We start from the raw sequence: 115100 nt of genomic DNA on the forward strand, positions 1-115100 counted from the left end.
AGTTTCTCCGCGGTACTCCAGCGTCGACGCCGCTCAGGGCCGGAAAGAATTTCCATCTTAATGCTATTACCAGTCATAATGTGAACAGTAGTCCTATCACTTATTTAAGTGGCAGAAACTGTCCGGGCAATTAAGGGGCTATTCCAGGGGTTGAGAACGTAGTTGCTGCTACCGGAAACTCCGTCCCACAAGAAGGTCAGCTGTTCTCATTATTAAATGATATCTACAACCGAGCTGACGAAGAATGTTCAATAGGCATCGCGTTCCGCCGTGGGAATGATGGTGCACAGGCAAACGTGTGTCGGTCCATTTTAATAAACTACTTAACTAACCCCGATATAGAGAATGGCAGAATCCTAGCTGATAAGCTTTCCGGCGTTACGACGAAGCGTTCGGGTCTTGGGTTAATGTTTCTATTGTATGGTATTGAGGGTGCACACCATAAGGTTGTTATATCTCGATTCAGAGCCAATAATGGTGTCCTCGTTGACGATGCTGCGGACGCATTAACTGTAGAATTCATCGACCGCGTTTTCATGAAGAATGCTCATTCCTATAAGGCGGTCTGGTATCAGCATGAGTCGCTAGCTGCAGGATTTTGGAGCGGTCATGCGGTTGATAAGCAGATCAACAGTCGTGACGCTGAGACGTCCAATTACTGGGTTCGAGACTTCCTTGAGTCAGAATTTTCAACCACGCCGGCGATGGGGACACGTAGGCTTGCATTAGCGCTGAAAGATGCGGCTAACCGGGCTACTGATTTGCAAGTGAAGCAACAGATAACCGCTGCTGCTACTTTGGCACCCGGTATCGAAGGGCATCACATGAATGCGAATGAGTTTTGTGACCGCTTCGGTTTTTCGGCACAGACGAGAGAACAAGTTTTACGAGCTTTTCCCAGACCGGATCTGGCTGAGGACAATTTCGTGTTTAATGCGGAGGAATTCTTCAAACAGCTGCCTTATAAAACCGTAGAGTTAGATTCTGGGGCTGTCTTAACCGCACAGTCTTCGCAGTTTGATGAAGTATTTGATAGGGAAGAGATTGATAATGATGAGTTTATTTTCTCAACAAAAGGGAAGATAGTAACAGAAAAACTTGAGAAAACAAAATGAGTCATATCGCGGATGAATACACTGTTCGACACGAGAAGGCGTTGATTCCTATATCTAGGAACCTTGAGAGTTTCATTGCTAACTTGTTGAAGGGAATGGATCGTATCGATAGAATTTCTGCTCGCGCTAAAAGCATTGATCGTTTTGTAGGTAAGGCCGAAAAGGTTGTGGGAGGTAAGCTAAAGTACGAAGCACCATTTCATCAAATTCAGGATCAAATTGGAGCCAGAATAATTACGTATTATCGTTGTGATGTTGATCGTATTGAAGGTGAAATATTGCGATACTTTCATCCCATCGAATCAAAAGATGTTGTTCCTCAAAGCGAGTGGGAGTTCGGCTACTTTGGAAGGCATCAAATTTTACTTTTGCCGCCAGACGTTGTCACTAATGATATTGATCCCGCGCTTGTTCCAATATGTTTCGAGCTTCAGATAAAAACATTATTTCAACATGCTTGGTCAGAAGCAAATCATGATTTGGGATACAAGCCGGGGCAAAAGGAACTTGATCGAGATGATTTGAGACAGTTGGCGTTCACTTCCGCGCAGGCGTGGGGTGCTGATCGCATTTTTAACGAGTTGTTTGAAAAGAGAAATGTCGACGGGGGCTGAATTCTTAAGATAGCCCCGAATCTTATGACGCAACGACTACACATTCTGCCGATTCTGCAGGTTGGTAACCGTGCCGTAACCGCGACCGCTTCAATCGATTACGCATATGGGGGGAGGTATGGCTCAGAAAATCAAAAATCCCAGACGAGGCCGGGATTTTGAGAAATGCCTTGCTGAAAACTGGAGCGGGCGAAGGGATTCGAACCCTCGACCCCAACCTTGGCAAGGTTGTGCTCTACCCCTGAGCTACACCCGCTCGCGCCAGTCGTTTCGGAAACCATTCGTTTCCGTCAGGCAAGCGCTATATGAACTAACACCCCGGAGATTGCAACAGGGAAATTGCAGGAAAATGCCGTTTCAAAGAAATTAGCTGCCGGATTCATTATAACTAACTGTAAAAATTATATTTTTCAGAGTGCGAGTCATATTCTCGGCTGTGATTTTTCGCCAAAACAAGGAAAATTGGCCTGCATGGATAACGGAATCGATGGTCAAACGGGGGGTAAGCGTTGGCGCATTTGTGTGAACATTCCAATTCGTTTTGCATGGTTTCTAAGCCTGTATCCATGGTCTATAAGCGCTGATGCAAATCATCGAAACGTGAGGAGCGTGATGAAATGCGCATCATACTCAATACCGAACAGAATGGGGTGGAATCATGCCTGTGTCGCCGAGCGAACTTCACGACTATCTTCAGAAACTCGGTATCGAGGTGAAGACTATCGAACACCCTCCCTTGTTCACAGTAGCCGACTCCCAAAGCCTGCGCGGTGAAATTCCAGGTGGCCATACCAAAAATCTCTTCTTGAAGGACAAGAAAGACAATTTCTTTCTCGTGACAGTCGAAGAGGATGCAGTGGTTGATCTGAAGTCGATTCACCAATTGATCGGCGCTGCGAGCCGTGTTTCATTCGGTAAGCCTGAAAAATTGATGGAGTATCTGGGAGTGTTTCCGGGCGCAGTTACGGTATTCGGTGCGGTCAACGATAGCGCACATAATGTGCAGGTTATTCTAGATGCCGATCTCATGAAGTATGATGTCATCAACGGGCATCCGCTGACCAACGAAGCCACGACTTCAATCAAGCGTGAAGACCTTGTCGCTTTTCTCAGAGCCACCGGACATGAACCGCAGATTCTGGCGGTTTCCGAAAGTGCGAAAGCGGACATTTCAGTATAAACTGATTTTCGCAATGGGCGATCTTCTTGCAAGCAGCAATTGTTCATTGAAGTACGAGGCGGGAGCGCTAAATTACAGCGCAGCTTGCTGAAATGACCGTCTTGAAATTGGCTTTCGAAGATACGAACTGAAAGAACGACACCGGCTTGCATGTGTACTGTCGCATCGGTCGGAAAATACGAAGGAATTTCCTATGAGCAGCCAGAATAATCCTTATGCCGGTGCAGGTGGCCAGATGACGGCGAATGTTTCTTTCGGTTCTTCACCAGCTTCTGCGGGAGGTGCGGATCTCGTCAAGGACACGACGACGGCAGGTTTTCAGGCGGATGTAATTACCGAATCCCGCAAGCAGCCGGTGTTGGTGGATTTCTGGGCGCCGTGGTGCGGACCTTGCAAGCAGCTCACACCAATCATTGAGAAGGCCGTGCGGGACGCGGGTGGCGTGGTCAAACTGGTCAAGATGAATATCGATGATCATCCGGCTATCGCGGGCCAGCTTGGGATTCAATCCATTCCGGCCGTAATCGCTTTCGTCAATGGTCAGCCGGTCGATGGTTTCATGGGCGCTGTGCCGGAATCGAAAGTGAAGGAATTCATCGCCAAGGTTGGCGGGCCGAGCGATGCCGAAGCGGCGCTTGCCGAAGCCATTACTGCCGCAAATGAGCTGGTCGAAGCTGGTGATTTCGTTCAGGCATCGGATATTTTCGCGTCCATTCTTCAAGCCGTACCGGACAATGTCGATGCAATTGTCGGCCTTGCCACCTGTGTTCTGGAATCCGGCGATGCGGAAAAGGCGCGGGAAATTCTGGTCCAGCTTCCTGCGGACAAACAGGATGCCCCTGCCGTTTGCGCACTGGAAGCACGTCTTGCACTGGCTGATCAGGTCAAGCTCATTGGCGATCCGGTTGAACTTGAGAAGCGTATTCAAGCTGACCCGAAGGATTATCAGGCTCGCTTCGACCTCGCACAGGTGCGTAATGCACAGGGGCGGCGTGAAGAAGCGGCCAATGAGCTGCTTTTCATCATGAAGTCGGACCGCGATTGGAATGAAGACGGCGCACGCAAACAGTTGCTTCAGTTTTTCGAAGCGTGGGGCAATGCCGATCCAGCGACGCTCGGTGCGCGGCGCAAGCTGTCGTCGCTTTTATTTTCCTGATCACGAGTGGCCGGGAGCATGGTGGATGAATTGTGCTTCGCACGCCATGCGGATTCCATTCCAACTGTTAGGACATACGTTTCTAGAGTCCTAAAGGGAGGTTGAAATGCAGGTGGGCAATGCCCGTTACAGAACGGGCGCCGATATACCCGAGACTGTGCCGGTTTTCCCGTTGAAAGGGGCGCTGCTTCTGCCCGGCGGTCAGCTTCCGCTTAATATCTTCGAGCCGCGCTATCTGGCGATGGTCGAAAATGCTTTGGCAGGTAAGCGTATAATCGGCATGATTCAGCCGAAAATTGACGGCGACGATGACGAAACGATCAATGAGCTGGATGAAAGCCTCCGTCCGCAATTGAGCAATGTCGGCTGTCTTGGCCGCATCACTACCTTTGCCGAGACAGGAGACGGTCGCCTGCTTATTACCTTGCAGGGAATCTGCCGCTTTCGTGTACGGGAAGAGGTCAATTGCCGTCAGCCTTATCGACAATGCCGTATCATACCGTTCCTTGCTGATCTGGAAGAGGCGCAGGATTCGTCGGAGATTGACCGGGACGCTTTGCTGGGTGCTTTCCGCGATTATCTCGAAGCACATAATCTGGAGGCGGACTGGGAGAGTATTTCTCGCGCGAACAACGAAACGCTCGTCAATGCACTTTCCATCATGTCGCCTTTTGGCCCGGCGGAAAAACAGGCACTTCTGGAGGCTCCCGATTTGCAGACGCGTGCGGCAACTTTGATTGCCATCACCGAAATGGTATTGGCCAGGGTAAAGGACGACGATTTTGGATCGCGGCTCCAGTGAATTCAGGAATTAGACAATGGACGATAAGGCGGAAACCGGCAACATTGATGTGCGCCTGCTTGAACTTCTCGTATGCCCGCTTACAAAAGGGCCGCTGGAATATGATGCGGAACGTGCTGAACTGATCTCGCGGAAGGCGAAACTTGCCTATCCGGTTCGGGGTGGAATACCTATCATGCTGCCATCCGAAGCGCGCAGTTTGACAGAGTGAGCACAGCTCTATTTGTCGATGATTGGAAGCCTGAAACGCTGAACGGCATCGGCTCTACTCGCTGTTATATAATTTCTGCTCAGCCCCCAATCTTTTTCATAAGTTTCAGCCGCGCGCATTATTGCTTGTCGGACAACAGGGCTCTATAACCCTCGCGGAACTTGATGAAGATGGTATCGGGCGGCTTAGGACGCTTCGATGTTGTTATGAATTCGAACGCGATATTCTGGCGAAACGTGTCATTGGTTTTCGGGAATATGCGAAACAAAACAGAGGCTTGGCATTATGGCATCCAGAAAACTCCTTCTCCTGCCCGGCGATGGCATCGGTCCAGAGGCGATGGCGGAAGTCCGCAAGATCATCGCTTTTCTCAACTCGGGCCTCAATCTCGGCTTTGAAACCGAAGAAGGTCTGGTTGGCGGCTCGGCATATGACGCGCATGGCCAGGCGATTTCCAATGCGGATATGGAGAAGGCACTGGCTGCCGACGCCGTACTTTTCGGTGCTGTCGGTGGCCCAAAGTGGGACGATGTGCCTTATGAAGTACGCCCGGAAGCCGGTCTTCTGCGCCTGCGCAAGGACATGCAACTCTACGCAAACCTGCGCCCTGCCATCTGCTATCCGGCTTTGGCTCATTCCTCGTCGCTGAAGCCGGAAGTGATCGAGGGGCTCGACATTCTCATCCTGCGTGAGCTTACCGGCGGTGTCTACTTTGGCGAGCCAAAGGAAATCATTGACCTCGGCAATGGTCAGAAGCGCGGCATCGACACGCAGGTCTATGACACTTACGAAATCGAACGCATCGCCGATGTTGCCTTCGAGCTGGCGCGTACACGTCGCAATAAAGTCACGTCGATGGAAAAGCGCAACGTGATGAAGTCGGGCGTCTTGTGGAATCAGGTCGTCACCGCGCGTCACAAGGAAAAGCATGCCGACGTGGAACTGGAGCATATGCTGGCCGACGCTGGCGGTATGCAGCTCGTGCGCTGGCCGAAGCAGTTCGACGTCATCGTGACGGACAATCTGTTCGGCGACATGCTGTCGGACGTTGCTGCGATGCTGACCGGCTCGCTCGGCATGCTGCCGTCCGCCTCGCTTGGTGCGGTCGATTCGAAAACCGGCAAGCGCAAGGCGCTATATGAGCCGGTCCACGGTTCCGCACCGGATATCGCTGGCAAAGGCGTTGCTAATCCGATTGCAATGATTGCTTCACTTGCCATGTGCCTGCGCTATTCCTTCAACCTGGTGGATGAGGCGGATCGTCTGGAAGCTGCAATTGCGCAAGTGCTTGATGATGGCCTGCGCACAGCCGACATTTGGTCGGAAGGCAAGACCAAGGTTGGCACCGTCGAAATGGGCGATGCCATCCTCGACAAATTTTCAACGCTTTCCGCAGAATAAGCGCGAGAGACGCATCGGACTGAGTGTCCGCCATGCATTTTGCGTGGCGGACTTCTCTTTTTCTGAATAAGTGCCCGATTTGAGGCTGTAAACTCCTGCTCCGCTGCATAAGAATAGCCGCATGTTGTTCACGCTCCCAGATCAAAACGAACTCTATGATGCACTTCTCGCCCGCGATGCCGCTTATGAGGGCAGGGCCTATGTCGGTGTGATCTCGACCGGAATTTTCTGCCGCCTGACTTGTCCGGCGCGGAAACCGAAACAGGAAAATTGCCGCTTCTTTGCATCGGTTGTCGAATGCATGGCCGACGGCTTTCGGCCCTGCAAAAGATGCCATCCACTACAGCCCGCTGCCGACGCGGAGCCCTCCGTCAAAAAGCTTCTCGATGCGCTGGAGGATGATCCAGAGCGCCGCTGGAGCGAGGAGGATGTTGTTCTCATGGGGCTCGATCCCTCAACCATCCGTCGCAGTTTTCGCCGCCATTTCGGGATGACATTCCTGGAAATGGCCCGACAGGAGCGCTTACGGCATGGATTCCAGACGCTTGTCGATGGCGGGCGCGTAATCGATGCACAGATTGATGCAGGTTTTGAATCTGCGGAAGCTTTTCGTCGTGCTTTTGCCCGCATACTAGGGCTTCCGCCCGGTAAACTGCGAGGTGATGGTTTGCTACGCGCTGACTGGATCAAGTCACCGCTTGGCACAATGATCGCTATCTGTGATGCGCGACGCTTACACCTGCTTGAGTTCGTTGATCGTAAGGCGCTGTCTGCGGAACTGAAGAAGCTTTATGTCGCCTGTCGTGGAGATCTGGGAGTGGGACGTTTCGGCACCCATGATCTTGTCGAGCAGCAGTTGAATGCGTTCTTTAACGGTCATTCTCCGACATTCGATGTGCCGCTGGTGCTGCATGGCAGCGCTTTTACGCAAGGTGTTTGGCGTGAGCTTCAGAATATTCGGGCAGGGGAGACTCGCAGTTACAGTGAACTGGCACAGGCGATTGAGAAGCCGCTTGCCGTGCGTGCAGTTGCCCGGGCCAATGGGGCAAACCAGATTGCTATCATCATTCCATGTCATCGAGTGATTGGTGCGGATGGGTCGCTCACAGGTTATGGCGGCGGTCTCTGGCGAAAGCAGAAGCTGATAGAAATTGAAGCGCACTATCGCCGATAGAAACTCAGAGAAATAAGAAAACGCCGCCCAATGGGCGGCGTTTTGATTTGAGAAACTGTGACGCTTAGTCGAGCTTGTGTAAATCTACGCCCTTGGTTTCCTTGACGAAGATCATACCAATCACGAAAGTGATGGAGGCGATAATGATCGGATACCAGAGGCCGTAATAGATGTCGCCCTTGGCTGCGCTCAGTGCGAACACGCCAGCCGGAAGCAGGCCGCCAAACCAGCCGTTGCCGATGTGATATGGCAGCGACATGCCGGTATAGCGAATGCGGGTCGGGAACATCTCGACGAGGATCGCGGCAATCGGGCCATACACCATCGTCACGTAGATGACGAGGATTGTAAGAATGGCGATTGTCAGGAACCAGTTCACCTGTGCAGGGTCAGCGACCATTTTGAATGCGCCAGCGTTCGGGATGGTATAGACAGCCTGATCAGTGCTGACACCAAGACCGTCGGCTTCGGTCTGGGTCAGAAGCTTCTGTTTCACCAGATCGGCAGCCGGAACCATCGCTTTGTCTCCGCCGCGGATGGCTTCGGCATTGAGCTGAAGTTCCGGATTGGCGGCGACAAATGCGTCGAGCTTGCTGTCCGGTACTTTCGCAGGATCGCGAACGAGCGGGAAACCGGCCTTCTGCAAGGCAAGGTTCACGTCGTGAGACAAGGCTGATTGCTTTGCCTTGGCATCGGCTCCTGCCTGAACAGCGTCGTAGGACGTGATCGTGCTGTCACCGATTGTTACAGTTGCGGGGGTGCCGGCTGCTGCTGTCTGCACGATTTCGTATGGTACTGAGCTCTTGGCGAGGAAGCTTGTCGCAACATCGCAAGAGGTGGTGAACTTCGACGTGCCGGTAGCGTTGAACTGGAAGTTACAATCGCCGGGAGCCGCCGTCACAGTGGCCTTGACGGTCTGTTCAGCCTGAGCCAGAGCCGGATTTGCAGCTCCGGTCAGTGCTTTGAACAACGGAAAGTAGGTTACAGCAGCAAGCAGAAGGCCTGCCATGATGATTGGCTTGCGACCGATCTTGTCCGACAGCCAGCCGAAGAAGACGAAGCCGCCTGTACCGATAACGAGCGCGATGGCGACCATGATGTTTGCCGACTGGTTTTCGACCTTCAGGACATTCTGGAGGAAGAACAAGGCGTAGAACTGGCCACAATACCACACCACGGCTTGACCGGCGGTAAGGCCGAAAAGAGCGATAAGTGCAATCTTGGCATTCTTCCATTGGCCGAATGCTTCAGAAAGCGGGGCCTTGGATGTCTTGCCTTCTTCCTTCATGCGCTTGAATGCAGGCGACTCGCTCATCTGCATGCGAATCCAGACGGAAATACCGAGCAGGACGATGGAGACGAGGAACGGAATACGCCAGCCCCAAGCCGCGAAAGCTTCTTTGCTCATCATGCTCTGGATGCCAAGGATGATGAGTAGCGACAGGAACAGGCCGAGCGTTGCTGTTGTCTGGATCCATGACGTGAAGAAACCACGCCGATTGTTCGGAGCGTGCTCCGCAACATAGGTTGCCGCGCCGCCATATTCACCGCCCAGTGCCAGCCCCTGCAACATACGCAGGGCGATCAGGATGATCGGCGCGAAAATACCGAGCGTGGCCGAGCCAGGCAGGATGCCCACGAGAAACGTGGATGCGCCCATGATGACGATAGTGACAAGGAACGTGTATTTACGCCCAACGAGATCACCGATGCGTCCGAAGACGAGAGCGCCGAACGGCCGGACAAGAAAGCCTGCCGCAAAAGCGAGCAGAACGAAGATGTTTCGGGTCGCTTCCGGGTATTCGTTGAAGAATGCTGCGCCGATGAAGGCGGCAAGCGTTCCATAGAGATAGAAGTCGTACCATTCGAAAACGGTGCCAAGCGAAGACGCAAAGATGACCTTGCGTTCTTCGCTCGTCATTTTCTGCGTGCCGACATCAGCACTTGACGAGACTGCCATTAATCTGTCCTCCCAAACAGAGCCCCTGACGGGCAAATGTCAGACGAACCTTCTTCACCAGGTAGATGAAATTCGCCTGTTGCACCGGGAAAGTTCCTCTCAACTGTCCGGTGCTCTCCTCACATTTGTATGATGAACCGAAAAAGAGGATTCGTGCAGTAGTCTTTAGTATGAGACAGAACTGACGGCTTGAATTACTAGGGAAAATTGATAAAGCGCCAAAAAATGCGCTCCTTGAAGGGGTGGAGAATTGACTCCATCTATAAACCGCGTAAAAGCAATGGCGAACGAAGGAGAACCCGCGTGGATCGCGTTAACATAGCGTCAGTTTCGCTTGGAGCTGCCGGCATATTTGCCGGGGCCGCGCCTATGCCTTCGATTTTCAAAACACTCACGGCCATTACTAAAACGACCACGAAAACGGTCTGATTCCCTTGGCCTGCTCGCCCTCTCCCCGGGTCTGGCCCGGGGGCGGAAGTCCCGCGTGGCCTGCGGGGTTCCGAATCTGGAAGCGGAGAGGGACAGGAGACAAAGAATGGGTTTCAAGGTTGCAGTTGTCGGCGCTACCGGAAATGTCGGGCGCGAAATGCTCAATATCCTCGAAGAACGTGGCTTTCCGGCTGACGAAGTTGTCGCGCTTGCATCGCGCCGCAGCCAGGGCACGGAAGTGTCCTATGGCGATCGGACGCTGAAGGTCAAGGCGCTCGACACGTATGATTTTTCCGATACGGACATCTGCCTGATGTCTGCCGGCGGCGATATTTCCAAGGAGTGGTCGCCGAAAATTGGCAAGCAGGGCTGTGTGGTTATCGATAACTCGTCAGCTTGGCGTTATGACTCGGAAGTGCCGCTGATCGTGCCGGAAGTGAATCCAGACGCGGTCGAAGGCTTCCGCAAGAAGAACATCATTGCCAATCCGAACTGCTCGACCGCGCAGCTTGTCGTGGCTCTGAAGCCACTGCACGATGTAGCCAAGATCAAGCGCGTCGTCGTTTCGACCTACCAGTCTGTTTCGGGCGCAGGTAAGGAAGGCATGGATGAGCTGTTCGAACAGTCACGCGCTGTTTTCGTCGCCGATCCTGTCACAGCGAAGAAGTTTACCAAGCGCATTGCGTTCAACGTGATCCCGCATATCGATGTCTTCATGGAAGACGGCTACACCAAGGAAGAATGGAAAATGGTGGCCGAAACCAAGAAGATGCTTGACCCAAAGATCAAGCTGACGGCAACGGCCGTTCGCGTTCCGGTCTTTATCGGTCACTCCGAAGCGGTCAATATCGAGTTTGAAAGCCCGATTACGCCGGAAGAAGCACGCGAAATCCTGCGCGAAGCGCCTGGGTGCCAGGTTATCGACAAGCACGAGAACGGCGGCTACATCACGCCGTATGAATCCGCTGGCGAAGACGCGACCTATATCAGCCGTATTCGCGAGGACATCACTGTTGAGAACGGTCTGGCGATGTGGGTTGTTTCCGACAACCTGCGGAAGGGTGCTGCTCTCAACACGATCCAGATCGCCGAACTGCTGGTCGCGCGCGGCCTTATTAAGCCGAAGGCGCTTGCCGCCTGATTATTCGCACTCAATTTCGATGTTAAGAAGCGCCGGGAAACCGGCGCTTTTTTGTTAGCGGGAAATGCTGTCTGTGAGATTGCCGCGTATATTGAGCAATCGCCTGCGTAAATCCTGTAGCTCATCGATGGGCTGACCGAGCGCACAGAAAACCTGTTCAGGGATGCTCTCTGCTTCGTTGCGCAGTGCCTTGCCATCATCCGTCAGCGTGATACGGACCTGTCGCTCATCTTGCGGGTCACGCCGACGTGTTATCCGTCCGGCTGCTTCGAGGCGTTTCAACAGCGGGGTCAGAGTGCCGGAATCAAGGTTGAGTTTTGCACCAATCTCCGAAACGGTTTGGCCATCTTGTTCCCAGAGAACGATCATCACCAGAAACTGCGGATAGGTCAGATCAAGCTTGCTCAAAATTGGCTGATAGGCACGCGTCAGCGCATTCGCTGTCGAATAGATCGCAAAGCAGACCATGTTGGACAGGCCGAGATTGGATTTCTGAGCGTCAGGCTTCATCGATAACTCCTTTGCCAATATATACATCAGACACAATTGGATTGTGCATCACATAATCGTGACATTAAATTTTACATTATTATATTGCGCACAATGTAATTGCGTATAATATGACTGGTGAAAACAAGCTGAAGGAGACCACAAATGCCAATTCTATACACGACACAGTCGACAGCAACCGGCGGCCGCACTGGCAGCGCCAAGACCGCCGACGGACGGCTCAGCGTCGTTCTCGATACGCCGAAGGAGCTCGGCGGTTCGGGTGGCGAAGGGACCAATCCCGAGCAGCTTTTCGCTTCCGGCTATGCTGCTTGCTTTCTGGGCGCGTTGAAATTTGTGGCTGCCAAAGAGAAAGTCGCCATTGCCGCAGATAGCACCGTGAGTGCGACGGTTGGTATAGGCCCGCGTGAAGACGGCACGGGCTTCGGGCTTGATGTGGCGCTCCAAGTTGCACTGCCGGGCGTGGACAAGGTGAAGGCGGAAGAGCTGGTTCAGGCCGCTCATATCGTCTGCCCGTACTCGCACGCAACACGCGGCAATATTGATGTCCGCCTGAGTGTAGCCTAAGATTACAACTGCATTCTTTGTGATACCGGGCTGCAAAGAGCGATTTATCTGTGTTCCGGCGCTCACGTACCTTCAAGTACGCTCCGCTCCGGTACTCGAAAATGATTTCTTTCGCCACGCCGGACAAAGTGGCAACCGTAATGCTAATACAAATGCAATGAAGGCGCCCTGTGGGCGCCTTTTTCAATTGCGGGGATGCGCTATTCCGCCTGTGCTTCGATATTCTCCATATCGTCGTCGGACAGCCCGAAATGATGGCCAATCTCATGAATGAGCACATGGGTGATGATATCACCCAACGTTTCTTCATGTTCGGACCAATAGTCAAGGATCGCACGGCGATAGAGCGTGATGCGGTTGGGGCCTTCACCGGTCTGTAGGCTGAAACGCTCGCCGATGCCGCGCCCCTCGAAAAGGCCAAGCAGGTCGAAAGGCGTATCCAGCCCCATATCCTCGATGATCTGATCGTCAGGAAAATCAGCGATCTGGATGATGATGTCGCCGCACAATGCGCGAAACTCCTGCGGCAGGTGCGCAAGAGCTTCAATCGCGATGGATTCGATTTCGTCCAGCGAGGGCGAGAGACGTCCCGCCCAGTCGCCGCTTTGATCTTCTCGGGCCATTCCAGCCAATCGTGTCCTATTCACTTGTGCAGGCCACCAGACCTGCGATCAGGCATTCCGGCCGAGTATATATAGCGCATGCCGACATTATGCCCAGGGACGCTGTTCGGCGCGCTTGACCTCGAATGCGTCGATGCTGCCGGCTTTTTCCATGGTCAGTCCGATGTCGTCTAGACCATTGAGCAGGCAATGGCGCTTGAAATCATCGAGGTCGAAGGAAATCGTGCCACCGTCAGGGCCATGAATTTCCTTGGCTTCGAGATCAATGGTGAGGGTGGCGTTGGCGCCGCGCGAAGCGTCGTCCATCAGCTTGTCCAGATCTTGTTGGCTGACCTTGATGGGCAAAATGCCGTTCTTGAAGCAGTTATTGTAAAAGATGTCGGCAAATGAAGTCGAGATCACGCAGCGAATGCCGAAGTCGAGCAAAGCCCATGGTGCATGTTCACGCGAGGAACCGCAGCCGAAATTGTCGCCCGCAACGAGAATCTGCGCGTTGCGGTAGCCCGGCTTGTTCAGGATGAAATCCGGGTTTTCAGTCCCGTCTTCGTTGAAGCGCATTTCGGCGAAAAGCCCCTTGCTCAGACCTGTGCGCTTGATCGTCTTAAGGTAATCCTTCGGAATGATCATATCCGTATCGATATTGACGATCGGCAGGGGGGCGGCAACGCCCGTGAGCTTGGTGAACTTATCCATGTCCTGAACCTGTCGGTTGGGAATTTGCATTTTCCAAACTGGTTTACATCAGCTTGACCGAGAGTCAACGTTTGAGGCCGAAACTGCCCAATAGGTCGCAACTCCCGACCTGTTTTGCGATCTATCCGGCGCGCGCGGAGGCACGCCGGATAGATCGATTGTCAGGTTAAGCGCATATTCCTGTCCGCAAACCGCGTCAAGATTTCCATATCATGCGCAATTGACGCAGTTTGCGCAATTATCAGACGTTAAGGGCGACGCCACCGGTCTCGCTGCCAGTTAGGCGGCGGGATTTGCCATCAGTGCCCACGACAATCGTATAACGCCTGCGCCGCATGGAAAGGTTCGGCGAAACCGACACATCGATTGCCGGATCAAACTGAAGCGTGATGCGCCACAGTTCAGGTTTGATCGTTTCCTCTACGGCGATAATGCGGGCATCAAACGGCGTCGTGTGAAACATGCCGGTGATGCGCTGCCCTACGCGGTAAGGCGCGGTATCGCCCTCGACGGATGCGGGCGCCACCTTGCCGTCATTGGCGGCAAGCGTATTCCAGTCACGTGTGCCGGACTGGCGCGCCACAAGGTCGAGTGCCTTGCCGTGGCTGATGGTGATGCCTTCCTCACTCAAAGCCTGCCGCAAACGGCGGGCCTGATGCTTGAAGTCAGCGTTATTGGTCCCAGCGATAATAGCTGTGGTCATTGTTCTCGCTCCTTGTTGTGAGCGGCGTTTTCATGAACGGGTGCCCGCGTTGCCGTTTCTGCCGTCACCGGAACAAAAACGTTAAACAGGAATGCTTTACCATGGCCAAAGGCTGCGGACGGCAGGTGCATTCCAACCGAAGGCTGCAAAATAGGCACCCATGAGAAGGATTTCAAGCCCCCCGGCTGGGCCGTTGGGAGCTTGCACCTTTTGATGGTTCCGTGCACATATCGAAATATGAAAACCGTTGTTCGTCCCCGCCGTTCTGTCCTTTTTGTGCCTGCCGCCAATGCTCGCGCTCTGGAGAAGTCGCTGACCCTTTCGGTGGATTGTGTGATCTATGATCTGGAAGATTCCGTTGCGCCTGAAGCAAAGATCATGGCGCGCGAGGCGCTGGCAACGCATTTCGCAAGCCATCCGAAGGTTGATTTCGAACGAATCGTACGGGTCAATACGGCGGAAACGCCTTGGGGTAGGGATGATGTCGCGGCTGCTGCGAAAATGGGGGCGGATGCGATCCTTCTGCCCAAGACGGAACGACCGCAGGATATAATAGACGCGGCCAACCGGCTTGATCGTCAGGATGCCGACCCAGGGGTTGGAGTGTGGGCGATGATCGAAACCGCGCGCGGTATTCTCAATGCCGACGAAATAGCGGTTCTCGGACATCGTTCGGCGGTGCGGCTTGCCTGTTTCGTCGTCGGGCCGAACGATATTGCGCGGGAAACTGGGGTGCGTCCGCAACCGGGCCGACCTTATCTCGTGCCATGGCTGATGCAGATCATTCTCGCGGCACGGGCTGGCGGGATCACCGTTCTGGACGGTGTTTACAATGATTTTCGCGACAGCGTTGGCTTCGAAGCGGAATGCGCGCAAGGTGCCGCCATGGGTTTCGACGGCAAGACGCTGATCCATCCGGGCCAGATCGAAGCGGCGAACCGGGTCTTCTCACCGACCGAGGTCGAAGTGGCTCATGCCCGCGCTATTGTTGAAATCTTTGCCCGGCCTGAAAATGCCGGGAAGGGTGTGGTTTCGCTGGATGGGCAGATGGTCGAGCGTTTGCATCTCGAGATGGCCGAGCGTGTGCTCGCGAAGGCGGGCGTAAAGTTATAACAGAGGAAGTTACAGTATGAAGTTATATCGTTTCATTACGGGCCCGGATGATTCCGCATTCTGCCATCGCGTTACCGCGGCGCTCAACAAGGGCTGGCAGCTTTACGGTTCCCCCACCTATGCATTTAATGCTGCGACCGGCGTGATGCATTGCGGCCAGCCGGTTGTGAAGGAAGTCGACGGCGTCGATTACACACCGGACATCAAGCTGGGCGAATACTGATGGCCGTCCGTCGCATCGTCGCCAATATTGCTGCAGGTGATCCTGCTGCGGCAAAGCGCTTCTACGGCGACTTGCTTGGCCTCGACGTGGCGATGGATTTCGGTTGGATCGTGACCTATGCCGCTGACACGCAGGCGCGGGTGCAGCTAAGCGTCATGAGCGAGGGTGGATCAGGCACGCCGGTGCCTGATCTTTCCATCGAGGTGGACGATGTTGATTTGATGCTGGAGCGCGCGATCACGCTGGGGTTTCGCATCGAATACGGACCGGCCGATGAGGATTGGGGAGTGCGTCGTTTCTACACGCGCGATCCCTACGGACGGCTCGTGAATATTCTGACCCACAGGAGTTGAAGAAGGCCGGTTTCCCGGCCTTCTGCTTTTTGGTGTTAATTCAAGCCGCGCTTTTCAATCATTGCGTCCGGTGTCGGCATCTTGCCACGGAATGCTTTGTAAAGCTCTTCCGGGTCACGACTGCCGCCTGCGGCATAGATATGCTGCTTCAGCTTCGCAGCCAGTTCTGGATTGAAAGCATCGCCGGTTTCCTCGAATGCCGAGAAGGCATCCGCATCCAGCACTTCCGACCACATGTAGGAATAGTAACCCGCTGAATAGCCGTCGCCGGAGAATACGTGCGTGAAATGGGGGGTGCGATGGCGCATGATGATCGCATCTGGCATGGAAAGCTTTTCCAGTGTCTTTACCTCAAAAGCGAGCGGATCGGCGATCTTTTCCTTGCCGGTATGGAACGCCATGTCCACCAGCGCCGATGAGGTGAACTCGACCGTGTTGAAGCCTGCATTGAAGGTGCGGGCCGCGAGAACCTTGTCGAGGAGCACCTTCGGCATGGCTTCGCCGGTGCGGTAGTGCACGGCGTATTTTTCGAGAACAACTGGGACGGTCAACCAGTGTTCGTAAAGCTGCGACGGTAATTCCACAAAATCGCGCGACACGGCGGTGCCGGAAACAGCAGGCCAGGTCACGTCCGACAAAAGCCCGTGCAGTGCATGACCGAATTCGTGGAAGAGCGTGCGTGCATCATCCAGCGAGAGCAGGGCTGGCTCACCAGCCTTGGGTTTTGCAAAATTCATCACATTATAGATGATCGGCTTCTGTCCGCCATCAAGTTTGTGACTGGATTGCAGGGAACTCATCCATGCGCCAGAACGCTTTGAGGTACGGGCGAAATAGTCCCCGAGGAAGAGACCGCGTTCGCTGCCATCTGCATTGAGCACCTGAAACACCCGTACGTCGGGATGCCATGCGGCTATGCCGTTCTTTTCCTCAAAGCGGATGCCGAACAGGCGGCCAGCTACGTCGAAAGCCGCTTCGATAATCTTTTCAAGCTGAAGATAGGGCTTCAGTTCCGCTTCATCGAAGGCGAAGCGTTCTGCACGCAGCTTCTCAGCGTAGAAGCGCCAATCCCACGGGGCGACCTTGTGGTTGCCGCCATCGGCTGCGATCAGGCGCTCGAGCTCGACTTCTTCTTCTTGGGCCTTGGCGCGAGCCTTGTCCCAGACAGGTTCAAGCAGGTCCATAACGGCCTTCGGCGTCTTGGCCATGGTGTCATCGAGCTTGTAAGCTGCGAAGTTGGCGTAACCGAGCAGATGGGCCTTGCGCTCGCGCAGTTCCACCATCTCGCGCACGATGTCGCGATTGTCGTTTTCGCCGCCATTCTCACCACGCTTGGCCCAGGCATTGAATGCTTGTTCGCGCAGTTCACGGTTTTCGGAGAAAGAAAGAAATGGCTCGACAATCGAGCGTGATAGCGTAACCGCCCATGCGTCCGGTTTACCCCGCTCGGCGGCGGCATTCTGCATGGCATTTTTCAGGAAGTCGGGAAGACCGGCAAGGTCGGCTTCATCGGTAATGTACAGGGCCCAGCCCGATTCATCCTTCAGCACGTTTTGGCCGAAGCGAGCGCCAAGTCCGGCAAGCTTTTCATTGATGTCCGCCAGTTCGGCTTTGCCAGCCTCATCGAGCTTAGCACCCGAACGGACAAACCCTTTCCACGTTTTTTCAAGAACGCGTTTGGTCTCGGTGTCGAGATCCAGCATATCGCGGTTTTCATAAAGCGCATCGATACGCGCAAAAAGCGTCGGATCCATCATGATGCGGGAATAATGACGCGACATTTTCGGCGCTATTTCGCGTTCCAGAGCCTGGATCGTGTTGTTGGTATGTGCACCAGCACGCATCCAGAAAATCGCGGATACGCGGTCGAGCGCTTTGCCGGTCAGTTGCAGAGCTTTGAGTGTATTCTCGATGGTCGCTTCATCAGTGGCCTTGGCGATAGCTTCCACTTCTGCAAGGTCGGCAGCCAACGCAGCATCAAATGCAGATGCGAAATCATCATCCTTGAAAGCGGTGAAATCCGGCAGGCCCCACGGTCCGTTCCATTCAGTCAGCGCGCGATTGTAGGCGGTGTTGTCGGGCATGATGAAACTCCAGATCAAATAAATTCGGTACGGATCAGACTTAGGAGTTACGCAGCAGAGGGGCAAGGGCTGGGATGCGGCTTTCACGGTTTCATCATCGGGGCTCGCGACTAATGAAGGAGCCTGGAAAAAGCGTTCGACTTCGTCTCGAAGGGCTTGACTTTGTTGGCGGTCAAGCGCACATCACGCCCGCAGCCGAATTTCTGCGGCAGCATTTTCAACCGGAGTTTTATTCTCTTATGCCAAGCGACAGTCACAGTCGATTGTTTCAGCCGTCAAGGCAGTTCGTGATCTGATCGCTTGCGGTCGGCTTGCACGGTCTGCCTTCGACGGCGGATCGACAGAAAGGCAAGCCCAATGACCGGCCTGAAGCCCAACAATAACTTCTTCCCGGAAGTACTCAATGTTGCCGATCTCCCTGCTGCTGCAATCGCAAGCCGCATTGCAGACATGCATACCGGCGACGCAGTGGAACTCATTAACGAACTGGATGCCGATGATGCAGTCGCCGTCATCGCACAGCTTTCGCACGAAGATGCCATCCGTCTGCTCGATCAGCCGGAGCTGCACCGTGCTACTGAAATCATAGCTACCCTCCCGCCCGGCCTTGCAAGCCTCTTGCTTGATGGTATGTCGGCGGACCGTGCAACCGACGTTTTTCAGGAACTGGAAGACGACGACCGCGCACGCCTGTTTCCCATTCTCGCGCCAGAAACCAAGACCGCGCTGAAGAAACTGATGGGCTATCCGCCGAATACGGCAGGCTCGCTCATGACCATCGAATTTATAACCGTGCCTTCCAATTGGAATGTTGGCCAGACACTGGACCATATCCGCAGGGTCGAACGTACGCGTGAGACGGTTTACGCCATCTATGTGGTCGATCCGGCCAGCCGCGTTCTGTTGGGCGTGGTCAGCTTGCGCCGTCTCATCATCCGTCAGCCCGACGAACCGATCCTGTCCGTTGCCCGTGATGACGATCCGATCACCATTTCGCCGATGGCAAGCCGTGAGGATGTCGCTCGTCTGTTCCGTAAGCACGACCTTCTGGCCGTGCCTGTGGTGGACGAAAGCCGCCATATCATCGGCATTGTTACGGTCGATGACGTACTCGACGCCATGACCGAAGAAGCTAGCGAAGATGCCTACCGCTTTGGCGGTATGGAGGCGCTTGACAAACCTTATATGCGCATCGGCTTTGGCGAGATGCTGAAGAAGCGTGCAGGCTGGCTCGGCATCCTTTTCCTTGGCGAGATGCTGACTGCAAGTGCGATGCAGCATTTTGAGCTGGAGCTTGAAAAGGCTCTGGTGCTCACACTGTTCATCCCGCTCATCATGTCTTCAGGCGGTAATTCTGGTTCACAGGCAACGTCGTTGATTATCCGCGCACTGGCCTTGCAGGAAATCAAGCTCAGGGACTGGTGGCGTGTCGCCCTGCGTGAATTACCAACGGGACTGGCGCTAGGCAGCTTCCTTGGTGTCATTGGCATCATACGCATCGCCATCTGGCAGACGCTCGGTATATACGACTACGGCGAACACTGGATTCTGGTGGCAGCGACCGTCGGCATGGCGCTGGTCTGCATTGTGACTTTCGGTTCGCTGACAGGTTCCATGCTGCCATTCATACTGCAAAGGCTCGGATTTGATCCGGCCAGCGCATCGGCGCCTTTCGTTGCCACACTGGTCGATGTGACGGGTCTTGTGATCTATTTCAGCGTCGCACTGGTCATTCTGTCTGGCACGCTTTTATAAATATCGGGCATGTCGCGAGGAAGTGGAAACCCGTTTTTCGATAACGACATGCTCGAAAACCATTCAAAAAACTGTCAGAATGACAGTGTAAAAACGCAATGAAATTCGGGTTTTTCGGGTTAATTGAGGGGCAGTTTCGTGCTGCCCCTTTCTAAAATGCAAAAAAACCTGTAAGAGCGCCGCATTGTTTTCCCGCGCGGGTCTGTTGGCGCGGCTCCCAACTCATATAGAAGTGATCTCCATATGGAATTGCGTAATATCGCTATTATCGCACACGTCGATCATGGCAAAACCACTCTGGTCGATGAACTCTTGAAGCAATCCGGCTCGTTCCGCGAGAACCAGCGCGTTGCAGAACGCATGATGGATTCCAACGACATCGAAAAGGAACGCGGGATCACCATTCTCGCCAAGGCCACTTCGGTTGTCTGGAAAAACACGCGTATCAACATCGTCGACACACCGGGCCACGCCGACTTCGGCGGCGAGGTTGAGCGTATCCTTTCGATGGTGGATGGTGCTATCGTTCTCGTTGACGCTGCCGAAGGCCCGATGCCACAGACGAAGTTCGTTGTTGGCAAGGCGCTAAAGGTTGGCCTGCGTCCGATCGTTGCGATCAACAAGATCGATCGTCCTGATGGCCGTCATGAAGAAGTCATCAACGAAGTGTTCGACCTCTTCGCCAATCTCGACGCGACCGACGAACAGCTCGACTTCCCGATCCTTTACGGTTCAGGCCGTAACGGCTGGATGGCGCTGAACCCGGAAGGTCCGCAGGATGAAGGTCTGGCTCCACTGTTTGACCTCGTGCTGAAGCACGTGCCTGCGCCAAAGGTTGCTGAAGGTCCGTTCCGCATGATCGGTACGATCCTCGAAGCCGATCCGTTCCTGGGGCGCATCATCACCGGTCGTATCCATTCCGGCTCGATCAAGCCGAACCAGGCCGTCAAGGTTCTCAGTCAGGATGGTTCGCTGCTCGAAAATGGCCGTATCTCGAAGATTCTCGCTTTCCGCGGTATCGAACGCCAGGCCATTGATGAAGCGCATGCAGGGGATATCGTCGCTATTGCCGGTCTTTCCAAGGGCACGGTTGCCGATACCTTCTGTGATCCTTCGGTAAGCGAGCCGCTCGCCGCACAGCCCATCGATCCACCGACCGTGACCATGTCCTTCATCGTCAATGACAGCCCTTATGCGGGCACCGAAGGCGACAAGGTGACGAGCCGCGTTATCCGTGACCGCCTGCTCAAGGAAGCCGAAGGCAACGTTGCGCTCAAGATTGAAGAATCGAACGAAAAGGATTCGTTCTTCGTTTCCGGTCGTGGCGAATTGCAGCTTGCAGTTCTGATCGAAAACATGCGTCGTGAGGGCTTCGAGCTTGGCGTTTCGCGTCCGCGCGTCGTCATGAAAGAAGGCGAGAACGGTGAAAAGCTTGAGCCGGTCGAAGAAGTCGTCATCGACGTGGATGAAGAATATTCCGGCACGGTTGTGCAGAAGATGTCCGAACGCAAGGCCGAAATGGTCGAATTGCGTCCTTCGGGCGGAAACCGCGTTCGTATGGTGTTCTACGCTCCGACCCGTGGCCTTATCGGTTATCAGTCGGAACTCCTGACAGACACCCGCGGCACCGCGATCATGAACCGCCTGTTTCATGATTATCAGCCATACAAGGGCGAAATCGCTGGCCGCAACAACGGTGTTCTGATCTCTAACGATCAGGGCGAAGCTGTTGCTTACGCACTGTTCAACCTTGAGGATCGCGGCCCGATGATCATCGACGCTGGCGTCAAGGTTTATCAGGGCATGCTGATCGGCATTCACAGCCGTGACAACGACCTTGAAGTGAACGTGTTGAAGGGCAAGAAACTCACCAACATCCGCGCTGCAGGCAAGGATGAAGCTGTGAAGCTGACGCCGCCGATCCGCATGACGCTGGAACGCGCGCTGTCGTGGATTCAGGACGACGAATTGGTTGAAGTCACGCCAAAGTCGATCCGTCTTCGCAAACTTTATCTCGATCCAAATGAGCGCAAGCGCTTTGAAAAGAGCGGCAAGTCAAGCGCTGCCTGAACTTCCCGATGATATAAAAAAACGGCGCCCGAAGGCGCCGTTTTTGTTTGGTGTGACAGGATTTACTCTTTATCGCTCGCCGCGGCGATAGGGCTGCATGAGCGCTTGAGGTACGCGCGCACGCCGCGCCATGACGATGAGTGCCACAATCGACATGATGTAAGGGATCATCAGGAAAAGCTGATAGGGCACGACCTTGCCGTAAACGGTCTGCAAGCGGAGCTGAAATGCGTCGAAGAGCGCGAAGAGCAGAGCGCCCAGAAGTGCACGCGCTGGCTTCCACGAAGCGAAGACGACGAGAGCGATACAAACCCAGCCGCGCCCTTGCATCATGGTCGGGAAGAACGAGTTGAATGCGGAGAGCGTGAGAAACGAGCCGCCAATAGCCATCAATGCACTGCCGAACATGATTGTGAAAATACGCACGCGGATTGGATTGATGCCCTGCGCTTCCGCGGCATGCGGATTTTCGCCGGTCATGCGGATTGCAAGGCCGATCGGCGTGCGAAAGAGTATGTAACCAAGCAGGAGTGCCAGCGGCACGGCAATCCATGTCAGTGCCGTCTGTGTGCCAAGAACCTGTCCGATGAACGGGATGTCTGTCAGCCAGGACGGATTGATTGGTTGGAATGGCGTAATCGTTGGTGGTGTTGAAGACAGTGGTACCAGAAGACGAAACAGGAAATAGCTGAGGCTCGATGCAAAAAGCGTGATGCCAAGCCCGACCACATGCTGCGACAGCCCAAGCGGCACGGTGAGGGCTGCATGAAGCAGACCGAACAGCGCCCCGCAAGCTGCGGCGGCAAGCACGCCCACCCAAAGATCCGCACCATTATAAACTGTCAGCCAGCCGATCATTGCACCAAAGGTCATAATGCCTTCGATGCCAAGATTGAGAACGCCTGCGCGTTCGCAATAAAGTGCACCAAGTGTGCCGAAAATCAGCGGCGTGGCAATGCGCAGGACCGAAACCCAGAGGCCGGAGGAAAGCAGGATATCCATCAACTCGTTCATCGGGCGATCCTGTATTGGGTGAAGAACAGCGCGACCAGCATGGTCAGCAGCGAAAGGGCGACGGTGACGTCTGCAATGAAGCTGGGAATGCCGATAGCGCGGCTCATACCGTCTGCGCCAACAAACATGGCGGCAGCAAAAAGTGCTGAGAAAATCGCACCAATCGGGTTGAGATTGGCCAGCATGGCGACGATGATGCCGGAATAGCCAAAGCCCGGCGAAAGGTCGGTTGTGACATAGCCTTTGACACCCATAACCTGAATTGCGCCAGCAAGCCCTGCCAGACCGCCTGAAATACAGGCAACTTTAACAAGGGTTTTTCCGAGCGGAACCCCTGCAAAGCGTGCCGCTTGCGGGTTGAGCCCAGCGGCTTTGGTTTCAAGGCCAAACACAGTGCGCTTTTGCACATAGGCGATGATGAGCGCGAGCGCGATCGCCATCAGAATGCCGATATGCAGGCGCATGCCCACCATTATTTTTGGCAGCACGGCCGCATCCGGCACAGGTTCTGACTGTGGCCAGCCAAAAGCCAGCGGATCTTTCATAGGGCCTTCAATCATCATCGAAACGAACAGCACGGCAACGAAGTTCAGCAGCAGTGTCGTGACGACTTCATCAACGCCAAAACGCAGGCGAAGGCCGAGGGGGATCAGCAGAAAGATCATACCCGCAATCGCACCCACGATGAGCAGAAGCGGAATAAGCAGCGGGGCAGGAAGCGCTATTTGCGTGCCGAATGCAACCACTGCAAGGGCACCCATATAGAATTGGCCTTCTGCACCGATATTCCAGAGCTTGGAACGAAAGGCCACCGCCGCAGCAAGGCCTGTCAGCATCAAAGGTGTAGCGCGCGTCAGCGTTTCGGTGATCGAAAGTTTGTTGCCGAAAGCACCGATGGTGATCTGACGAAAGGATTCAAGCACTGGCGCACCAGCGCTCGCTATCAGGAGGCCGGCAAGCACAAAGGCGGTAAGAACTGCGATAACCGGAGCAGTTGCCACCAGAGTCATGGGCCGTGTCTCGCGTCGTTCAATACGCATCAGTTCAGCCCCTTCGCGGTATTTGTCTGCCATTCACCGGCCATCATCAGGCCCAGTCGTTGCGCGATGGCTTGCCCGGCATCAATCGGCGGCGATAACCTGCCCTTGACGATAGCCTGCACCCGGTCGGCCAGGCCGATGATTTCGTCGAGATCTTCCGAGATGAGCAATACGGCAGCCCCCTTGGCGCGCGCTTCCAGAATGCGGGCATGAATGGCTGCAACGGCACCTTCATCAAGGCCGCGTGTTGGTTGGGCTGCAATCAGAATGCGCGGAGCCGTTTCGAGATTGCGGCCCAGAATAAGTTTTTGCATGTTGCCGCCTGAAAGCAGGCGAATACGGCTGTCAGGCGTGCCGCCGCGCACATCGAAATCCTTGATGATGCGGTCGGTAAATTCACGTGCTGCCGCGCGGTTGACCAGAAGGCCATTGGAAAACTGCGGATCACGTATGCGTTCCAACACAGCATTTTCCCAAAGCGTCAGATCGCCGATTGCACCTTCTGCATTGCGATCTTCCGGGACGCGGCCAACACCCGCCCCCACAAACTGGCGCGGATCGAACTTCTTAACCGTTTGCCCAAACATCACAAGAGAGCCACTGGCAGGCTGACTAAGCCCCGAAACCAGACGCCCGAGCGCTGCCTGTCCATTGCCGGAAACGCCGATGATACCCAGCGTCTCGCCTGCACGAAGGTGAAAGTCGAGATCTGTCAGGCGTGCCGTGCCGTCTTCAACCACGGTTACGTTCTTTGCTTCAAGCAACGTTTCGCCGGGGGTAGCGGCTGCGCGCGAAGGACGCGAAACGCGGCGACCGACCATGAGTTCGGCCAGCTCTTCCTTTGTGGTTTCAGATGCCTGACGCTCAGCGACAAGCTTGCCGCCGCGCAGCACCACAACCCGATCCGCAGCCGACATGACTTCATACAGCTTGTGCGAAATGAAAATTAGTGACAGTCCCTGACGCGCCATTTCCTTGAGCGTGATAAACAGGCCTTCTGCTTCCTGTGTGGTCAGAACGGCGGTCGGCTCGTCGAGGATAAGGATGTCGGCATCATTATAAAGTGCTTTAAGGATTTCCACGCGTTGCTGTTCGCCGACGGACAGATCGCCAAGCCTTGCGTCTGGATCGACCTGCAAGCCAAAACGTTTGGCAATCTGGGCAATTTTGGCATGAGCAGCACCCTGCGCCGATTTCAGCTTCCAGAGGCTTTCGGTGCCGGTGATGATGTTCTCAAGGACGGTGAGGTTGGGTGCCAGTGTGAAATGCTGGTGCACCATGCCAACGCCCGCATCAATGGCAGCACGCGGCTTGCCTTGCGGGATTTCAGCACCTTTGACAAAAACGCGACCTTCATCGGGTACATAATGACCGAAGAGGATATTCATCAGCGTGGTTTTGCCGGCACCATTTTCGCCTAAGAAAGCGAGGATTTCGCCGCGCTCCAATTTTAACGAAATATCGTCATTGGCAGTTAATGTGCCAAAGCGCTTGGTTATATTTTGCAGTTCCAGAACTGTTGTGGTCATGTGTCTAACCCCGCAACGGGAAATTTGTGCTGCCAGCGTTGGTCCTCCTCCAGGCGCTGGCCAAGGCTTAGAAGCAGCCTGTCGGCACCCATCGGCGCCACAAGCTGCAAGGCAACCGGCATATTGTCGGCGTCGCTTCCGAAGGGTAGCGACAGCGCAGGGAAACCGGAAATATTGGCAAGCGCCGCGTAAGGCGCGAAGGCGTTCATCTTCTGCCAATGCACATCGACATCAACATGGTTCATTGAAAAAGAACCATGCGGCATCGGCCCGCGCGCGAGCATGGGCGTAATCAGTACATCGATGTCGCGGAAAATTTGCCAGAGCATATGTGCGGTACTGACGGCTCCGTTCATCGCGCGGTAAAGTGCGGTTGCTTCCATGCGCCGCCCACGCTCTGCAACCGCATGGGTGAGTGGCTCAAGCTTGTCTTGATCAAGGGCCAGAAAGTCGATTGCGGCGGCGAGATTGACGGAAATGATGCGGTCGAAAGCGCGCGCGCTGGAAGCGATCAGTGGGCTGAATTCCGAAGCCGGGATTTCATGAATTGTATGCCCCTGAGCTTCAAGAAAATGCGCTGCGTTTGCCACAACCTGCAGGCGCTCGGCTGTGATTGGATAGTTTGCGAGATCGCCAGTCACGATACCCACGCGAAGGCGGCCCGGCAAATCGCCTGCCTGCATCGCTGGGTCAGGCAGAAAGCCTTCCGTTTTGCCGCCGACAAGTGGCAGAAGCGCTTTCGCATCGCGGACCGAACGGCAAAGCGCAAATTCGCTCGCAATACCTGCAAGATAATTGCCGAAATGCGGTCCTGCCGGTAGCAAGCCGCGGCTTGGTTTCAGGCCGATAAGACCGCAGGCCGCGGCAGGCACGCGAATGGAGCCACCCGCATCGGTGGCATGGGCAATTGCAACAATGCCAGCTGCGACGGCTGCCGCCGCTCCACCGGATGACCCGCCGGGTGAAAGCGTTTCATCGAAGGGATGGCGTGCTGGCGGGGCTCCTGCCGGCTCGCTCGCAAGTGCCAGCCCGAACTCGGGTACGGTGGTGGTGCCGAAGAAGTTGAGTCCGGCTGCGCGCATCCGGCGACCGAGCTCCGAATCCATTTGCGGCGAGGCATTGAGGAATGCCTGCGAACCGAGCCGGATCGGCAGACCGGCACACGGACCGCCCAGGTCCTTGAAGAGGGCGGGAACGCCCGCGAAAGCCGCTCTTGATGGCGCTGAATCGAATGCAATCGCACCCTCGCGGCCTAAATCACGATCGAGATATGCAATGGCGCCCAATGGGCGCCATTTTTCTGCTGCGTCGAGAGCAGCATCCATGGCTTGCTCGGCACTGAGGATTCCACCTGCAATCGCCTGCGCGAGCGCGGTCGCATCCTGCTGATTCATGTCGATTGCCACGATATGCTTGCCCGTTTGAGTGATTACTTCGGCTCGGCGGGGTTCGGCTTGTATTCGAACTTGCCTTCTTTCAGTTCCACACGACGGGCTTCCATCTTGGCTTCTGCTTCGGCAGGCGCAATGCCCTTGACGTAAATGATGTCGTTGCCGCCTTCCTTCATCAGGCTGAAAGGCGTGTAATCCTTGCCGGTTGCCTGGGTAGCCTTCACATCGGCGATAGCTGCATTGAGGATTGGGCGGAAATTCCAGATCGCGTTGGCAAATACTGTGTCGGGGTAACGCGGTGTGTAGTCGATCAGCGATCCGATTGCTTTGATTCCGCGTTCTTTGGCGGCATCTGCGGTGCCGATACGCTCGCCGAACAGAATGTCTGCCCCCGCATCGATCTGCGCGAGACCTGCTTCGCGCGCTTTGGGTGGATCAAAGAAGGTGCCGATATAGGAAGCGTTGAATTTTGCGTCAGGCCGGGTTTCCTTCACCCCATCCTGAAAGGCATTGATAAGCATGTTGACTTCCGGGATCGGCACTGCGCCAACCGAGCCAAACGTACCGGACTTGCTCATCGCGCCTGCCAACATGCCTGCGAGATAGGCAGCCTCGAAGTTCCAGGTGCCGAAAACACCGAAATTATCGCCCTGCGGCTTACCGGATGAGCCCATAACGAAAGCAGTCTGCGGGTAATCGCCAGCGACCTGACGCGCTTCGCGTTCGACCGCATAGGATTCGCCGACGATCAGCTTGATGCCCTGTTCGGCATATTCGCGCATGGCGCGGGGATAGTCGCTTGCCGAAACGCCTTCGGAGAAGACATATTCGATGACGCCTTCGTCATTGGCTTGCTTCAGCGCGTCGTGAAGGCGTGAATTCCATGCGTTTTCGACGGGCGAGGCATGGATGCCGGCAACTTTCAGTTTCTCATCGGCAGCAAAGACCCGGCTTGTAACGGCGGTTGCGCCGAGTGCAGCGGACATTGCCAGAATATCGCGACGGGTGAAGTTCGATGTTGTGATGATTGTGGTCATTTTGGTTAGGGACCCCTCAAGTGTGTTTTCGGTGTGCCGGGAATGCACTGCCGGTTGCTTCGTTTTGTGTGAGCAGAATGGATGAGCAACGAACTATATCTTTGCTTAATCTGCCTGGAATTCAAGCGAATTAGATCGCGGCCTGAAAAATAGGCATAGGTTCTCTGGCCGCGACTGTTCGGTTCTTTTATCCGGTAGCTTACCGAATAGGTTGAAACTGTTGATATCGTTAGCCGATGGGGGCGTAATCAGCTCCGTCGACCGAAGAGGGACGGCCTTGGAGGTTGATGCGGCTTACACGCTGTGGCGTTTCGGCGATGACTTTTCCACGCTTCACGACTTTGAGGCGATTTGCCTTGAGCCGCAACGCTTCGAGCGGGTCGCGAGCCTGCAACACGACAAAATCGGCATTGCAGCCCTTTTCAATTCCGTAGCCTTCAAGGCCAAGCGCTTTTGCCGAATTGACAGTGAGCGCATCGAAAACTCGGCGTTTGCCTTCGATGGAGGTCATCTGTGCAACATGGATAGCCATATGGCCGACTTCAAGCATGTCGCCAGAACCCATTGAATACCATGGGTCCATCACACAGTCGTGGCCAAAGGCAACGTTGATACCGGCAGCCATCAGCTCCGGTACACGCGTCATGCCACGACGCTTTGGATAGGTGTCGGCACGGCCCTGAAGCGTGATGTTGATCAATGGGTTCGGAATGGCGTTCATTTGCGCTTCCGCAATCAGCGGAATAAGCTTGGATACGTAATAATTGTCCATGGAATGCATGGAAGTGAGATGCGAGCCGGAGACGCGGCCCTGCAAACCGAAGCGCATAGTCTGCGCTGCCAGCGTTTCAACGTGACGTGACATTGGATCATCGGTCTCATCACAGTGAATATCGACCGGCAGGCCACGGTCGGCGGCAATACGGCAGAGCTCTTCAAGCGATGCTGCGCCATCGGCCATGGTGCGCTCGAAATGCGGAATGCCGCCAACGACATCAAGGCCCATGTCGAGCGAACGATTGACGAGATCGACAGCACCCGGAGAGCGGTAGTAACCGTCCTGCGGAAAGGCCACGAGTTGCAGATCAATGTAAGGCTTTACCTTCTCGCGGACTTCGATCATGGCCTCAGCCGTGAGGAGACGCGGGTCGCTGACATCGACATGGCTGCGAATGGCCAACAGTCCCTGCGAAACGGCCAGATCGCAATAGCGAAGCGCACGCTCGACCATGGCTTCTACCGTCAACATGGGTTTGAGTTCACCCCAAAGCGCTATGCCTTCCAAGAGCGTTCCCGAACGATTAAGACGCGGTAGACCAAGCGACAGGGTCGCATCCATATGGAAATGCGGGTCGACGAAAGGTGGGGTGACCAGCCGGTTTGAAGCGTCAATTTCGGTCGCTGCCTGATGTTCGCCATTCGATGGCAAGACGTCGGCAATCTTGCCGTCTTTGACCAGAATGTCCTGCTTCTCGCGACCGTCGGGGAGATTAGCGTTTCTCACGATCAAATCGAACATCGGCAGGACCTCTCATATGGGTATGCAAGAACCGAGCACAAAATATGGGCTCATTTTTCAATTGCCTTATACCCTATATCCGGCGGGCGCAATGCCAGGGGAAGCTGGAAGGGGTCGTCATCCTTAATGGAAAATGCTAGGCCCCGAAATTATCTTTGTAGGATTGCCATGTTCACGATCAGCCGCGTCGAAACCTATAGTCAGGAGATCAAGAAAAGTCGGTTTCTGGCCATTGCCGCGCCTGTCGCGAGCGAGCAGGCGGCGAAGGACTTTTTGAGCGAGCATTCTGATCTGTCGGCGAGCCATAATTGCTGGGCCTGGCGCATGGGGCAGAACTACCGTTTCAGCGACGATGGCGAACCAAGCGGCACGGCAGGAAAGCCGATCCTGCAGGCAATCGACGGCCAGCAGCTGGACAATATTGCAGTCGTGGTCACACGCTGGTTTGGCGGCATTCTTCTGGGAAGCGGCGGCCTGATGCGCGCCTATGGCGGTACGGCTGCAACCTGTCTACGGCAGGCGGAGAAAACCGAAGTCATTCCGTTGGTCGGATTTAACTTCGCCTGCGATTTTTCGGACCATGCGCTGCTGAAAGCGCGTCTGACAGCGGTTGAGAACCTCGTCATCGTGCAAGAGAATTTCACCGGATCCGGCGTGGAGATTGAAGGCGCCATGCCGATTGCCGCACGGGATGAATTATCCCGTCTCGTTACCGATCTGACGCGCGGCAAGACGATCATAAAGTTCGAAGATTAGAGCGCATCCCGAAAAGTGTGAAACGACTTTTGGAAAAGATGTGCGTTAAAACAAATAGTTAGAGCGCCGACCTGATCCAATCAGATTGAAACGTGCTCTAGACTGTGCCCGTCGTATATTGCTGGCGCTTGTTCTCATACATCAGCAAGTCCGCGCGCTTGGCAACCGTTTCCAGCTTCTCACCCGGCATGCTGGTCGCAGAGCCGATAGAAAGATTAAGCTTGAGCTGGGAATAATACTGGTTGTTGATCTCGACCAACCGCTGAATGTCCTCAACCATCGCCTCGGCACCGCGCTCATCCACGTAAGGCAACACAACCGCGAACTCGTCGCCGCCAATGCGCGCCGCATGGCCCGGTTGCTTCACGGCTTCATTGAGCACCTCGCCGATGCGCCGCAGCAATCCATCGCCTGTTGCATGTCCCCATTGGTCATTCGCCGCCTTGAGGCCGTTGAGATCGATGATGATGACCGAAACCGGCATATGGCCCTTGCGTTCCAGCCGGTTGAGTTCATCGACATAATAGGCGCGATTGTGAAGCTTGGTAAGCACATCATGCTTGCCGAGATATTCAAGATAGGCTTCGGCTTTCTTGCGGGCAGTGATGTCAGTGAGTGCAACCTGCACCAGCGACCAGTCGTGCTCATGTCCAGGCAGGACCGAGAACTGCAGCAACACGTGCCGTTCGGTACCGTCGAGTGCATAATTGACCACTTCGCGGCGCTGGAACAGAACGCCGTTCCACAGATCGATCAACTGTTCGCGGAATGATGACTCCATCTCGTCCTTGAAGATATGCGGCAGGTTTTGCAGCAGTGTCTTCTTGTCGGGCGCGAGGAAAAGGGCTGTGGTCTCGGTGTTGATTTCGAGAACCCGGATTTCACTCATGCATTGGCGTACGAATTCCGGGTGCACGTCAGTAAACACCCGAAAATCAACAATGCCGCGCTGGCGCACATCGTCCATCAATTGCTTGATGCGACTGAAATCCTCAACCCAGAGCGATACTGGCGAATGTTCAAAAAGGCCTTGGGCGTGCTGCTTGTGGCGGTCCTGTTCGCGGCGGGCATCCTCGCGTGCAGTCACATCCTCAATGGAAAGCAGAACCCGCTCCCACGTGTGCTCGTAGCCGGGAAGCACGACCCCCTTGAGCTGAATATCCAGCCGCTTACCGCCAAGCGAATAGTTGATAGTGTCGCTTGAGAAAGCATTGCCGCCGTTCCATAGCTGGACCATCTCTTCAATATGCGGGTCCAGCATGTCGTCCCGAAACACGCGTTCGAGATTGGCGACCAGATGACTGACGCTATCCGCCTCGAAAAGCGAAAGCGTCTTGCGATTGACCTTCAGAACCCGGATATGGCTGGTACAGATGCGCAACCGGCTTGTATCTTCATGCAGGAAAGCCCTGAGATCGGTAACACCAAGCGCGCGCCATTCTTCGAACTGCTTGAGCAGACCACTATAATCCTCAAGCCACAGGGAGATTGGCGCAAGGTCAAAAATATTGGCGCTGTCGCTCAAGGCAGACTCGATATTCATTGATTTCCCGCTCTACCACTGGCTTTCGCATTTCCGAAACTCAGACGTTCAGGATGTATGCCAAACCGGATTCTCTTTCCCATCGGGAACAGCCACGATGGTTTATTGGCAGCGCGTTATATTACGAGAGTCTTGGATACACTAGAGGTTTCAATGTAAAAAATATTCGCTTTTTACGAAAAAGGGCGGCGTCCCTTCGATGCCGCCCTGTTGGTGACGATCAGTTTTCGACTGGCAGCCGGTGACGCACGAGCGTGGTCCAGTAGGAGCAACCCCACACAATGACATCGTCGTTGAAGTCGTATTTGGGGTGATGGAGATTGGCACTTGGCCCGTTGCCGATATTGATCATCGCGCCCGGTACTTCGTTCAACATGAAGGCAAAGTCTTCACCGCCCAGCGTCGCTGGCATGTCGCGGGTCACACGGTTGGCGCCCGCAACGGCTTCAGCAGCGACTGCTGCGAGTTCGGTCTCGCGCTCATGATTGACGGTGACCGGATAGCTACGCTGATAGTCGAGCGTGGCCTTGGCCCCGAAAGCATCGGCTATGCCCTGCACGGCGCGGGTCAGTTTTTCCTCGATATGGTCACGGACTTCCTCGCGAAGCGTACGAACCGTGCCGGTCAGCCGAATCTTTTGCGGAATGACGTTGAACGCATCGCCACCCTGAATAGTGGTGATCGAGATCACAGCAGAATCCAGCGGGTCTATGGTGCGCGCGGTCAGCGTTTGAATTGCCTGAATGAGCGCTGCCGTAACGGGAATGGGATCGATAGTCTGGTGCGGCGAAGCTGCATGTCCGCCAACGCCCTCGATGGTGATTTCGAGAACATCGACCGATCCCATGATCGGACCGGAGTTGATAGTGAAATGCCCGACTGCGAGATTGGGACGGTTGTGCATACCGTAGACTTCGTTGACCGGCCAGCGCTTGAACAGGCCGTCGTCGATCATCGCCTTGGCGCCTGCGCCACCTTCTTCGGCGGGTTGGAAAATCACGATGACGGTGCCATCGAAGGCGCGGCTTTGCGCCAGTTCGCGGGCTGCCCCCAGAAGCATGGTCGTGTGTCCGTCATGACCGCAGGCATGCATCTTGCCCGGTACTTTGGACGACCATTCCGCACCGGTTTCCTCGAAGATCGGCAGCGCATCCATGTCAGCGCGCAGGCCGATGGCGCGACCCGAACGGTTCGATTGACCGTGAATGACGCCAACGACGCCAGTACGTCCGATGCCTGTCACGACCTCATCGACACCTGCGGTGCGCAACGCTTCGGCAACCTTTTCCGCAGTCCGGTTTACATCGTAAAGTAGCTCGGGGTTTTCGTGCAGGTCACGACGGAACGCGACGAGTTCGTCAAGCTGGTTCGATGTCCAGTTTTCAACCGGCATGTCAGGCTCCTTTAGTGTTGTCTTCGGTCTTGTCGAGGCGGTAGCGGAAATCGCAGTGGCTCGCGCCCTTCATGATGGTCTGCGAGCGTTCCAGCTTCATTTCGGGATTGTATCCGATGCAGAAATCGCCATCGCGATTGCAGGAAAGCAGGTGACCGATATGGCCAAGACCCATCTCGCGGTACATCTCCGAATAACGGCAGCGCGTAACGTTGAAATCAAAATGATCTTCGCCCTGTGAAATCACGTCGATCTCCAGCGCGTTTTCCTTCGTCCATAGCGGCTGGATGTCGGCAAAGTCCTGTATTGTCGGCGTGCGACCCAGCTCATCGGCAAAGCTCTTGCCCTGTTCGATGGCCGAGCGGCTAACGGCTTCGCCGATTGCCGCCTGCGCTTCTTCTTCACCCGAGCGTTCGCGAATTACTTCGTAAACGTTCTTGAGAACCAGCGCTTCAATGCGGCGACGTTCCAGAATTGACATTTGATTCATGGATCTGACCTTTCACATGAACGTTGAATGGGATGAGTTAGAGATTTGGTTCGGTAAGATCCTTGCGCCGAAGCCATGCGAGATAGAACGGCGCAATCTTCCGCGCGATCTTGTGAAAAGGCAGCGGTGCCGGTTCCGAGACGGGAAGGGCAAGCTCCTGGGCAGGCTCGCCATCGAGCGCCCGTGCGAATTCACGCCCGAGCGATGTGCCAAGCGCAACGCCGCGACCGTTGCAGCCGATCCATGCCCAACCATTGGGGCCGAGTTGATGAACGCGCGGAAAGCGATCCCAGGTCATGCCGATATAGCCACTCCACACATGCGTGATTTCCGGTTCACCGAGGGCTGGAAAGGCTTCTGCCATGTTGCGCGCCGTCTTGCGCTTGACCCGCTCAGTCACGTTGAAATCGCCCATCACCACGCCGCCGGTGATCAGCCGGTTGCGGGCATCGTAGCGGAAGAAGCGCAGATCGCCGCGTGTATCGGAAACGGCTTGCCGTCCGGGCAAGATCGTTGCGCGCAGATTGTCGCTGACAGGTTCAGTCGCCATCTGCCACGAGAGCACTGGCACGATTGTGCGGGCAAGGCGTGGGGCAAGCCCTTCGCGCAATTCGCCGGTATAGGCGTTGGTTGCGAGCAGGAAGCCCTTGGCACGCACCGTGGCGTTGGCGGTTTTTACTTCCCAATGATCGCCTACCTGGGCATAGGCAATGACCGGGCTTTGCTCATGAATGATTGCGCCGTGACGTTCAGCAGCCGCTGCAAGTCCACGCGCGAAAGCCAGCGGATTGATATGGCCGCCGGTCGGATTGAACATACCACCATACCAGAAATCGCTGCCCAACAGCCTCGCTGTCGCAGCGCGGTCGACAAACTCTGCCGGGAAGCCGAAGCGTTTCCAGGCTTCTACGCGGGTTTGCGAAAGCTTTACCCGCCCTGGTGAATGCGCTGGCTGGAACCAGCCGGTCTGCTCGGCCTCGGCCTCGATATTTTCATCGCGCACGATGGAGAAAAGAATGTCGGCGCTATTGCCGATCAATCTGGCAAACCGTTCGCCTGAGGCACCATATCGTTTGGCGATTGCATCGGGTTCTGCCGAGGTCATGGTCGGGATGACCTGTCCGTTGTTGCGCCCTGATGCACCCCAGCCCACAGCATTGCCTTCCAACAGGATGACGCGCTTGCCGCGTTTTGCCAGATGGAGTGCCGCCGAAAGACCTGTGAAACCGCCACCGACGATCACGACATCGGCTTCGACATCTTTCGTAAGCGCGGGGGCCGGTTTGCGTTCGGATGCCGTGGCAGCCCAGATGGAAGGTGGAAAGACGATGTTCTGCATGACTTCACGCGGTTTCTAGAGCGTATCCCGAAAAGTGTGAAACGGTTTTCGGAAAAGATGCGCGTTAAAACAAAAATTTTTAGAGCGCCGATCTGATTCAATCAGATCGGGACACGCTCTAAGCGAGGCGGTGTCCAGCCCTTGCCGGGAATGGAGGCAAGCAGGCGCTGTGTATATTCATGCTGCGGGTTGGCGAAGACTTGCGCCGTCAGGCCGGCTTCGGCGATCTCACCCTTCGACATGACGATTATGCGGTCGCAAAGCTGCGCGGCGACACGTAGATCGTGCGTTACGAAAAGGAGCGAGAGATTGAGCCGCTCGCGCAAGTCGGCGAGCAGGCGAAGAACTTGCGCCTGAACCGAGACGTCGAGCGCGGAAACAGGTTCATCCGCGACGATGATGCGGGGCTCCAGAGCCAGCGCACGTGCGATGCCGATACGCTGGCGCTGTCCACCCGAGAACTCATGCGGAAATCGATCAGCGGCGGCTGATGAAAGCTCGACCAGTTCCAGCAATTCGCGTGCTTTTGCATGGGCCTGTTCCTTTGGAACGCCGTGGACTATTGGCCCCTGCGCTATCAGGTCTACGACCCGGCGTCGTGGATTGAGCGAGGCCATTGGGTCCTGAAAGACCATCTGGATGTCCTTGCGCATGGCGCGCACTTCACGTGGGCTGGCGCTCAGGAAATCCCTGCCATTCACATCGACCTCGCCGCTATCTGCTTCCAGCAGACGGGTAACAATGCGCGAAACGGTCGTCTTGCCGGAGCCGCTTTCGCCAACGACACCGAGCGTTTCGCCCTGACGCAACTCGAATGAAAGGTCTTTCACGGCAGGCACGGCGCTGCGTTTTCCGGTTAGCAAGCCGCCGCGCGCTTTGAATGTCTTGCGTAAAGCGCTCGCCTTGAGAATGACCGGCTGTGTGTCCACTGATGCCTTCGGCTCGGGCGGCGTGAGGGCCGGAACCGATGCAATCAGCGCCTTTGTATAGGGGTGTTGCGGATGATTCAGCACGTCGTTTGCCGGACCTTCCTCGACCAGTTCGCCAAGCCGCAGCACGGCTACGCGGTCGGCAATTTCCGCCACCACGCCAAAGTCGTGAGTGATAAACAGAATGCCGGTATCATGCTCGCGTTGCAGGTCGCGGATCAGTTTCAGGATTTGCGCCTGCGTGGTCACGTCGAGCGCTGTGGTCGGCTCGTCGGCGATGATGAGGCGCGGTTTCAGGATCAGCGCCATGGCAATCATGACACGTTGCCGCTGACCACCCGAAATCTGGTGTGGGTAGGCATTGTAGGCGGATTCCGGGTCTGGAATTTTCACCTCTGCCAGCATGTTCAGCACGGCTGCACGGCGCTCCTTGCGACCGAGCTTCGTGTGCAGGCGCAACACTTCATCGATCTGCCAGCCGACTGTCTTCTGCGGGTTGAGCGCGGTCATCGGCTCCTGAAAGATCATGCCGATGCGGTCGCCGCGCAGCTTCTTCATATCGGCTTCGCTCAGCGAATAGAGATCGGTGCCTTCGAGCCTGATCGTGCCGTTGGTCACGCGGACGTGCGGTTCCGGCAAAAGGCGCATGATCGCGCCCGCCGAAAGCGACTTGCCGGAGCCGCTTTCGCCGACAAGGCAGACGATCTCACCGGGATTGATGGTTAGTGTCAGGCCCTGCAAGGCATAGGGGCGGTCAGCGCCTTCAGGCAGCGCAATTTGAAGACCCTGGATTTCGAGAATTGCGGCGGCGGTCATTATTTCTTCTGCCTTGGGTTAAGCGCGTCGTTCAGGCCTTCACCGAGCAGACTGAAAGAAAGAACGGTGAGCAGAATGGCGATACCAGGAATGACCGAACAGAACCAGTCGGTACGCAGTACGGCACGGCCCTGACCGATCATGTTGCCCCAGCTTGCATAGTTCGGGTCGCCAAGGCCGAGGAAGGCAAGCGCACTTTCCATCAGGATTGACGTGGCCATCACTACGGATGCGAAAACAATCACCGGCGGCAGAGCGTTCGGCAGGATTTCGCGGAAGATGATCGAGACATTACCGACCCCCAGATTGCGCGCGGCATCAATGAATTCGCGCTTGCGCAACGCCAGAAATTCGGCGCGCACCATGCGGGCCGGTGCAGTCCACGAAACAATGCCGATGCAGATGATGATGTTTTCGATGGACGAACCGAAAATGGCCACCAGCGTCAGCAGCAGAACAAAGCTTGGAACAGTCTGGAAGGCCTCGGTGATGCGCATCAGGACGTCATCCACCCAGCCACCATAATAGCCGGCAAGTGCGCCGATAATGATGCCGATAGCAATGGAAATCAGGGTAGCCACCACGCCGATCAGAAGCGAGATGCGTGCGCCATGGAAGATGCCTGCCATGATATCGCGTCCGAGCTGGTCGGTGCCAAGCGGCGTCGCTGCATTGAGGAACGGCCAGACGAGCGGATCGCCTGCGCGGCGCAACGGGTCGCCGGGCGCAATGACATCTGCCAGCAGTGCGATCAGAACCACGGCGATGAAGAGGACAAGGCCAAGCACGGCGGCACGGTTGCGGCTGAAGCGCTGCCACAGAATTTTCGTGCGGGAGACCTGCGGGCGAGTGAGGGAGAGGTCCTGGGAAGTCATGACAGTTCGATCCTGGAATCAAGCCGCGCATAGATGAGATCGGTGATGAAATTCACGATTACCACCAGCACAGAGCACAGGAAGATGATGCCCATCAGCGTGTTGAGGTCGCGCTTGATCACGGAGGTGTAGGCAAGCTGGCCGAGGCCGGGCAGCGAGAAGATTGTCTCGATCACGACCGAGCCGCCAAGCACGGTGGAGAACTGAAGGCCGAGCAGTGTGACGACAGGCAGGAAGGCGTTGCGCATGATGTGATGGAACATCAACCTTGCGCCGCTGGCTCCCTTGGCGCGTGCGGTGCGAACATAGTCGAGGTCTGCCACTTCCAGCACACTTGTTCGCATCAGGCGCATATAGAAGGCGAGATAGATGAGTGAAAGCGCTGTCGTCGGCATGACGAGGTGCACGGCAATATCCCAGACATTCTTCCAGCCTGTATAAAAACCGCCAAGCGTTTTGTAGCCGCCGACCGGCAGCCAGCCGAGCTTGACGGAAAAGATGAACATCAGGATGAGGCTGAGAAAGAAGCTCGGCATGGCATAGAAAACAAGGCCGAGCGTGGAAATCGCATTGTCGGTCAGCGAATAAGCCTTGCGTGCTGCGAGAGCGCCAAGCGCTATGCCAAAAATAAAAGCCACCGAAAGCGAGGAAACCATGAGCAGGAGCGTCGGTACAAGGCGAGCCATCAGCACGTCCAGCACCGGCTGCTCGTACACGTAGGACCAGCCGAAATCGAACTGCGCCAGCTTGGTCATGTAAATCCAGAGCTGCGTCCAGACCGGCTGGTCGAGACCATATTCAGCGCGCAGATTGGCGACGAATTGCGGGTCTGCGCCGCCCATGTCGCCGACAAGCGCATCCACCGTATCGCCGGGGGCAAGCTTGATCAGCAGGAATGATCCGATCATGATGAGAAGAATGACGGGGATCGCCTGCGAGATGCGCCGCAGCGCAAAAGTCAGGATCGGGGGCAGGGGCATTGCGGATTATCCTGCAAGATATGCATGAGCAGTTTCAGGCTTCAGGCGGAATAACCGCTGCCGGAAACCGGCAGCGGCTTGGTCTCTTTTATTGGTCGATCCAGAGGTCATACCAGCTCGAAGAATCCCAGCGCGGAGTGTTGTGGTGGTTCTTCAAGACCTTGTTGGTCACGCCGACAAACGGATGTTCGATGGCGAAGATGACCGGTAGATCCTTCATCTCAAGCTGCTGGATCTGATGATAGAGATCGGCGCGCTTGGTCGGATCGAGCTCGCTTGCCGCCTTGTCGATCAGGCTGTCCATCTCGTCGGACTTGTAGCCGAACTGGTTCGACCATGCCGTGCCGACCGGAGCGCCGGAGCGCAGCCACACCGTCGTGGAGACTGCCGGATCGGAGCGGAACTGGTGCCAGCCATTGGCCGTGTCGAAATCGTGATCACGATAGACGCCGTTCAGGAAACCTGGTGCGTCATTTGTGAGAATTTCGACGTCGATGCCGACTTCCTTCATCGCCTGCGCGTAATATTCAGACCAGAGCTGCGTATACTCACCCCATGGCGCGGGGCGATGGCGCAGCTTGAATCGAATGCCGTTCTCCTTGACCGGATAGCCGGCTTCGTCGAGAAGTTTCTTCGCCTTTTCAACATCATACGGGTAAGTCTGAACCTGATCCGTATAGTTGGCTCCGCCGGTGCTGGGGATCGGGCCACGGCCCGGCTTGGCATAGCCGCGCATGATTGTCTTGATCGCGAAATCAATGTCGAGCGCGTGATAGATCGCCTGACGAACCTTCAGATTGGCAAGGATCGGATTGCGCAGGTTGAACTCGATGGTCGAATGCGCAACGTTGTTCTCAAAGCCTTTGGTGCCGGTATCGAAGCGGCCATCCTTCTGGAGGCGTTCGGTATCCGACATGGAGATGCCGTTGAAGGCAGTTTCCATCATTTCACCGGCTTCCAGCGCTGCGGCTGCGGCGGCCTTGTCCGGCATGAAACGCCAGATGACGCGGTCGAGGTAGGGATATTCCTTGCCACGCCAGTAATCGTCATTGCGCTCGGCAATGATGTGCTGGCCACGCTCATACTCGACGAACTTGAACGGTCCCGTGCCAACCGGCGCGGCATTGTACTTGTTCTTCAGAATATCTGTGCCTTCATAAAGATGCTTCGGCACCGGATGCCCGAGATCTGGCATGGCGGCGACGAGCAGCTCCAGCGGCATCGGCTTGGAATAACGGAACACTGCCGTGTGCGGATCGGTGCAGTCGACGGCTTCGAGATTGGCCTGAAGCGTGGTCGAATAGTTGAGCAGTTTCTTCCAGAGGTTCATCGCGCTGTAAGAAACGTCATCGCAAGTGAAGGGCTGGCCGTCATGCCAGCGCACATTCTCACGCAGCTTGAAGGTGATGGCCTTGCCGTCTTCCGATGAAGACCAGCTTGTGGCCAGAACCGGTACGTAACCCTCATAGGTGCGGTCAATCAGCGGCTCCATGATGCGGCCGGTGATCTGATAGACGCCGGTGGAGGCGCGCAGAGCAGGATTAAGCACACCCTGCTCGGTGTTCATATGGACGATGACAGTGCCGCCGCGCTTTACTTCTTCGGCATGCGAGGACGCTGTCGCAAGCGAAAACGCCGCAACAAACAGGCCAAGGCCAGCTTTTCTGATATGCATTCTCTGTTCCCCTGAAGGACGTTGAGGGAGGGCTTTGTAGCCTCTTTTCCCGCACGTCCCAATATTGTTCAAGCCCCTGAAATTGCAATGAAATGCCGTCTCAGAGGGTCTTTATAGTATGCAAGCATTGATATGCTAGAATCCGTGGCGATAATGTCAAGATAAACTAATATGTCGGGCAAAATTGGTAAAATTTCCCGACCGCCCTGCGTTAATAAATGTCGATTTTCTACAACGGAGTTTGTCGATGAGCCGAAATTCCCCCGAGCAGAGCGCAAGTTTGTGCAAAAGCGAGCGTGGTGCAGTCTGGATTACCGGTGCTGGGTCTGGCATCGGCGCTGCCATGGCGCGACGTTTCGCGCGCGAGGGCTGGCGGGTGGCGCTGACAGGCCGCAAGGCGGATGCGCTTGCAGCGATTGCCGAGGAAATCGTCTCCAATGATGGCGAAGCGCAGATATTTCCGGCAGATGTACTCGACAGGGAAGCAGTTGCTGCCACCGTCGGTGCGATCATAGAATGGGCAGGTCGTCTCGACATCCTCTGCAATAATGCGGGTCTTAATATCCCGCGCCGTAGCTGGGCGGATATTGATTTCGAATCATGGGATGATGTGATCGATATCAACATCAAGGGAGCGATCAATGTGATCGCCGCAGCCTTGACACCCATGCGCGCGCAGGGCGGTGGGTTGATGATCCATACATCGTCATGGGCTGGGCGGTTTTCGTCGCCCGGCGGCGGTGTGCCCTACGGCGCGTCCAAACATGCGCTCAACGATCTGAGCGCCAGCTTGAACGCACAGGAAGGGCCGAACGGCATCCGCTCAACGGTGCTTTGCCCCGGCGAGGTGGCGACACCGCTCCTCGCGCGTCGTCCGGGCTTCGATCTCTCTCGTATGGATGATGTCATCCAGCCCGAGGATATGGCTGAAACCGCGCTCTATGTTGCCAATATGAATCCCAAGGTTACGATCCACGAGATCGTTCTGGCTCCGACCAAAAAATAAAAGGAAGTTTTGCATGTCTCATCCGGTTAAAGGCGTCGATCATATTTTCCTGCTGGTCGGCGATCTTGAGAAAAGTGCCGAGCAATATCGCCGTTTCGGATTTACGCTGAGCCCGCGCGGCCTCCACAGCAAGGAGAAGGGCACCGGCAACTACACCATCATGTTTCCGGAGGATTATTTCGAGCTGCTTGGCATCGTGGCCGAGACGCCGGGTAATCTGCATCAGCGTGAGAAACTGGCAGCGCAGGGTGAAGGCCTCCATGCTATTGCCTGCCGCATCGACAATGCACGCGATGCCAAGGCGGAACTGGGCGCACTTGGCATCAAGACAGGCGAGGTTGGCGCGTTTCAGCGCCCCGTGAAGCTGCCGGGCGGCGGCGAGGGGGTTGCGGCTTTTGAAACCGTGTCTTTCTCGGAAAGTGAAGTGCCGCAGGGTATGGTGTTCATGTGCCAGCACAAGACCCGCGAAACGGTCTGGCTGCCGGAACTGATCGAACACGCGAATAGCGCAAATGGCCTTTCTGCCATTGTTGCCATTTCATCTGATCCCGAAACTGCGGCCAAAGGTTTTGCGCGCCTGTTCGCTGATGGCAAAGCCGAAATGCAGGATGGCGGCTGGAAGGTTTCGACCGGCACGCGCTCGGCTGACATATGGGTTGTTAGCGAGGAAAAGGCTTCCGCACTCTATCCTGGAGTGAATTTTGCAAAGACGCCGGGCAAGGCTTTCGCCGTTCTGCGCATCCGGGTCGCTTCGCTGGACAAGGCGCGCAGCGTTCTCGATGCCAACGGGATTTCCCACGTGAATACATCTGCGGGCATTGCCGTGCTGCCGGAAAATGCCAGCGGCACGGTTCTGGAGTTCTCGGAACAGTGAGGGTTTGAGCAAGCGGGGCTGTGAGGCCCCGCTCTGCTAATCAGCGTGGAAAGCGCTGGTTTTCTTCCAGCACGTTCAGGTCCATGTGGTTGCGCATGTAGCGCTCTGACGCCTTTTGCAGCGGCTGGTAGTCCCACGGATAATAGGCGCCGTTGCGCAATGCCGGATAAACGACGTGGCGACGAGCCTGACTGGCCCGGACGTCGGCATCGTACCGGTCCAGGTTCCAGCGTTCTTCCGCCTTGGCTACGAGGTCGTCCAGAACGGCTTTGAATTCCGGCAGTTCCGCCAGATTGCGCAGCTCGTCCGGGTCGTCGGAAAGGTTGAACAGTTGCGGCGGGTCAGCGCGGCAAAGGTTGAGTTTCCAGTCACCGTCACGCAAGGAGACCATCGGCGCGATGGTGCCTTCGGCTGCATACTCCACTGGAACGGCACCGCGCTCTGCCGTCTCGGAGGCAACACCTGTCAGTGAAACACCGTCGGTCCACGGCATAATTCCTCCGAGGTCGATTCCGGCGAGGTCGGCCAGCGTTGGCAGGACGTCGAGCGTCGAGACCGGTGTATCCGTACGGCCCGTTTTGAGTTGTGGCGCGGCGATCATCAACGGCACGCGCGCCGAACCATCGAAGAAACTCATCTTGAACCACAGGCCGCGTTCGCCAAGCATATCCCCGTGATCGGAAGTGAAGACGACAATCGTGTCATCCGCCATGCCGCAGCGTTCAACGACGTCCAGCAGGGCGCCGATCTTTTCATCCACATAGGAGATATTGGCGAAGTAGGCCCGACGTGCCGCGCGAACCTGTTCGCGGGTCAGGTCGTAGTCTTCGGCCTTGCAGGCCCGCAGCAGGCGTTCAGTATGTGGGTCAATCTCGTTGTCGGGCAGCGGTCCGATTTTCGGATCGAGTTCAGGAATATCCGCATAGAGATCGAAGAAGCGCTTGCGCGCCACATAGGGGTCGTGCGGGTGGGTGAAGCTGACTGTGAGACACCATGGCCGCTCATCGTGGCCGCGCGCCAGATCATAGAGCTTTGCTTCAGCCTGATAGGCGACCTCATCGTCATATTCGAGCTGGTTGGTGATTTCGGCTGAACCCGCTCCAGTGATGGAACCAAGATTATGATACCACCAGTCGATACGTTCACCGGGCTTGCGATAATCCGGCGTCCAGCCGAAATCTGCCGGGTAGATGTCTGTTGTCAGCCTTTGTTCAAAGCCATGAAGCTGGTCCGGTCCCACAAAGTGCATTTTGCCCGAAAGTGCCGTCTGGTAGCCGGCGTTGCGAAGGTGATGGGCATAGGTTGGAATTTCGGAAGAAAACTCCGCAGCATTGTCATACACGCCGGTTCTAAACGGCAACTGGCCCGACATGAAAGACGCGCGGGCTGGGGCACAGAGCGGGCTCGCCGTGTAGCAATTGGCAAAGCGGGTGGAACGATCAGCAAGTTTTCTCAGATTGGGAACGTGAAGGAATTGGGCCGGGCCATCTGGGAAGAGCGTGCCGTTGAGCTGGTCGACCATGAGTATAAGGATATTCGGCTTTTTCATTGTGCGGGACCGGTGGCAAGTGGGGAGGTGAAGCGGCGGGCGTTTGAACGCCCGCCTTCTGGCTTTCCGTTGCTGGTCGTCAGAGCCCCAGACTTGCCTTGACCGCTTCCGCGCCCGGTTCGCCCTTGAAGGTGGTGACGCCCGCGAGCCACTTGTCGATCTGCTCTGGGTGGGCCTTCAGCCATTCCTTGGCGGCTGCGGGGCCTTCCGCGCCTTCATCCAGAATTTTACCCATCAGCGCATTCTCGATATCGACGGTGAAAGTGAGGTTCTTGAAAAAGTTCGCTGCATTCGGACATTGCGCGGCCCAACCGGTGCGACCAAGCGTGTAGACTTCCGCGCCGCCAAAATTCGGGCCGAAATAGTCATCGCCACCTGCCAAATATTCGATATTGAGCTTGTTGTTCATCGGGTGCGGTGCCCAGGCCAGGAACACGACCCACGCCTTGTCCTTGTTCTTGCGGTCCACCTGCGCGAGCATAGCCTGCTCGCTCGATTCCACCAGCTTCCAGCCATCGAGCTTGAATTTCTGGTCTTCGATGATCTTCTGGATATTCTGGTTGGCAGGGGCACCCGGCTCGATGCCATAGATTTCCTTGCCGAACTTGTCAGCATGGGCGGCGAGATCGGCAAAGTCCTTCACGCCTTCGCTTGCCACATAATCCGGCACCGCCAGCGTGAACTTCGCTCCTTCGAGATTCTTGACGATGACTTCTGCGGCTTTCGCCTTGTCGAGATCGTCGCGGAACTTCTGCTGTGCTGGCATCCAGTTGCCAAGGAAGACGTCAAGATTACCGGTCTTGAGCGCCTCATAGCCGATTGGTACGGACATGGTCTTGACGTCGGGCTTATAGCCGAGACCTTCCAGCAGCACGCTTGCGACCGAGTTGGTGGAGGTGATGTCTGTCCAGCCCGGATCGGACAGTCGGATCGTTTCGCAAGCTGCCGGATCAGCAGCAGAAGCCGCTCCTGAAAGCCCTGCCAGTGCCGTGAACGCCAGCGCCGCAATCTTCAAATAGCGCATGTGATGACCCCTCTGCCTAGTGTGTTGGATTCCGCATCTCTTTGATTAAGACGGGTTATGTCTTGTATTCCTGCTTTAAGAAAAACATCATTTAGGCTAAGGAAAAACCCATTCATTTTTTATCGAAGCTATAGAAAGTTTTTATGGTTTCTTCATCCTGGGACCTTGGCAGCCTTGGCGTTCTTGAAGCGGTGGGACGATTGGAAAATCTGACCCTTGCGGCGCGTGAGCTTGGTATGACGCAACCGGCGGTCAGCTATCAGATAAAACGCATCGAGGAACGTTTGGGTGTCGCGCTGTTCGCACGGCGCGCGCGCGGCGTCGCGATATTGCCCGAAGGGCGCATTCTTTATGAAGCGGTGCGCTCCGGTCTCGATGGAATTGATGAGGCGGTACAGCAGATCAAACGCCGCCAGCGCGCGCCGGGACTTCGCATAGCGACCGATTATGGCTTCGCGACATTCTGGTTGATGCCCCATGTTGCACAGTTTCGTCCTAAACATCCGGAAGTGGACGTGCGCATCACGGCATCATCCATGCTCCAGCCGGTTGACCGGCGTGATGCGGATATTTCGATCCTGTTCGGCGGTCGCGAGGATTTCCCGGAGGACGCTATCGCTTTCATCAGCGAAAAGGTGGTGCCCGTCTGTTCCCCAACCTATCTCGCCAAGCATGGTCCGTTTCCGAACGGAAGACGGCTCGGTGCAGCCTCGCTGCTGCATCTTGATACGTTGCAGGGCGATCGCTGGTTCACATGGCAGTCATGGCTCGATGCTATCGGTGAAGAGATAGTGGACGGCAATCACGGCTTGGTCTTCAACACCTACAATCTGGTGATCGAGGCAGCGATCGCCGATCAAGGCGTCGCGCTCGGCTGGACGGGATTGATCGACGGTGCTGTGCAGCGCGGGCAGCTTGTCCATGCCTGCGGGGTATCGCTGGCAAGTGACAAAGGATACTGGCTGATTTTCAACCCGGATATTTCTGCTGGCGCGCGCCAGCTCGCATTGGAGCTGCTTCAGGCAGCGGATAAAAGTTGATATTGTAAGAAAGCGGTCGCGATCCTACTTTTGCACATCATTCAATGTCTTTGGCGCTTGCCAAAAGCGCGCGGTTTTTTATGAGGTGTCGGCATGATTACCTGGAAACGGATCGATGAAGCGAATTGAACTCCTGATCGAAAATATCATTCTGGCATCACGCTGGCTGCTGGTGGTCTTCTATCTTGGGCTCGCCGTTGCGCTGGCAATCTACGCTGTATCCTTCGCGGGCAAGCTGTTCGATTTTGCGACCAAAGTTACCACACTGAATGATACCGACACGATCCTGAAAGTCCTCGGGCTCATTGATGCGGCGCTGATTGCGAGCCTCGTGGTGATGGTCATCATTTCGGGCTATGAGAATTTCGTCAGCCGCTTTGATCAGGCCGGCGACGAGGTGCACTGGCTGGGTACCATCGATGCAGGCTCGCTCAAGATCAAGGTCGCCTCGACCATTGTTGCGATTTCATCGATCCATCTGCTGCAGATATTTCTGAACGCCACCACCTACACGTCGAACCAGTTGATGTGGTTCACCATTATTCATCTGGCATTCGTGTTTTCGGCGCTGTTCCTCGCCTATATCGACAAGCTCACGGCCAAGGGCAAAAGCCAAGCCAAGACAAAGGGCAAGGCCGAGCCAAATATCTGACGCCCTCAGATATAGTCCATTGAAAGGGCCTGGCTTTTGCCGGGCCTTTTGTTTTTTGTACTGCTAATTCAGTAAAGTTGATCGCAATCAATGAAATTCGGGCCTGACGGGAGTTGATTGGGGGTGACGGGGCAAGCGCGAGTTCCATATTGCTCATTGGATACGCTGCATTGCCATTCACCAACCCCTCAGGAAAGGATGAATCATGTCGGTAAACGGTAAAGTTGCTTTGGTCACGGGCGCCGCTCAGGGCATTGGACGCGGTATTGCGTTGCGGTTGGCGAAGGACGGCTTCGATATAGCGCTGGTTGACCTGAAAGCCGACAAGCTGGATGCGGTCAAGAAAGAAGTTGAGGCGCTTGGTCGCAAGGCATCCACTTTCTCTGCCGATGTCAGCAAGCGCGACGATGTCTATGCTGCGATTGACTATGCGGAAAAGACGCTTGGCGGTTTTGATGTCATCGTCAACAATGCCGGTATTGCGCAAGTTCAACCCATAGCTGACGTGAAGCCCGAAGAAGTCGAGCGGATTTTCCGTATCAATGTCGATGGCGTTCTGTGGGGCATTCAGGCAGCGGCCGCCAAGTTCAAGGCGCGCAAGCAGAAGGGCAAGATCATTAATGCGTCTTCCATCGCCGGCCATGACGGGTTTGCGATGCTGGGCGTTTACTCGGCGACGAAATTTGCGGTGCGTGCGCTGACCCAGGCCGCGGCCAAGGAATATGCGAGCGTCGGTATCACGGTGAACGCCTATTGCCCCGGCATTGTCGGTACCGATATGTGGGTCGAGATTGATGAACGCTTCTCGGAGATCACTGGCGCGCCGAAAGGTGAAACCTACAAGAAATATGTGGAAGGCATCGCCCTTGGCCGCGCCCAGACGCCAGACGATGTGGCAGCTCTGGTGTCTTTCCTGTCCAGCCCGGATTCTGATTATATCACCGGTCAGGCCATCCTGACGGACGGCGGTATCGTCTACCGCTGATTGCCTTTGTCCCGCAGCTTTCGGGGTGCGGGACAGAAGGCGTTTGCCGTGCCTTCCCCCTGCGCTAAACTACCTTTCTTTGAGAGAAAGGGTGGTCCGCTCAGGCCTTGGCTTTCAATGCCTTGAAGATATTGACGGCGGTTACGATCACAATACCGATCAGGATCGCAAGAATGGCTTGCAGGAACGATGTGGCAATCCATTCCAAGGCGGCTGAAAACCGTAGTCCTTCGGTCGGTAGAAGCGAAACGATGGAATGGATAAAGGCTTCCACGCTGTGGATGCCGATGGAAGCCAGCCCATGGACAATGATGCTGCCACCGACCCACAGCATGGCGATGGTGCCGACGGTGCTCAGAACCTTCAATATGATAGGCATACCGGCAACCAACGCCTTGCCGAGCTGTCGGCCAAAAGCCGTATGGCTGTTGCGTACAAGCGAGACACCCATATCGTCAAGCTTCACGATGATGCCAACGACGCCATAGACGGCGAAGGTTATCAATATGCCGACCGCGGCGAGAATGGCCGCCTGCGTATAAATGCTTGACGGGGCCAGCCCCGCCAAAGTCAGTGCCATAATTTCCGCTGACAGGATGAAGTCCGTGCGGATTGCGCCGTTGACGGTCGTTTCCTCGATTTCCCTGGCGGTACCGCCTTTGGTTTCCTCATGCTCTTCTTCCTTATGTGGAAGAACGAACTCCACCAGCTTCTCCGTCCCCTCGAAGGCCAGATAGATACCGCCGAACATCAAAAGAGGCATGATGATGGACGGTGCGAAATAGCCGAGGATGAGCGCGAGCGGCAGCAGAAAGACAAGCTTGTTGCGCAGCGACCCCTTGGTGATTTTCCAGATGACCGGTAACTCCCGTTCCGGCGTCAGCCCTACGACGTATTTGGGCGTGACCGCCGTGTCATCAATGACGATGCCTGCCGCCTTGGCGCTGGCCTTGGCTGTCTGTCCAGCGACGTCATCAACCGAAGCTGCCGCCATTTTTGCTATGGCTGCGACATCATCGAGAAGCGCGAACAAGCCGGACGCCATGGAAAACCTTTCTACTTTGCTGCTTCAAGTAGCTAAACTTTGAATGGGTACTACGTCCAGATGGAAATCAATATTGCCTGAGACTGTATCTGATTTCGATACAATGCGTGCACGATTGTCAATGTTTAAATACCCGAACTGATGGCTATATTGGCGGCAACACAACAGGAGAGACAGCCATGCTTAATCAGATCAAGGGCCTCCACCACGTTACCTCGCTTGCCGCTGATGCGCGTTCCAACAACCAGTTCTTCACCGATGTTCTGGGGCTGCGCCGCGTCAAGAAGACAGTCAATTTTGACGATCCGAGTGTCTATCACCTCTATTATGGTGATGAACTGGGCACGCCTGGCACTGTCATGACTTATTTCCCATTCCCCGGCATACCACGCGGCCGCGAGGGTACGGGTGAAGTCGGGGCGACGGTATTTGCCGTTCCGCAAGGTTCGATCGGTTTCTGGAAGGACCGTTTCGAGCAATCCGCTGTCAAGGTTGAATCCGAAGACGAGGCGTTTGGCGAAAAGCGTATCCATTTCCGCGGCCCCGATGGCGACAGTTTTGCCCTGGTCGAGGTGAAGGACGATCCGCGTGTGCCATGGTCTCATGATGGAATCGATGCCGATCATGCCATTCGTGGCTTTCATTCGGTTTCCATGCGGCTTCGGGACGAAGGCGCGACCACGGAACTGCTCCAATATATGGGATACCAGAAGCTCGATGCGAAAGACGGCATCACCCGTCTCGTCATGCCGGAAGGCAACGGTGCGGGTGTCATCGATCTGGAAACCCTGCCGACAGTTGCTCGCAACCAGCAGGGCGCTGGTTCCGTGCACCACGTGGCATTCGCTGTCGAAAACCGCGAGACGCAGTTGGAGGTTCGCAAGGCGCTGATGGATACGGGTTATCATGTCACGCCAGTCATAGATCGCGATTACTTCTGGGCGATCTATTTCCGTACGCCGGGCGGCGTGCTGTTCGAGGTTGCAACCAACGAACCCGGATTTGACCGCGACGAGGATACGGCCCATCTCGGTGAAGCGCTGAAACTGCCGGAGCAACACCGGCATCTGCGCAGCTATCTCGAAGAACATCTCGACAAGATCTGAAAACGTCGGGACAGGAGATTCAACATGACCATCCAAACCTATGCGCACCGGCTGAAGGCCGGTGCGAACGGAGCGCCGCTCTTCATTGTGTTTCACGGTACGGGCGGCGATGAAAACCAGTTTTTCGGTCTGGCGGAACAGCTTTTGCCGGAAGCGACCATCGTGTCGCCTCGCGGCGACGTGTCGGAATATGGCGCTGCACGCTTTTTCCGCCGCACAGGCGAGGGCGTCTATGATATGGAAGACCTTGCTCGCGCAACCGATAAGATGGCCGATTTCATTGCTGGCCTTGTGGCTGAATACAAGCCTTCCGAGGTGATCGGGCTCGGCTATTCCAATGGCGCCAACATTATGGCGAATCTGTTGATCGAGAAAGGCAAGGTTTTCGACAAAGCGGCGCTTCTGCATCCGCTGGTACCGTTCAGACCGAAGGACAATCCGGCGCTCGAAGGTGCGAAAATTCTGATGACCGCCGGGCGGATGGACCCGATATGTCCGCCGAATCTGACCGAAGCGATCGCACGGTATTTCGAGCTCCAGAAAGCCAATGTCGAGCTGGTCTGGCATCCGGGGGGACACGAATTGCGCCAGACGGAACTGGATGCCGTTCAGTTATTGCTCAAAAATTAGACTTGAAGCCGCCGTTCAATTTCGAACGGCGGCTTTTTTTGTGTAGGTCTCTTGTAGAAAATCAATATATATTATATATAATTGTATATTGAAAACGAGGTGCCATTATGGATTCAATTCCAGGCGGCGCACCCGCCCACGAAAACAAGATGACGCGCGCGGAAATGGAGAGCCGGGCAACCGAGGTTGCTGAACTTCTCAAGACGCTGTCGCACCCGGCGCGGCTTATACTCGCCTGCACCCTTGCAGAACGGGAATATTCGGTCGGAGAGCTCGAAAACGTGCTTGGCATTCGCCAGCCGACGCTGTCGCAGCAATTGGGCGTGTTGCGTGACGCGGGCATCGTAGAAACCCGTCGCGAAGCAAAGCAGATTTTCTACCGTCTGACTGAAGCGAAGGCGGCACAGCTAATCGAAGCACTCTACGGCATTTTCTGCATACCGGAGTCTCAGTCATGATCGCAACCTATCTCCAATCGTTGGCCGGCGGCATGCTGCTCGGCTTTTCCGCAATCCTGCTTCTCGTCTTCAATGGGCGCATCGCTGGGATCAGCGGGATCATAGGGCGGCTTCTGGGCGGTAAACAGGTTCCCGCGAATGCGGTTTTCGTGGTCGGTCTCGTTTTCGGGCCGATTATATATGCCGCAATCTACGGTTCATTCCCCCCGGTCACGATAGCTATGTCCTGGCCCCTCATTGTCGTAGCGGGACTTTTGGTTGGCGTCGGAACCCGGATGGGATCAGGCTGCACATCGGGTCATGGCATTCTCGGCATGGCGCGGTTTTCCAAACGTTCAATAGCCGCGACGCTTACCTTTCTTATAACCGGCATTGTAGTTGCCAGCATTTCGGGAGCATTGCTATGAAACAGTCGGCATCTGCACGTCTGGCCATGACGCTGCTTGCGGGCGCGATCTTCGGTTTCGGTCTGTCTCTGTCAGGCATGATTGACCCATCTCGCGTGACGGGCTTCCTGAATGTTGCCAGCGGCCATTGGGACCCGAGCCTCGCTTTTGTGCTGGGCGGCGCTCTTCTGGTGGCTATTCCCGGTGTTATGTTGCAGCGGCGCATGGCGCGGCCCGTGCTGGACCAGTCTTTTCATCTGCCGGAAAAAACCGAAATCGACCGACGTCTGATTGTCGGTTCTGCCATCTTCGGTGCAGGCTGGGGACTGGCAGGCTTCTGTCCGGGCCCTGTGGTGTCCGCACTCTCCATGGGGCTGCCGCAGGTTTGGCTGTTCGTAGCGATGATGGTTTTGGGTATGGTTTTCCACGACCGTCTTATGACGAGGTCTTCATAAAAATCGTCCCGGACGAAACCGGCGGAAGCTTCCAAATCTTGCACTCTTTGGTCTGATTGCCCTTTTAATAGGGAGATGAAAGAGTTAGGCGCCCTTGAACGATCTTGAGGGAGCCGCGCTATGGCTGGATTGCTGAAACTGAAAGGGAGGCATTACGCCTCCCTTTCGTCTTTCTTTATAACAATACTTAATAAAGCACGTTCTTGGCTTCTGGCTGGTCGATATTGTCCTTGGTGACCACAACTGCACCCGTATCGACGACCTTCTCGACCTTTTCCTTGTTCAGCACCTTAAACAGGGTCTCAATGCCCTTTTCGCCCATCTGGTAGGAACCCTGAACGACGATAGCATTGAGCGTGCCATCCTTGACGAATTCTTGCAGGTCCTGATTGCCATCGAAGCCGATGGCGGTCAGCTTGCCGGATTTGCCTGCCTGCTTGATCGCACGGCCCATGCCGATGGCGGTCGGTTCGTTGGCACCGAAGATGCCGACGAGGTCGCCATTGGCTGCCAGAACGTCGGTGGTCTGGTTAAGCGCCGTCGCCATCTGCGATTGCGAGTAATAAGGACCGACGACTTCCAGCTTGGAATTGGCCTTGATGTAATCCACGAAGCCACCGACGCGACCGATTTCCGAGCCGGCGCCCGCAACATAGGACATGACGGCGATTTTGCCGGTCGTGCCTGCCTTCTCGATCAGGGCCTTGGCTGCGGCCTCACCGGCCTTACGGTTATCGGTTGCAAGGAACGATTGGTAGTATTTGTCGGCGCCATCGGCGAGTTGCGAGTCGATGATCACGACCGGAATGCGGGCTTCCCACGCCTTCTTCACGGCAGGCGTCAGCGCGTCCGGGTCGGACGGGGCAAGCAGGATTGCATCCACTTTGCGGTTCACGGCATTTTCCACCATGTTGACCTGATCGGCGATGGCCGATTCAGCGGCCGGTCCCTGGAAAGTCATGGTGTGATCCTTGGAATCCTTGATCGCAGCTTCGGCACCCTTCTGCACGTTCTGCCAGAACGTTGAATTCACGGTCTTCACGATCACGGCGATCTCGCCCGCCGAAGCGCTTGCCGCTCCGGCAAGGACAAAGGCCGAAGCCATCAATGCAGAAACCAGTTTACGCATGTTTTCCTCCTGTTATCGAGCTCTTGGCTCTACCCTTTTCCGAAATGCCTGACGCATTCCGTCTCCCCTCTCATCGACGGTTGCGCATCTGGTCGATCCATACGGTGACCAGAATGACGAGGCCGATGATGATCTGCTGTGTGAAAGCGGAAATGCCGTTCATGTTGAGGCCGTTCCGCAGGATTCCGATCACGAACGAGCCGATGAACGTGCCCGAAATCGTACCCACGCCGCCGATGAGCGATGTGCCGCCGATGACTGCGCTCGCAATGGCGTCGAGCTCATAGGCGACGCCTTCGTTGGGCTGGGCAGTGACGAGGCGGGACATGAGAACGCAGCCCGTCAGGCCAGCCAGTGTTCCCGATACGACATAAGTGAAGGCCGTTACGCGGGCGACGTTGACGCCCGAAAGCCGCGCGGCCTCGGCATTCGATCCGATGGCATAGATGTGGCGGCCAAGCACGGTGCGGTTCAACACCAGAGCTGCCACAATCGCGATGACGACCATCAGTACGACCGGGTAGGGGATGCCTGGGAACGTGACGACCGGGAAGCCTTGCTCGTCAATGCTCTCAATACGAAACAACGAGCCGTTGCCCAGCACGCCGAAGGATTCGCCGAGGCCCGAGACAGCGCGCGCCCCGGTGATCTGAAGAGCTATACCGCGCGCAATCAGCATCATGCCGAGCGTGGCGATGAAAGGTGGTAGCTTGAGTTTGGTTACCACGACGCCATTGATGAGGCCACAGAGCGATCCTGTCAAAATGCCGACCAGCATGGCGAGCGGGATGGGAAGCGAAAGCTCCTTGACCGCAAGTGCGGCCACCACGCCCGCAAGCGCCAGAACCGAGCCAACCGAAAGATCAATACCGCCCGTAATGATGACATAGGTTGCGCCGATGCCGAGAAGTGCGATTGACGTCACCTGCAAGGCGATGGTCATTGCGTTGTTGACCGTCATGAAGGCGCTGCTGGTGATGGAAAAGATCGCCGCCAGAATGATCAGGCTGCCGACAGCCGCGAATTTCTGGATGATGTCCTTCTGACGGTCGCTGAGCCCTTTGGATTTTGCCGTCTGCTGGGGCTTGTCCGTAGTGATTTCGGCCATTACTGCGTCCTCATTTGTCCTACCGGTTCCGACCGGAGGCATAAGTCATGATTTCTTCCTGCGATGTCGCCGCCGTGTTTAGAACGGCGGTGATGCGGCCCTCGTGAAAGACTGCAACGCGGTCCGAAAGCCCTAGAATTTCCGGCAACTCCGAACTGATCAGTACAATGCCGATGCCTCTTGCGGCCAGCTCGTCCATGATCTGGTAGATCGCGAATTTCGCGCCCACGTCGATGCCTCGCGTCGGCTCGTCGAAGAACATGATGCGCGGCTCGCGGAACAGCCATTTGCCGATGATGATCTTCTGCTGGTTGCCGCCCGAAAGCAGACGAACGGGCTGGGCCAGCCCCGGTGTCTTGATGTTGAGAAGATCGACATAGCGCTGGCTTGCCTGCCGTTGTCGCTCGAAATCGATCACGCCATAGGCACTGCTGACCGCTTCCATATTGGCGAGCGTGAGATTGGCATCGACGGGCATCTTGACCGCCAGTCCCTGCGCCTTGCGGTCTTCCGACAGATAGGCAATGCCTGCCTCGATGGCGTCGCGCGGGCTGGAGATGGAAAGCGTTTCGCCTTCGAGCACGATGGTTCCGGCATCGTGCGGGTCGGCGCCAAAAATAGCGCGCGCCACTTCCGTGCGTCCCGCGCCCATCAGTCCGGCAAAACCGAGGATTTCTCCGCGTTTCAGTTCAAAGCCGATATTCTCGAAGACGTCGTTTCGCGTCAGTCCGGCGACGGAGAAAATGACTTCCTCCGTTGGTTTTCTTGTCGGTTCCGGAAACTTTTCATCAAGCGAGCGCCCGACCATCCCGGCCACGATTTCATCGACGGTCAGAGCGTCAAAGTCCTTGGTCCAGACGTAGCGTCCGTCGCGCAAGATGGTGACGCGGTCGACGATCTCCGCCATTTCATCGAGACGGTGCGAAATATAGACGATGCCGGTGCCTTGTGCCTTCAATTCGCGGATGACCTTGAACAGAAGCTGCGCCTCCTGCTCGGTCAGCGAGGAGGTCGGCTCGTCCATGATGAGGACAGAGGCATTGAGCGACAGGGCCTTGGCAATTTCGACCATCTGGCATTGGGCCACCGACAGGTTCAGCACTTGCGCAGACGGGTCGATTTTGACGCCGAGCCTGTCTAGGCAGCGCTGCGCGTCCTTCTTCAGCTTGCGGCGATCAACGAAGAAGCCGCGTTTCGGCTCGCGTGCAAGATAGATGTTTTCGGCAACGCTCAGGTGCGGAACGAGGTTCAACTCCTGATGGATGATGGCAATGCCCGCCGCTTCCGATTCAAGCGTCGAGGCAAAGCGGACAGGCTGAGCGCGATAACGGATCGTCCCGCCGTCGGGCTGATAGACGCCGCTGACGATCTTCATCAGGGTCGATTTGCCCGCACCGTTCTCGCCGCAGACGGCATGGACCTCGCCCGCCCGCAATTCGAAGCTGACATTCGACAGGGCTTTGACGCCCGGAAATTCTTTGGAAACGGAATCCAGCTTTAGCAACACAGGCGCGGTATCGGCGCGCGCTGTCGCTGACGGCAATCCTCCCATCGCGCTTCCTCCCTCACGCAAAGCTTCGTCACCTATGGATGGAAGAAGTAGAAGGCTGCCGGTTTCTGGTCAAGCCAATTTTGCATAACTACCCAGAAACCCGTGCGGCTGTCGGTTCGTTTTGCTGAATATCGTTTGCCAGAACCAATTGGCCTGACCAAATGAAGGATCTTCAGCTTTACCTTTATCGCGACCCATTGATTGGCAAGAAGAAAAAAGGCCGCTGCAACTGGCCAGAAATGAGCGCGCAAACACTGCAATTCAGGCAGGATACCGGCATTTTGTGTGGGTGCCTCTGGAAAGAGCGCCGGTTCCTTTCTATCATTATATTCCGATTATCTGATCCCGAGGGGCAGTTTTGTATTTTGAAATAATTACGGTCGTGCTGTTGACGATCCTCAATGGTGTTCTTGCCATGTCGGAACTTGCAGTGGTTTCCTCCCGCCCTGCACGATTGAGAGTAATGGCCGACAAGGGCAGCCGCGGCGCCCGCATGGCTTTAGAGCTCGCCGATAATCCCGGTCGTTTCCTGTCCACTGTCCAGATCGGGATTACGCTGGTCGGAATTCTTTCGGGTGCATTTTCTGGTGCTACACTCGGAGCGCGCCTGACCGGCTGGCTTCTCAGCCAGGGCTTTTCACCAGGTCTTGCAGATGCGCTCGGCGTCGGTTCTGTTGTCGTGGTCATCACCTATCTGTCGCTGATCGTCGGTGAACTCGTCCCGAAGCAGATCGCGCTGCGTGCGCCGGAAGCGGTTGCAAGCCGTGTTGCCCCCGCGATGACGCTATTGTCCAAACTGGCTGCGCCTTTGGTTTGGCTTCTGGATACTTCGGGTAGTCTTGTGCTGAAGCTGCTCGGTCAGTCGGGGAAGGTAAACGATGGTGTGACCGATGAAGAGATCAAATCTGTGCTCGCCGAAGCGCATAGTGCAGGTGTGATCGAGACCGGGGAGTCCCGCATGATTGCAGGCGTGATGCGCCTGGCCGACCGGACTGCACGTGGGCTGATGACGCCACGCATGGATGTTGAAATGGTCGATATAGACGACAGTTTCGACGAAATCCGCGAACAGTTACAAAATACAAGCCGCTCGCGGCTTCCCGTACGCGGCGAGGATTCCGACGAGGTGATCGGGGTCGTGCAAGTGCGCGACTTCTTCAATCAGCTCTCTTCCAAGGGCAGCGTCAATCTGCGCGAGATCGTGAGGGATGTTCCGGTCGTGTCGGATTTTTCCGATGCGCTTGACGTGGTGGAAGCCATTCGCGGCACACCGACGCATATGGTGCTTGTCTATGACGAGTACGGCCATTTTGAAGGTGTGATTACTGCAGGCGATGTGATCGAAGCTATTATCGGCGCGATGCAGGAGGAAGACCACGTCGAGGAAAAGGCAATTGTGCGCCGTGCAGATGGTTCCTATCTCGTTTCGGGCTGGATGCCGATTGACGAGTTCTCCGAGTTTCTGCGGTTCCCGATAGACGACGATGCGGAATACAATACTGTTGCCGGGCTGGCGCTTGAGGAAATGAAGCATTTGCCCGATGTGGGCGAAACATTCGTCAAGCACGGATGGGTGTTTGAAATTGTCGACCTTGACGGGCGTCGGATCGACAAGCTGCTGCTGACAGCGGAAGAGCAGCCGACAGAGTAGTTTGCGGGTGGAGCGCCTTAACTATTGTTGAGGGCGTGCCGCAATCGGCATGTCGATGGTATGCCTTCTTCACCAAAGTAATCGTCTTGATTGAACTGCCGTACCATTGGCATTTTAGATTGCATGCATGTTATACTTGCCAATTGGGGACAGGTTTGCTGTCATTCCTTTTTGATCAGGACAGGAGGGGCGTCCTGATCAAAAAGCTGAACGTGCTCTGGTCAGTGGTGGCGTTTAAATGGGGTCGAGAATTGAATATTGGCTTCAACTGATCAGGTCGGCATATGGCAGGCAAGACAGTCCAATAGCCGACAAGATACTCGCAGACCAGCTTAGGGAGATTTGCGACGGCGCGCGCTTTTCGATGCCAGTCAGCACGATTCTGTCCATGCTCATTTTGCTGGTTCAGATTGCTGCCGGGCATTTTTGGATACCCATTATCTGGTTCGCACTGGTCAACATCATCAACGCGCTGCGTTTTATCGATGCCATAGCCTATTATAGAAGTCCGGCCACACCGGTTGAGAATGTCGCTGTTCTACAACGTCACCTCGCCCGGTTTCAAATGCTTAGCGCGATGGCCGGTTTCGTATGGTCCGGTCTCGCCATTCTTTCCCAAGGTTTCTCTGATCCGCAATCGTCAGTCTATATGGTCATTCTGGCTGGCATCTGCGCGGGCGCTGTAACCTATGGCTCGTCCTATGCGGCAGTCGCAATCAATTTCATAACACCGCCGCTCGTCGTGACGGTGGTGTGTCTGGTTCTGCAAGCGGACCTACAACATGGCGTTATCGCTGTTGCCGTCGTTCTGTTCTGGTTCGGACTTATGCGTGGCGCACTGTTGGGACAGAACCGGTTCATTGAGACAAGCAGGCTGAAGCATGAGGCCAAGCAGTTGGCTGACGAAATGGCGCTCAAGTCGCAAGAAGATCCGCTGACGGGACTCTTCAACCGACGCGGCCTTGAAAACTCCGTTCAACTCTATCCTTTGAACGACGGCCCGTTCATCGTCATGCTGATCGATCTCGATGGCTTCAAGTCTGTCAACGATACCTATGGCCATAAGGCGGGCGACGACCTTCTTGTCGCCATCGCACGGCGTATCCGCCAGGTCTCGCCGGAGCGCTCGGTTCTGGCACGCATTGGTGGCGATGAATTCGTGCTCGTTTATCCCGAGCCTTCGGCCAAGATTGAGGCAGGACTGATGGCGGCACGGATTATCGGCAGTCTGACTGCCCATTACGAGGGTATTTTGTCGGTGGAGATCGGCGCCTGTGTCGGCATCTGCCGGTTGGAACGCCTTGATCCGGTCGAGATGTTGCTGCGTGCCGATTTCGCGCTTTATGCGGCCAAGAAGCATGGTCGCAACGAGTATTACTTTTTCGAGAAGCGTCTTCAGCAGGATTGGGAACGCAGGCAAAGCATCGAGCGGGACCTGCGCATCGCAATCGAGACCGGGCAGCTACAAACCTATTTCCAGCCGGTCGTGCAGTTGTCAAGTGGACGCACGGTTGGATTTGAAGCCTTGCTGCGCTGGGATCATCCGCAGCTCGGCACTATTTCTCCACCGGAAATCATCGATGTCGCCTGCGAAGTGGGGGTGGTGCGCCAGCTTACGAGCAATGTGCTCTTCAACTGTTGTGAGATGATTGACAAGCTTACCGAAAGTGGGCGCAGCGATTTGACGATCGCCATGAACCTGTCGCCGCGGGAGCTGGCTGGCGGGCGTATTCTGCATGAGATATTGTCCCAGATGGAAAGGCGCGATCTGACGATGTCCATGCTCGAGATCGAGATTACGGAGGAGACTCCCCTCGATCAGCGCGGGATGAACCACAGTTTGGATGCACTGTCGAATGCAGGCGTTTCTATTGCGCTGGACGATTTCGGCACCGGTTTCGCAACCTTTGCTTACTTGAAGAAAGGCCTCATCTCCAAGATCAAGATCGACAAGTTTTTTGTGCATGGTATTGCCGAATCCGAGAGCGACCAACACATCGTGAGGGCTATGGTCGAGCTTGGCGAGGCTCTTGGCATCAAGGTGACTGCTGAGGGAGTCGAAACGGAGGAAGACCGCGATACCCTGTGTAAACTTGGCTGCAACAGCGGGCAGGGCTTCCTCTTTGCGCCCGCTCTGCCGATGAGTTTGGCTCTGGATGCTCTTGCGCGCTCAAGTGCCAGCTCACGGCTCGATCAGGCTGTCCGGTAGGCCGGTTATCCAAAGCTTGGTTGCAAACCGGATGCAGTGTTATGGTCGCCTTTATGAACGCTTGGCGGAGGGTGATCAGCGGAGGAATTGCAATGTCCGATAAGAAACCTGATGGTCCGGTACTGTTGTCGGGCGGCAATCCCCAGATCGCAAAAGGCGAGGGGGACGCGCCGGTTCAAGCCTATATCGCCGCGATGCCGGGATGGAAAAGTGAGGCTGGTCGCCGCCTCGACGCTCTTGTCGTCCGCACCGTTCCCGATGTGCAAAAGGCAGTCAAATGGAACTCGCCTTTATACGGTTTGAAAGGAGAGGGGTGGTTTCTCAGCTATCATTGTTTCGATAAATATATAAAGGTTGCGTTCTTTCGCGGCGCAAAATTGAAGCCGATGCCGCCAGTCGAATCCAAGAGCCAGGATACACGCTACTTCCACATTTATGAGCGAGACGATGTGGATGAAGCGCAACTGGTGGACTGGATCAGGCAGGCTAGTCTGCTGCCGGGCGAAAAAATGTAGGTTAGGGGAGTGACTTGATGGCAGATGACAACGAAGCTTCAAAGCTTATTGATGGGCGGATTGTCGAGCTCGGTGACTGGAGGGGCGAGACACTTGCTAGAATGCGAGCGCTTATAAAAAAGGCCGATCCCGAGGTGATCGAGGAATGGAAATGGCGCGGCGTTCCGGTTTGGTCACACGACGGTATTATCTGCACTGGAGAGACTTATAAGAAGGTCGTCAAGCTGACTTTTGCCAATGGTGCTGCGCTGGACGATCCGTCCTGCATCTTCAATTCCAGCCTTGAAGGCAATACGCGTCGCGCGCTCGATATAAGCGAGGGGGAAGAGATCAATGAGGATGCCTTCATCGCACTCGTTCATGCTGCCATAGCGCATAATGCGGCCAAGCGGGCGCAGCGAAAAGCCAAACGCAACTGATGATCCATCACGAAATCCGCCGAAACCGGCGGATTTGAGCGTGCTTCGTGTTTACCGGTTACGCGATCTGCCGCTTTAATAATTGCGGACGCAAGAAACCGGTATGCGAGAAAGTATATTGTTTATTGGTTTAGTGTGTTCATTTGATGCAGTATTATTTTAGAAAAAACTAAATAACGTAATAATTATTTCTGTTTATTAATTCATAATACTGCTTCATTATCGTTCCCATCGGAAAACTAGCCATCGTTAAGACGATGATCTTTTTGCTGCGGCGGTAAAGAAGGGTATTTGGATGTGTATAGCCTGTAATCCCGGCATGGTAGCCTATCTTCGGTCTACGGCCTCACGGCGTGATTTTCTCAAATATCTCGGCGCTGCTGCCGCGACGTCGGCTTTTGCCTGTTCTGCGCCGGGAGTGTCATTTGCGCAGCAGGCTGCGGCACCCGCAAATGACATCATCTTCAAGGGCGGGACGATCCTGACCATGAACGATAAGGCGCCGCGTGCCGAAGCGATAGCGATCCGCGGCAACAGGATATTGGCCGTCGGCAAGCTGGATGAAGTGCAGTCGGCCACTGGTTCCGGTGCACAGGTGGTTGACCTTCAGGGGCGCACCCTCATGCCTGGCCTGATCGATCCTCATATGCATTTCGTGTTCACGGCTTTCGAGGACTGGATCGATGTCAGCCCGATCACGACGCCGGACTATGCCACAGTCTGGTCGAAGCTGCGCAAAGGCGTCGCAGATGCCAAGCCGGGCGAATGGGTGCGGGCGCAACAGTTTGATGCCAGCATCACCCGCGATGCGAAAATTCCGACGATTGCTGAACTGGATGCGCTTGCGCCCAACAATCCGTTCTTCATGCAGGAAAGCAATGGTCATAACGCCTATGCCAACAGTGCGGCCTTCAAGGCCGCCGGCATCACCCGCGAGACACCTGACCCGTCCGGCGCGCGCTTTGTGCGGGATGCCGACGGGAATCTGACTGGACGTCTGGAAGAGATGGCGGCCCAACAGGAGTTCCTTGGCATCATGCCATCTCCGTCGGCGGCGGATATGATCGGGCGCGTCCAGCGCTTTCTGGATCACGCGAGTTCTGTGGGCTGCACCATGCTGCATGATTGCGGCATTGGCATCATGGCCGGCGCACAGGATCTCAAAATCCTTGACGCGGTTCTGGGCGAGGGTAAGGCCCCGGTGCGCTATCGTGGTATGCTCGTGTCTACGATCATGGACGAATGGGAAAAGGAAGGGATCAAGCCCGGCCGCGGTAATGATCTTTTCCGCGTCGATGGCATCAAGGCCTGGGCCGATGGGTCCAATCAGGCGCAGACCGGCTATATGCGCGAAAACTATCTGGGCACCGATGAGCGCGGCGCTCTGAATTACAGCCTCGAGCAGGTCACCGACGTCATCCGCCGGGCGCATGATGGAGGCTGGCAGGTTGGCGTTCACGCCAATGGCGATGCGGCTATCGACATGGTTCTGGATGCCTACGAGGCCGTTCTTGGAAAATCCTCGAACAGCGAGCTTCGCCATCGCGTCGAGCATTGCAGCGTTTTCCATCCGGAACAGATGGTGCGCATGAAGGAAGTGGGTGTTTCGCCGTCTTTCCTGATTGGTCATGTGCGCTGGTGGGGCAAGGCATTCCGTGACCGCCTTCTCGGGCCTGAGCGTGCCCGCTTCTACGATCCGTGTGCGTCGGCCCTTGCGGCAGGTCTCAAGATTTCGCTCCATTCCGACTGGAACGTAACGCCGATCGAGCCGCTGCGTTATGTCGAGGATGCGGTCACTCGCGTGATGAACGAAGGCGGTGATGTGTTTTTCCCCGAAGAGCGCATTCCGGTGGATGCAGCGCTGCGTGCGGTCACCATCGATGCGGCCTGGCAGTGCCATATGGAAGACCAGATCGGTTCGCTGGAAGCCGGAAAATTTGCAGACTTTGCTATTTTGGAAGAAGACCCGACTGCGCCAGATGTGAAGATCGGCAAGATCAAGGTCAGCGAAACCTGGATGGATGGCGCCAAGCGGTATGCGGCCTGAGGAATGCGGCGCGGCGGCAGGCTTTGCCCTGCCGCCGTGTCATCAATTTAGACTGATCGGGTCAGGCCGCCATCCACGCGCAGGTTCTGGCCAGTGATGTAGGCGGCGCCTTCCGATGCGAGGAAGGAGATTGTCGCGGCGATTTCCTCGCTCTTGCCATAGCGCTGCAATGGAACGCTCGCCCGGCGCTCTTCCGTTTTAGGCAGACTGTCGATCCAGCCCGGGAGAACATTGTTCATGCGAATGTTGTCGGCTGCATAGGTGTCGGCGAAGATCTTGGTGAAAGAAGCAAGCCCCGCACGGAACACGGCCGAAGTTGGGAACATGGCGCTCGGCTCGAATGCCCATGCGGTCGAGATATTGATGATGACGCCAGATTTCTGCTTCTGCATCGTCGGCACGACCATGCGGGCAGGGCGAACCGCATTGAGGAAATAGGTATCCATCCCCTTGTGCCAGTCTTCGTCGGTGATTTCGAGAATCGGCGCACGTGGACCATGGCCGGCGCTGTTCACCAACACGTCGATACGGCCCCATTTTTCCAGAACAAGGTCAACGACACGCTTCAGATCGTCATTTGACTGGTTCGACCCGGTGACGCCGAGGCCGCCGAGTTCGTGCGCCAGCGCTTCGCCCTTGCCGGAGGAGGAGAGGATTGCAACCTTTAAACCGTCCTGCGCGAGCCTGCGTGCGGCGGCTGCGCCCATGCCGCTTCCGCCAGCTGTTATAATCGCTACTTTTTCTACTGTCATAATGTAATTCTTTTCCGCTATGTTGTGCGACATCGCAACAATGACTGAACATTCTCTGGCGTTATAGCGGAGAAGTGCCATCGTGACGAACGAAAATGCCTAGCTGTAACCAATAGAAAATCTATCGGATTTTGATTCATGAGAAGACTTCCCTCGCTTAATGGTCTGCGTGTGTTCGAAGTCGTCACGCGGCATCTGAATTTCCGGCTGGCAGCGGAAGAGCTCGGTGTGACACAAGCTGCGGTAGCCCAGCAGATACGCGGCCTTGAAGCAGAGCTTGGACTGAAACTGTTCGAGCGCCAACCCCGTACACTGGTCATGACCGAACCGGCGCGTGCATATATTGCCAATGTGCGACGGGCTTTTGAGCTGCTTTCGGAAGCAACCGAAATGCTGCGGCCTGAACCGCAACACCTGACGATCAGCGTGACGCCGACCTTTGCATCGAAATGGCTGATCCCGCGATTGGCGGAGTTCACGTGCGCGCAGCCCGATATAGAATTGCGCATAGTAGCCAGCGACAAAGTCGCCAATTTTCAGACCGACGCCGTCGATCTGGCGGTTCGCTATGGCGAGCCGCCTTTCGGTCCGGGGCTGAATGCCGAGCTGCTTTTCGAGCATGTGATTGTCGCAATCACAAGCCCTGTGCTGGTCGAAAAGCTCGGCGATCCGGGGTTGCCAGACAATCTGGAGCGCTATCCGCTGCTGCACGATGCACATAATTTCTGGCCGCAATATCTGGAAAAAACTTTTCCGTGCGGTGTGTCTACCTCGCCGAAAAACATCCGCTTCAACCAGACGTCACTTGCCATCGACGCGGCGATTGCCGGGCAGGGACTGGCGTTGGCAAGCCGCATCTTCGTGGAAAAGGAAGTTGCGGCGGGCAGCCTCGTCCAGCCGCTTGCCACTGAATTGCGGGTGGGAGCGGACTTCTACGCGGTTTCACTTCGCAAGCCGCGTCATTCAGAATCTGTTTCGGCGGTAAAGGACTGGCTAAAAAGCGCATCCCGAAAAGTGTGAAGCGGTTTTCGGGCAAGATGCGCGTAGATACAAACAAAGCGCATCCCGAAAAGTGTGAAGCGGTTTTCGGACAAGATGCGCGTAGATACAGACAAAGCGCATCCCGAAAAGTGTGAAGCGCCTACACAGGGAAATCAGTCCACTGGACTGATTTCTGATCCTGCTTCGATCAGACAAGATGCGCGTAAATAGGAGCGCATCAGGTTGATGGCTCGGGCACTTCCAGCGGAGTTCTCTTGTTGCGGGTCGGTATGGTGATACTGACGAGACAGATGACAACCAGTAGAACACCAAACCAGCCGAGGGCGGCGAGGCGTTCACCGACAATCACCACTGCGAAAAACGCGGCTACAACCGGCTCGAAGAGCGTGATCGTCGTCGCTACGCTGGTTTCAACGCGGCTCAACCCGTAGCCGAAGCAAACATAGCCGATAAACATAGGCACGAAGGCCATGTATAAGCCGACAGCCGCATTGTTCCATGAGGCGAGAAACGGTTCGCCGGTCGCAATCAAAACTGGCATCAGCATAAGCCCGCCTAGGCCGAAGGTCGCGCCCATGGCGGTTGTCGACGATATGCTGCGTTGCATCAACTGGCGCGCGCATGACGAATAAAGCGCATATGTAAAGCCTGCAATCAGCCCAACCAGAGAGCCTGCGACAGTAGAACTCCCGGTGGATGCAGTATGAATGCCGCCATGTCCCGACATGCTGAGCAGGACCATCCCGACAATTCCGACCGTGGCACCTGTCAACCAGCGCAGCGAAGCGCGAAAGCCGCTTTGCCGATACTCGATTGCTGCCGAAAGAAGCGGGGCGGAACCGAGTGAAATGACTGTTCCGATGGTCACGCCGGCCATCCGCATGGAGGCATAGAAGGCGAGGGGATAAATCGCCACGCAGACTGCGCCCAGAATGAGAACCCGCCACTGATCGGCGAGCGCCGTTCGTGAGGCGATCAGCCCGCGCCAGGCGATTGCAGCCTGTGCCAGTCCACCAAGGCCCATTGCCGCGGCGCCGATCGCTGCCGCGCTGACCTCTGGCGCGAAAGTTGCTACGGTGCCGGTCGTGCCCCAGATGGTGGAGGCCACAATGATGGCAGCGACACCCAGAAGATAGTTCTTCGATGATTGCATTTTATGACGACTTCAGAATTGTCGCGACCATCGCCTTGGCTTCGCCAAGACGCGCACTATTGCCTTCAAGGCCCGCCCGCATGATTGCTCCTTCGAGAATGAAGGAGAGCTGCACGGCGAGCAGGCGGACCCGTGGCGGATCATCGGGTATCAAGCCGGTGAGATGTGTCACAAGCAGGGCCTCGACTTCCTCCTTGTGTTTTCTTACTGCCTCGCGACCCGGATCGCCAGCGGGCAGTTCGGCTGCCGCATTCAGCAGGCCACAGCCGCGAAACCCGTGTTCGTAGGCAAATTCGGCATGATCGCGATAGGCATCGAATACGGCAAATATCCCGTCCATCGGGTTTGCGGCTTTTTCCATTCGCTTGTCATAGAGGCCCAACCATTCGGCATGACGATGCTCCAGATAGGTTGCCACCAGCTCTGCTTTGGATGCGAAATTATTGTAGAGGCTCTGCTTCGCCACGCCTGCGCGATGGATGATTGCGTCAATTCCGGTCGCCGAAATGCCTGCATCGTAAAACAGTTCCGCCGCCGCTTGCAGAAGCCGCTCGCGTGCCGGTTTGGAACTGAGTGTCGCGGAATCGTTCATTATATCTGGTCCAGCTATTAGGTAGACCAGTCTACCTAATAGCTGGACCGTGTCAATCGGGAGAGAAAGCGGTCTGGAAGCCTTAGTGGATGAGAAGTTCTGAGCCGGTTTTGGTTTTAACCCCTTGTCCCTTGGGAGAGATTCACGTATCCGCTTTAATAGGCAGATGGAACGGGAGGTCGTCCGGTGCCGCAGAGAATTTCCCCCCTTGCGCCTTTCCAATACAAAACATTTCGGGCGCTCTGGTCAGCTACATTGGTTTCCAACCTCGGCGGTCTGGTGCAGACGGTCGGTGCGGGCTGGATGATGGCGACCATCGCCCGTTCGGACGACATGGTTGCTCTGGTGCAGGCTTCGACAACCCTACCGGTGATGATCTTTTCAGTTGCCGCAGGTGCCTTGGCCGACAATTTCGACCGCCGCCGCATCATGCTCACCGCGCAGGTATTGCTGCTGATTATTTCGGTCGCGCTGGCGGCTTTTGCCTATCTCGGCATTCTCACACCGTGGATGCTGCTCAGCTTCACATTCCTGATCGGCTGTGGCGGTGCCTTGCACAATCCCTCATGGCAGGCCTCGATGGGTGACATCGTACCCCGCACCGATCTGCCTGCAGCGGTGGCGCTCAACAGCATGAGCTTCAATCTCATGCGCAGCATCGGTCCGGCCATCGGCGGTATCATCGTTGCGACGGCGGGTGCTGCTTTTGCCTTCATTTTCAATGCGTTCAGCTATTGCGCGCTCATTCTCGCGCTGTGGCAGTGGAAGCCGGAAATCGTCAAATCCACGCTGCCGCGCGAAACGCTGGGACCGGCCATGATGGCAGGGCTGCGTTATGTTGCCATGTCGCCGAACCTGCTTAAGGTAATGTTCCGTGGCTTTCTGTTCGGTCTGTCCGCCATTGTCATTCTGGCGCTTTTGCCGCTCGTCGCGCGCGATCTCGTCCAGGGCACGGCGCTTACCTACGGCATCATGCTGGGCTTTTTCGGGCTTGGCGCTATTGGCGGGGCCCTGCTCAGCGCCCGGCTTCGTGAACTTCTTGGCAATGAGTGGCTGGTGCGCGGCGCTTTCATGGCCTTTGCGATCAGTTGCGCCTTGCTGTCGATTAGCCGGAATATGTGGTTGAGCTGCATTTTCCTGCTGCCTGCCGGTGTTTCGTGGGTTTTGGCGCTGTCGCTTTTCAACGTCACTGTGCAGCTTTCCACGCCGCGTTGGGTGGTGGGGCGTGCTCTGGCGCTCTATCAGACGGCGACCTTTGGCGGCATGGCGGCGGGCAGTTGGCTCTGGGGGGCGGTCGCTGATGAATACGGCGTGCCGGGCGCGCTTCTGGTGGCGGCTGTGGTACTCATGTTCGGGGCGCTGATCGGTCTCCTTCTCCCGCAGCCTGAATTTGAATCCCTCAACCTTGATCCGCTCAATCGCTTCAGCGAACCGCAGCTTCGGCTGGATCTTCGTTCGCGCAGCGGTCCGATCATGATTATGGTCGACTACAAAATTGCGCAGGAAGACGTTCCGGCCTTCCTTTCCGCCATGGCATTGCGTCGCCGTATGCGCATCCGCGACGGTGCGCGGCAATGGGTGCTGCTGCGTGATCTGGAAAACCCTGAGACCTGGACCGAAAGCTATCATGTTCCGACCTGGGTTGAATACGTTCGGCATAATCAGCGTCGTACCCAGGCTGATGCGGAAGTGTCCGAAAGGCTGCTTGCCTTGCACAAGGGCGACAAGCCGCCGCTCGTCCATCGCATGATCGAAAGACAGACTGTTCCGGTGCATGACGACATGCCGCTCAAGGCACATCTGGACCTGTCGTGATTGCCAATTTCAAATCAAGGCAAAATTGGAATTTGGGCCTTTCTGATACGCAAACGACGTTTTCCGTGTGAAAGCCTGCGTATTTCGTAGCGGAACTTGTGGTAAGCGACAGGCAAAAACAAGGCGAAATAAAGGCTAGAAGCCCAAACGCTCCCGCAAGGGCTTTCGATAGGAACGTGAGACCGGCCATGACTGATCGATGCCACGCATCCTGACCAGCCATTTGTCGATCGTGCTTCTGTCTATGTCAGCGACCCGCAGAACGTTTATGAATGTGGTGCGGTGAATGCGGAAAAAGACGCTGGCCGGAAGAATGCCTGCCCATATGCCAAGCGGTCGGGAATCGAGAACCTTGGAGCCGTCGCTAAGCCAGACTTCGCTATAATTGCCTGCCGAGCGGACTCCGATGATTTCGTCCGGGCAAATCCCGCGCATCACCCCGCGTTTGCTGACATAGATTATTGATGTCGCGTCGGTCTCTCGGTCCGAAACTGCCCCATCATCGGGCATCGCATATTTTGCCTGTGCAATCAGGTGCGCGCACTGGAACATGGCTTTGATTTCCGCGCGTGACCAGCGTCTGGTTTCCAGGGTCGTATCAAAACCTATAATACCGCGTAACTTGTCCTGATGAAAAACCGGTATGCTGAGAATGCTCTGATTTCCCTGCCGTAGAAATTCCGTCTGAATGGGACGTGCGGTGCGGGGCAGACCTCTGACATCGTGGACGGCAACAGCCTGCCCCTCGGTCAGATAACGGTGCAACCATGCAATCAGCGTTGTGGGAGCTTCCTGAAGCTCGGATACATACGCCGCTGTGTCGCCGCTGCACCATTCGTGAGTGTTGCGAAACCGCAGAAGATCGGGCGCATATTCGATCATCCAAGCGCGGTCGGCTCGCGATGCATTGCCGACGAAGGCAAGAAATTCTGAAATGGCATTTTCGATGGGTTTCCGCAGCAGGTGTAGCGCGCAAACATAGGGCCAGTCGAGTGCCGGTGCTTCCGCACACTCCTTCTCGGAATAAGTCCGGTAGGCTCCAACAGCGCTGTCCAAGCCGCCTCCAAAATGTTGCGTGATCGAAATCGGCCTTCCTGTAATAGCAGAACAGAATATTGAATATAATTGCCCGCTACTTGCAATAGAAATCGCGTCGTTCGCGCAATTACCGCCGCGAGTGTTTTTCTTGTTCATTCAGGGAAATGATGGGAATAGAGGCGGAAAATGCGGGAAGTTTAGCCAAAAGCCCCAGAAAGCCTCGGTATGTGTGGTGATAGCATAATCATACCGAGGCTGCGCATTTGCCTGATTCCGCCGAAGCGGTGCGCCTGATCAGATTAGTGATCATTACGACAGAAAGAAGTCTTACTTTGCAAGGCTATTAAATGATTGTGGATCAATCAATCTGGACCCAAACTATTTTCAAACTGTACGAATTTTATTTTGAATACTTCGCACGGCCATGCCTTCGTCTACTTTCTCCGTTCAACCGATATCTTCGACCTGATCGAGATATTGCCCGTAGCCCTCTGCTTCCATGCGGTCCTTTGGAATGAAACGAAGCGATGCGGAATTGATGCAATATCGAAGACCGCCGCGATCAACCGGGCCATCCGGAAATACATGTCCAAGATGGCTATCGCCGTGGGCCGAGCGGACTTCAGTCCGCACCATGCCATGCGAGACATCGGTCAGCTCCGCAACATTGGCGGGTTCTATCGGTTTGGTGAAACTCGGCCATCCGCAATGGGACTCATATTTGTCAGCAGAGGCGAACAGTGGTTCACCTGAGACAATATCAACGTAAATTCCCGGCTCCTTGTTATAGAGATATTCGCCGGTTCCGGGGCGCTCGGTGCCGTTCTCCTGCGTAACGCGATATTGCTCCGGCGTGAGTTTTGCAATCGCTTCGGGGTTCTTGCTGTAGCTCATGATGTGCGGTCCCTTGATATGTATCTTGAATCTAGGACGAAAAGGGCAACTATTCCAGCCCGTCGCGAAAGACGAACCGTTGAAGAATTCTCGAACGGGAAAATAAGTCTATCGGCTTATGCGGACGCGCGGGAAAATTTCCATGGTCAGGTAGTGCTCGTCGAAACTCGAGATATGGACGAGGGCGGAGCGGTTCAGGAACTCGACCTCATTGTTGCGAAAAACCAGAAGGTCGTCTTCGCGAAGTTCACGCAACATGCGATTGATATGGATCGGCGTAAGCCCCAGCGCATCACCAAGTTCGCTCTGCGTCAAAGGACAGGAAAAGCTGCTCTCGTCACCTGTCCCGTTGATCCTTGCCCTGTGCCCGAGTTCAAGAAGAAGATGCGCGATGCGTACGAGCGCACTGCGTCGCCCAATACTGATGAGATGCTCGATCAAGATGGCACGTTGTCGGGCCATCAGTTCCATGAATGTCATGGCGAGGCGGGGAGACTTGAGCAGGCTTTCGGTGAGGTGATCCAGAGAGATTTCGAGCACGGAAAGCTCCGTCACAGAAATCAGCGTATAATAATTGAAACCGAGCCCTGTTCTGAAACCAAGGAAATCACCTTTCATGGGGAAGTCGAGGATCTGGCGGTCACCGTCGGGTAGATCGCGATAAATGCAGCCCCAACCGCTCTTGATGATATGGACCGTGTTGGCCCAATCTCCCTGGCTGCTGACGACCGTACGCGCGGCGTAGTTCCTTGACGATGTGGCCAGGGCGTCGAGTACGCTGAGATCGCTTTCATCGAAAACAGCGCCTATGGGTGCGCTTTCCAGAAAATGGCGTAGCGATTTTGCTTCGTCGGTATTTGCTACCATGGAGCCTACCTGCCGTTTCGCCCAGCAAAGGAAGTATGAGTTTTAAGTCTGGTATCCCCGCTATTCGTTTCCGCGGCCTCTGCTCAAGAAGCCCATCCTCGAATGAGTTTCAGCGAGGCTGTTTGGTTTGGCAAGGTAGTAATTTCTACCACTAATTGGGTATATATCGGCGCTTCTTCTAAACCATATTTTGCCGAAACCCTTAATTTAGGTTAATGACACTCAAAGAATTTTCGGGCAGTCTTTTTCTCAAATTAAGAACAAGAACAATAACTGTTTTCAGGAATCTATCCAGATCTCAAGAAGAAAAGAAAAACAGGCAATCAATGCGCTTCCGTGATTGTGATGTGCAAAATACGGAGTTGTGCGCATGAGTTGAATTAGAGGGCGAACAAATGAATATATCTCCACAATTCAGTAGAAGGACGAGTGAATTAAAGAATAATGACTTCGGGAAGACAAAAGAAGGTTCTTTTAAGCCTGAGCAGCCTAATGACAACACGCTGCCGCTACTCGTCATCATAGACAACCGTGCGTTGGATCGTGAATGCCTCGCGCATGGACTGACAAATCACAGCATCGAAATGTTGATTGCCACATTCAGTTCATTCGAGCAGTGGCAGCATCAGCGTCGTGGCCGCACGCCAGGGGCTGTGCTTTTCAACATTGGCGGCCAGAAGGTCTCGGACCCTGCTGTTGGGAATTATCTCAATCGTATCGTCACTGATTGCGCTCCGGCGCCTGTCATCATCCTGGCAGACAAGGAAGAGATATCGCAGGTTCTCAAGGCGCTCGACCATGGCGTGAAGGGCTATATTCCAACGTCCGTGAATGTGAATGTCTGCGTTGAAGCATTGAGGCTTGCCATGGCCGGGGGAACGTTCGTTCCGGCCAGCAGCGTGCTGGCTCTGCGTCACGCCACCGATCCGAACTCGCATCGGCTGCAGCCTCTTGGCGGAATGTTCACCCAGCGTCAGGCCGAAGTCGTCAATGCGCTGCGCCGGGGCAAGGCGAACAAGATCATCGCCTATGAACTCAAGCTGCGGGAAAGCACGGTGAAGGTTCATATCCGCAACATAATGAAGAAGCTGAAGGCATCCAACCGCACCGAGGTGGCTTGTATTATCAACGAGTTGTTCCCATCGGAAACATCGTTCTCCGACCTGCAATAGCACGCAGCCGTCACAGACGGGTCTAGGCTTGACTGCGGATTGAACCATTCCGTGAAGGAGAATTTTGGTGATTATCTCCGACGTTTCATCTGGAAACGGGCGGGAGCCGGTGGCTGACCTGCTCGACATAATAAAACGTAGAAGAATGATGTTGATTGTGCCGATGCTTGCGGGCATCGGCGTCGGCTTTGCGGGCTATTTTACAGCGCCGGTCAGTTTTGTGTCGGAGTCGGTACTGGTGCTGGATATGCGGCGATTGCAGGCATTGCCCAGTGAAAGCGCAATCACGCCGCTGCCGCAGGACAGCCCGGTTTTGCGGTCCGAACTCGACATCATCAATTCACGCATGATGGCGCGAAAAGTTATCGATATCCTGCAAGCGGAAAACATTGTTGTGCCGACGGAATTCCGTTCGCGCACTGTGCTGTCGTCTGCTTCGGATACGGGTTCGCAGGCCAAAGACGCACGCGAAATCGATCCGTCTATGCGCGAACGCCAGCAGATTGACCTTCTTCTCTCCCGGCTGCGGGTCACCAATGACGGTCGCTCCTATACGATTTTCATCTCCTATCGCGCTTCCGACCGGGTTTACGCGGCGCAGGTCGCCAATGCGTTTGCAACGGCCTATCTCGATCATCAGATCGACGTGCAGCAATCGGCCACGCGGCGTATCAGCGATTGGCTTGGCGATAAACTGGGTAGTTTGCGCAGCGATCTGGAAAATGCAGAACGTGCGGCGGAAGAATTCCGTCAAAAGTCCCGCCTTGCAGGAGAGCAGGGACAGATCAGTTTTCAAGCCCAGCGCGTAGCGGCGCTGAACAGCGAAATTGTCGCCGCAACGGGGGCAGTCTCGTTGGCGGAGGCGCGGTTGCGCACGGCTATGGAGTTGAAAAACAAGAATGAAGCGCCTGCGCTGGCCGAAGTGCTGGCATCACCCACCATTCAAAATCTGCGCAACGAGGAGGCGCGGGTGGAACGCCAACTCGGCGAGCTCCGCTCGAATGGAGCGCTGAAAAGCGCCGAAATTCCGGTGCTGAAGGCTGAACAGGAAGCCTTGAAGCAGCAGATTTCCAATCAGGTCGGCGAGATCATCAAGAGCCTTGACAACGAAATCCAGATCGCACGGCAGCGCCGCAGCGGATTGGAAGTCGCGCTGAAAAATGCGGAAGCCGATCTTGCTGAAGCCAATCAGGCACAAGTCAAGGCCGGGCAGCTCGACCGGGAAGCAAATGCCAGCCGCACCGTCTACGAAAGCTATCTCACACGTTACAAGCAACTGATCGAGCAGGATGGCATCGCCGCGCCGGAAGCCCAGATGATTTCGCCTGCCGAACCCGCAATGGCCAAGGCTAGTCCGAACCTTGCCAACTGGTTGCTGCTGGGGCTGGGGCTCGGCGGGCTGGTGGCGCTTGCTGGCACCATGCTGAAGGAAACAATTGACAAGATCAGGCCAGCACAGACGGCATCCTTGGTGCTGCCCGGCATTCCGGCAGCGACACTGCTGCCGGTTTCGCCGCGGCTGACCGTGCCGCTTCTCGTCAATCGTGGTCTCGATCCGGCAAGCCCGTTCGGTCGTGCGATCAAATCTATCCATGATCGTCTTCGAGTCCTGACACGCGGTCGGGATTCGCTCGCGTTGTCGGTCGTCTCGCTATCCGATGGCGAGGAAAAAACGCTGTTGATCACCGCACTGGCACAGCAGGTTGCCGCGACCGGCTTAACGGTTGCGGTCATTGACGCGACGAACAAGCGCGCTGGTCTGTCTGAAGCCTTCGGGCTTCCGCTTAGAGACTACGGCGGCGTGTCTACCGGACGTCCACTCACCGGGGCAACACTCGTGCATGATCACGGCTCGGGGATCGATATCATCAAGCCGAACAAGGAAATGCGCGAGGGAGACTGGCTGGCCAATCTGATTGCCCAACTGCGCGCCGATCACAAAATCATCCTTGTAGACCTTCCGGCAGTCATGGAAGACAAACGCTCGGTTCTCCTGTCACGGGCGACTGATACGGCGCTTCTCGTCGTGCCGTCGGACAGACAGGACCCGCACGCCACCAATGCTCTGATCCAGACTATGGCGTCTTTCGGGCGTAAGCCTGCGCTTGCTGTCGTGAACCACAATTCATCGTCCTATAGAAGCTGGATAACGTTGCCCGTTGCGATGTTTGGGGTGGCGCTGCGAAGAACGAAGCAGAGCATGAGCGCCATGTTCTCGCGACGGAGGAAGCCAGCCGCAGATGATGTTCAGGAACAGGCGTGAGGGGGCCAGCCATGTCACACAGCTCGATCCGAAACCGCATCGGCATGCATCTGCGGGCGACTATGTTTTCAGGGATTGTGCTTTGGGGCGGAAGCTTCGGGGCATTCGCCGACGGACAGGCCTATCGGGTCGGCGCCAACGATGTACTGCAGGTGACTGTCTATGGTCAGCCTTCGCTGACAGGGATTTATCCTGTCGATGTGGACGGCAATATCGGCTATCCGGTGGTGGGGAATATTTCAGTCACTGGACTGACCACCAATGAAATCAGCGAAAAGCTTGCGGGTTCTCTATCTCAGCATATTCCGGGGCTGACAGTAACCGCAACCATCAGTCAATATGCACCGGTGTTTGTTGTCGGCGACGTGAAGGCGCCAGGAAAGTATCAGTTTCGTCCTGGAATGGTTGTGCTTGAACTCATGGCATTGGGCGGGGGAGCCGGCAAAGCGGAATCTCCGGCCCTGACAGCAGGCATGCAGCTCATTGCCGCGCAACAGGAATATGTCGATCTGCAAATGCAGATCACCGCCATGGCAATTCGGCGGGCCCGGTTTGAAGCGGAACTGAGCGGCACGGAGTTCAACTATGATCTGCCGGAGAAGACGCCTGCAAATAAGGATACGGCTGCGCTGACACAGCAGATGCTGGATGGTGAACGTACCTTGTTCAACGTGCGCCGCAACAATCTTGCGGCTGAGCGCCAGGCGCTTGAGGCGCAAGTGGCAAGCTATGGCGATGAAATCCAGACCTTGCAGCAGAGCATCAAGCTTCATGACACCGAAATCCAGCTCTTGCAGGAAAATGTGGATTCCAGCAAATCGCTGGTAGATCGCGGTCTTGCGGCGAAGTCCAGCCTGCGGGACATGGAGCGGGATCTATCTGCCACCCGGCGCGATGCGCTGGAGCTTGCGTCCTTCCTTGCGCGGGCGCGTCAGAACCAGCTTGCCGTCCAGCAACGTATCGCCAATCTGGACGAAACCCGAAAAAGCGAAGCGGCGACCAGTCTTCAGGAGATAGACCTCAACATGGCCCGCATGGAGCGCCGCAGCAGTGCACAACTGCAGACCATGGCGGAAATTGCCAAGTCATCCGGCAATATCTCGTCATCCACCCTGCGCCAGAAACTGGTCTTCTCGATCAGCCGCAACGTCAACGGTAATTTTCAGGATATCGTTGCTAATGAGCGCACGGAAGTCAAACCGGGCGACATTCTGCGTGTCGAGCTGGACATGAGCAGGATCGGCGGCTCGCCTTCATAGGGTGCGTTTTGTTTTCCAACTAATTTCAGAGTTAGGCGCTGCGCGTCTCCTCAGCATGAGGGGCGCGCTGAGGAGACATGTCCGGGATTGACGATGTTGGAGGGAACGTCGCGGCTTTATCGGGAAAGCGGACTGCGCTTACCCGTAGGGCTTCAAGCGGCGACAGGATCGGCGGTTTCCTTCAACCAATCGCGATAGACTTCACGCAGGCCGTCTTCCAGATGGATCTTTGGCTTCCAGCCAAGGGCCAGCATCCGCGACGTGTCGAGGAGTTTGCGTGGTGTACCATCGGGCTTGCTGAGATCGTGTTCAAAGCGGCCTTCGTAACCGACGACACGGGCCACGGCAAGCGCCAGATTCTTGATCGAAATCTCTTCACCTGTTCCGATATTCATCGGCTCAATGCCGTTGTAAAAGCGCAGCATGTGCAGGCAGGCATCGGCAAGGTCGTCCACGTGCAGGAATTCACGCAAGGGCTTGCCACTGCCCCAGAGCGTGACATGATCGATCCCTCTCACCTTGGCCTCGTGAATCCGCCGGATCAGGGCTGGCAGGACATGCGAGCTGTTGGGGTCGAAATTGTCGTTCGGGCCGTACAGATTGGTGGGCATCGCCGTCATGAAGTGACTGCCGTATTGCCGCGCGCAAGCCTCGGCATGTTTCAGACCAGCGATTTTGGCGATGGCATAGGCTTCGTTGGTCGGCTCCAGCGGGCCGGTAAGCAAGGTATCCTCGGTGAGGGGCTGAGCCGCGTCGCGTGGATAGATGCAGCTTGAACCGAGCCACAACAAGCGCTCGACGCCATTCTGCTGGGCGGCGCGGATGAGATTCATCCCGATGGCGAGATTGTCGTAGAGAAAGTCTGCCGGGTATTGCGAATTGGCAAGGATGCCGCCGACACGGGCGGCAGCTATGATGATGACATCCGGTTTACGGCCGCTGATGAAATTCTCTGTCAGTCCCTGCCGGGTCAGATCAAGGGTGTTGTGTCCGGCGGTGATGATGTCGCAGTCCGTATCTTGCAGACGTCGCAGGATAGCCGAACCGACCATTCCTGTATGCCCGGCAATGAATACCTTCTTGCCTTCGAGCGAATAGAGCGGGGCGGGGATTTCAGCCGTAAAAGTCATTGCGTCCAACCTCCCGCATGATATTGCGCAAATCCCAGTCGACCATCTCGGTGACGAGATTTTCGAAGCCGGTCGTATGCTTCCAGCCGAGGCGATTTTTCGCCTTGGAGGCATCGCCGAGCAGAAAGTCGACTTCGTTCGGGCGGAAATAGCGCGGATCGATCTCGATCAGGCACTTGCCGGACTTTCGATCGCAGCCGATTTCTGCCACGCCGTCGCCCCGCCATTCAATCTCCTTTTCGACGGCCTTGAAGGCATGTTCGACGAATTCGCGCACTGTATGGGTTTCGCCGGTCGCGAGTACGTAGTCGTCGGCCGTGTCTTCCTGCAAGATGCGCCACATGCCCTCAACATAGTCTCGGGCATGGCCCCAGTCCCGGCGGGCATCAAGATTGCCAAGCCGAAGCCTGTCTTGCAGGCCGCGTTCGATGGCGGCGACAGCTCGCGTGATCTTGCGGGTGACAAAGGTTTCGCCGCGAAGCGGGCTTTCATGGTTGAACAGAATGCCGTTGGAGGCATGAAAGCCATAGGCGTCTCGATAATTTACCGTGGTCCAGTACGCATAGAGTTTCGCCGTCGCATATGGGCTGCGTGGCGCGAAGGGCGTCTGTTCATTTTGTGCATGGGGCGAGCTGTTGCCGAAGAGTTCCGACGTGGAAGCCTGATAGAAGCGACACGTCTTGCCGAGTCCCAGGATCCGCATGGATTCAAGCAACCGCAGCGTACCGAGCGCATCGGCATTCGCTGTATATTCTGGCGTTTCAAAACTCACCTGCACATGGCTCTGTGCGCCGAGATTGTAAATCTCGTCGGGTTGCACCTCCTGAATGACACGGCACAGATTGGTCGCGTCTGTCAGGTCGCCGAAATGCAGGCGGAAGCGAATGTCTTCCTCGTGCGGGTCTTGATAGAGATGATCGATACGTGCCGTGTTGAACGAGGAAGACCGCCGTTTCAGACCGTGCACGCGGTAGCCCTTCTTCAGAAGAAGCTCGCTTAGATAGGCGCCGTCCTGTCCTGTCACACCGACGATGAGAGCTGTTTTCTCCTGCAAGGGTCTGCCTCCGATAAGAAATCTGATGAAACCATGTTAGCGATTTCCTGCGCGGGCAGAACGGCTCCAAAACGGCAATCGCGGGCCGCAGCCTCCCTCTTCGGATGAGGCTTGAAGCGCGTCCGGTATGGTTGGTTTCACCCAAAGAGGTAGGCGGCTCCCCCGGTGTCGGTGCTGACCATGCCTTTGTGTTTCTTGCGGTATCTGCCGCGCTATTGCGATCCTCTGCTTAACCGGATCGAGCAATAGGAAGCGAAATCATGCGTGTAGTGCTTGCCAATCGTTACTTCTACCCGGACCAGTCGGCGACCAGCAGGATGGTGACGAGTCTTGCTCATACGCTTGTGCGTGAAGGCATCGAGACGACCGTGCTGGCAAGCCGCAGCTATCATGACAAGCGGAAGGATGCTCTGCCTGCGCGCGAAACGATCAGCGGTATAGACGTGCATCGCATATGGACTTCCGGCTTTGGCCGGGGGAAGCTTGTCGGGCGCGCGGTCGATTACGCGACATTCCATTTGTCCGCCGCCGCTTGGTTCGCAGCAAACACCAAGAAGGACGATGTCTGTGTGGTTTGCACCGATCCGCCGCTTCTTTCCGTCTCGGCTGCATTGCCGGTTCGTATGCGCCAGGCGAAACTGGTCAACTGGGTCATGGATCTTTTCCCTGAAACGGCGATGGAACTGGGCCTCATCAAGTCCGATACCGTTTCCGGCAAGCTCGCCCTGATCCTACGCAACTGGTCGATGCGCCAGTCGGCATTGACCATTTGCCCGATAGAGCGCATGGCGCATTATCTTTCTACACGCGACATTCCGGCGGAAAGCCTCAGCGTGGTTCACCACTGGGCTGATCGCAATGAAATCGTTCCAGTGGAACCGGCGCAGAACCCTTTGCGCCGGGCTTGGGGACTCAGTCGGAAATTCGTCATCGGTTATTCCGGCAATTTCGGGCGGGCGCATGAGTTCAAGACAGTTCTCGATGCAGCCGAACGGCTCAAGCACATGAAGAGCATTGTCTTCCTGATGATAGGCGAGGGCCAGCAGCGCGGTTTCGTTGAAAGTGAGGTTAAACGGCGCAACTTGACCAATGTTATGATGAAACCGTTCCAACCTGTTGATAATCTTTCCGAAAGCCTCGGCGCGGCCAATGTGCATCTGGTTTCTCTGAAACCGGAGCTGGAACATTGCATCGTGCCCAGCAAGTTCTATGGCGTGCTCGCAGCTGCGCGACCGACAATCTTCATTGGCGATACAGATGGCGAGATTGGCACGATTGTCCGCGATTTCCAGTGTGGCGTGGCGCTGAAACCGGGCGATGTGGATGCGCTGGTCAATGCGATCCTTCATCTGCGACATTCGCCTGTTGGGCGCCTGTCTATGGGCAACAATGCGCGTTATCTGATGGAAACCGCCTATTCGCGCGAATATGGCGCTGCGGTCTGGCAGTCCGCTATCTCGCGGCTTGAAGAAAGGGCAGTGTCACAAGCCATGCCGGTCCTCGACCGGCAATTCCAGCCGAGGGAACTTTGATGGATGGGTCGGTCGTTGTCAGCCAGCTTGGTGCGCGCATGCATTACGCAGTCCCGCGCATCTTCGCGAGCCGCGAAAGACTTGCGCACTTCTATACGGATATATGTGCGCTTCAAGGATGGCCACGCCTGTTGAACAACCTACCGCCGTCAATGCTGCCCGCATCGGTGCGGCGGTTGGTAGGGCGTACGCCGCAAGGGATACCACAGGAGCGCATGACAACCTTTCCCGCCTTTGGCCTGCATTCCGCCTTGCGCAGGCTTTCCAATCAGACAGGACCAAAATCCACGGCCAATGCCATTTGGGCGGGGGAAACTTTCGGCAGGCTGGTGGCGACCAGCGGTTTTCACGGTGCAAGCGGTGTCTATGCTTTCAGTGGTGAGGCGCTGGAACTGCTGACGGTCGCGAAACAACAGGGTTTGTGGACAGCGGTGGAGCAGATGATCGCACCGCGCACTATCGTCGAGCAGTTTGCCTGTGAGGAAGAAGTGCTTAATCCAGGTTGGCAGCTTCCGGCCGTAAATGATGTTCATACCGAAATATTTGCCGCGCGTGAGAAAGCTGAATGGCGGATCGCCGATGCCGTCATCTGTCCATCCGACTTTGTGGCGCGTCATGTGATCGAAGCGGGCTGTGATCAAGGAAAGGTCGTCGTTGTGCCTTACGGCGTCGATGATCGTTTTCTGCTCGATCCTTGTCCGCGTCTGCCGGGGCCGCTGCGGGTGCTTACCGTCGGTGCGGTGGGGTTGCGCAAGGGGTCGCCCTATGTTGGCGCGGTGGCACGCGAACTTGGCGACAAGGCACATTTCCGCATGGTGGGGCCAATCGATGTCCAGCCCGAAGCGCTGGCGAAGCTTGCTGCGACGGTCGAACTGGCCGGACCGATACCGCGCAGTGAAATGCGGGCCCAATTTGAATGGGCGGATGTGTTCCTGCTGCCGTCGCTCTGCGAAGGATCGGCGACGGCGGTTTATGAGGCGCTTGCCGCAGGATTACCGGTCATCTGCACGGATAACACAGGCAGCGTCGTGCGGCACGGTATCGACGGTTATATCGTCCCGATCCGTGATGTGACTGAAACCGCCGAGATATTGCGGCAACTTGCTGGGAATGCGGCGATGCTTGCACGGATGAGCGACAGCGCAAGGGAGAGGGCCAGCGATTTCACCGTCTCACGTTATGGCGAGCGACTTGTACAGGCGCTGGCGAAGCATTCGAGGGTAGATGCAAGATGAAGATCGTTCACGTCATCGGTTCCTACGACCCCGCCAAGGGCGGTCCTCAGGCCGTCGTTGTACGCCTTGCTGCGGCCCAAGCCTCATTGGGCCATGAGGTGACAATTGTAAGCTATTGCGATGATGAGGTGAGCAGCCGTGCCAACAAGGCCACGTCGACAATACCTGACTTCGAGAAGGTGCGCACGTTGCTTCTCCCAATGCCCGACCTGAGGGAAACCTTGTTCGGGGGGGCTGCCGCGAAAGCGATGGAAGCATTGGTGCGCGCGGCAGACGTCGTACACCTGCATGGTGTTTGGGAGACCAATCTTTTAAGGGCTTCAATGCTTTGTCGTCGCTTCTGTGTACCCTACTGCATATGTTGTTGTGGCATGCTCGATGTGTGGAGCATGCAGCAGCGTGCATGGAAAAAGAAACTTGCAATGGCGCTTGGCTTTCGCCGCATGCTGGACGGCGCGGCTTTCATTCACGCGCTGAATGCGGATGAAATCGACCTGATGCGTCCCCTTGGGTTGAAACCGCCATCGGTAATCATCCCGAATGGTATTTTCCTCAACGAAGTTGAGGGTGACCGGGGTATCAACGTGCCCGGATTGCCGCAGCGGCCTTACGTCCTGTTTCTGTCCCGACTTCATTACAAGAAAGGACTCGATATTCTTGCCGATGCCTTTCGTCGCGTTGCCCCGCTGTTCCCTGATGTGGATCTGGTGGTCGCTGGTCCCGATGGAGGGGCTGAAGATGAATTCCGTGAACGTATTCGCCAGTACGGACTTGAATCACGTGTTCACATGACCGGCGGGCTTTACGGTCCTAGCAAGATCGCCGCCCTGAAACAATCGGCCTGCTTTTGCCTGCCAAGTCGTCAGGAAGGGTTCAGCGTTGCCATAACCGAGGCGCTTGCCTGTGGTGTTCCGGTGGCGATTACCGATTCCTGCCATTTTCCGGAAGTTGCTGAGGCGAAAGCCGGGGTGGTCTGCTCGCTCGATCCGATGGCTTTCGCCTCAGCGCTTGAGCAGATTCTGGAGGACCCGGATCGTGCGGCGCGAATGGCCGCTGCCGGCGCGAAGCTCGTGCGTGCCAATTACACCTGGCCGCGCATTGCGCTCCAGACGATTGCGGCCTATCGGAATTTTCAGCCACTTAAGAGCGGCGCCGTTGCGGGACGGAATGCGTTCCGCTCGGTTCGTGCCGTTCGATAATCACGGCTTCCGCCTTGGCCGCACTGGCTTGGCCGGATTGCCGGCATAGACCATCCATGCGTCCATATCACGGAAGCTGACACCACGCGCGCCGAGAACCGCGCCTTCCCCAATGTTTACACCCGGTCCCACGAAGGCTTCAGCCGCAACCCAGCCGTAAGGCCCGATGTGAATAGGGGCCGTCGTGAGTGGAAACTCCGCCTGGTCGATGTTGTGTCCAGCCGTGCAGAGATGGGCGCGCTGTGACACGATCGCGAAAGGCGCAAGTGTGACATGCGCGACGTTATAGCAAAGCGCTCCGGGCCCAAGCGATGAATGGGCGCCCATCGTCAAGTTGCCCGGCCACCAGATACGCGCGCTGCCGCGCACTATGGCAGTCTTGTGAACCTTTGCACCGAAGGCACGCAGTACAGCGCCACGCCAGCGCCACAGGAAGGACGGTGTCCAAGCCGCCAGCGCCAGCCAGCTTGCCTGCCAGATCAAACGCCGGAGACGGTGTTCGAGTGTGAAAGTCGCGTCACCTTCCATGGGGCGTGACGACGTTTTGCGACCGCTGATCGGCATGGGCGAGTTATGCTGTGATGCGACGGACATTGTGATCATCCTTTACGAAAACTGCTGTGTGGCTGCGCTCCGTTGCGGCGGCATGGGCAGGTAGACGGAGCGGTTGCGGATGCGACAGAGTGACAGGATAGGGATCAGGAACAGCGCCATATGTAGCCAAACTGTGATGACCCAGTCGGTCTGGTGGGAGATGGCGTGCATCGCAGGCACAATCGACAGCATATAAACCAGTTGCCCGAGCATTTCGCCTGCCATGGCTGTCTCCCAGAGCCGACGCATGACCCAGGCGAGCAACAGGAATTTCAATGCGCCGAAATACCAGAAGGAGGCGAATGCATCGACAAGACCGGTTTCGGTTGTGCCGGTGAGGGGATTGTAATCGCGGCTTGGTTGCGGCGTGTCGAGACGAAGCGAGTCCTTGATCCTGGAGCCGACCAGTTGGGCAGGTACAAAGGTGAACACGATGCGATTCCAGTGAAATTTGCCGTAGTCGAATTCCAGTCGTCGGTCGATCTCGTCGATGCGCTGCACGGCATTGCGCATTTCAAGCCCGCCGCGTTCCAGCGTTTCAGTGAAGTTGGCGGCGTAGTCGATCTGCATGATGTCATCGAGCACGAAGCCGGAAGCCGCGCGTGTGATCTGGCGGTAATCGCCCATGCTTGTCATCAGGAATGTGCCTGCCAAAATACCGATGAACATGATTATCCTTGGCACGACCATGCGGCGATAGAACCAGAAAGCGAGCAGAAACATCAGGAGGAGCTGGATTGCTTCGGCACGTTTCCCGGTCACCAGAATGCGGTCAAAATAGAAGACCAGATCGAACACGATGATGCCCAGGGCAAACCACGACGGACGTCGTGCAAAGCACAAAAGGGCGATTGCGAGGCCATAGGGCATGAGCTGCGCAAAAAACAGGTAGACCACTGGCATTCCGGTCATCTGCATGCCGATGGTGACGTCACCCGGAAGCCGGCTCAAGAGAAAATAGAACACGGCGCCGAATGCCGATAGGCCGCTCGCGGCCCAGATCAGCCTCTGTTCGCTGAAGCTCATGCAGAGGAATTTAATGGGGCGCTTTGCCATGCGCCAGCCGAGGAGCAGCATCGCAAGTGACAGAATGCCCATTATCATTGTCTTGGCATATGCCCCGGACGGCAGAAACTGGTCATGCACAAGAGCTGGAAGCTGCGGCAGCAGAAAGCCGAAGGTCATTGCGCCTGCAAGGAACGGAAACTGGTACATGCGTTCCTGTCGGGAGAAGAGACCGCCAGCCATGAGGTACAGGACGAAGCCAACGAAAATCCAGGTGAGGGAGAGATTCATTGTGTTCCCCCCGCTCCGCCGCATATGTCAGAAAAATCGAGCGCCGGTTCAGTTGACGAAAGGTCTCGGGGAAAGATCCGGCCTGAAAGCAGATACCAGCCAAGTTTCAAATATTCTTTGGCGATGAGTTCCACATCCGCTGGGGTTGTAGGAAATCCGGCCCAACCGTCATCGCCGCCTATGGGAGACGAGATGAAGTGCATCTGGGGGCAGGCGGCGCGAAAGCTCGCTATGGCGCGGCGTGAATGATACCAGTTGGTCACGATGACGGCGCTTCTCGCCCGTATTTTCCGCATGACGGGCGCGGAAAACCGCGCATTCTGCCACGTGCTGCCCGACTGGCATTCCACGAAGATCGCAGACGGCTTAACGCCGTTGCGCACCATGATCTGCTTGTTCGAAAGACAATCACCGTCACCTGTAACGAGGATGACCGGCGAGCGGCCGGCCTTCCAGAGGCGGGCGGCCTCCACCGCGCGGGGCGGTCCGTCTCCGCCGGGGACCACGATCACATCGGCTCTGCCGCCGTCGTCCTGCAAGGTGAGAACCGGTTCGGAGAAGAACATCGCAGCAAGCCCCATCAAAACGGCACAGGGCAGAATAAGGATAGCCATCATACCATACGCCGTTCTGGCGCGTCGGTTTTCAGCGGGTGCATGACCGCAGGAGATTCAGCGGGGAGCGCCAATTGGCGCTGGCGCTGTTCTTCCGTTTTGATGACGATCATGAACTCGTATGCTGAAAGCAGACGGCAATAGAGATAGCCGGGTTTGCCATCGAGAAAGCCGCCGCGCAGCACATACATGTATAAGAAGCGCAATGTGGGCCGGCACGGCAGATTGTAGGATAGGGACTTCATCGCCCGCCGCCGTCTTTCGGGATTAGCAGACAGGAGACCGCCCCAGTCGATGCGTCGCTCCAGCCGCCGTACTGCCGACAAATTCGCCTCGACGGATGAGTAGCGATTATGCTTGTCGTACCAGGCTTCGAGGCCTTTGTTGAAGCTGTAATGGATGAAATGGGCCTGCAACGCACCTTCCGGTCCGCCGCTGGCACGGGAATGTACGGAACGCTCGAAACGGACCCGGTCGGGCCTTACCAATCGGGTTATCCATGTCGGATAGAGGCTTGCATGACGAATCCAGCGCCCCATGAACATATTCTTGTAACGTGCTTTGAAGAAGACTTCGGGGCGCTCGGGATCGGCGGCGATCGCCAACATTTCATCCCGCAGATCCGTGGGGGTGATTTCATCTGCATCGGGCGTGTAGACCCAGTCATGCTTGAACTTGATTTCTGTCAGTCCGTACATGCGCTGGCGGTCTTCAGTGTCGTAGGCACGCTGGAAAACGCGGGCGCCTGCCGCCTCAGCAATCTCGACTGTGCGGTCGTTGCTGTAGGAATCGAGGATGACAATGTCGTCGCACCAGTCCAGGGAGGCAAGACAGGCGGGTAGGTTCACCTCTTCGTTCAGTGTCATGATAAGAACGGAAACATTCATGAAGTTGCCCCTGGAAAAGTGATTTTCGGTTTGGCGGATGGGGTGGCCTCGGTGATTGAGGGGCTGGCGATCCGACGCCCGCCTCTGGTCATGCGCAGCACGAAAAGTGTGTGCGCGGCAGCGGGCAGCGCCAGCGCTAGAAGCATCGACCAGACGGGCATGTCGAGCCTGATCGCGATATAGGCGAAGGCTCCGGCCAGGAAGTTGAGTGTCATGACCGCCAAGGCTGTTTGCCCGCAAGAAAGCCCCGCATCCATCAGCAAATGATGCAGATGCTGTCGGTCCGGCGAAAACGGGCTCCTGCGTGCGGACATGCGGCGCACGATCAGGCTCAACGTATCAATGACGGGCACGATGACGATCCAGATCAGGATAGGAAAGGCGATGGCCGTGGTGCCGCTCGCAAGAATGAGGATAAATCCGGCAAGGCCCGCGCCAAGCAAGGTGCTACCGCCATCGCCGAGGAAAAGGCTGGCTTTTGCGCGCCAGTGATGCCGCATGTTGAAGACGAGAAAGCCGAGGCATGCAGCGGTAAGAGCGAGCGCTTGCAGCCCGAGGCGATGTTCGCCGGTTCCGAAGCCGATAACAGCCAGCCAGAAAAAGGCGGCGGCACTCGACGACCCGGCAAGTCCATCCACGCCATCACTCATGTTGACTGCATTGACGAGCCCCACAATGAAGGCGAGCGCGATGATGAGGAAAAGCGGTCCGGTCAGAAACTGGATCGCCATGGCCTGGGCGGGCATGGCGGCTGTTCCGACGCCATCGGGAACAAGTCCGAGATAGGTCTGCCGTATCCCGGTGATAGCAATAATCAGGAGCGCTGCAAGCAACTGGATTGCGAGGCGTGGTGCGACAGGCAGGTTGAAGCGATCATCGAGAACGCCGGTGACAAGGATCAGCACAAGCCCCGGTAACAGGGTTACGGCGTTTGCATGACCCGAAACGCCGACTGCCAGAAATGCAGTTGCGGAAAAGGAAAGAAGAATAGCAATGCCACCGCAAAGCGGAACGTTTCCATCATGTCTTTTGCGGGCATCGGGAATATCAATCAAATGCCACTCGCGAGCCAAACCACGGAAACCGAGGCAGAAAGCAACGGAAAGAGCGAAAGCCAGAAGCGTGATCCAGGAAAGACTTGTCATGTCTCCTCCGCGGCGCGTGCAAAAACAAACTCTGGAAATTTTTACGCACTGACGCCGTGGTTCACGACTTGGCTTTAGAGCGTGCCGCATACTCCTTTCAGGTCAGGTGCTAACACCAAGGGCGACATTTCTTGCTTCTGACAAAAGGCTATTCTGAGTTTCATCAGGAGAATTGTGCCTGCGGACGCGCTTGCCGGTGCTGCGATGAAAGGGGGGCGAGAAGGTGATGCAGAAAACGCTTACCGTGCCAAAGAACAACTGTTGGAGCGGATCATGAATGGCGGTCGCAGAGGCTTCCTCATGGCGGCTCTTGAACAATATGCCGGGCTGCTCTTCAACTTTGTGACGCTAGCTGCGGTATCTCGTATTCTGGGGCCGGCAGAAACCGGAATGGGCATAATTGGCTTGAGCCTTGCGACGGTAGTATTTTCGCTGCGCGAGTTTGCCAGTCCAGAGTTCCTGATAAAGATCGACAAGGTACGCGATCAGGACATACGCACCTCGCTCACTTTTCTGATGGGTGTTACTGTTCTGCTGTCACTGATCCTCTATCTCGCACTGGGATATTTCGCCGAGTCCTATAACGATCCAAAACTAAAGCTTTTTCTCAGTATTACGATCGTGGCTGCGCTGATCGAAGGGCTGTCTTTACCAATCGTTGCATTGCTGAAGCGCGAGATGGCTTTTGGATCATTGGCACATATCCGCACGGCAGGGTCTGGTGCGGGTGCAATTCTAACGATTGCAATGGCTTTCAGTGGCTTCGGGCATATGTGTTTTGCCTTCGGGTTGTTGGCAAGTGCGCTGACGACAACGGTGCTTGCGGTCTCAATCTATCCTTTGAGAAATCTGTTCCGTCCGTCATTGGCCAGTTTCGGTACAGCATGGCGGTTCGGGATCTATCTTGGAGGCAATGCGGGACTGAACACGATTTGCATGACACTTCCGCAACTTCTCCTAGGGCGTTTCATGCCCATATCTGCTGTCGGAATTTATAATCGTGCCGACACGCTGAGCGGACTACCTGACCGCATTATTCTTTCTGCCGTTTTCACTGTGGCGTTCCCTACGCTTTCGCAGCAAGTCCGGGCTGGAGCGAATATCAGTCAGTCCTATATTCGTGGTTTGTCCTATATAACGGTTGCATACTGGCCTGCGCAGGCCTTGCTTGCGCTGCTTGCCTATCCGGCAGTGCACATCGTTCTCGGGCCCGATTGGTCAGAGTGCGTGCCCATCGTGGCCATTCTCAGCCTTGCCAGCCTTTTCTGGTTTCCAGTGGTTCTGACCTATCCCTTGCTGATGGCATTGGGTGAAAACCGTGAGGCTTTCCTGTCCAATTTGATTTCCCGGCTGGTCGCGCTCACCGTTATAGGTACTGCCGCACTTTACGGCCTGTTTGCCGTTGCGCTCAGTCAGTTCATCAGCCTGCCGATACAAATGGTCATAGCCATCGCTTTCGTGCACAGGCATGTGGACTTTTCCTATGCCGAGCTTGGCCGGGCATTGCTGAAAAGCGGTCTCGTTACCCTGATTACGCTGGCCATACCGCTCACAATGATTGTGGCTGACGGGTTCTCGCTGGAAATTCATTGGATCACGGGGATCGCGATGGGAATCCTCGCCGCAATCAGTTGGCTGGCTGCGCTGTTCGTGGTGGGGCACCCGTTTATTTCCGAAGTCAAACCCATGCTCGGCTGGCTTTTTGGAAGGTTCCGTGTGCGGCGTGTGCAATCATCGGCTTCGACGCCTGCGGAATAGGACAGCTGCTCATGGACAGATGCAAACTGGAACCGCCGACGATCGATGTGGTCATCCCCAATTTCAACTATGGCCGCTATCTTGCCAGCTGCGCCAACAGTGTCCTGCAGCAAACAGGCGTCAGGGTCCGCTTGCTCATCATCGATAATGCCTCGACAGATGACAGTGTTGAAGTCGCAAAGGCCCTTGCGGCCAGCGACAGCCGTGTCGAGCTGTTGCTTCGCCAGAAGAATGAGGGGCCGCATGCCTCGTTCAATGAGGGCATAGATTGGGCCACGTCAGAATATTTCCTGATCCTGTGTTCCGATGATCTTTTGGCGCGAGGAGCTTTGGAGCGGGCGACAAGGTTGCTGTCGCAACGCACGGATGTTCATCTCGCACACGGCGCGTCAGGCGGGCTAAGAGCCGATGATGGCGAACCCGGCGCGACCGCAGATGAGCCCGTCTATGACGAGTGGCGGATATGGTCAGGGCAAGAATTCATTGAATTCGCCTGCCGCCATGCGTTCAATCCGGTTACCGGTCCGACCGCGGTGGTAAGGACTGAGATCCAAAAACAGGCGGGACAGTACCGAACTTCGCTTTCCCATACCGATGATCTCGAAATGTGGCTACGCATCGCTACGTTTGGTGGCGTTGCCTCCACTAGCCGAATACAAGCCTTCGCGCGCTCGCATGCCCAGAACCAGTCAGCGACAGTCAATGGTATTCTATATTGGAATCGGGAGTTTGAGGCTGGCTTTAGGTCTTTCTTCGATCACGAAGGCGCCAGCTTGCCGCATCAGCGTCGCTTGTTCGCAATGGTGCAGGATTGTCTCGCTAAGCGGGCCTATTGGTCGGCGATCTCAAATCTGCCACACAAACCGAAGGTGGCGGGGTCTCTGATGGCGTTCGCGCTGAAGCGTGAGCCATTGCTGGCAGTCATGCCGCCTTTCGATTATCTGTTTAAACGGTCCATCTGGCGAAACGGACGCGGAGCCTAGAGCGCATCAATAAATGTCGTCCGGTTCAAATCCACCACGCTAGTTGGGGCGCAGTGACATGATGGCGGGTTCAACCGTCTTCGTGGTGGTATTGAGAAACGTCTCTCGAAGAAACTCTTCCTGCCGTGAAAGCTGGCTGCGATAGTGCTCGACCCCAGCTTTCACTTGCTTGGTTATTTCTGTTCGGTGCTCGAATGCAAAATCGACCTGAGAGAGGATAGTTTCGGGATCAAATCCGTCGATCCGGTGGCGGAATGCCGCCAGCCCGGTGTCCTGCAACAGGGCGTCGTTCTTGCTTGCATAAGCCAGCGAGATTGTAGGTCGTCCCATGGCAAGTGCGCAGACAATGTTGTGGTAGCGACTGGCGATGACGAGATCGGTTCCTGCGATCTGGTGCATAAGGTCGCGCAGCGATGCGGCTGGATCGAATGTGACTTTGTCTGCTTCAGCCGGGCCTAGCTGCCTCAATATATCGCGGGCCGCTTCCAAATCGCTCTTGTCTCCCATCAGCAGACGTACCTGACGCCCGCTGGTCAGAAGTCCATTCACCAGCTTCGTGATTTTGGCGACATAATCCCCATAGATGGCATCGCCATCTTTGTCCTTTTTTTTCCATCCACGGTACGTCATCACGCCTATGCCCACGCATTGAACTCCGCCGTCCCGATTTTCATCCGGGACCGTCGGCAGTGCAAAGGCAATATCTGCGCTGACGAAATCCTGAGGCGGGTCGACCCCAAGGTGTTTCATGAAGTCATGGGAAACCTGGTCCCGATAGGAACGGAAAGCCGCCAGCCTTGAAGCCCGACGAATGAAGAACCGGCTCAATGGATGATCGACTGGTCCGGCACCAATCGACACGAAAATCATGCGTGTGTTGGCAAGCTTGGCCGCCAGTGACCAGCGTAGCACCGTAAAGGGCCAGCCGAATGGGTTCTCGTTGAAGTCATCCAGTATGCCGGTGCCGGGTACAACGATGAGATCAAGCTGAGAGGAAACTAAAAACGCGCTGCAAAAGCCGACCGCTCGGCGGGGGAAATGCAACATTGCCTTGTTGATTGTTCTGAGCAGCCAGTTTGAAGAGGCGGCTTGCGAGACGGGGTAGACCGGGAGATCGAAGGTCTGTGCAACAGTGTCGGGCTTGGAGCAGATACAGATAAGCTTTGCATCGGGGTAGTTGCGCTTCAAGAGCTGCAACATTGCTTCCAGCGAACCGTCATTGCCGGTATTGCCAGAACCAAACTGCCCGAAAAGACCTATTCTCATGCGCGTGTCTCCCGCTACAGCTAAAAGCTAATGCGGAACGCATCGCGGGGAAAACTGGCAGAAGGGTGAACACCATCCTCTATTGTAGGATGGGGTGTACCCCTCATAGCCGAAATGCGCGGCACGGCAATTTCGGTACACTGGCCAGCGGTATATCCATTGCCCCCGATATACCGGAGTAAGGCTTCGGGGGAGTTGTTCCCTCGAAGTCTTGTCTCCTTGAAATGTCCCTCTGACAACAGTTCCGGGCGGCAACCAGGTTCTGGCCATGAAATGTGCTTACTTTGTCCGTCCTCACATCGGCGGAACCTATTCGGTCTTTACACGCCTGCGATCATCGCTTGGCCAGTCGGGCATAGAACTTCGCTGGCTTGCCGCGGGCGCTGCAGGCGATACGGTCAATGTGCCAACCGGGCAGGGGCTGGACGACGCCCTTCGCAAAGGCGATGCGATCGACCGGATGGGCGTTCTGGATGAAGAAACCCGCGCAAGGCATATGATCGATTTTCTGCGTGACAACCATTTCCAAGCCGTGTTCGTCAATGTTCTATCGAGCCGATTTGAAACCAATCTGGTCCGCTATCTGCCAGCCGATATTCTGCGCATCATGATCGTCCACAACATCACGCCCGGCACCTATGCTGCGGCGCGTGCGATCCGCGATCATGTTCATGCTACGGTTGGTGTCTCGAAACGCTGCCGCGACGATCTCGTGCACCAGCACGGTTTCGATGCCGCGCGTACGCTGGTCATTCCGCATGGACTGAACCGGGACATACATCTGTCGCGCAATTTTCCGAAAAAGGACGAATGCAGCCCGCTAAGACTACTTTATCTCGGTCGCATAGAAGACAGCCCGAAGGGCATTTTCTGGCTGCCTAGTATTTTGCGCGAGCTCCATTGTCCCTATCACTTGACAGTCGCCGGCAACGGTCCCGATCTCGCAGAGTTGCGGCATCGTCTTGCACCCTTTGGCGACAAGGTCAGTTTTAGCGGCTGGGTTGCGCCGTATGATGTACCATGGCTGGTGAGCCAGCATGACGTGATGGTCATGCCGTCGCGCTATGAAGGTTTCGGCCTTACGCTTATCGAGGCGATGAGCCAGGGATGCCCGGCGGTAGTATCCAAAATTGTCGGTGTGACCGATACTATTGTCACCGATGGGAAGGACGGACTTTTGTTTCCTGTCGGCGATTTCCGTCAGGCGGCGCGTCATATCGACCGGCTTGCGCGTGATCGTGAATTGCTTGCGGGCATGGGAGAGGCTGCCCAGCAGAAGGTTGAAACGGTTTTCGATAACGATACTGCCGGGCGCGCCTATGCGTGCCTTCTCGAAAACTTGACGAAGGATCAACCTGCAATTGCGCCGCCGCTGGCGCTTTCTCAATGGTCGATGCCGAATGCGCTTCATTCCAGTTTGCGCAGCCGCCTGCCGAAGCCGGTAAAGAACTGGCTGCGCCAGATGCGCGAACGTCTGCATACAAGATGGTCGGCCGCATGATCTGGGAATAAGAAAGGAGAAGGGGCATGAACCTTTTCACATCGCAGTTCCGCAATTCGCAATTGCTTGCCAGCAAGGCGCACGCGCTCATTCCGGGCGGTTGCCATACCTATGCCAAGGGCGACGACCAGTACCCGGTTTTGGCGCCGGGCTTCATCCAGCGCGGGTCCGGCTCGCATGTCTTCGACGTGGATGGCCACGAATATATCGAATATGGCATGGGCAATCGTGCGGTTGGGCTCGGTCACGCCTATCCACCCGTCGTGCGCGCTGTTCGTGATGCCTTACAGGACGGCTGTAACTTCACGCGGCCGAGCGCCATAGAAGTCGAATGCGCGGAAAGCTTTCTTGAGCTGATTGATGGCGCCGAAATGGTGAAATTCTGTAAGGACGGTTCGGACGCGACCTCCGGCGCAGTGCGACTGGCGCGGGCCTATACGGGACGCGACATGATTGCCTGTTGCGCCGACCATCCGTTCTTTTCGACCGATGACTGGTTTATCGGGACAACGAAAATGAATGCGGGTATTCCGGCCTCGGTTTCGGCTTTGACAGCGACCTTCCACTACAACGATATTGCGAGTGTTGAAGCCTTGTTCGAGGACTATCCGGGGCGCATCGCAGCCATCATTCTCGAACCCGCAAAGGCGGACGAGCCACAAAATAACTTCCTGCAGGAAGCAAGACGCATCGCTCATGAAAACGGGGCCTTGTTCATTCTGGATGAGATGATTACCGGTTTTCGCTGGCATCTGCGTGGTGCGCAGAAGCTATACGATGTCGAACCTGATCTTTCCTGTTTCGGCAAGGCGCTGGGCAACGGCTTTGCGATTTCGGCGCTGGCCGGCAAAGCGGAATATATGCAGCTTGGGGGGCTGACCCAGACCGACCATCCACGCGTGTTCCTGCTCTCGACCACGCATGGTGCGGAAACTCACGCTATGGCGGCGGCGATTGCCACGATGACGATCTATCGCGACGAGCCGGTAATCGAACGGCTCTATGAGCAGGGCTCCAAGCTGGCGGAGGGCGTGAATGCGGCGATTACCGGTCATGGGCTGCAGAAGCATGTTCGACTGTTCGGGCGTCCGTGCTGCCTGGCATATGGCACTCTTGATGAGAAAGGCCAGCCCTCGCAGGCATTTCGCACATTGCTTCTTCAAGAGACGATCAGGCGCGGCGTCCTGATGCCTTCTTTGGTGGTGAGCTATACGCATAGCGACACCGACATTGCGCGGACGGTGGATGCCATCGACGGTGCGCTTGGCATCTATGTCAGGGCGCTGAATGACGGGGTGGGTTCTTATTTAACCGGGCGCCCTTCGCAAGTGGTCTATCGCCGCTTCAATGAAGCGCCCGCCTATCCGCCGTCAATGCGATGATGCGAATTGCGTCTGCCTTGATCACCGTGGCTCTGCTGTCGTTGGCAGCAGGCTTTTCCCATGCGTCCGACTTGTTTCCGATCAAGGTCGCTCACGACCGGAGGATATTCGAGGATGCAACAGGCGAACCTTTTTTGTTAAATGGCGACACCGCTTGGTCGCTGATTGCGGAACTCAAGCGCGATGATGTCGAAATCTATCTGCAGGATCGCCGAAAGCGTGGCTTCAATGCCATTCTGGTCAATCTGGTTGAACACCAGTTCTCCAGTCATCCGCCAGCCAATGCCTATGGCGAGAAGCCCTTCAACGGTGATGCGTTCGGCGAACTCAATCCGAAATACTTCGATTATGCCGCTTGGGTGATCGGTCGGGCAGAACAGCTTGGTTTCGTCGTTTTTCTCGCGCCGGCCTATCTGGGGGTAAGCGGCGGCGATCAGGGCTGGTTCAACAATGTCGAGATCGCGGGCCCGCAGAAAATGCGCCTCTATGGCCAGAAAGTAGCCGAACGATTTCGGCAATACTCCAACATTGTCTGGGTTTTGGGAGGCGATTTTAACACACCGGACGAGAAACTGGTTTCCAGCCTGGCCGAGGGGATCATGAAGATCAGCCCGTCCTCACTGAAAACCGTTCACCCCAGCCCCGAGACAGACACTGCCGAGATTTGGGGCAAATATAGCTGGTTCTCCTTCGATACGCTCTACAGCTACAAGGACATTCATACCGGAATGATCGCTCGTACTGCGGGCGACGTCGCCATGCCGGTCATACTGTTGGAGACATTCTACGAGAGGGAACGGGAGTCGACACCGCAAACCATCCGGCGAAACGCCTATGGTGCCTTACTGGGCGGCGCTGCGGGACATTTCTTTGGCAATAATCCTATCTGGCATTTCAACAGTTCCGGCCTGTTCGCCTACGATGGCACTTGGCGCGACGCACTCAACAGTCCGGGCGCACGGTCGATGACGGCTCTAAAGGCGCTGTTTGCAAAAATGCCCTGGCAGCAATTACAGCCAGATCGTGAAGACCGCCTCGCCGTGAATTCGGAAAGCTACGGCTCTTTCCTGCCTGATGGGAGCTTGTCGGTGATCTATGGTGATGCCAATGGCTTTGCGGTGCAAAAGGATGCGGTAAAAATCGGTCAGAAGGCCGTCTGGTATGACCCCTTTTCCGGCAAATTTGCTGATGCAGACGCGCCGAAGATCGAGGGCAGGATTGTAACCTATATGCCGAAGCAAGCGAAAAATTCAGGTGGTGGAACCGATTGGCTTTTGTTGATTGGCACTGCAGCCCGCTTGAAGGACATCCAAAGGAGGTAGGCAATACGTCCTTTCACGCTTTTCATACACGCTTGTCCTAACCGGACATGCCTTCGGTCAAGTCGTCGCTCCTGTCCTCTCTGGCTAACATGCATTTATCAAAGCTTGAGGAGTCGGACATGAAAGTACTGGTTACGGGCAATCAGGGCTATATCGGGTCGGTCATGGTGCCGGTCCTCGCACATGCGGGGCACGACGTGTCCGGCTATGACATTGGGCTCTACGAGAATTGCTTATTTGAAGAAGGCGGCACGGTGATGAATGTGCCGACCATCCGAAAGGACGTGCGCGATGTATTGCCACGTGATCTTGAGGGCTTCGACGCAGTCATTCATCTTGCCGCACTCTCCAACGATCCACTCGGCAACCTCAATGAGGAACTGACTTACGACATCAATCATCGAGCGAGTGTAGCCATGGCAAAAGCTGCCAAACGTGCCGGTGTGGGGCGTTTTCTGTTTGCTTCTTCCTGCAGCAATTACGGTATCAGCGATGCCGATCTGATCGATGAAACCGGCGAGCTGAAACCGGTAACGGCCTATGGCCGATCCAAGGTGCGGGCGGAACAGGAAATTCAGGAGCTGGCGGATGCAAGCTTCTGTCCTGTCTATCTGCGACCTGCCACGGCATACGGCGTTTCGCCTTTTTTGCGCTTCGACATTGTGCTCAATAATCTCGTGGCGTGGGCTGTGACGAAAGGGCTGATCTATCTCAAGTCGGACGGTACGCCATGGCGGCCAATCGTGCATATCCGCGATATTTCCCGCGCCTTCATGGCGGCGATGGAAGCGCCACGCGAGAAAGTCTGGAACGAAGCTTTCAATGTCGGTTCCACGGAGCACAATTACCGTATCCGCGACATAGCAGGCATTGTTGCCGATAATGTCCCTGATTGCCGTATCGAATATGCGGACGATGCCGGGCCGGACACACGTTCCTACCGCGTCAGTTTTGAAAAGCTGGCCCGCGTGTTGCCGGAAGCGAAACCGGAGTGGGATGCCGTTACCGGTACGCGCGAATTGCTTGCTGCCTATCGTAGTTCGACGCTGACACTTGAGGAATTTGAAGGACCGCGCTTCCAGCGTATCGCCCATATCCGAAAGCTCATCGCGGAAGGTATTCTGGATGCTGACTTGCGTCGCGCCGACGAAGAAACTCAACCCCTTCGGGCGACTGCATGATGGATACGGGGGCAGGGCACATAGGCGTTGAAAATTCCATTCCGTCACCCTCAAACGGGATGGCCATCTATGATCTTGCTGCTCGCCTCTATCCAATCTGCCGTAGTCTCGCCGGTGACGGGGTGCGCGACACGCTTGCTATCATCGGGGAGCACCTGCCGCTAACCGTCCACTCGGTTCCGACCGGTACATCGCTTTACGACTGGAAAGCGCCGCAGGAATGGAGCATTCGCGAGGCCTATATCGCGGATGATAAAGGCAGGCACATCGTCGATTTTGCCCAGCACAATCTGCACGTTGTAAATTTTAGCGTGCCGGTGCGGGTCCGAATGCCGCTCAGTGCTCTGAAGGAGCATATTCATACATTGCCTGATCAGCCGGACCTCATTCCCTATCGCACCTGTTACCATTCCGATGGCTGGGGCTTTTGCATGACGCATAAGGCGTTTCTGGCCCTGACGGAGGGCGATTATGACGTCGTGATTGACGCAGAGCGTCGCGATGGCTTTCTGACCTTTGGCGAGTTTATTCACCGGGGCGAAACAGACGAGACATTCATCCTTTCAGCCCATCTCTGCCACCCCTCTCTAGCCAACGACAATTGCTCAGGACTGGCTCTGCTGGCCTGTCTCGGCGAGGCGTTGCAATTGCGGCGCACTCGTCTGACTTATAGGCTGCTTTTCGGTCCTGCGACTTTCGGTGCTCTCGCCTGGCTTCAGCAGAACGAGGCGCAGCTGGGGCTGGTTCGGCACGGGCTGGTTCTCTCCTGTGTCGGTGACGCAGGTGGGCCGAATTACAAGCGCAGCCGTCGCGGCGATGCTGAGATCGATCGCATCATGGCGCTTGTGCTTTCCGGGTGCGCCGGTGCAGTGACGCATGATTTCTGGCCCTATGGCTATGACGAACGCCAGTTCTGTTCGCCGGGATTCAACCTGCCGGTGGGTATGTTCCAGCGCAGCCTTTATGGCTCTTTTCCAGAATACCACACATCGGCCGACAATCTCGATTTCATCAAACCTGTTTATCTTGAGCAGTCTTTCAATATTGTTATGCAAGCAATTGAAATTGCTGATAGAAACTGGCGCCCGTTAAACACTTCTCCAAAAGGGGAGCCGCAGCTAGGAAAGCGTGGGCTCTATGGAAGCATGGGAGGCGACAGCCGCGCCGCGCAAAGCGCAATGGCGTTGCTATGGGTCCTTAATCTGGCGGATGGCGAGCATTCCATTCTCGATATGGCAGAGCGGGCGAAGCTGCCATTCGTTACCCTTGCGGATGCGGCTGATCGCCTCCGCGATGCGGGCTTGTTGGTGGAGGTCTAAAGCAGCGGCCAAGCCAGATCCTTGTCGGAAATGACGCTTGGCCTGTTCGGCCAGGGTATGCCAAGAGACGGGTCATCATAGCGTAGACCTGTTGCATAATCAGGCGCATAAGGCTTCGAGATCATGTAACGCACGAGCACATCGCGCGTCAGGGTCTGGAAGCCGTGGGCACAGCCTTCCGGGATGTAGAGCTGTACGCCGTTTTCAGCGGACAGCTCTACGCCGGTCCACCGTCGATAGGTTGGTGAATGCGGGCGCAGATCGACCAGAACATCCCAGATGACGCCTTGCAGGCAGGTGACGAGTTTGGTCTCCGAGTGCGGTTCGTTTTGGTAATGAAGGCCGCGCAACGTTCCTTTTTCGCGCGAGAAAGACAGGCTGTGCTGCGGGAAATGCGTTTCCATCTGCCGTTCAGCAAACGCAGCTTCGCAATAGACCCGCGCGAACCAGCCCCGTTCGTCTTCAAGCCTCTCCGGTTCGATAGACCAGGCGCCGTCGATGTTGAGCGAAACGAAACGCATGCCTTTGCCCCGATTGTCGTGGATGTGCATTCTGACAGCAGCGCATCTGCGCGATAGAACCTTCTTCGATGCATCCGAATGGGCTTTCGGATGATACCAACCTGTCCGAATGAGGTAAGCTTCTACGTCCCGACCGTCATAGGGTGAAGACTGGGTGCCTACTTCTCATAGGTCATCCGGTGAATGTTGCGCCCGATCGTATGTACGCCTCGCTCCTGATGACAGTCTCGGAAATTTTCATGCCACTTAGTAGTTTTGGTTATCCGACGTCGATCGGAGTTCAGCTCTATCAAACCATAACGGACCTGCCAAAAAAGGTTCGATGAGGCAAGGAATGACGTATGACCATCCAGACGCCGGATATTTCGCGGAGCACGAGCATGGCGCAAGAGCAGACTGGCTGTCGCCTGTGCGGTAAACTACTCAAGCATACTTTCGTTAACCTTGGGATGTCACCGCCTTGCGAGAGCTTTATCACGGCGGATCGCCTCGACCGGATGGAGCCGTATTACCCGCTCTATGCGCTTGTTTGCGATAATTGTTTTCTGGTGCAGTTGAAGGAGTATTTCTCGCCTGCCGAGATTTTCACTGAGTATGCCTATTTCTCGTCCTTCGCCACCAGCTGGGTCAGCCACGCCAAAACCTATTGCGATGAGATAACCGAGCGGTTGGGGCTGGACGAAAACAGTTTCGTCGTCGAGATCGCCAGCAATGACGGCTATCTTTTGCAGCATTTTCTGCCGAAGGGCATTCCGATCCTCGGTATCGAGCCGGCAGCCAATGTGGCAGAGACCGCAATTGCGAAGGGCGTCCCGACGCGCGTGGATTTTTTCGGCTCAACGCTTGCCGCCGAACTGGTCGGCGCAGGGCGCAAGGCCGACCTTCTGATCGGTAACAACGTTCTGGCCCAAGTCCCCGATCTCAATGACTTTGTGCGCGGCCTGCAACTGTTGTTGAAGCCAGAGGGCGTGATCACGCTGGAGTTTCCGCATCTCGCCAATCTGATCGAACAGAACCAGTTCGACACGATCTATCATGAGCATTTCTCGTATTTCTCCTTACTGACGATCCGGTATATGGCGCATCGCCATCACCTTAAGGTCATCGACGTGGAGGAACTCCCGACCCACGGCGGATCGCTGCGTGTGTACCTGGCGCATAACAGTAGCAAGCGGAAAGCAGGGCCGCGTGTGGCCGCTCTTCTTAAGCGCGAGGAGCGTTTCGGCCTCAACGAGATTTCGACCTATGAGCAGTTTGCCGAAAAGACCCGGCGGACAAAACGCGATCTCCTGTCTTTCCTGATCGCGGCCAAGAATGCCGGTAAGCGTATCTGCGGCTATGGCGCGCCGGGCAAGGGAAATACGCTTCTGAACTACTGCGGCATTGGGACGGATTTTCTGGACTTCACGGTCGATCGCAATCCGTACAAACACGGGCGCTTCACGCCGGGCATGCACATTCCGATCTACGATGTGTCGGCAATCGACAAATACCGGCCCGACTACATCCTCATCCTGCCTTGGAACTTCAAGGATGAGATCATCCGGCAGATGCAGTACGTGGTCGAATGGGGTGCGAAGTTTATCATTCCCATTCCGCACGTCACGTTGATTGATCCGGCACTACTCACAGAGGAGCGGTAAACATGAAAGTCGTTCTGTTCTGCGGCGGTCTTGGAACCCGAATTCGCGAATATTCGGAGAATATCCCGAAACCGATGATCCCGCTCGGCCATCAGCCTATCCTGCACCACGTCATGGAGTATTACAGCGACTACGGCCATAACGACTTCGTACTGTGCCTGGGCTACAAGGCCAATGTTGTGAAGGATTTTTTTCTGACGATACGCCCACAGACCTTTGCGGACTGTGTGGTTTCGGATGGCGGGCGCAATGTTCAACTGCTTGAGGAAGTGGATCGTGACTGGAGCGTGACGCTGCTCGATACGGGCATCTGGCGCAATATCGGCGAAAGGCTCTGGAGTGCACGTTCGCATGTGGCTGATGAGGATATATTCCTCGCCAATTACAGCGATGGTCTCAGCGATGTCGACCTCGACGATATGACGGAACGTTTCCGGGTCAGCGGCAAGATTGCCTGCTTCCTCGCCGTTCGTCCGCCACTGACCTATCATCTTGCAGATATTGCCGAGGGCGGCGAAGTGCGGGCATTCCGCACGTCGAACACCTCCGATATCTGGATCAATGGTGGCTATTTTCTCTTCCGCAGGGAAATATTTGACTATATGCGCGAGGGCGAGGAGCTGGTGCTTGAACCATTTGCCCGCCTGATCGCTGAGAACCAGCTTATGGCCTATAAATATGAGGGCTTCTGGCGTTCCATGGATACGCTGCGCGACTGGCAGACGCTTGAGGATATGGTGGAGAAGGGCGATATGCCCTGGAAGAGACACAAGGCGGAAGAAGCCGCACGACGCGCCACCAATGTCGCGATAGCGCTATGATCGATCTGCGCACCCTGGCAAATCACAGCCGTCCGCTGCAGTTGCTTTGTCTGGGCGCGCATTCCGACGATATTGAGATCGGTTGCGGCGGCACGATCCTGAGCCTGATCGAGAATGGCACGCCGCTGCATGTGGAGTGGTGCGTTCTGTCCGGTAATGAGGAACGGCGCGTGGAGGCGGAAGCTTCTGCCCGCGATTTCCTGCGCGGGACAGACAGTTTCAATATCCATCTTGCCTCTTTCGAGGACAGCTATTTTCCGGCACAGAGCCGCGAAATCAAACAATGGTTAATTGAACAGCGCCGGCGTAGGCAGCCAGATATGGTTTTCACCCATCGTAATGGCGACGCCCATCAGGATCACCGCACGGTTAACGAACTGACATGGAATCTCTTCCGCGATCAGGTGATCCTTGAATACGAAATTCCAAAATGGGATGGCGATCTGGGTCAGCCCAATGCATATTCAGCGCTGCCGGCTGCGATAATGGATCGCAAGATCGAGCTGTTGATGAAACACTTCGGCACGCAACGGTCGAAGGATTGGTTTGACCCTGAAACCTTTCGCGGGCTTGCCCGCTTACGTGGTATGGAATGCCGCGCACCCGAGACCTACGCTGAAGCTTTCCACGCCCGCAAACTGCGGCTTTTCTAGATCGGCCGGTTGCGTTTTACAATCGTCAGTGATTTTCAACGGGATGCGATGCAAGCGATTTGCGTTGCCAGTGTCAGGGTTCGATGAGGGGCTTTGCTAAGCGGTGAGCGGCTGCTGCAGGCGGCGGAAGAGTGCCATCGCCAGTTGTCGAGCTGATTTGCTTATCGGTTATCGCTGAAAGCTTGAACCATTGCATCCTTTGAGCTGCCACTGGCGATTAACGCAGCGAGCAGGATGCGGGCCTGACCGGGGCGAAGTGTATGTGCATGAATGGCTCCGGCCTCACCAAGGTCATATCCGCCACCGCCGCCGCCATAGCCGGGTGTCAACAGGCCTTCCGGCACGCGGCTCGAAACCGCAACGGGAATGTTGCGGCGCGAACATTCGCGGACAGCTTCGACAACGCAGGGCGTCGTGTTGCCCGAACCCAGCGCGGCAAGAACAATGCCGCTGGCACCGGCTGTAATACTGGCTTCTATATGGAGGGCGTCGCAGCCCGGATAAATGGCAATCGTGTCGATCCGGCGGTCACCGACAGGGGCTGGAAGCACCGGACTCTGAACCTGGGCCTCACGTGCAGAACGGAATGCGTCGGCACTGTCGCTGCTGAATTTGTATGCGCCCCAAGCTGGAATGATCCGCCTGCCGAATGCAATAAGGACGCCGTTGTCGGCATTGGCCGGATCGCAGGCAAGCCGAATGGCGGTGGCAAGGTTCTCCGGTCCATCCGCCTGTGGGTGGTCGGCGGTAAACTGCGCTCCGGTGAAAATCACCGGCTTGCTGATGCGGCGCTGTAGATGTACCAGCAGCGCCGTTTCTTCCATGGCATCCGTTCCATGCAAGACGACGATGCCATCGATATCGCCATCCTCCAGGCCCAACCCGACAGCATCGCTGATGCGCTGCATGTCGGAAAGGGTGAGGCTTGCGGAATCCTTCGCCATAAGGTCGACAGGCCGAAGTTCCGCTTCCAGGCCCGGTACAAACTCCAGCAGATCTTCACCGGATAGGACAGGGGTGCTTGCTCCGTCATCCCCACGCTTGCTGGCGATGGTGCCGCCAGTGGCTATTACCGCGATGGAAGGCTTTGCAAGCGTCATATTTCCGAATCCTCTCACTTACCAGGAACGTCGGCGTCTACAGCACGTTCGGCAGCGAGTCGATGGATGCGTTCACGCATGAGATACCAGCCGAGGATGAGGGCAGGGCCGATGATCGCCAGCGAAGCAATTGTCCAGGTTCCGACTGGGTAGTCGAGCGCCATCAGGACCAATACACCGAGCAGGAATGCGAGTGTAAGGATGCCAGTATAGGGTGCGCCGAACATGCGGAAATCCGGGCGCTCGATTTCGCCGCGACGCGCGAGATGCCACAGTTTCAACTGGCAGAGGACGATGACGCCCCATGCCGTAATAATGCCGAGCGCGGAAAGATTAAGCGCGATTTCAAAGGCTGCCGCAGGCATGACAGCATTGAGAACAACGCCGATGACAGTGACGACGGCGGTAACCGCGATGCCCATATAGGGAACGCCGTTCTTGTTCATCTTGGCCAGCGAAGCTGGTGCAGAACCCGATACAGCCATCGAATGCAAGATGCGTCCTGTGGAATAAAGCCCGGCATTCAGCGACGACAGCACGGCGGTGAGGACGACGAGATTCATGATGATATCTGCTCCCTCGATACCGATCTTGCTGAAGAAGGTCACGAACGGGCTCTCACCAGCGGAATAGGCGGTGTAGGGGAGAAGCAGCGAGAGCAGCAGAACCGAACCTACATAAAAGACGAGCAGACGGAAGACCACAGTGCGGATTGCGCGGGGCATGACTTCGCGCGGGTCTTCGGTTTCTCCGGCCGTGGTGCCCAGCAATTCGATGGATGCGTAGGCGAAAACCACACCCTGTATGATGATGAATGCAGGCAGTATGCCGTTCGGGAACAGGCCGCCATTATCCGTGATGATGCTGAAACCTGCAGAATGGCCATCGATCGGGGTGCCGGAAATGACGAAATAAACGCCGACGACCAAAAAGGTCACCAGCGCGATCACCTTGACGAGGCTGAACCAGAATTCCAGCTCGCCGAAGACTTTCACGGACAGGAGGTTCATCGCCAGCACGATGACAAGCGCTGTTAGGGCAAATACCCATTGGTCCACACCTTGCAGCAAAGGTACATAGTGCTTGAAGAAATTCATATAGAGCGCAACTGCCGTCACATCGGCGACCGATGTCATTGCCCAATTGAGCCAGTACATCCAGCCGGCTACGAAAGCCAGCTTTTCACCGTAGAATTCTCGGGCATATGAGACGAAAGAGCCGGAGCTGGGACGATGCATGATCAGCTCGCCCAAGGCACGCAGAACCAGAAATGCAAAGAAGCCGCATAAGGCATAGACGAAGACCAGAGCCGGACCTGCCAGTGCCAGGCGTCCGCCTGCACCGAGAAACAGCCCTGTTCCGATTGCGCCACCGATGGCGATCATCTGAATCTGTCGCGGTTTCAGGGCTTTATGAAAACCGCGATCCTCTTCAATGAACACTTCGCGTTCAGCCGGGCTGGCTTTTATGGTTTCGATCGGCATTGCTCCTCCCTGAGAGCGCGTTTTCTACAGGCGGCCGTTCGGCGTGAAAACGCCAATTAGGGCACGCTGCGGACCATTCAATGAGGGTGTGGAATACACCGCTATTTGATGGGTATTCTGTAAAGCTGCATGACAGATTTTGCGGCGGTTTTAACGCATATCGCGGAACGCGCGTCAAGTATTTGGCTTGAACTGAGAAGCTCTACGCTCAATCTCAAAGAAGGTTGGCAGGGAAAAAATCAGCAGGAAGAAAGTGTTATCGGTTTTTACCTACCTGGCATAAAAATGCTGCGTCAAGACGGATCGGTATGAATGATCTGCGCGAATCCTGTGCAAAGCTACCATCTTGCAACTCCGGTATCAGACTTCATCCTTGCCGATTATCGTCGTCACGGCTGTCTTGACCTTGCTCAGATGCACCTCCATCGCCGCGCGGGCTTCGGCGTCCGATCCGGCCTCAATGGCCTTAGCGATAAGGCGATGCTCGACATTCGACGCATCACGGCGGCCAGACATCAGGTTAACAAGTTCGGATTGCTGGATCAGCGCCTCACGGGCATCAGCGACGATCTTTGTGAAAACCGTGTTCCCGGAGGCTTCAGCAATAGCGCAATGAAATTCGGAATCGAGCAATTCCCATTTTTGCGGGTCTGTCTGACGGTCCATCTTGTCACAAAGTTCAAGCAAATGAGTGAGTTGCTCGGTGCTGCGGCGCAGCGCAGCCCAGCCCGCTGCCGGTACTTCGATAAATGGACGCGCCTCAATCAGGTCACGCGCTGAATAGCCACCGTAGCTTAGTTCGCTCGTGGGAGAGACATCCAGGACGTAAGTGCCGCTGCCTGTGCGGGTCTGGGTTAGTCCCAGCGTCTGTAGAGATCGCAACGCCTCCCGCACGATCGGTCGGCTAACACCGAACCGGCTCGCCAGTCGGGCTTCGGAGGGCAACCGGGTTCCAACCGCAAGACGACCGGACGTGATGGCCGAGCGAATATCGTCGAATACAGCTTCTGCCGCGTTCTTTCGTGTGATCGGGCGGGTGTGTGATAGCCAGTCGGCCAGTTCACTCATATCCGAACCTTCGTCAATTGCCTCGTTCCTGTCAAGCAGCTAGGCAATTTTCAGAAGGATATCAATCCCAGAGCGGCACAAAAGGGAGTAGATCGATAGACGCAGAAAGCCCTGCGGTCCGGCTGGAGCGCAGGGCTTTCCGATTGGAATTTAATCAGGCCGCCGTGGCAGCTGTGTTCAATTTGTTGGCTGACAAGATGCTGATGAACGCTGCCCCATAAGCCGTAAGCGGCGCCATCTTGGCAAGCGCACCTGCAATGGCGTCATGGTGGCTCAACTCTTCCTCGGAATCATGGCGGAAGGATACGCAAACAGTTTCCCCATTTTCACCGATGAATTCTACCCGATAGGAATTGTCCTTGCCGCACCTTTTGACCAGAGCATCGACGATTTGCATGCATTTACTCTCCTTCTGAGCCGCATGAACGCGCTGGCATGGATATGGTTCCATACAATTTTATCTCTCTGCCCAAGGCAATCTCGTATCGGTAATCTGACAAGCCTTTGGCCGGATCAGTGATAATGATCTCGGAATAGCTTTCGTGTCATCGCAACGACGTCTGCAAGTCTGTGTGTCCTGCAACCTTGCATAAATGGGGCTTCTCTCGTTTGATGATGGGATAGTTTGCATATTTTGCTTTACGTACCTCAAAACGAAAGCTAAGCTTTTTATCGTGACGCTTTGGGAGGAGTTCACGTGCAGCCAGAACTATCGGCAAAGAGCCTATTCAAGACGCATCAAATGCGGCAGTGCACCGTAGGCGATTGCCTATGAGTGCACCGGAAGCAGATGGCGGACCTGCGCTGTTGGAGGCTATATCGCTTTCCAAGTCATTCGGTCCTGTCCAGGTTCTGAAGAATATTGATCTGCGTATTTTTGGCGGCGAAGTCCATGCGATTATCGGTGAAAACGGCGCCGGTAAATCGACACTGATGAAGCTGCTCGCGGGCAATGAGCGCCCTACTAGCGGGGAAATCCGTATCGACGGCAAGCGGGTCTCCTTTTTGGGGCCAGTACAGGCCGAAGCGCACGGAATTGTGCTGGTGCATCAGGAAATTCTCCTCGCTCCAGACCTTACCGTCGCACAGAATATCTATCTTGGTCGTGAGATTAACCGGGGACTTGTCGTCGACGACAAGTCGATGCGCGAAGGCGCACGCAAGGCCATCCGCGATCTTGGTGCGGATATCGATCCAGATGCGGTGGTCGGCTCTTTGTCGATCGCCCAGCGTCAGTTGGTCCAGATTGCCCGTGTGCTGCTGGTACCGCATCGGGTGGTGATTTTCGACGAGCCGACTGCTTCGCTAACGCCTTTTGAGACGGAAGCGCTGCTGAAAGTAATCCGGGATATTCGTGCGAAGGGGGTCGCAGTTCTCTATATTTCGCACCGCCTGCCGGAGGTTAAGGAAATATCCGATCGCGTGACTGTGCTTCGCGACGGCAAGCTTGTTTCAGCGCATCTGTCTTCCGATTTACAGCCATCGGATATGGCGCGGCTGATGGTTGGCCGTGATGTCGCCAAGCTTTATCCCGACCGTGTGAGCCAGCATGACAACGCTGCCATTCTTGATGTCGATAATTTCAGCGTGCCGGGCTACGTGCAGAATGCGAGCTTCCATCTCAACCGGGGTGAGATACTCGGCTTTGCCGGTCTGGTTGGCGCGGGACGCACGGAACTGATGGAAGGCATCGTCGGATTGCGATCCGGTAAGGGCGACGTGCGCCACAACGGCAAGCCGGTTCATTTCCGCAATGCGCATGAGAGCCAGAAGGCGGGCATCGTTTATCTCAGCGAGGACCGAAAGGGAAAAGGGCTGCTTCTGTCCAAGGATCTGGGTGTCAATCTTACACTTGCTTCATTGAAGAAATTCGTGAGCGGTTTGCAGATCGACCGCAACCGGGAACGCGCCGCGCTCGATGATGCGATCCGTGAATTCGATATACGCACAGGCCGCAAGGATATTTTGGCGGGTCAGCTATCTGGCGGAAACCAGCAGAAGCTCTTGCTTGCCAAGATGATGATGCTCGATCCGTCCATCGTCATCATTGACGAACCGACACGCGGCATCGATGTCGGCACGAAGGAGCAGATTTACCAGTTCATCGCCAATCTGGCGGATGAGGGAAAGTCGATCATTGTCGTTTCATCGGAAATGCCGGAACTGATCGGTATCTGCGACCGCGTCGTCGTGATGCGGGAAGGGCGGATTGCCGGCGAGGTATCCGGCGAACGTATGACGGAACATGACATTGTCGTGCTTGCAACCGGCGTTGAAGCCGAAAATGCCGCATAAAACAATAAAGTGGGAAGTAAATGACACAGGTTGCGACCGATAAAGGCAGAGTGCCGAGGACCTCCAAGGATTGGGATCTGCGGGCAATCGCTCCGTTCATAGCGCTCGCCTTGCTGCTTGTTCTGGGCACAATTGCCAACCCGAATTTCATCAGTATCGACAATCTACTCAATGTCGCAACGCGCAGCGCTTTCATCGCCATTATTGCGCTTGGTGCCACTTATGTAATTTCGTCGGGTGGTCTCGACTTGTCCGTAGGTGCAATGGTGGCTTTCGTCGCCAGTATCATGATCCTGTTCATGAATAGCGCGGTGATTGCCGACCCTGTGCTGATGTTGATTGCCGCTGTGATGCTTGCGCTGATCGTCGGTGCAGCCTGTGGTCTGTTGAACGGCATAATAACGACGGTTGGCGGCATTGAGCCGTTTATCGCCACACTTGGCACCATGGGTATCTATCGAGGTCTCACCACATGGCTGTCGCAAGGTGGTGCTATCACCTTGCGTAACCCGGATATTCAGGCGCTTTATCGTCCGGCATATTTCGGTTCCATTCTTGGCGTGCCGGTGCCGGTTATCGTGATCTTCGTTACGGCAGCGCTGGCGGCATTCGTCCTATATCGGACGCGCTATGGCCGCCATGTCATTGCAGTCGGATCAAACGAGGATGTGGCGCGCTATTCCGGCATTTCGGTCAAGAAAGTGCGCACTATAGCCTTCATCATTCAGGGCCTTTGTGTCGCAGTGGCCGTGCTCCTTTATGTGCCGCGTCTGGGTTCCACCTCGGCCACGACCGGCCTGATGTGGGAGTTGCAGGCGATAACCGCAGTGGTTGTTGGCGGAACCGCGCTGCGTGGCGGGGTGGGCCGTATATGGGGCACGATTTGCGGTGCCTTCATTCTTGAGATCATCGGAAACATAATGATCCTGTCGAACTTCGTCAGCGAGTATTTGCTCGGCGCTATTCAGGGAGCGATCATCATTATCGCCATGCTGGTGCAGCGTTCGCTGTCACGGCGATAGAGCGTGTCTCCCAAAAGCAGGAACGGGCTTTGGGAGACACGCTTGTAACAAGAAAATGCGGAGTGGTTAGGGCTCCGGCTTTGCGAGGTTGGCGGGATTGGTGGGGCGGTTCCAGCCAGAGAGGAATGAGAGCCCCGCGTTTACTGGGAGGAAGACTATGCGAGGGAATTTGATGAAGCTTGCTTTCGCCGCTCTGACGGCGGGTGCGCTGGCCTTTGGCGGCGCGGCAAGCGCACAGGACAAGAAAGTGACGATCGGCGTGTCGATCCCGGCTGCCGACCACGGCTGGACGGCAGGCGTCGTCTATCACGCCGAACGTGTGGCGAAGCTCCTGATGGAGGAACATCCGGGCCTCAATGTCATCGTCAAGACATCGCCCGATGCAGCATCGCAGGCCAATGCGTTGCAGGATCTGGCCGTACAGGGCCTCGACGGGTTGGTCGTTCTGCCGACCGACCCAGATCCACTCGTCAACGCCATCAAGGAAATCAAGGACAAGGGCACATTTGTCGCTCTGGTCGACCGCGCGCCGAGCAATAACGACAATACCATCCGCGATCTCTACGTGGCCGGCAACAACCCGGCGCTTGGTCAGGTGGCCGGTGAATATATCAAGGCCACAACGCCTGATGCGCAGGTCGTCGTTATTCGCGGTCTGCCGATCCCGATCGATCAGCAGCGCCAGGACGGCTTCGACAAGGGCATTGAAGGCTCCAACGTGAAAGTCCTGGACCGTCAGTATGGCAACTGGAACCGCGACGACGCTTTCCGCGTCATGCAGGACTTCCTGACCAAGTATCCGAAGATCGACGTGGTCTGGGCACAGGATGACGACATGCTTGTCGGTGTGCTCGAAGCCATCAAGCAGGCAAACCGCAGCGACATTCAGTATGTCGTGGGAGGAGCGGGCTCCAAGGACATGATCAAGAAGGTGATGGATGGCGACAAGCTTGTGCCAGTCGATGTTCTCTATCCACCAGCGATGGTTTCGACAGCCATGGAACTCGCCGCCGGTCATTTCTATGACCAGATTCCTGTAAGTGGCAGCTACATCCTCGATGCCACGCTCGTCACCAAGGACAATGCGAAGGATTTCTATTTCCCGGATTCGCCGTTCTAAGGAGATTAAATCCCGTGCGCCTGCTCAAGCAGGCGCACGGCTTCTCTCTTGTTCCCGATATGCGGCGCGTTGCGCGCTTTCAAGTTGCTCGGTGCCGGTTGATGGCGGGTTCCGAGTATAATCAGGAGAAATTTGATGAAGACGATCAAGGGTCCAGGGATTTTTCTTGGGCAGTTTGCAGGCGATGAAGCGCCTTTCAACACATGGGATGGCATCACCAAATGGGCTGCCGAAAAAGGCTATGTCGGAGTGCAGGTTCCCACATGGGCGAGCCAACTGATCGATCTGAAAAAGGCTTCTGAATCCAAGGATTATTGCGATGAGTTCGCCGGTGTAGCACGCCAGAACGGTGTCGAAGTCACGGAGCTTTCGACCCACTTGCAGGGCCAGCTTGTTGCGGTGCATCCAGCCTATGATGAAGCTTTCGACGGTTTCGCAGTGCCGGAAGTGCGTGGCAATCCCAAGGCACGCCAAGCCTGGGCGGTCGAGCAGGTAAAGATGGCGATCCGTGCATCGCGCAATCTGGGCATTGACGCACATGCGACGTTCTCCGGCGCGTTGGCCTGGCCGTTTGTCTACCCATGGCCGCAGCGTCCTGCCGGTCTGGTCGAAACCGCATTTGAGGAACTTGCCCGGCGCTGGAAACCGATACTCGATCATGCCGACGAACACGGCGTTGATATCTGCTATGAAATCCATCCGGGCGAAGACCTGCACGATGGTGTGACCTTCGAGATGTTTCTGGAGCAGGTCAAAAACCACCCACGGGCCAATATGCTTTACGACCCGTCGCATTATGTGCTGCAGTGTCTCGATTATCTCGACAATATCGATATCTACAAGGACCGCATCAAGATGTTTCACGTCAAGGATGCGGAGTTTAACCCGACTGGGCGACAGGGCGTCTATGGCGGCTATCAGGGTTGGGTCAATCGCGCAGGCCGCTTCCGTTCGCTCGGGGACGGCCAGGTGGATTTCGGCGCGGTGTTTTCCAAGATGGCCGCGAACGACTTTGACGGCTGGGCCGTTGTCGAATGGGAATGTGCACTGAAGCATCCCGAAGACGGCGCACGCGAAGGCGCGGAGTTCGTCAAGGCGCACATCATCCGCGTCACCGACAAGGCATTTGACGATTTCGCATCCGGTGGCACCGATGACGCCGCCAATCGCCGCATGCTCGGCCTATAGATATAGGGATCGATATGACCATCGAAGCTAAAACCACGGAAGCAGCAATTCCCCGTATCCGCCTTGGCATGGTGGGTGGTGGCGCGGGTGCGTTTATCGGCGGCGTTCACCGCATGGCGGCGCGGCTCGACAACCGATTTGAACTGGTGGCAGGTGCATTGTCGTCTTCGGCGGAGAAGGCACAGGCCTCCGGGCGTGAACTGGGACTGGCCCAAGACCGCATCTATTCCAGCTACAAGGATATGGCCATTCGTGAGGCACGGCTGAAAAGCGGGATCGAAGCCGTTTCCATCGTAACGCCGAACCACGTTCACTATGAAGCTGCGAAGGAGTTTCTGCGTCGCGGCATTCACGTCATCTGCGACAAGCCGCTGACCTCGACGCTTGCCGATGCGAAGAAATTAAAAAAACTCGCTGACGAAAGCGACGCTCTGTTTGTTCTGACGCATAATTACACCGGCTATCCGATGGTACGGCAAGCGCGCGAGATGGTCGCCAATGGCGATCTTGGCGATCTTCGTGTCGTACAAGTGGAGTATGCGCAGGACTGGCTGACCGAAGCGGTGGAAGCGACAGGTGCGAAAGGGGCTGTCTGGCGTACCGATCCGGCCCAATCGGGATTGGGTGGTGCGACCGGCGATATTGGCACACATGCCTTCAATCTCGCCTCCTTCGTGACCGGTCTCACGCTCGACAGCCTTGCTGCCGATCTCGACAGTTTTGTCGAGGGACGGCGTCTCGACGACAATGCTCATGTGATGCTGCGTTTTGAAGGGGGCGCCAAGGGTATGCTCTGGTGCAGCCAAGTCGCGCCCGGCAACGAAAACGCGCTGCGTCTGCGTGTGTATGGCACAAGGGGCGGGATCGAATGGGCGCAGGAAGACCCGAACTATCTCTGGTTCACGCCTTTTGGTGAGCAAAAGCGGCTGATCACGCGGGGCGGTGCCGGAGTTGGCTCTGCTGCTGCCCGCGTAACCCGTGTACCGGCGGGGCATCCTGAGGGCTATCTGGAAGCTTTTGCTACCATCTATTCGGAAGCGGCCAATGCCATCGAGGCCCATCGGAACGGCAAAAAGCCGGATAGTGCCGTGATCTATCCCAGCGTTGATGACGGCTTGAAGGGCGTTGCTTTCATCGATGCGTGCGTGCGCTCGTCTCAGAAAGACGGCGGTTGGGTCAAGCTTTAGGAATGGAAAGGAGGGCGCCAGTGGCGCCCTTTTTGTTTCAGCCGGTTCAAACGTAGCGATTGACGATGTTTTCGAGATATTCCTGACGGCCGGATTTCGGCTGAGGATTGATTTCCTTCGCTTCGACTTCCGCCGTAATCTGGTCCAGTGATAGGCCTGTTAAAAGCTTCTTTCCGAAATCGCCGCTCCAACCAGCATACCGCTCATCGAGCGCCTTGGACAACGCGCCGTCTTCGAGCATTCCGGCGGCGGCTTTCAGCCCGCGTGCACAGCAATCCATGCCGCCGATATGACCGATCAGCAGGTCCTGCGGATCAAGCGACTGGCGGCGCAGCTTGGCATCGAAATTCGTACCGCCAGTCGTGAAGCCACCTGCCAGAAGAACCTGATAGTAAGCGAGCGCCATTTCCGGCACATTGTTCGGAAACTGGTCCGTATCCCAGCCGGACTGATAGTCATTGCGGTTCATGTCAATAGAACCGAAAATGCCAAGGGCACGGGCAAGCGCCAGTTCGTGCTCGAAAGAGTGACCGGCGAGAATGGCGTGGCCCTGCTCGATATTGACCTTCACCTCGCTTTCGAGGCCATAGCGCTTCAGGAAGCCATAGACGGTTGCGACGTCGTAATCATACTGATGCTTGGTCGGCTCCTGCGGCTTCGGTTCGATCAGGATCGTGCCCTTGAAGCCGATCTTGTGCTTGTATTCAACGACCAAGTTAAGGAACCGTCCCATCTGGTCGAGTTCGCGTCCAAGATCAGTGTTGAGCAGCGTTTCATAACCTTCACGACCGCCCCACAGCACGTAGTTTTCGCCGTCCAGTCGCTTGGTGGCATCAATGCAGCTTTTTACGGTCGCCGCCGCAAAGGCGAACACATCTGGATCAGGATTGGTTGCGGCCCCCGCCATATAGCGGCGATTAGAGAACAGGTTGGCCGTGCCCCAGAGAAGTTTCACGCCGGTCTCTGCTTGCTTCTTCTCGAGAATATCGACGATCTGGTTGAGGTATCGCGTGTTCTCCGCAAAGCTGCGCCCTTCGGGCCGCACATCGGCATCGTGGAAGCAGTAATAGGGAGCGCCAAGCAACGAGAAGAACTCGAAGGCCACCTCTGCTTTGAGTTTTGCTGCTTCCATTTCGTTGGAATACCAAGGGCGATCGAAGGTGCGTCCGCCGAATGGGTCGCCACCCTCCCAGGCAAAACTGTGCCAATAGGCGACCGCAAAGCGCAGATGATCTTCCATGCGCTTGCCCAGCACGATTTCGTCCGGATTATAATGGCGGAATGCCAGCGGGTTGTCGCTGTCCGGCCCCTCATACTTAACCTTTTGAATGTCGCCGAAAAAGCCGGTGCTCATTGTGTCCTCCCGTTCGAATGTCATCATGTCTGGTTGTGAGCGGCAACGTCACTAACCGGCGAGGCCGTGAAGTGCCGGATAAAGGGCGTGATAGCGCTGATAGGCTTCTTCATAGGCTGGCAGCAGGGCGGCTTCCGGCTCTATCGTTCGTTCCGTGCGCGGCGGTGTGCAAATGGCAAACGGATCGGCACCGGTTGCAGCGATGAGCCCCAGTCGCGCGGCGCCAAATGCGCCACCGAAATCACCTTCTTCGGGCAGCGCGATAGGCACGTTCAACGCGGTCGCGATTGCCTTCAGCCAATAGGTGGAACGCGAGCCGCCGCCGACGGCTGTGAGCGATTTGATATCGGTACCGGCAGATTGCAGTGCGGCTAGATTGTCGCGGATTGCGAAAGCCACGCCTTCCAGAACGGCTTGCGTTAATGCGCGCTGATCCGATTCATGTCCGAGACCAGAAAATACGCCGCGTATCTTCGCATCGTTATATGGGGTGCGTTCACCAGAGAGATAGGGCAGGAACGTCGCGCTGCCCGGTGCATTCAGCGTGTCGCCGAGTTCCTTATCAAGCTCATGTGCTGTTTTGCCGACAAGCCGTGCATACCAGTCGAGCGCACTCGCCGCGGACAGGATTACACCCATCTGGTGCCATGTCTCGGGCAGGGCGTGGCAGAAGGCGTGAACCGCACTTTCAGGTTTCGGTTGGTAGGCACCGTTTGCGGCGAAGAGCACACCTGAAGTACCGAGAGAAACGAAGGCGTGGCCGGGCTTGACCGTCCCCATGCCGCAGGCAGAAGCCGCGTTGTCGCCAGCTCCGCCCGCCACGACGGGCCGACGGGCAATGCCCCATTCGGCGGCAAGCTCAGCCTTCAATCGCCCTGTTTCTTCAGTGCCTTCGGCTAGACGCGGCATTTGGCTCACGTCCAGATCCGTCTTATCGAGAAGTTCACGTGACCAGCAGCGCGCACCGGTATCAAGCCAGCTTGTACCCGCCGAATCTGACATATCGGATACGTATTCACCGGTCAGCCAGAGACGCAGATAGTCTTTCGGCAAGAGCACCTTGCGTAAGCGTGCGAAAATCTCGGGTTCGTTATTGGCAATCCAAGCCAGTTTCGGTGCTGTAAAACCGGGAAAGACAATATTGCCGGTGATGGCGCGGAACGCCGGATCTGCATCGAGCTTGGCTGCTTCGCGATAGCTGCGCGTATCGTTCCAGAGGATGCAGGGACGCAACACCTGATCCTGTTCGTCCAGCAGGGTAGCGCCATGCATTTGACCGGACAGGCCAATACCGGCAATCGCCGAAAACTCCTTTGGGTGGGCAGCACGCACACCATCGATTGCCGTCCGACAAGCCTTGATCCATTGTGCCGGGTTCTGCTCGCTCCAGCTCGGGTGCGGGCGCGAAACGTCCAGCTCTCCATGAGCTGAACCGATTACCGCCTGTCCATCATCGATCAACAGCGCCTTCACGCCGGATGTTCCTAGATCGAGCCCGAGATACATTTTTGCTCCTGTTGAAAAGGCATTATCGCCTGCGCGTCAGTCAAAATCCGGCAGGTTATCTTTGAGAAAAATTTCAATGCGTATGTGTTCCTGTCCCGGCACGATCGCCAGACGATCCGCAGATGCCTTGAGAACCCGGATGGCACTACGAATTTCGTGGCCCGCATCCTGTGCCAGCACTGCATGGATGATGCCATCTGTCAGCGCTTTCGAGGTCACACTGTCCCGCTCATGCGCGATAACCAGCGGTCGATTAGAGCTTTGCTTCGCAAGTGCCTGCACCAAACCGCTATTGCCAGCACCGAGGCTGTAAATTCCGGCGATGCCACGATGCTCGTCAAGCAGTTTGTCGACAAGTTTCTCGACACGCGGACCTTCGTCGAAACCTTCCAGAACGGGTAATATTTCCCGGTCTGGAAAGTCCGTCTTCATAGCTGTCGTAAACCCTTGGAAACGTTGGATATGATCGCGGACTTTCAACGAACCGGCGACGACTGCCAGAGCGCCTTCGGTGCCGTTGGCAAAGAGCCCCAGAAGCCGCGCTGCCGTGCGTCCGGCGGCAACATTGTCAACACCGACATAATGCGTCCGCGTCGAATGTCCCAGATCGGATACAAGCGTAACGGCATGAACACCTTGTTCACTTAGTCGGGCGCAGGCCGCACGCACAGGATCGGTATCGACTGCCACAAATGCAACGCCGTCGGGCTTACGTATGGCGCACTCGTCAAGCGCTGCGACAAGTGCTGCTTCATCGAAGGCGGGGACAAGCACGATATTGATCAGTACACGCTCGGCCAGGGCCCGCTCCATCGCGGCCTGCAGTTCCGCGCGCATGCTGAGCATGAATGTGTTTTCATTGTCCGGTAAAATAAAATCGAACTGATAAAGCCTGCCGCGGGCGAGATTGGCAGCACCCACATCGCGCACATAGCCGAGCGTGTTCATCGCGGCCATAACCCGGTCGCGCGTCTTCGCTCTCACACCTGGACGTTCGTTCAGTACACGGTCGACCGTGGCAAGACTGACGCCCGCGGTTCTGGCTATATCATGGACTGTTGGTTTCATTCTCGCTCCTCGACGCGGACCATAAGATCAAAAATGAGGTACGTAAATCAAAAAATACTTGCTATTCATTTTTCTTCACGTATCAATGGCTTTCGAGGATGGGGCAGTGTGTCTTTTGCGCGCTGTCTCTATGGAGTGATCTTGGCGCAAAACGCCTTTGGGAGGATCAGCCATTCAAGAAAAAGCAGCTCCAAAGTGGGCTGTTTTGTCGTGCCGAACTCCGGGGGCGGAATACGTTCGGGGGCGCGGTTTGGTATCAGCCGGTAGCGAGCCGGTGTTGTTTGGAGGAGATTTGCATGAAACGTCGTAATTTTCTGACCGGCGCGCTGGTTGCCGCGGCTTTGGGCATTGGTGCCATGGTGTCCACGCCGGTCTATGCTTCGCCGGAAAATCCGGTCATCGGCTTTTCCATAGACGATCTTCGCGTCGAGCGCTGGGCGCGTGACCGTGACTATTTCATTGAAGCGGCGGAAAAGCTGGGCGCCAAGGTCAATGTGCAGTCGGCTGACGGCAACGAGGAAAAGCAGGTCAAGCAGGTTGAAAACCTGATTGCACAGGGCGTTGACGCTATCGTCATCGTGCCGATGAACTCCAAGGTTTTCGATGCGGTTGTTGCCGATGCCAAGGCTTCCGGCATCAAGGTTCTCTCCTATGACCGCCTGATCCTCAATGCCGACATTGACGCCTATATCTCGTTCGACAATGAGCGCGTCGGCTTCATGCAGGCGGAAGCTGTTTTGAAGGCGAAGCCGGAAGGCAATTACTATCTTCTCGGCGGCTCTCCGACGGATAACAACGCCAAACTCCTGCGCGCCGGTCAGG

General features: G+C 56.0%; 104 protein-coding genes and 1 tRNA gene (1 of these 105 running past the window's edge). 56 read left to right on the forward strand and 49 right to left on the reverse strand.

Features of this window, described 5'->3' with window-relative positions; all coding sequences use genetic code 11:
* The first annotated feature begins 407 nt into the window (after window positions 1-407).
* Window positions 408-1115, forward strand: a complete 708-nt coding sequence (locus FJQ48_RS04780) for a hypothetical protein (protein ID WP_139974069.1) — start codon at window positions 408-410, stop codon at window positions 1113-1115.
* A complete protein-coding gene (locus FJQ48_RS04785; RefSeq protein WP_139974070.1) occupies window positions 1112-1729 on the forward strand; it encodes a RelA/SpoT domain-containing protein in 618 nt (205 codons plus the stop codon). The genes FJQ48_RS04780 and FJQ48_RS04785 overlap by 4 nt, the downstream gene beginning before the upstream one ends.
* Before the next feature lie 181 nt (window positions 1730-1910).
* Here FJQ48_RS04785 and FJQ48_RS04790 read toward each other — a convergent pair.
* Window positions 1911-1985 (reverse strand) — tRNA-Gly (locus tag FJQ48_RS04790).
* 402 nt (window positions 1986-2387) lie between these two features.
* Between FJQ48_RS04790 and FJQ48_RS04795 the strand changes: the two genes are divergently transcribed.
* The 6 genes from FJQ48_RS04795 to FJQ48_RS04825 all read left to right on the forward strand — a co-directional run bounded on the left by FJQ48_RS04795 (window position 2388) and on the right by FJQ48_RS04825 (window position 7653).
* On the forward strand, window positions 2388-2909 hold the full coding sequence (locus FJQ48_RS04795; protein ID WP_139974071.1) for a prolyl-tRNA synthetase associated domain-containing protein: 522 nt from the start codon (window positions 2388-2390) through the stop codon (window positions 2907-2909).
* Window positions 2910-3102: 193 nt separating this feature from the next.
* Window positions 3103-4065 carry a thioredoxin gene (gene trxA, locus FJQ48_RS04800; RefSeq protein ID WP_139974072.1) on the forward strand — a complete coding sequence of 321 codons (963 nt, stop codon included), beginning with the start codon at window positions 3103-3105 and terminating at the stop codon, window positions 4063-4065.
* Between the two features lie 106 nt (window positions 4066-4171).
* Entirely contained in the window at window positions 4172-4867 is a 696-nt protein-coding gene (locus FJQ48_RS04805; RefSeq protein ID WP_139974073.1) for an LON peptidase substrate-binding domain-containing protein, read from the forward strand.
* A gap of 16 nt (window positions 4868-4883) precedes the next feature.
* Window positions 4884-5078: a Trm112 family protein gene (locus FJQ48_RS04810; protein WP_139974074.1), complete on the forward strand. Its 195-nt coding sequence runs from the start codon at window positions 4884-4886 to the stop codon at window positions 5076-5078.
* 285 nt (window positions 5079-5363) lie between these two features.
* Complete coding sequence (leuB, locus tag FJQ48_RS04820) at window positions 5364-6479, forward strand: 3-isopropylmalate dehydrogenase (protein ID WP_139974075.1); 1116 nt, start codon at window positions 5364-5366, stop codon at window positions 6477-6479.
* A gap of 121 nt (window positions 6480-6600) precedes the next feature.
* Entirely contained in the window at window positions 6601-7653 is a 1053-nt protein-coding gene (locus FJQ48_RS04825; RefSeq protein WP_139974076.1) for a trifunctional transcriptional activator/DNA repair protein Ada/methylated-DNA--[protein]-cysteine S-methyltransferase, read from the forward strand.
* Window positions 7654-7717: 64 nt separating this feature from the next.
* On the opposite strand, the gene FJQ48_RS04830 is transcribed toward FJQ48_RS04825, so the two are convergent.
* Entirely contained in the window at window positions 7718-9613 is a 1896-nt protein-coding gene (locus tag FJQ48_RS04830; protein ID WP_139974077.1) for an MFS transporter, read from the reverse strand.
* Between the two features lie 535 nt (window positions 9614-10148).
* Here FJQ48_RS04830 and FJQ48_RS04835 point away from each other — a divergent pair.
* The gene (locus tag FJQ48_RS04835) at window positions 10149-11183 is read left to right on the forward strand and encodes an aspartate-semialdehyde dehydrogenase (RefSeq protein WP_139974078.1); all 1035 of its coding nucleotides are present in this window, start codon (window positions 10149-10151) and stop codon (window positions 11181-11183) included.
* A gap of 54 nt (window positions 11184-11237) precedes the next feature.
* On the opposite strand, the gene FJQ48_RS04840 is transcribed toward FJQ48_RS04835, so the two are convergent.
* A complete protein-coding gene (locus FJQ48_RS04840; RefSeq protein WP_139974079.1) occupies window positions 11238-11693 on the reverse strand; it encodes a MarR family transcriptional regulator in 456 nt (151 codons plus the stop codon).
* 144 nt (window positions 11694-11837) lie between these two features.
* Between FJQ48_RS04840 and FJQ48_RS04845 the strand changes: the two genes are divergently transcribed.
* Complete coding sequence (locus FJQ48_RS04845) at window positions 11838-12260, forward strand: organic hydroperoxide resistance protein (RefSeq protein WP_139974080.1); 423 nt, start codon at window positions 11838-11840, stop codon at window positions 12258-12260.
* A 200-nt stretch (window positions 12261-12460) separates the two neighbouring features.
* On the opposite strand, the gene FJQ48_RS04850 is transcribed toward FJQ48_RS04845, so the two are convergent.
* From FJQ48_RS04850 to FJQ48_RS04860, 3 genes are all read right to left on the reverse strand, one after another.
* Window positions 12461-12883 carry a metallopeptidase family protein gene (locus tag FJQ48_RS04850; protein ID WP_139974081.1) on the reverse strand — a complete coding sequence of 141 codons (423 nt, stop codon included), beginning with the start codon at window positions 12881-12883 and terminating at the stop codon, window positions 12461-12463.
* 87 nt (window positions 12884-12970) lie between these two features.
* The gene (leuD, locus tag FJQ48_RS04855) at window positions 12971-13576 is read right to left on the reverse strand and encodes a 3-isopropylmalate dehydratase small subunit (RefSeq protein WP_139974597.1); all 606 of its coding nucleotides are present in this window, start codon (window positions 13574-13576) and stop codon (window positions 12971-12973) included.
* Window positions 13577-13817: 241 nt separating this feature from the next.
* Window positions 13818-14279: a glyoxalase superfamily protein gene (locus FJQ48_RS04860; protein ID WP_139974082.1), complete on the reverse strand. Its 462-nt coding sequence runs from the start codon at window positions 14277-14279 to the stop codon at window positions 13818-13820.
* A 237-nt stretch (window positions 14280-14516) separates the two neighbouring features.
* Here FJQ48_RS04860 and FJQ48_RS04865 point away from each other — a divergent pair, with 237 nt between their 5' ends.
* Genes FJQ48_RS04865 through FJQ48_RS04875 form a run of 3 tightly spaced genes read left to right on the forward strand, consistent with a single transcriptional unit; the run spans window position 14517 to window position 15968 of the window.
* Window positions 14517-15392, forward strand: coding sequence for a CoA ester lyase (locus tag FJQ48_RS04865; RefSeq protein WP_139974083.1), 876 nt, complete (start codon window positions 14517-14519; stop codon window positions 15390-15392).
* Window positions 15393-15408: 16 nt separating this feature from the next.
* Window positions 15409-15615 (forward strand): DUF1737 domain-containing protein, encoded by a 207-nt coding sequence (locus FJQ48_RS04870; RefSeq protein WP_002965766.1) that lies wholly within the window; start codon window positions 15409-15411, stop codon window positions 15613-15615.
* Window positions 15615-15968 carry a VOC family protein gene (locus FJQ48_RS04875; RefSeq protein WP_139974084.1) on the forward strand — a complete coding sequence of 118 codons (354 nt, stop codon included), beginning with the start codon at window positions 15615-15617 and terminating at the stop codon, window positions 15966-15968. The genes FJQ48_RS04870 and FJQ48_RS04875 overlap by 1 nt, the downstream gene beginning before the upstream one ends.
* A 35-nt stretch (window positions 15969-16003) precedes the next feature.
* Here FJQ48_RS04875 and FJQ48_RS04880 read toward each other — a convergent pair whose 3' ends face one another.
* Window positions 16004-18052: a M3 family metallopeptidase gene (locus FJQ48_RS04880; RefSeq protein ID WP_139974085.1), complete on the reverse strand. Its 2049-nt coding sequence runs from the start codon at window positions 18050-18052 to the stop codon at window positions 16004-16006.
* A gap of 357 nt (window positions 18053-18409) precedes the next feature.
* Here FJQ48_RS04880 and mgtE point away from each other — a divergent pair, with 357 nt between their 5' ends.
* Both mgtE and typA read left to right on the forward strand, forming a co-directional pair.
* Entirely contained in the window at window positions 18410-19807 is a 1398-nt protein-coding gene (gene mgtE / locus FJQ48_RS04890; RefSeq protein WP_139974086.1) for a magnesium transporter, read from the forward strand.
* 243 nt (window positions 19808-20050) lie between these two features.
* Window positions 20051-21877, forward strand: a complete 1827-nt coding sequence (gene typA, locus FJQ48_RS04895; protein WP_139974087.1) for a translational GTPase TypA — start codon at window positions 20051-20053, stop codon at window positions 21875-21877.
* Between the two features lie 69 nt (window positions 21878-21946).
* On the opposite strand, the gene FJQ48_RS04900 is transcribed toward typA, so the two are convergent.
* The 6 genes from FJQ48_RS04900 to FJQ48_RS04925 form a co-directional block, all read right to left on the reverse strand.
* On the reverse strand, window positions 21947-22891 hold the full coding sequence (locus FJQ48_RS04900) for an ABC transporter permease (RefSeq protein WP_139974088.1): 945 nt from the start codon (window positions 22889-22891) through the stop codon (window positions 21947-21949).
* Window positions 22888-23931 (reverse strand): ABC transporter permease, encoded by a 1044-nt coding sequence (locus FJQ48_RS04905; RefSeq protein ID WP_139974598.1) that lies wholly within the window; start codon window positions 23929-23931, stop codon window positions 22888-22890. The genes FJQ48_RS04900 and FJQ48_RS04905 overlap by 4 nt, the downstream gene beginning before the upstream one ends.
* A complete protein-coding gene (locus tag FJQ48_RS04910) occupies window positions 23931-25460 on the reverse strand; it encodes an ABC transporter ATP-binding protein (RefSeq protein ID WP_139974089.1) in 1530 nt (509 codons plus the stop codon). The genes FJQ48_RS04905 and FJQ48_RS04910 overlap by 1 nt, the downstream gene beginning before the upstream one ends.
* Window positions 25457-26854 (reverse strand): amidase, encoded by a 1398-nt coding sequence (locus FJQ48_RS04915; protein ID WP_139974090.1) that lies wholly within the window; start codon window positions 26852-26854, stop codon window positions 25457-25459. Before FJQ48_RS04915 ends, FJQ48_RS04910 begins: the two co-directional genes overlap by 4 nt.
* Window positions 26855-26889: 35 nt before the next feature.
* Window positions 26890-27888, reverse strand: coding sequence for a BMP family protein (locus FJQ48_RS04920; RefSeq protein WP_139974091.1), 999 nt, complete (start codon window positions 27886-27888; stop codon window positions 26890-26892).
* Window positions 27889-28117: 229 nt separating this feature from the next.
* Window positions 28118-29407: an amidohydrolase family protein gene (locus FJQ48_RS04925; protein WP_139974092.1), complete on the reverse strand. Its 1290-nt coding sequence runs from the start codon at window positions 29405-29407 to the stop codon at window positions 28118-28120.
* A gap of 168 nt (window positions 29408-29575) precedes the next feature.
* On the opposite strand from FJQ48_RS04925, the gene FJQ48_RS04930 reads away from it, so the two are divergent.
* Window positions 29576-30163 carry a YigZ family protein gene (locus FJQ48_RS04930; RefSeq protein WP_139974093.1) on the forward strand — a complete coding sequence of 196 codons (588 nt, stop codon included), beginning with the start codon at window positions 29576-29578 and terminating at the stop codon, window positions 30161-30163.
* A 97-nt stretch (window positions 30164-30260) separates the two neighbouring features.
* On the opposite strand, the gene FJQ48_RS04935 is transcribed toward FJQ48_RS04930, so the two are convergent.
* From FJQ48_RS04935 to FJQ48_RS04970, 8 genes are all read right to left on the reverse strand, one after another.
* Complete coding sequence (locus FJQ48_RS04935; RefSeq protein ID WP_139974094.1) at window positions 30261-31706, reverse strand: GGDEF domain-containing protein; 1446 nt, start codon at window positions 31704-31706, stop codon at window positions 30261-30263.
* A 220-nt stretch (window positions 31707-31926) separates the two neighbouring features.
* Window positions 31927-33099 carry a M20 aminoacylase family protein gene (locus tag FJQ48_RS04940; protein WP_139974095.1) on the reverse strand — a complete coding sequence of 391 codons (1173 nt, stop codon included), beginning with the start codon at window positions 33097-33099 and terminating at the stop codon, window positions 31927-31929.
* A 1-nt stretch (window position 33100) separates the two neighbouring features.
* Window positions 33101-33589: an L-2-amino-thiazoline-4-carboxylic acid hydrolase gene (locus FJQ48_RS04945; protein WP_010658513.1), complete on the reverse strand. Its 489-nt coding sequence runs from the start codon at window positions 33587-33589 to the stop codon at window positions 33101-33103.
* Window positions 33590-33626: 37 nt separating this feature from the next.
* On the reverse strand, window positions 33627-34928 hold the full coding sequence (locus FJQ48_RS04950; protein WP_139974096.1) for an FAD-binding oxidoreductase: 1302 nt from the start codon (window positions 34926-34928) through the stop codon (window positions 33627-33629).
* A gap of 101 nt (window positions 34929-35029) precedes the next feature.
* Window positions 35030-36673: an ABC transporter ATP-binding protein gene (locus FJQ48_RS04955; protein WP_139974097.1), complete on the reverse strand. Its 1644-nt coding sequence runs from the start codon at window positions 36671-36673 to the stop codon at window positions 35030-35032.
* Window positions 36673-37548, reverse strand: a complete 876-nt coding sequence (locus FJQ48_RS04960) for an ABC transporter permease (RefSeq protein ID WP_139974098.1) — start codon at window positions 37546-37548, stop codon at window positions 36673-36675. Before FJQ48_RS04960 ends, FJQ48_RS04955 begins: the two co-directional genes overlap by 1 nt.
* Complete coding sequence (locus FJQ48_RS04965) at window positions 37545-38528, reverse strand: ABC transporter permease (protein ID WP_139974099.1); 984 nt, start codon at window positions 38526-38528, stop codon at window positions 37545-37547. The genes FJQ48_RS04960 and FJQ48_RS04965 overlap by 4 nt, the downstream gene beginning before the upstream one ends.
* 88 nt (window positions 38529-38616) lie before the next feature.
* Window positions 38617-40203 (reverse strand): ABC transporter substrate-binding protein, encoded by a 1587-nt coding sequence (locus tag FJQ48_RS04970; RefSeq protein WP_139974100.1) that lies wholly within the window; start codon window positions 40201-40203, stop codon window positions 38617-38619.
* A gap of 247 nt (window positions 40204-40450) precedes the next feature.
* Between FJQ48_RS04970 and FJQ48_RS04975 the strand changes: the two genes are divergently transcribed.
* Window positions 40451-41209, forward strand: coding sequence for an SDR family oxidoreductase (locus tag FJQ48_RS04975; protein ID WP_139974101.1), 759 nt, complete (start codon window positions 40451-40453; stop codon window positions 41207-41209).
* 13 nt (window positions 41210-41222) lie between these two features.
* Window positions 41223-42083 (forward strand): VOC family protein, encoded by an 861-nt coding sequence (locus tag FJQ48_RS04980; protein WP_139974102.1) that lies wholly within the window; start codon window positions 41223-41225, stop codon window positions 42081-42083.
* Window positions 42084-42123: 40 nt separating this feature from the next.
* On the opposite strand, the gene betC is transcribed toward FJQ48_RS04980, so the two are convergent.
* Together betC and choX are read right to left on the reverse strand one after the other, a co-directional pair.
* Window positions 42124-43632 carry a choline-sulfatase gene (gene betC / locus FJQ48_RS04985; RefSeq protein ID WP_139974103.1) on the reverse strand — a complete coding sequence of 503 codons (1509 nt, stop codon included), beginning with the start codon at window positions 43630-43632 and terminating at the stop codon, window positions 42124-42126.
* Window positions 43633-43711: 79 nt separating this feature from the next.
* Window positions 43712-44656, reverse strand: coding sequence for a choline ABC transporter substrate-binding protein (choX, locus tag FJQ48_RS04990; RefSeq protein ID WP_139974104.1), 945 nt, complete (start codon window positions 44654-44656; stop codon window positions 43712-43714).
* Window positions 44657-44799: 143 nt separating this feature from the next.
* Here choX and FJQ48_RS04995 point away from each other — a divergent pair, with 143 nt between their 5' ends.
* The 3 genes from FJQ48_RS04995 (at window position 44800) to FJQ48_RS05005 (ending at window position 47333) form a co-directional block, all read left to right on the forward strand.
* Window positions 44800-45696 carry a LysR substrate-binding domain-containing protein gene (locus FJQ48_RS04995; RefSeq protein WP_139974105.1) on the forward strand — a complete coding sequence of 299 codons (897 nt, stop codon included), beginning with the start codon at window positions 44800-44802 and terminating at the stop codon, window positions 45694-45696.
* Window positions 45697-45811: 115 nt separating this feature from the next.
* A complete protein-coding gene (locus tag FJQ48_RS05000) occupies window positions 45812-46348 on the forward strand; it encodes a TIGR00645 family protein (RefSeq protein ID WP_139974106.1) in 537 nt (178 codons plus the stop codon).
* 205 nt (window positions 46349-46553) lie between these two features.
* Window positions 46554-47333, forward strand: coding sequence for an acetoin reductase (locus tag FJQ48_RS05005; protein WP_139974107.1), 780 nt, complete (start codon window positions 46554-46556; stop codon window positions 47331-47333).
* Between the two features lie 100 nt (window positions 47334-47433).
* Here FJQ48_RS05005 and FJQ48_RS05010 read toward each other — a convergent pair whose 3' ends face one another.
* Complete coding sequence (locus FJQ48_RS05010) at window positions 47434-48378, reverse strand: DUF808 domain-containing protein (RefSeq protein WP_139974108.1); 945 nt, start codon at window positions 48376-48378, stop codon at window positions 47434-47436.
* A gap of 179 nt (window positions 48379-48557) precedes the next feature.
* Between FJQ48_RS05010 and FJQ48_RS05015 the strand changes: the two genes are divergently transcribed.
* The 5 genes from FJQ48_RS05015 (at window position 48558) to FJQ48_RS05035 (ending at window position 51413) form a co-directional block, all read left to right on the forward strand.
* Window positions 48558-49484 (forward strand): VOC family protein, encoded by a 927-nt coding sequence (locus tag FJQ48_RS05015; RefSeq protein WP_139974109.1) that lies wholly within the window; start codon window positions 48558-48560, stop codon window positions 49482-49484.
* A gap of 24 nt (window positions 49485-49508) precedes the next feature.
* Window positions 49509-50114 (forward strand): alpha/beta hydrolase, encoded by a 606-nt coding sequence (locus FJQ48_RS05020; RefSeq protein WP_139974110.1) that lies wholly within the window; start codon window positions 49509-49511, stop codon window positions 50112-50114.
* A 107-nt stretch (window positions 50115-50221) separates the two neighbouring features.
* Window positions 50222-50572 carry a sulfite-sensing transcriptional repressor BigR gene (gene bigR / locus FJQ48_RS05025; RefSeq protein ID WP_139974111.1) on the forward strand — a complete coding sequence of 117 codons (351 nt, stop codon included), beginning with the start codon at window positions 50222-50224 and terminating at the stop codon, window positions 50570-50572.
* Window positions 50569-50979 carry a YeeE/YedE family protein gene (locus FJQ48_RS05030; RefSeq protein ID WP_139974112.1) on the forward strand — a complete coding sequence of 137 codons (411 nt, stop codon included), beginning with the start codon at window positions 50569-50571 and terminating at the stop codon, window positions 50977-50979. Before bigR ends, FJQ48_RS05030 begins: the two co-directional genes overlap by 4 nt.
* Entirely contained in the window at window positions 50976-51413 is a 438-nt protein-coding gene (locus tag FJQ48_RS05035; RefSeq protein ID WP_139974113.1) for a YeeE/YedE family protein, read from the forward strand. The genes FJQ48_RS05030 and FJQ48_RS05035 overlap by 4 nt, the downstream gene beginning before the upstream one ends.
* A 187-nt stretch (window positions 51414-51600) precedes the next feature.
* Here FJQ48_RS05035 and FJQ48_RS05040 read toward each other — a convergent pair whose 3' ends face one another.
* The 3 genes from FJQ48_RS05040 to FJQ48_RS05050 all read right to left on the reverse strand — a co-directional run bounded on the left by FJQ48_RS05040 (window position 51601) and on the right by FJQ48_RS05050 (window position 55202).
* Window positions 51601-52542 (reverse strand): ABC transporter substrate-binding protein, encoded by a 942-nt coding sequence (locus tag FJQ48_RS05040; RefSeq protein ID WP_139974114.1) that lies wholly within the window; start codon window positions 52540-52542, stop codon window positions 51601-51603.
* A 70-nt stretch (window positions 52543-52612) separates the two neighbouring features.
* On the reverse strand, window positions 52613-53650 hold the full coding sequence (locus tag FJQ48_RS05045) for an ABC transporter permease (protein WP_139974115.1): 1038 nt from the start codon (window positions 53648-53650) through the stop codon (window positions 52613-52615).
* Between the two features lie 19 nt (window positions 53651-53669).
* Complete coding sequence (locus tag FJQ48_RS05050) at window positions 53670-55202, reverse strand: sugar ABC transporter ATP-binding protein (protein WP_139974116.1); 1533 nt, start codon at window positions 55200-55202, stop codon at window positions 53670-53672.
* Between the two features lie 358 nt (window positions 55203-55560).
* Here FJQ48_RS05050 and FJQ48_RS05055 point away from each other — a divergent pair, with 358 nt between their 5' ends.
* The 5 genes from FJQ48_RS05055 (at window position 55561) to FJQ48_RS05075 (ending at window position 62043) form a co-directional block, all read left to right on the forward strand.
* On the forward strand, window positions 55561-56853 hold the full coding sequence (locus tag FJQ48_RS05055) for a hemolysin family protein (RefSeq protein WP_139974117.1): 1293 nt from the start codon (window positions 55561-55563) through the stop codon (window positions 56851-56853).
* Window positions 56854-57091: 238 nt separating this feature from the next.
* Window positions 57092-59062, forward strand: a complete 1971-nt coding sequence (locus FJQ48_RS05060; RefSeq protein ID WP_139974118.1) for an EAL domain-containing protein — start codon at window positions 57092-57094, stop codon at window positions 59060-59062.
* A gap of 92 nt (window positions 59063-59154) precedes the next feature.
* Window positions 59155-59577, forward strand: a complete 423-nt coding sequence (locus tag FJQ48_RS05065) for a DUF1801 domain-containing protein (protein WP_139974119.1) — start codon at window positions 59155-59157, stop codon at window positions 59575-59577.
* 17 nt (window positions 59578-59594) lie between these two features.
* Entirely contained in the window at window positions 59595-59996 is a 402-nt protein-coding gene (locus tag FJQ48_RS05070) for a DUF1801 domain-containing protein (protein WP_139974120.1), read from the forward strand.
* Window positions 59997-60291: 295 nt separating this feature from the next.
* Window positions 60292-62043 (forward strand): amidohydrolase, encoded by a 1752-nt coding sequence (locus FJQ48_RS05075; RefSeq protein ID WP_139974121.1) that lies wholly within the window; start codon window positions 60292-60294, stop codon window positions 62041-62043.
* 47 nt (window positions 62044-62090) lie between these two features.
* Here the strand turns inward: FJQ48_RS05075 and FJQ48_RS05080 are convergent, their stop codons facing one another.
* Window positions 62091-62795, reverse strand: coding sequence for an SDR family oxidoreductase (locus FJQ48_RS05080; protein ID WP_139974122.1), 705 nt, complete (start codon window positions 62793-62795; stop codon window positions 62091-62093).
* 138 nt (window positions 62796-62933) lie between these two features.
* On the opposite strand from FJQ48_RS05080, the gene FJQ48_RS05085 reads away from it, so the two are divergent.
* Window positions 62934-63815, forward strand: a complete 882-nt coding sequence (locus tag FJQ48_RS05085; RefSeq protein ID WP_139974123.1) for a LysR substrate-binding domain-containing protein — start codon at window positions 62934-62936, stop codon at window positions 63813-63815.
* A gap of 199 nt (window positions 63816-64014) precedes the next feature.
* Here the strand turns inward: FJQ48_RS05085 and FJQ48_RS05090 are convergent, their stop codons facing one another.
* On the reverse strand, window positions 64015-64950 hold the full coding sequence (locus FJQ48_RS05090) for an EamA family transporter (protein WP_139974124.1): 936 nt from the start codon (window positions 64948-64950) through the stop codon (window positions 64015-64017).
* A gap of 1 nt (window position 64951) precedes the next feature.
* On the reverse strand, window positions 64952-65542 hold the full coding sequence (locus FJQ48_RS05095; RefSeq protein WP_139974125.1) for a TetR/AcrR family transcriptional regulator: 591 nt from the start codon (window positions 65540-65542) through the stop codon (window positions 64952-64954).
* Window positions 65543-65728: 186 nt separating this feature from the next.
* Between FJQ48_RS05095 and FJQ48_RS05100 the strand changes: the two genes are divergently transcribed.
* Window positions 65729-67357: an MFS transporter gene (locus tag FJQ48_RS05100; RefSeq protein WP_139974126.1), complete on the forward strand. Its 1629-nt coding sequence runs from the start codon at window positions 65729-65731 to the stop codon at window positions 67355-67357.
* A 135-nt stretch (window positions 67358-67492) separates the two neighbouring features.
* Here FJQ48_RS05100 and FJQ48_RS05105 read toward each other — a convergent pair whose 3' ends face one another.
* The 3 genes from FJQ48_RS05105 to FJQ48_RS05115 form a co-directional block, all read right to left on the reverse strand.
* On the reverse strand, window positions 67493-68413 hold the full coding sequence (locus FJQ48_RS05105) for a LytTR family transcriptional regulator DNA-binding domain-containing protein (protein WP_139974127.1): 921 nt from the start codon (window positions 68411-68413) through the stop codon (window positions 67493-67495).
* Window positions 68414-68842: 429 nt separating this feature from the next.
* Window positions 68843-69289, reverse strand: coding sequence for a peptide-methionine (R)-S-oxide reductase MsrB (gene msrB, locus FJQ48_RS05110; protein WP_139974128.1), 447 nt, complete (start codon window positions 69287-69289; stop codon window positions 68843-68845).
* 108 nt (window positions 69290-69397) lie between these two features.
* Window positions 69398-70156 carry a Crp/Fnr family transcriptional regulator gene (locus tag FJQ48_RS05115; RefSeq protein WP_139974129.1) on the reverse strand — a complete coding sequence of 253 codons (759 nt, stop codon included), beginning with the start codon at window positions 70154-70156 and terminating at the stop codon, window positions 69398-69400.
* Window positions 70157-70551: 395 nt separating this feature from the next.
* Here FJQ48_RS05115 and FJQ48_RS05120 point away from each other — a divergent pair, with 395 nt between their 5' ends.
* From FJQ48_RS05120 to FJQ48_RS05130, 3 genes are all read left to right on the forward strand, one after another.
* Entirely contained in the window at window positions 70552-71328 is a 777-nt protein-coding gene (locus FJQ48_RS05120) for a response regulator transcription factor (protein ID WP_139974130.1), read from the forward strand.
* A gap of 67 nt (window positions 71329-71395) precedes the next feature.
* Complete coding sequence (locus tag FJQ48_RS05125; RefSeq protein WP_139974131.1) at window positions 71396-73591, forward strand: exopolysaccharide transport family protein; 2196 nt, start codon at window positions 71396-71398, stop codon at window positions 73589-73591.
* 11 nt (window positions 73592-73602) lie between these two features.
* Window positions 73603-74850, forward strand: a complete 1248-nt coding sequence (locus tag FJQ48_RS05130) for a polysaccharide biosynthesis/export family protein (protein WP_139974132.1) — start codon at window positions 73603-73605, stop codon at window positions 74848-74850.
* Between the two features lie 152 nt (window positions 74851-75002).
* On the opposite strand, the gene FJQ48_RS05135 is transcribed toward FJQ48_RS05130, so the two are convergent.
* Both FJQ48_RS05135 and gmd read right to left on the reverse strand, forming a co-directional pair.
* Window positions 75003-75980, reverse strand: coding sequence for a GDP-L-fucose synthase (locus FJQ48_RS05135; RefSeq protein ID WP_139974133.1), 978 nt, complete (start codon window positions 75978-75980; stop codon window positions 75003-75005).
* Window positions 75964-77034, reverse strand: coding sequence for a GDP-mannose 4,6-dehydratase (gene gmd, locus FJQ48_RS05140; RefSeq protein WP_139974134.1), 1071 nt, complete (start codon window positions 77032-77034; stop codon window positions 75964-75966). Before gmd ends, FJQ48_RS05135 begins: the two co-directional genes overlap by 17 nt.
* Window positions 77035-77294: 260 nt before the next feature.
* Here gmd and FJQ48_RS05150 point away from each other — a divergent pair, with 260 nt between their 5' ends.
* From FJQ48_RS05150 to FJQ48_RS05160, 3 genes are read left to right on the forward strand one after another with little or no spacing between them, the layout of a single operon-like run.
* Entirely contained in the window at window positions 77295-78566 is a 1272-nt protein-coding gene (locus tag FJQ48_RS05150; RefSeq protein ID WP_139974135.1) for a glycosyltransferase family 4 protein, read from the forward strand.
* The gene (locus FJQ48_RS05155; RefSeq protein WP_139974136.1) at window positions 78566-79801 is read left to right on the forward strand and encodes a glycosyltransferase family 4 protein; all 1236 of its coding nucleotides are present in this window, start codon (window positions 78566-78568) and stop codon (window positions 79799-79801) included. The genes FJQ48_RS05150 and FJQ48_RS05155 overlap by 1 nt, the downstream gene beginning before the upstream one ends.
* Window positions 79798-81000, forward strand: a complete 1203-nt coding sequence (locus FJQ48_RS05160; RefSeq protein WP_139974137.1) for a glycosyltransferase — start codon at window positions 79798-79800, stop codon at window positions 80998-81000. Before FJQ48_RS05155 ends, FJQ48_RS05160 begins: the two co-directional genes overlap by 4 nt.
* On the opposite strand, the gene FJQ48_RS05165 is transcribed toward FJQ48_RS05160, so the two are convergent.
* From FJQ48_RS05165 to FJQ48_RS05185, 5 genes are read right to left on the reverse strand one after another with little or no spacing between them, the layout of a single operon-like run.
* On the reverse strand, window positions 81001-81594 hold the full coding sequence (locus FJQ48_RS05165; RefSeq protein ID WP_139974138.1) for a putative colanic acid biosynthesis acetyltransferase: 594 nt from the start codon (window positions 81592-81594) through the stop codon (window positions 81001-81003).
* A gap of 12 nt (window positions 81595-81606) precedes the next feature.
* Window positions 81607-82890 carry a hypothetical protein gene (locus FJQ48_RS05170; protein WP_139974139.1) on the reverse strand — a complete coding sequence of 428 codons (1284 nt, stop codon included), beginning with the start codon at window positions 82888-82890 and terminating at the stop codon, window positions 81607-81609.
* Window positions 82887-83507, reverse strand: a complete 621-nt coding sequence (locus FJQ48_RS05175) for a YdcF family protein (RefSeq protein WP_139974140.1) — start codon at window positions 83505-83507, stop codon at window positions 82887-82889. The genes FJQ48_RS05170 and FJQ48_RS05175 overlap by 4 nt, the downstream gene beginning before the upstream one ends.
* Window positions 83504-84391: a glycosyltransferase family 2 protein gene (locus tag FJQ48_RS05180; RefSeq protein WP_139974141.1), complete on the reverse strand. Its 888-nt coding sequence runs from the start codon at window positions 84389-84391 to the stop codon at window positions 83504-83506. The genes FJQ48_RS05175 and FJQ48_RS05180 overlap by 4 nt, the downstream gene beginning before the upstream one ends.
* Window positions 84388-85536, reverse strand: a complete 1149-nt coding sequence (locus FJQ48_RS05185) for an MraY family glycosyltransferase (RefSeq protein ID WP_139974142.1) — start codon at window positions 85534-85536, stop codon at window positions 84388-84390. The genes FJQ48_RS05180 and FJQ48_RS05185 overlap by 4 nt, the downstream gene beginning before the upstream one ends.
* Window positions 85537-85809: 273 nt before the next feature.
* On the opposite strand from FJQ48_RS05185, the gene FJQ48_RS05190 reads away from it, so the two are divergent.
* Complete coding sequence (locus FJQ48_RS05190; protein ID WP_139974600.1) at window positions 85810-87294, forward strand: oligosaccharide flippase family protein; 1485 nt, start codon at window positions 85810-85812, stop codon at window positions 87292-87294.
* A gap of 11 nt (window positions 87295-87305) precedes the next feature.
* A complete protein-coding gene (locus FJQ48_RS05195; RefSeq protein WP_139974143.1) occupies window positions 87306-88277 on the forward strand; it encodes a glycosyltransferase family A protein in 972 nt (323 codons plus the stop codon).
* A gap of 39 nt (window positions 88278-88316) precedes the next feature.
* Here the strand turns inward: FJQ48_RS05195 and FJQ48_RS05200 are convergent, their stop codons facing one another.
* Window positions 88317-89543 (reverse strand): polysaccharide pyruvyl transferase family protein, encoded by a 1227-nt coding sequence (locus tag FJQ48_RS05200; RefSeq protein ID WP_139974144.1) that lies wholly within the window; start codon window positions 89541-89543, stop codon window positions 88317-88319.
* Window positions 89544-89811: 268 nt separating this feature from the next.
* Between FJQ48_RS05200 and FJQ48_RS05205 the strand changes: the two genes are divergently transcribed.
* The 5 genes from FJQ48_RS05205 to FJQ48_RS05225 all read left to right on the forward strand — a co-directional run bounded on the left by FJQ48_RS05205 (window position 89812) and on the right by FJQ48_RS05225 (window position 96248).
* Entirely contained in the window at window positions 89812-91044 is a 1233-nt protein-coding gene (locus tag FJQ48_RS05205; RefSeq protein WP_139974145.1) for a glycosyltransferase family 4 protein, read from the forward strand.
* Window positions 91045-91070: 26 nt separating this feature from the next.
* Window positions 91071-92426 carry a glutamate-1-semialdehyde 2,1-aminomutase gene (locus FJQ48_RS05210; RefSeq protein ID WP_139974146.1) on the forward strand — a complete coding sequence of 452 codons (1356 nt, stop codon included), beginning with the start codon at window positions 91071-91073 and terminating at the stop codon, window positions 92424-92426.
* A complete protein-coding gene (locus tag FJQ48_RS05215; RefSeq protein WP_139974147.1) occupies window positions 92423-93748 on the forward strand; it encodes a DUF4038 domain-containing protein in 1326 nt (441 codons plus the stop codon). Before FJQ48_RS05210 ends, FJQ48_RS05215 begins: the two co-directional genes overlap by 4 nt.
* 119 nt (window positions 93749-93867) lie before the next feature.
* The gene (locus FJQ48_RS05220; protein ID WP_139974148.1) at window positions 93868-94929 is read left to right on the forward strand and encodes an SDR family oxidoreductase; all 1062 of its coding nucleotides are present in this window, start codon (window positions 93868-93870) and stop codon (window positions 94927-94929) included.
* Window positions 94926-96248 (forward strand): DUF4910 domain-containing protein, encoded by a 1323-nt coding sequence (locus FJQ48_RS05225; protein WP_180350129.1) that lies wholly within the window; start codon window positions 94926-94928, stop codon window positions 96246-96248. The genes FJQ48_RS05220 and FJQ48_RS05225 overlap by 4 nt, the downstream gene beginning before the upstream one ends.
* Here the strand turns inward: FJQ48_RS05225 and rfbC are convergent.
* Entirely contained in the window at window positions 96245-96769 is a 525-nt protein-coding gene (gene rfbC, locus FJQ48_RS05230; RefSeq protein ID WP_139974149.1) for a dTDP-4-dehydrorhamnose 3,5-epimerase, read from the reverse strand. The genes FJQ48_RS05225 and rfbC overlap by 4 nt on opposite strands.
* 341 nt (window positions 96770-97110) lie before the next feature.
* Between rfbC and FJQ48_RS05235 the strand changes: the two genes are divergently transcribed.
* The 3 genes from FJQ48_RS05235 to FJQ48_RS05245 are packed head-to-tail and all read left to right on the forward strand — an operon-like array spanning window position 97111 to window position 99886.
* A complete protein-coding gene (locus tag FJQ48_RS05235) occupies window positions 97111-98412 on the forward strand; it encodes a class I SAM-dependent methyltransferase (protein ID WP_139974150.1) in 1302 nt (433 codons plus the stop codon).
* Window positions 98413-98414: 2 nt separating this feature from the next.
* Complete coding sequence (locus FJQ48_RS05240) at window positions 98415-99233, forward strand: sugar phosphate nucleotidyltransferase (RefSeq protein WP_139974151.1); 819 nt, start codon at window positions 98415-98417, stop codon at window positions 99231-99233.
* The gene (locus tag FJQ48_RS05245; RefSeq protein ID WP_139974152.1) at window positions 99230-99886 is read left to right on the forward strand and encodes a PIG-L deacetylase family protein; all 657 of its coding nucleotides are present in this window, start codon (window positions 99230-99232) and stop codon (window positions 99884-99886) included. Before FJQ48_RS05240 ends, FJQ48_RS05245 begins: the two co-directional genes overlap by 4 nt.
* Window positions 99887-100047: 161 nt before the next feature.
* On the opposite strand, the gene FJQ48_RS05250 is transcribed toward FJQ48_RS05245, so the two are convergent.
* Together FJQ48_RS05250 and FJQ48_RS05255 are read right to left on the reverse strand one after the other, a co-directional pair.
* The gene (locus FJQ48_RS05250) at window positions 100048-100986 is read right to left on the reverse strand and encodes an asparaginase (protein WP_139974153.1); all 939 of its coding nucleotides are present in this window, start codon (window positions 100984-100986) and stop codon (window positions 100048-100050) included.
* A 14-nt stretch (window positions 100987-101000) separates the two neighbouring features.
* The gene (locus tag FJQ48_RS05255) at window positions 101001-102464 is read right to left on the reverse strand and encodes an amino acid permease (protein WP_139974602.1); all 1464 of its coding nucleotides are present in this window, start codon (window positions 102462-102464) and stop codon (window positions 101001-101003) included.
* A gap of 135 nt (window positions 102465-102599) precedes the next feature.
* On the opposite strand from FJQ48_RS05255, the gene FJQ48_RS05260 reads away from it, so the two are divergent.
* Window positions 102600-102782 carry a hypothetical protein gene (locus tag FJQ48_RS05260; RefSeq protein WP_139974154.1) on the forward strand — a complete coding sequence of 61 codons (183 nt, stop codon included), beginning with the start codon at window positions 102600-102602 and terminating at the stop codon, window positions 102780-102782.
* A 48-nt stretch (window positions 102783-102830) separates the two neighbouring features.
* On the opposite strand, the gene FJQ48_RS05265 is transcribed toward FJQ48_RS05260, so the two are convergent.
* Window positions 102831-103538 carry a FadR/GntR family transcriptional regulator gene (locus tag FJQ48_RS05265; protein ID WP_139974155.1) on the reverse strand — a complete coding sequence of 236 codons (708 nt, stop codon included), beginning with the start codon at window positions 103536-103538 and terminating at the stop codon, window positions 102831-102833.
* Between the two features lie 154 nt (window positions 103539-103692).
* Complete coding sequence (locus tag FJQ48_RS05270) at window positions 103693-103935, reverse strand: hypothetical protein (protein WP_139974156.1); 243 nt, start codon at window positions 103933-103935, stop codon at window positions 103693-103695.
* A gap of 374 nt (window positions 103936-104309) precedes the next feature.
* On the opposite strand from FJQ48_RS05270, the gene FJQ48_RS05275 reads away from it, so the two are divergent.
* The 5 genes from FJQ48_RS05275 to FJQ48_RS05295 all read left to right on the forward strand — a co-directional run bounded on the left by FJQ48_RS05275 (window position 104310) and on the right by FJQ48_RS05295 (window position 110350).
* Window positions 104310-105833 (forward strand): sugar ABC transporter ATP-binding protein, encoded by a 1524-nt coding sequence (locus FJQ48_RS05275; RefSeq protein ID WP_139974157.1) that lies wholly within the window; start codon window positions 104310-104312, stop codon window positions 105831-105833.
* 20 nt (window positions 105834-105853) lie between these two features.
* Complete coding sequence (locus FJQ48_RS05280; protein WP_139974158.1) at window positions 105854-106855, forward strand: ABC transporter permease; 1002 nt, start codon at window positions 105854-105856, stop codon at window positions 106853-106855.
* 157 nt (window positions 106856-107012) lie between these two features.
* Window positions 107013-107975, forward strand: a complete 963-nt coding sequence (locus FJQ48_RS05285; protein WP_180350133.1) for a substrate-binding domain-containing protein — start codon at window positions 107013-107015, stop codon at window positions 107973-107975.
* 135 nt (window positions 107976-108110) lie between these two features.
* On the forward strand, window positions 108111-109163 hold the full coding sequence (locus FJQ48_RS05290; protein ID WP_139974160.1) for a sugar phosphate isomerase/epimerase: 1053 nt from the start codon (window positions 108111-108113) through the stop codon (window positions 109161-109163).
* Between the two features lie 14 nt (window positions 109164-109177).
* Window positions 109178-110350, forward strand: coding sequence for a Gfo/Idh/MocA family oxidoreductase (locus FJQ48_RS05295; protein ID WP_139974161.1), 1173 nt, complete (start codon window positions 109178-109180; stop codon window positions 110348-110350).
* A gap of 46 nt (window positions 110351-110396) precedes the next feature.
* On the opposite strand, the gene xylA is transcribed toward FJQ48_RS05295, so the two are convergent.
* Genes xylA through FJQ48_RS05310 form a run of 3 tightly spaced genes read right to left on the reverse strand, consistent with a single transcriptional unit; the run spans window position 110397 to window position 114278 of the window.
* Window positions 110397-111704 carry a xylose isomerase gene (xylA, locus tag FJQ48_RS05300; protein WP_139974162.1) on the reverse strand — a complete coding sequence of 436 codons (1308 nt, stop codon included), beginning with the start codon at window positions 111702-111704 and terminating at the stop codon, window positions 110397-110399.
* Window positions 111705-111755: 51 nt separating this feature from the next.
* On the reverse strand, window positions 111756-113210 hold the full coding sequence (xylB, locus tag FJQ48_RS05305; protein WP_139974163.1) for a xylulokinase: 1455 nt from the start codon (window positions 113208-113210) through the stop codon (window positions 111756-111758).
* Window positions 113211-113246: 36 nt separating this feature from the next.
* Window positions 113247-114278 (reverse strand): LacI family DNA-binding transcriptional regulator, encoded by a 1032-nt coding sequence (locus FJQ48_RS05310; protein ID WP_139974164.1) that lies wholly within the window; start codon window positions 114276-114278, stop codon window positions 113247-113249.
* A gap of 296 nt (window positions 114279-114574) precedes the next feature.
* Here FJQ48_RS05310 and xylF point away from each other — a divergent pair, with 296 nt between their 5' ends.
* A protein-coding gene (gene xylF, locus FJQ48_RS05315; protein WP_139974165.1) for a D-xylose ABC transporter substrate-binding protein crosses the window boundary here: on the forward strand, window positions 114575-115100 show its 5' portion. Its footprint extends 494 nt past the window's final position; only the first 526 of its 1020 coding nucleotides appear in the window; its start codon is at window positions 114575-114577; its stop codon lies off the right edge, out of view.

The organism is Ochrobactrum sp. CGA5, from assembly GCF_006345815.1.
Lineage (GTDB): Bacteria > Pseudomonadota > Alphaproteobacteria > Rhizobiales > Rhizobiaceae > Brucella.

Coding starts and splice junctions, on each gene's coding strand:
- FJQ48_RS04780 (WP_139974069.1), top strand. CDS start 408: ATGTTTCTATTGTATGGTATTGAGGGTGCACACCATAAGGTTGTTATA.
- FJQ48_RS04785 (WP_139974070.1), top strand. CDS start 1,112: ATGAGTCATATCGCGGATGAATACACTGTTCGACACGAGAAGGCGTTG.
- FJQ48_RS04795 (WP_139974071.1), top strand. CDS start 2,388: ATGCCTGTGTCGCCGAGCGAACTTCACGACTATCTTCAGAAACTCGGT.
- trxA (WP_139974072.1), top strand. CDS start 3,103: ATGAGCAGCCAGAATAATCCTTATGCCGGTGCAGGTGGCCAGATGACG.
- FJQ48_RS04805 (WP_139974073.1), top strand. CDS start 4,172: ATGCAGGTGGGCAATGCCCGTTACAGAACGGGCGCCGATATACCCGAG.
- FJQ48_RS04810 (WP_139974074.1), top strand. CDS start 4,884: ATGGACGATAAGGCGGAAACCGGCAACATTGATGTGCGCCTGCTTGAA.
- leuB (WP_139974075.1), top strand. CDS start 5,364: ATGGCATCCAGAAAACTCCTTCTCCTGCCCGGCGATGGCATCGGTCCA.
- FJQ48_RS04825 (WP_139974076.1), top strand. CDS start 6,601: ATGTTGTTCACGCTCCCAGATCAAAACGAACTCTATGATGCACTTCTC.
- FJQ48_RS04830 (WP_139974077.1), bottom strand. CDS start 9,613: ATGGCAGTCTCGTCAAGTGCTGATGTCGGCACGCAGAAAATGACGAGC.
- FJQ48_RS04835 (WP_139974078.1), top strand. CDS start 10,149: ATGGGTTTCAAGGTTGCAGTTGTCGGCGCTACCGGAAATGTCGGGCGC.
- FJQ48_RS04840 (WP_139974079.1), bottom strand. CDS start 11,693: ATGAAGCCTGACGCTCAGAAATCCAATCTCGGCCTGTCCAACATGGTC.
- FJQ48_RS04845 (WP_139974080.1), top strand. CDS start 11,838: ATGCCAATTCTATACACGACACAGTCGACAGCAACCGGCGGCCGCACT.
- FJQ48_RS04850 (WP_139974081.1), bottom strand. CDS start 12,883: ATGGCCCGAGAAGATCAAAGCGGCGACTGGGCGGGACGTCTCTCGCCC.
- leuD (WP_139974597.1), bottom strand. CDS start 13,576: ATGGATAAGTTCACCAAGCTCACGGGCGTTGCCGCCCCCCTGCCGATC.
- FJQ48_RS04860 (WP_139974082.1), bottom strand. CDS start 14,279: ATGACCACAGCTATTATCGCTGGGACCAATAACGCTGACTTCAAGCAT.
- FJQ48_RS04865 (WP_139974083.1), top strand. CDS start 14,517: ATGAAAACCGTTGTTCGTCCCCGCCGTTCTGTCCTTTTTGTGCCTGCC.
- FJQ48_RS04870 (WP_002965766.1), top strand. CDS start 15,409: ATGAAGTTATATCGTTTCATTACGGGCCCGGATGATTCCGCATTCTGC.
- FJQ48_RS04875 (WP_139974084.1), top strand. CDS start 15,615: ATGGCCGTCCGTCGCATCGTCGCCAATATTGCTGCAGGTGATCCTGCT.
- FJQ48_RS04880 (WP_139974085.1), bottom strand. CDS start 18,052: ATGCCCGACAACACCGCCTACAATCGCGCGCTGACTGAATGGAACGGA.
- mgtE (WP_139974086.1), top strand. CDS start 18,410: ATGACCGGCCTGAAGCCCAACAATAACTTCTTCCCGGAAGTACTCAAT.
- typA (WP_139974087.1), top strand. CDS start 20,051: ATGGAATTGCGTAATATCGCTATTATCGCACACGTCGATCATGGCAAA.
- FJQ48_RS04900 (WP_139974088.1), bottom strand. CDS start 22,891: ATGAACGAGTTGATGGATATCCTGCTTTCCTCCGGCCTCTGGGTTTCG.
- FJQ48_RS04905 (WP_139974598.1), bottom strand. CDS start 23,931: ATGCGTATTGAACGACGCGAGACACGGCCCATGACTCTGGTGGCAACT.
- FJQ48_RS04910 (WP_139974089.1), bottom strand. CDS start 25,460: ATGACCACAACAGTTCTGGAACTGCAAAATATAACCAAGCGCTTTGGC.
- FJQ48_RS04915 (WP_139974090.1), bottom strand. CDS start 26,854: ATGAATCAGCAGGATGCGACCGCGCTCGCGCAGGCGATTGCAGGTGGA.
- FJQ48_RS04920 (WP_139974091.1), bottom strand. CDS start 27,888: ATGACCACAATCATCACAACATCGAACTTCACCCGTCGCGATATTCTG.
- FJQ48_RS04925 (WP_139974092.1), bottom strand. CDS start 29,407: ATGTTCGATTTGATCGTGAGAAACGCTAATCTCCCCGACGGTCGCGAG.
- FJQ48_RS04930 (WP_139974093.1), top strand. CDS start 29,576: ATGTTCACGATCAGCCGCGTCGAAACCTATAGTCAGGAGATCAAGAAA.
- FJQ48_RS04935 (WP_139974094.1), bottom strand. CDS start 31,706: ATGAATATCGAGTCTGCCTTGAGCGACAGCGCCAATATTTTTGACCTT.
- FJQ48_RS04940 (WP_139974095.1), bottom strand. CDS start 33,099: ATGCCGGTTGAAAACTGGACATCGAACCAGCTTGACGAACTCGTCGCG.
- FJQ48_RS04945 (WP_010658513.1), bottom strand. CDS start 33,589: ATGAATCAAATGTCAATTCTGGAACGTCGCCGCATTGAAGCGCTGGTT.
- FJQ48_RS04950 (WP_139974096.1), bottom strand. CDS start 34,928: ATGCAGAACATCGTCTTTCCACCTTCCATCTGGGCTGCCACGGCATCC.
- FJQ48_RS04955 (WP_139974097.1), bottom strand. CDS start 36,673: ATGACCGCCGCCGCAATTCTCGAAATCCAGGGTCTTCAAATTGCGCTG.
- FJQ48_RS04960 (WP_139974098.1), bottom strand. CDS start 37,548: ATGACTTCCCAGGACCTCTCCCTCACTCGCCCGCAGGTCTCCCGCACG.
- FJQ48_RS04965 (WP_139974099.1), bottom strand. CDS start 38,528: ATGCCCCTGCCCCCGATCCTGACTTTTGCGCTGCGGCGCATCTCGCAG.
- FJQ48_RS04970 (WP_139974100.1), bottom strand. CDS start 40,203: ATGCATATCAGAAAAGCTGGCCTTGGCCTGTTTGTTGCGGCGTTTTCG.
- FJQ48_RS04975 (WP_139974101.1), top strand. CDS start 40,451: ATGAGCCGAAATTCCCCCGAGCAGAGCGCAAGTTTGTGCAAAAGCGAG.
- FJQ48_RS04980 (WP_139974102.1), top strand. CDS start 41,223: ATGTCTCATCCGGTTAAAGGCGTCGATCATATTTTCCTGCTGGTCGGC.
- betC (WP_139974103.1), bottom strand. CDS start 43,632: ATGAAAAAGCCGAATATCCTTATACTCATGGTCGACCAGCTCAACGGC.
- choX (WP_139974104.1), bottom strand. CDS start 44,656: ATGCGCTATTTGAAGATTGCGGCGCTGGCGTTCACGGCACTGGCAGGG.
- FJQ48_RS04995 (WP_139974105.1), top strand. CDS start 44,800: ATGGTTTCTTCATCCTGGGACCTTGGCAGCCTTGGCGTTCTTGAAGCG.
- FJQ48_RS05000 (WP_139974106.1), top strand. CDS start 45,812: ATGAAGCGAATTGAACTCCTGATCGAAAATATCATTCTGGCATCACGC.
- FJQ48_RS05005 (WP_139974107.1), top strand. CDS start 46,554: ATGTCGGTAAACGGTAAAGTTGCTTTGGTCACGGGCGCCGCTCAGGGC.
- FJQ48_RS05010 (WP_139974108.1), bottom strand. CDS start 48,378: ATGGCGTCCGGCTTGTTCGCGCTTCTCGATGATGTCGCAGCCATAGCA.
- FJQ48_RS05015 (WP_139974109.1), top strand. CDS start 48,558: ATGCTTAATCAGATCAAGGGCCTCCACCACGTTACCTCGCTTGCCGCT.
- FJQ48_RS05020 (WP_139974110.1), top strand. CDS start 49,509: ATGACCATCCAAACCTATGCGCACCGGCTGAAGGCCGGTGCGAACGGA.
- bigR (WP_139974111.1), top strand. CDS start 50,222: ATGGATTCAATTCCAGGCGGCGCACCCGCCCACGAAAACAAGATGACG.
- FJQ48_RS05030 (WP_139974112.1), top strand. CDS start 50,569: ATGATCGCAACCTATCTCCAATCGTTGGCCGGCGGCATGCTGCTCGGC.
- FJQ48_RS05035 (WP_139974113.1), top strand. CDS start 50,976: ATGAAACAGTCGGCATCTGCACGTCTGGCCATGACGCTGCTTGCGGGC.
- FJQ48_RS05040 (WP_139974114.1), bottom strand. CDS start 52,542: ATGCGTAAACTGGTTTCTGCATTGATGGCTTCGGCCTTTGTCCTTGCC.
- FJQ48_RS05045 (WP_139974115.1), bottom strand. CDS start 53,650: ATGGCCGAAATCACTACGGACAAGCCCCAGCAGACGGCAAAATCCAAA.
- FJQ48_RS05050 (WP_139974116.1), bottom strand. CDS start 55,202: ATGGGAGGATTGCCGTCAGCGACAGCGCGCGCCGATACCGCGCCTGTG.
- FJQ48_RS05060 (WP_139974118.1), top strand. CDS start 57,092: ATGGGGTCGAGAATTGAATATTGGCTTCAACTGATCAGGTCGGCATAT.
- FJQ48_RS05065 (WP_139974119.1), top strand. CDS start 59,155: ATGTCCGATAAGAAACCTGATGGTCCGGTACTGTTGTCGGGCGGCAAT.
- FJQ48_RS05070 (WP_139974120.1), top strand. CDS start 59,595: ATGGCAGATGACAACGAAGCTTCAAAGCTTATTGATGGGCGGATTGTC.
- FJQ48_RS05075 (WP_139974121.1), top strand. CDS start 60,292: ATGTGTATAGCCTGTAATCCCGGCATGGTAGCCTATCTTCGGTCTACG.
- FJQ48_RS05080 (WP_139974122.1), bottom strand. CDS start 62,795: ATGACAGTAGAAAAAGTAGCGATTATAACAGCTGGCGGAAGCGGCATG.
- FJQ48_RS05085 (WP_139974123.1), top strand. CDS start 62,934: ATGAGAAGACTTCCCTCGCTTAATGGTCTGCGTGTGTTCGAAGTCGTC.
- FJQ48_RS05090 (WP_139974124.1), bottom strand. CDS start 64,950: ATGCAATCATCGAAGAACTATCTTCTGGGTGTCGCTGCCATCATTGTG.
- FJQ48_RS05095 (WP_139974125.1), bottom strand. CDS start 65,542: ATGAACGATTCCGCGACACTCAGTTCCAAACCGGCACGCGAGCGGCTT.
- msrB (WP_139974128.1), bottom strand. CDS start 69,289: ATGAGCTACAGCAAGAACCCCGAAGCGATTGCAAAACTCACGCCGGAG.
- FJQ48_RS05115 (WP_139974129.1), bottom strand. CDS start 70,156: ATGGTAGCAAATACCGACGAAGCAAAATCGCTACGCCATTTTCTGGAA.
- FJQ48_RS05120 (WP_139974130.1), top strand. CDS start 70,552: ATGAATATATCTCCACAATTCAGTAGAAGGACGAGTGAATTAAAGAAT.
- FJQ48_RS05130 (WP_139974132.1), top strand. CDS start 73,603: ATGTCACACAGCTCGATCCGAAACCGCATCGGCATGCATCTGCGGGCG.
- FJQ48_RS05135 (WP_139974133.1), bottom strand. CDS start 75,980: ATGACTTTTACGGCTGAAATCCCCGCCCCGCTCTATTCGCTCGAAGGC.
- FJQ48_RS05150 (WP_139974135.1), top strand. CDS start 77,295: ATGCGTGTAGTGCTTGCCAATCGTTACTTCTACCCGGACCAGTCGGCG.
- FJQ48_RS05155 (WP_139974136.1), top strand. CDS start 78,566: ATGGATGGGTCGGTCGTTGTCAGCCAGCTTGGTGCGCGCATGCATTAC.
- FJQ48_RS05160 (WP_139974137.1), top strand. CDS start 79,798: ATGAAGATCGTTCACGTCATCGGTTCCTACGACCCCGCCAAGGGCGGT.
- FJQ48_RS05165 (WP_139974138.1), bottom strand. CDS start 81,594: ATGTCCGTCGCATCACAGCATAACTCGCCCATGCCGATCAGCGGTCGC.
- FJQ48_RS05170 (WP_139974139.1), bottom strand. CDS start 82,890: ATGAATCTCTCCCTCACCTGGATTTTCGTTGGCTTCGTCCTGTACCTC.
- FJQ48_RS05175 (WP_139974140.1), bottom strand. CDS start 83,507: ATGATGGCTATCCTTATTCTGCCCTGTGCCGTTTTGATGGGGCTTGCT.
- FJQ48_RS05180 (WP_139974141.1), bottom strand. CDS start 84,391: ATGAATGTTTCCGTTCTTATCATGACACTGAACGAAGAGGTGAACCTA.
- FJQ48_RS05185 (WP_139974142.1), bottom strand. CDS start 85,536: ATGACAAGTCTTTCCTGGATCACGCTTCTGGCTTTCGCTCTTTCCGTT.
- FJQ48_RS05190 (WP_139974600.1), top strand. CDS start 85,810: ATGAATGGCGGTCGCAGAGGCTTCCTCATGGCGGCTCTTGAACAATAT.
- FJQ48_RS05195 (WP_139974143.1), top strand. CDS start 87,306: ATGGACAGATGCAAACTGGAACCGCCGACGATCGATGTGGTCATCCCC.
- FJQ48_RS05200 (WP_139974144.1), bottom strand. CDS start 89,543: ATGAGAATAGGTCTTTTCGGGCAGTTTGGTTCTGGCAATACCGGCAAT.
- FJQ48_RS05205 (WP_139974145.1), top strand. CDS start 89,812: ATGAAATGTGCTTACTTTGTCCGTCCTCACATCGGCGGAACCTATTCG.
- FJQ48_RS05210 (WP_139974146.1), top strand. CDS start 91,071: ATGAACCTTTTCACATCGCAGTTCCGCAATTCGCAATTGCTTGCCAGC.
- FJQ48_RS05215 (WP_139974147.1), top strand. CDS start 92,423: ATGATGCGAATTGCGTCTGCCTTGATCACCGTGGCTCTGCTGTCGTTG.
- FJQ48_RS05220 (WP_139974148.1), top strand. CDS start 93,868: ATGAAAGTACTGGTTACGGGCAATCAGGGCTATATCGGGTCGGTCATG.
- FJQ48_RS05225 (WP_180350129.1), top strand. CDS start 94,926: ATGATGGATACGGGGGCAGGGCACATAGGCGTTGAAAATTCCATTCCG.
- rfbC (WP_139974149.1), bottom strand. CDS start 96,769: ATGCGTTTCGTTTCGCTCAACATCGACGGCGCCTGGTCTATCGAACCG.
- FJQ48_RS05235 (WP_139974150.1), top strand. CDS start 97,111: ATGACCATCCAGACGCCGGATATTTCGCGGAGCACGAGCATGGCGCAA.
- FJQ48_RS05240 (WP_139974151.1), top strand. CDS start 98,415: ATGAAAGTCGTTCTGTTCTGCGGCGGTCTTGGAACCCGAATTCGCGAA.
- FJQ48_RS05245 (WP_139974152.1), top strand. CDS start 99,230: ATGATCGATCTGCGCACCCTGGCAAATCACAGCCGTCCGCTGCAGTTG.
- FJQ48_RS05250 (WP_139974153.1), bottom strand. CDS start 100,986: ATGACGCTTGCAAAGCCTTCCATCGCGGTAATAGCCACTGGCGGCACC.
- FJQ48_RS05260 (WP_139974154.1), top strand. CDS start 102,600: ATGACAGATTTTGCGGCGGTTTTAACGCATATCGCGGAACGCGCGTCA.
- FJQ48_RS05265 (WP_139974155.1), bottom strand. CDS start 103,538: ATGAGTGAACTGGCCGACTGGCTATCACACACCCGCCCGATCACACGA.
- FJQ48_RS05270 (WP_139974156.1), bottom strand. CDS start 103,935: ATGCAAATCGTCGATGCTCTGGTCAAAAGGTGCGGCAAGGACAATTCC.
- FJQ48_RS05275 (WP_139974157.1), top strand. CDS start 104,310: ATGAGTGCACCGGAAGCAGATGGCGGACCTGCGCTGTTGGAGGCTATA.
- FJQ48_RS05280 (WP_139974158.1), top strand. CDS start 105,854: ATGACACAGGTTGCGACCGATAAAGGCAGAGTGCCGAGGACCTCCAAG.
- FJQ48_RS05285 (WP_180350133.1), top strand. CDS start 107,013: ATGCGAGGGAATTTGATGAAGCTTGCTTTCGCCGCTCTGACGGCGGGT.
- FJQ48_RS05290 (WP_139974160.1), top strand. CDS start 108,111: ATGAAGACGATCAAGGGTCCAGGGATTTTTCTTGGGCAGTTTGCAGGC.
- FJQ48_RS05295 (WP_139974161.1), top strand. CDS start 109,178: ATGACCATCGAAGCTAAAACCACGGAAGCAGCAATTCCCCGTATCCGC.
- xylA (WP_139974162.1), bottom strand. CDS start 111,704: ATGAGCACCGGCTTTTTCGGCGACATTCAAAAGGTTAAGTATGAGGGG.
- xylB (WP_139974163.1), bottom strand. CDS start 113,210: ATGTATCTCGGGCTCGATCTAGGAACATCCGGCGTGAAGGCGCTGTTG.
- FJQ48_RS05310 (WP_139974164.1), bottom strand. CDS start 114,278: ATGAAACCAACAGTCCATGATATAGCCAGAACCGCGGGCGTCAGTCTT.